The following is a 111,386-nucleotide window of genomic DNA, read 5'->3' as shown; positions in this document are numbered from 1 at the left end:
CGCGAAGGCTTCGCGCGCGACTTCGGCGGCCTCACGGCCCGCGACTGAAGCGCGCGGCCGCGCGGCGCGGGCCGGCCCGACAGCCCGCGGCCGGCGCGGGCCCGACGCCGGACCGACACCCTGCTGGCCGCCCCGACGGGCCGGTCCGCCGGAACGTCCCTACGCTCGGGGAAGGACCGCTTCGAGCGCTGGAGGACGCTGTCATGACCGATGCGAGCGAGGCGCGGCAGGCCGACCGCACCCTGAAGGCCAAGCACCGTGCGATGTGGGCGCTGGGCGACTACCCGTCCGTCGCCTCCCACGTCGTCTCCCCGCTGGGGCCCCTGCTGGTGAAGGAGTGCGGGATCCGGGCCGGCGACCGGGTCCTCGACATCGCCGCGGGCTCCGGCAACGCCGCCGTCCCCGCCGCGCTGGCCGGGGCGGACGTCGTGGCCTCCGACCTGACCCCCGAGCTGCTGGAGGTCGGGCGGCACCTGGCCGCCGTACAGGGCGCGCAGCTGGAGTGGCGGGAGGCGGACGCCGAGGACCTGCCCTTCGCGGACGGCGAGTTCGACGTCGTCATGTCGTGCATCGGCATCATGTTCGCCCCGCACCACCGCACCGCCGCCGACGAGATGCTCCGCGTGTGCCGGGCCGGCGGCACGGTCGGGCTGATCAGCTGGACCCCCGAGGGGTTCGTCGGCCGGCTGTTCGCCACGATGAAGCCGTACGCCCCGCCGCCCCCGCCCGGTGTGCAGCCGCCGCCGCTGTGGGGCAGCGAGGAGTACGTCCACGAGCTGCTCGGCGACGCGGTCACCGATGTCGTCGCCCGCCGCGCCAAGGTCCGCGTGACCCTCTTCAAGAACCCGTCGGACTTCCGGGAGTTCTTCAAGGCCTGCTACGGGCCGACCATCGCCGTGTACCGCGCGGTCGGCGACGACCCCGAGAAGGTCGCGGCCCTGGACGCGGCGCTCGACGCCCTCGCCGCCGAGCACACCACGGACGGCGTCATGGAGTGGGAGTACCTGCTCCTGACCGCCCACCGCCGCAGCTGACGCCCAACACCCAACACCCGACACCCGACACCCGAAGAGTGACGCCTCGGCCGACCGGCCGAGGCGTCAGTCGATGACCGGGTGCACTTCCGGGTGCGCGTCCCACCACTCCCGGTGGAAGGGGTTGTTGTCGACGTTGGCCAGGTAGGCGCGGGCCGCCGCCCGGTAGAGCTGCTGGGCCTGGCCGGCCGAGAGGGCCGAGCGGTTCCAGGCGAGCCGGATGCGTCCGGTGATGGGGCTGCCGACGAGCGGGCGCAGCACCGTGCCCTCGGCCGTCGGCGCCGTCGGCTGGCTGAGCGAGACCGCCCGCCCGGCCGCGATCAGGTCGTAGTGCATCTTGCGGTCGGTGATCCGGTAGCGCAGTGACGGGCTGAACCCGGCCTCCGCGCAGGCCGCGACGAGGGCCTCGGGACCGCCGTCGTCGTCCTCCACCGGGGTCATCCACGGTTCCCCGGCGAGGTCGGCCAGGTCGACGCGGTCCAGGCCGGCCAGCCGGTGCCTCGCGGACAGCCTGATGCCGAAGGGCTCCTTGGGGATCAGGGTCCTGGCCAAGGTGCCTTCCGGCAGCGGCACTTCGTGGTCGTTGACCTCGCCGTAGACGATGGCGTCGTAGCGTCCGGCGCCGAGCATCCGGGCCAGCGCGGTCACCGAGTCCTCCAGGTCCACGGCGATCTCCCGGCCGGACATCGACAGGTCGGTCTGAGCCAGGAGGCCGTCGAGCAGCACGAGCAGGATGCAGCCGAGGCGCAGCGGGCCGCCGGTGGAGAAGGCGCGCGCCTCGGCCCCCAGGGCGTCCATCTCGCTCAGTACGCGGCGCGCCCTGGCCAGGACGAACTGGCCCAGCGCCGTGGGCTCCACCCCGCCCCTACCCCGGACGAACAGCTCGCCCCCGGTGACCCGTTCGATGCGCCTGAGCTGGGCGGACAGTGCGGGCTGCGAGACTCCGAGCCGCCGTGCCGCGCCCCCCAGGCTGCCCGCCTCCGCTATCCGGAGGACGGCTTGCAGATGCCTCAACTCCAGCTGCATCCGGGCAGCGTACGCAGGGCGGCGCGACCGCACCATAACGCGGGTCTTATGCCTTCCGGGATGTCCCATTCTCGTCATGTCCACGCTCATACTCGGCCGCGAACGAACACCCACTCATCCCCGAACCCCCCACGATCGGAGTGGACGTTGCAGCCCACCAGATGGACGGCGGCCGTGGCAGCGATGGCGCTGACCGCGAGCCTCGCCGGCGCCCTGGCCGGGACGGCATCGGCAGCGCCGCAGGCGCAGCCCGCACCGTCCCAGAAGGACACCCCCGCCGCACGCGCGGTCGCGGCCGCCGACCGGGCGGTCGACAGCGGTCTCGACTCCCTGGTCAACTCCGCGCAGGAGCAGTACGAGCGACGGCTCGTCACCCCCTGGGTGAAGGACCTCTATTCGGTGTCGTACGAGCGCAGCTACCGCGGCCTGCCGGTCGTCGGCGGCGACGCGGTCGTCCTCGCCGACGGCGCCGGCAAGGTCCGCGCCCTCCAGTCCGCCTCTTCCGTACGCATCGACATCGCCACCCGTGCCTCGGTGTCCGCGAAGGACGCCGAGGCCACGTCGCGGACGAAGCTCGCCGCGGTCGACAAGGTCGAGAGAAGCCGGCTCGTCGTCCGGCTCAAGGACGACAAGCCCGTGCTGGCCTGGGAGACGGTCCTGAGCGGCCGTACCCGGACCGCGCCCAGCAAGCTCCACGTCTTCGTCGACGCGCGCACCGGCGCCTTCGTCGACAGCTACGACGACGTGGTCGCGGGCACCGGCAACAGCAAGTGGAACGGGCCCGGCCCGATCGCCATCGACACCACCAACTCGGGTTCCACGTACACGCTGCGCGACCCGAACCGCACCGGCCTGAGCTGCGCGGACTACAGCACCGGCACGGTCTTCACGAAGTCCTCCGACTCCTGGGGCACCGGCAACCCCACGAGCAAGGAGACCGGCTGCGTCGACCTGATGTTCGCCGCGCAGAAGCAGTGGGACATGCTCTCCCAGTGGCTGGGCCGCAACGGCGTCAGCGGCAACGGCCGCAGCTTCCCCGCCAAGGTCGGCCTGAACGACCTGAACGCCTACTGGGACGGCAGCTCGGTCACCATCGGCCGCAACAGCGCCAACGAGTGGATCGCCGGCGTCGACGTGGTGGCCCACGAGTACGGGCACGCCATCGACTCCAACACCCCCGGCGGCACCAGCGGCCAGGAGGCCGGACTCGGCGAGGCCACCGGCGACATCTTCGGCGCGCTGACCGAGGCGTACATCAACCAGCCGGCCCCGTACGACACCCCGGACTACACGGTCGGCGAGGTCATCAACCTCCAGGGCCGCGGCCCGATCCGCAACATGTACAACCCGCCGGCCGTCAACAACGACCCGGCCTGCTACAGCTCCGCGATACCCGGTACGGAGGTGCACGCGGCGGCCGGTCCCCTGAACCACTGGTTCTACCTGCTGGCCGAGGGCACCAGCCCGGGCGGCGGCAAGCCCAGCAGCAGCACCTGCAACGGGACCACCCTGACCGGTGTGGGCGTGCAGAACGCCGGCAAGATCTTCTACGGCGGCATGCTGCTGAAGACCAGCAGCATGTCCTACAAGAAGTACCGCACGGCCACGCTGAACTCGGCGAAGTCGCTGGACGCCACCTGCGACCTCTTCAACCGGACCAAGGGCGCCTGGGACGCCATCAGCGTGCCGGCCCAGACCGCCGACCCGACCTGCACCCCGAGCGGCCAGAACAACGACTTCTCGATGACGCTGAGCCCCTCGTCGGGCACCGTCCAGCAGGGCGGTACGGTCACCACCACGGTCGGCACCACCGTCACCACCGGCACCGCCCAGTCGGTGACGCTGACCGCCTCCGGCCTGCCGGCCGGGGTGAGCGCCTCCTTCAACCCGGCGACCGTGCAGTCCGGCCAGTCCTCGGTGCTGACCCTGACCGCCACCTCCAACGCCGCGCCCGGCACGTCCACGGTCGTCGTCAAGGGCCAGGGCACGGCCCTGTCGCACACGGTCGACTACACGCTGAACGTGGGCGGGACCCAGCCCGGCAACGACCCGCCGGACATCGACGTCGCCAAGGTGCAGGCGCACCTGACGCAGTTCAACACCATCGCCACGCAGAACGGCGGCCACCGCCGTGCGGGCAGCGCCGGCTACACCCAGTCGCTGGCCTACGTGAAGGGCAAGCTCCAGGCGGCCGGTTACACGGTCACCGAGCAGAACTGCACCACCTGCACCTACCCCTCCAACAACCTGATCGCGGACTGGCCCGGCGGCCCCGCCGACCAGACCGTCATGTTCGGCGCCCACCTGGACGGCGTCTCGGCCGGGCCCGGCATCAACGACAACGGCTCGGGCTCCGCGACCCTCCTGGAGAACGCCCTCGTCCTCGCCGAGAAGAACCCGACGATGACCAAGCACGTGCGCTTCGCCTGGTGGACCGACGAGGAGCAGGGCCTCAACGGCTCCGAGTTCTACGTCAACCAGCTCAGCAGCGCCCAGCGCGCGGCCATCAAGGGCTACTACAACTTCGACATGGTCGGCTCCACCAACGGCGGCTACTTCATCAACAACCTGAACTCCGCCACCGCGGCCCCGCTCAAGGCGTACTGGACCTCGCTGAACCTGGCGCCCGAGGAGAACACCGAGGGCCAGGGCCGCAGCGACGACTACTCCTTCCAGCAGGGCGGCATCCCCACCTCCGGCTACGCGGCCGGGGCCAGCGCCCGCAAGACCTCGGCGCAGGCCTCGAAGTGGGGCGGCACGGCGAACGCCGCCTACGACCCCTGCTACCACAGCTCCTGCGACACCACGAACAACATCAACGCCACGGTGCTCAACCGCAGCGCGGACGGCGTCGCCTACGCCGTCTGGAAGCAGGCCGTGGGCGGCGAGACCCCCGCTCAGGACTTCTCCATCGGCGTCAGCCCCTCCGCGGGCAGCGCGGCTCCCGGCGGTTCCGCCTCGGCGACGGTGAACACCGCCACCGTGAGCGGCGCGGCCCAGACCGTCGCGCTCTCCGTCTCCGGCGCGCCGTCCGGCGTGACCGCCACCCTCAGCCCGGCCTCCGTGCAGTCCGGCAGCTCCTCGACGCTGTCCGTCCAGGTCGGTGCGGGCACGGCGCCGGGCACCTACACCCTGACGGTCACCGGCTCGGGCACCGTCAGCCACACCACCACCTACACGCTGACGGTCACGGGCGGCGGCAGCTGCACGCCGCGCCAGCTCGTGGTCAACGGCGGCTTCGAGAACGGCTCCAGCCCGTGGACCGCGACCGCGGGCGTGATCACCAACCAGTCCGGCCAGGTCCCCCACGGCGGCAGCTACAAGGCCTGGCACAACGGGTACGGCTCCACCCACACGGACAGCGCCTCCCAGTCGCTGGCCATCCCCTCGGGCTGTGCCTCGTACCGGCTCTCGTTCTTCCTCCACATCGACACGGACGAGAACGAGAGCGTCGTCTACGACCGGTTCGCGGTCTCCGTGGCCGGCCAGACGCTGGCGTCCTTCTCCAACCTGGACGCGAACTCCGGTTACGCCGAGAAGACCTACGACCTGTCGGCGTACGCCGGCCGGACCGTCACCCTGAAGTTCAACGGCGTGGAGGACCAGTCCCTCCAGACCTCCTTCGTCGTGGACGACGTCACCCTCCAGGTGAGCTGAGCCCGTGAGCTGATCCACCCGGACGACCGAAGCACGGCCCGGCCCGGCACGACGGGGCCGGGCCGTGCGTCACGCCCGGCGTGACGCCGCGTGTCACGCCGGGCGGTCGCCGGCGAACTCGGCCTCCAGTACCTGGGTGAAGATGCCGATCGGGTCGTCCCAGTCGCCGTTGACGCTCTGGGCGACGAGGTGCTCGCCGTCGCGCGTGCCGTACGTGTAGCAGAAGGAGCCGTTGATGGCGCCGCCCATGCCCCAGACCGTCGCGCCCGAGGACACCGTCATCGACGACATGCCCAGGCCGTAGGAGGCGCCGGGGATCCACTTGCCCTCGGGGGCCGGACGGGCCGCGAACATCTCCTCCTGCTGGGCGGGCGGCAGCAGCCGGCCGCCGAGCAGCTCCGCGAAGAAGCGGTTCAGGTCCCCGGCGGTGGAGACCATGCCGCCGGCCGACCAGGCGAAGCTGGTGTTCAGCTCCGTCACGTCGTGGATCTCGGCGTCGGGCGTGTTGAGGAAGTTCTTGCTGTAGAGACGGGCGTGCGGACCGCGCAGACCGTGCTCGCCCGCGTCCGGGAGGTACGTTCCGGTCAGCCCGAGCGGCCGGGCGATGCGTCGCTCCAGCTGGTCGGCGAGGGTCCGGCCGCTCGCCTTCTCGATGATCAGGCCCGCCAGGACGTAGCCGGTGTTGCTGTACGTCCAGCCCTCGCCCGGGGCGAAGTCGGGCGCGTGGCTGGTCGCGATCTCCACGAGCTGCTCGGGGCTGAAGCGGTCGTAGCGGTGTTCCAGGAAGGCCGGGCCGTAGTGCCGGGAGAGCAGCGACTCGTCGACGGCGTAGTTGAAGAGCCCGCTGGTCATGCCGAGCAGGTGCCGGACGGTGATCGCGCCGGCGTCGTATCCGTTGCCCCTGACCAGGCCCGGGAGCCACCGCTCCACGGTGTCGTCCAGGGAGAGTTCGCGCTCGGCGGCGAGCTGGAGCGCGAGCGTGGCCGTGAAGGTCTTGGTGGTGCTCCCGATGCGGTACTGCTCCTCGGGCCGCCGCTCGCGGCCGGTCGCCGTGTCGGCCACCCCCGCCGCTGCGAACCACCGGCCCCGGCGGTCCTGGACCTCGGCGACCATGCCGGGGAGGCCGGCCGTGCTCACCGCCCGGTCCAGTACCTCCTGCACGGCGGCATGCGAACTCCTCTGCTGGGGAACGGGCTTGGTCATCCGTCGGCTCCTCCGTGCGCGCCTCTCACGTGTTTCCCGATGGGAGTGACGCTACGGCGCGGCACCCCGGCCGCGCTGGCCCGCTCCCGGCCAACATCAACACGACCGAAACGCCCCGGTTCACCCGTCCGTGGGCCCCTACGTGCGGCGGGCGCCCCGCCCCTTGTCCTCGGGGGCGATCATGGCGATCAGCCCGTAGTCCAACTCGGCGCCGTCGACGAGCAGGGCCTCGATGGTGCGCGTGGCGGGGTCGATGTCGGCCTCCACGCCCTCCCCCCGGTAGCGGGGGTATCCGGAGGCCCCCTGCTCGCCGGTCGCCTCGACCACGGCCGACCTCAGGGCACGGTCCGCCGGGGAGGCGCCACGGAGGTTTTCGATGTGCTCGGGCACCACCAGGATCTCGAAGCTCTGCGGCTCAGTGGTCATGGAACCGAAGCTACCGGATGGGGCGCCGCTCAGCCGGTTTCACACGTCGCGCCGCCGCACCACGATCACGGCGAGGGCGACGGCGGGCGGTCTGCGCGGTGAGGGCGCGGGACGCGGTGCACGCGCGACAGAGCCTCCGGCCCGGACGGGCGGGAGGCTCTGTGGTGTGACGTTCGGTGCCCACGCCGCCGGCCGCCGGGCCGGCGCGCGCCGTTCGAACCGCCGGACCGGCGTATCGACGGATCCGGAGGGAACAAGCCGGGGCCCCGTGGGCACTCGCGCAGGCGTCGGAGGCCCCGGCTCGTACAAGGGGACTGCGTCAGCTGCCGGCCGAGACGTTGCCGGAGAGGACCGGGATGTTGTCCAGGATGTGGGAGAGGGACTCGTCGCCCTTGGCCTGGGTGGAGTTCTCGGCGCACTGCTGGTTCTGCGGGTTGGACAGGACGTTGATGTCCTGGACGCCGACGTTGGCGATGAGCGCCAGCACGGACTGGGCGTTGACCTTCACCGGCAGACCGATGCAGGGCTTGTTCAGGGTGCCCTGGACCAGGCCGAGCTGCGGGCTCTGGTCGCCTTCCGTCTTCTGGTTGCCGTAGATCTGCTGGGCACCGTTGCCGTTGACGGTGTTGACGCCGTTGTCGTTGCCGATGGCCATGGCCGGGGCGGCGACTGCGGCACCCGCGCCGACGAGGGAGGCGGTGGCGGCGGCGGTGGCCATAATCTTCTTGAGCATCAGGGGTCCTTATGTCACACGCGTGCATGGGGGTGAGCGCCTTGATCAACGGGCGGGGCGGCGGTCGGTTCCGGCGCTTCACCCGATTGGCGGCACCCCGTGTCAACCTCCGCGGACGGCCACGTTCAGCTCGACCACGTAGTGCTCCTCCACCCACCCGTCGGGGAAACGGTCCATCAGGAGGGCCCGTTCGTCGGCGAGGAAGGCGTCGGTACCGGGCTCGCCGACGAGGAAGAGGGAATGAGTGGACAGTTTGGCCAGGTGCGTGTCGACCGGGACCCGGCGCGACCACGGCAGGTGACGGCCGGTGAACCGTAGCCCGTCCTGCGGACGGGCACGTTCGTTGATGTACCAGCCCGGCCCGAACCGGGCCTCGATGCGGGCCTGCTGTTCCGCGATCCATCCGACCGTGACGTCCGGGTCGTTGTGCCAGATCGCCAGCGCCCCGCCCGGCCGCAGCACCCGCAGCGCCTCGGGCACGGCGCGGTCCGGATCGGTCCAGTGCCAGGACTGCGCGTACGTCAGCAGGTCCAGGCATCCGCAGGACAGGGGCAGCCTGTTGCCGTCCGCGCGCACCAGCGGGGTGCCGGGGTTGCGCCGCCGGAACTCGGCGGCCATGCCCTCGCCCGGCTCCACCCCGACCACGCGGGCGCCGCGCGCCGCCAGCAGGGACGTGGCGATTCCCGTACCCGCTCCCACGTCGGCGACGCGGGAGCCGGCCAGGGGGAAGCCGGCCAGTTCCGCCAGCGCGTCGAAGAGTTCCGGCGGGTACGAGGGGCGGCTCGCGGCGTAGCGCGCCGCCGCTGAACTGAATGAACGAGCACGGGATTCGGTCGTCATGACGCCCATGATGCCGCCGGCCCGGCCTTCCGTGGAGGGGGCCGCCGGTGTGGCGGCGGCCGGTGCGCCCGCGGCCCGTGTGGCGGCGCCGCGTGGGGCGGGAGTGACCGTACGATCGCCCCCGGTACGGCGGCGGGAGGCGGATCGCACATGGTGGCCGCGCGGTATGTCACGGAGCTGGTCGCGGCGTTCGAGCGGCACGCCGGGCGGCCCGCGCTGGGGGCCGGCCCGGTCGTGCTGGAGTTCCAGGAGGTGCTCGACGCGGCCTGGCGGCTGGCCGGAGTGCTGGCCGATGCGGGGATCGGGCGCGGCGCGGGGCTGGCCTGTGTCGCGGGCGCCAACCGGCCGGAGGTGCTGCTGGTGCGGATCGCCGCGCATCTGCTGGGTGCGCGGCTGACGCAGGTCGTCGTCGGACCGGCGCTGTACGGGCTGGACTTCGTCCTGCGGGACTGCCGGCCGGACCTGGTGGTGCACGACGTACCGGTGCCCGCCACGGGGGCCCGCCGGCTGGGCCTGGACGAGGCGGTGCTGCGGGCGGCCGGCCGGCGCGCGGCCGGGCCGGTTTCCGTGCGGGCGCGGGACGGTGACGTGGCGCGTGTGACGTACACCGGCGGGACCACGGGGCGGCCCAAGGGGGTCGCCTCCACCTTCGGGGCGATGGCCGCGCGGAACTCCGTACGGCCCGCGGACTGGGCGAAGACGGATCACCTGTCGGTCACCTCGCTCGCGCAGCGGGCCGGCGGTCGGTGCCTGGAGCAGTTCCGGGCGGGCGGGCGGGTGGAGATCCTCGAACGGTTCGGGACGAGGGAGTTCGCGGCGGCCTGCCTGCGGCTGGGGCCGGTGTCGACGTATCTGACGACATCGATGGTGTACCGGCTGCTGGACGATCCGGTGACCGCCCGCGGGGTCCCGGGGCTGGAGGTGGTCTCCTACGGGGACTCCCCGGTCCATCCGGAGCGGCTGCGGGAGGCGGTGACCCGCTGGGGCGGGCAGTGGCGGCAGGGCTACGGCACCAACGAGGCCGGGGTGATCTGCCGGCTGACGCCGGCCGACCACGATGCGGCGGTGGCCGGGCGGCCGGAGCTGCTGGCGTCGGTGGGCCGGCCCGTCGACGGGGTGGAGGCCGAGGTCCGCGACGGGCAGGGGGCGGTGGTGGCGGCCGGGCGCACGGGTGAGGTGTGGACGCGGTCGGCGGCGGTGATGTCCGGCTACTGGGGCAGCCCCGGGGCGACGGCCGAGGTGCTGCGGGACGGCTGGCTGCGGACCGGGGACCTCGGGCACTTCGACGGGGACGGCTACCTGTACCTCGACGACCGGGCCGTGGACGTGGTGATGGTCGACGGGGACAACGTGTACTGCGTGCCGGTGGAGGCGGCGCTCGCCCGGCATCCCGCCGTGGCGCGGGCCGCGGTGGTGGGCCGGCACAGCGATCTCACCGGGGAGGAGGTGTGCGCCTTCCTGGTGCCGGCGGCGGGGTGCGCGCCGGGCCCCGGGGCGGCCGGTGAGGCCTGCGACCTGGTGGAGCGGGCGCTGGCCCGGGCGCACCGGCCCACCACCGTGTTCTGGGTGCGGGAGCTCCCGCTGACCGCGCGCGGCAAGCCGGACAAACGACGGCTGCGCGAACGCGCGGCAGCGGCCCCGGAGCCGGACGGCGGTCGGGCGTAGCGGTGGAGCGCCGGTCCGCCCGCCCGGCACCATGGGCAGACCCTGGGTGGCTCCCGGTCGGAGGCCATGTCCGGTTCCGGGGAGGGTGGTTGACTGGGGGCATGGATCTCGCGCGAAAGGGGCCCGGCCCCGACTCCGTGGCGTGGTGTGCGCCCCCGTTCGACGCCGAGCTGGCCGTGGCGCTGGCGGCCTCGGGGGGCGGGGCGGCCGGGGAGCCGTTCACGCCGGAGAACCTCGCGGCCCGGCAGGCGCGGGACGTCGCCGTGCGGCCGCGGCCGACCGTGCGGGAGCTCCGGGACGGCGGCCGCTTCGAGGTCGACGAGCTGTGCGTGCCGGGGCCGCCCGGCGGGCCCGACGTGACGCTGGTCAGCGCGCGGCCCGCGGGCCTCGACGGGCCGCTGCCCCTGCTGTACTACATGCACGGCGGCGGCATGGTCCTGGGCAACGCCTCGGTGGTGCTCCCGCAGTTGCTCCGCGAGTGGGCCCTGCCCCTGGAGATGGCCGTCGTCTCCGTCGAGTACCGGCTGGCACCCCGGGTACGCCACCCCGGACCGGTGGAGGACTGCTACGCCGGTCTCGTCTGGGCGGCAGCCCACGCGGCGGACCTGCGCGTCGACCCGGAGCGCATCGTCATCGGCGGGAAGAGCGCCGGCGGCGGCCTCGCCGCGGCGCTCGGCCTGCTCACCCGGGACCGGGGCGGGCCGAGGCCCCTCGGCCAGCTCCTCCTGTGCCCGATGCTCGACGACCGCGACGCGACCTTCTCCGGCCGCCAGATGGCCGGCGTCGACGTCTGGGACCGCACCTCCAACGCGACGGCCTGGCAGGCGCTGCTCGGCGACCTGTACGGCACCCCGGACGTGCCGGCGTACGCGGCCCCCGCGCGGGCCACCGACCTGTCCGGGCTGCCCCCTGCCTACATCGACGTCGGGTCCGCCGAGACGTTCCGCGACGAGGACGTGGCCTACGCGAACGCGATATGGCAGGCGGGCGGCGAGGCCGAACTGCACGTGTGGCCCGGGGCCTTCCACGGCTTCGACACCCTCGCGCCGGGTGCGGCGCTCAGCCGGGAGGCGCGCGACGCCCGCACGCGCTGGCTCCGGCGCGTCCTCAGCCGCTCCGCGGCCGCCTGAACGGCTCGGCGAGCCGGGCGAGGTACACGGCGGGGCGGCCTGGCGGCGCGGCCGTACCCAGGTCGCCCCCGCGTGCCATGCCCGTCAGCCCCACCCGTTGGCGCCGGCCTCCCTGCGCCGGAGCCACTCGGCGAATCCGGCCGGTTCGCCGTCGGGTGCGGGGCTGGCGCCGACGTCCGTGACCAGCCAGACCCGGCCGCGCTGCGGTCCCGTGGTGACGAGGAGCCAGAAGGCCTGGTCGTCCTGCGCGCAGAGCACGATCGAGCCGTGGGAGAACACCGCGTCGATCCGGGCGTCCTCGTCGTCGGCGGGCTCGTCTTCCTCCCAGATCCATTCGTCCTCGAGCGGGAACATCGCGCCCGGCCGCCTCGGCCCCTCGTCGGCCCAGCACGCGGGCAGCTGTCCGAGGGCCTGCAGCCCGGCGTCGCTCGGACCCGCGGTGGAGCCGTTGCCGACTTCGGCGACGAACGACCGGTACGGCTCCGGCAGCGCCACCCCGTTCTCCGCCTCCCACGCCTCGACGGCCGCGTACCCGAGGGGCGGCTCGCGCCGGTCGGCGGGGACCGCGGCACGCAGTGCCTCCAGGACGGCTTCGTCGGGGCGCGGGTCAGGTGTTCTCGTCACGCCCGCCATGATCGCAGGATCCGGGCAGGACGTAACCTGGGGCCTCGCTTTCGAGGGAGGGGCCGACATGCTGCCCGAGGTTGTCGGACGTGACGAGTTCGCCGCGCTGGTCGTCAGGACCGACTACGACGACGAACCGGCGTGGCGTGCGGTGGTGGCGGACCTGCGCGAGCGGGGTGTGGACGCGGAGTTCGAGGCCTCCGTCCACGTCGTGGACGACCCGGTCTGGTCCGGTGCCGCGTCCGACGCGGTCATCGCCGCGGTCGGCCGGGACGAGGACCTGAGCGTGGTGTTCCTCGCCGACGGTGTCACGATGCGGTCCCCGCACCGTGCGCTGCTCGCCCTCGACCTCGGGGCCGAGGACGAAGACCTCGACCCCGAGTACTACCGGGAGCTCGTCGACTCCCCGGCGCCCCGCGAGTTCCGCACCGCACCGGCCGCCGTGCACGACGTCCACGCGAACCTTTCGATCGCGAACCTGGACTTCGAGGAGTTCGCGTACGGGGCGCTCGCCGATCCGGACGGCGTATTCCGGTCGTTCTGAGCCACGGCGGGTCGACGGACGCCGCGCGGTTCGCCCGGCTGCGACCTGGGGAAACGGGTGTGACGCGGATCGTGCGGATGCCGTAGGTTCCTGCCTGGCCCGCACTCTTCGGCGCGCCCTTTCCTGTCCTGTACCCGTGGGGGGTTGCTTCAGCATGTCCACGTTTCCGGCCGGTTCCCCGGTCCCGTCCCCGGATGCCGGGCCCGTCGCCACGGGCGTACGGCTGCGCCCGGCCGTGGTTCTGGCCGTCGCGCTGACCGTGGTGTGCGTGCTGTTCGCCGGGTGCAGCGCGTACGCCGTCCACGCGGACTGGAGCATGTGGGCGCTCATGGGCCGGCTCGTTGCGGACCCCGGTGCGGTCGGCGACGCCGAACCGGGCAGCGGCGAGAGCCTGTTCCTCATGGCCTCCTCGGTCCAGTCCAAGGCCTTGATCGTCACGTGCGCCGTGTTCTTCGTCTGGTCCCACCTGGTGCGCGCGAACGCCCGGGTGTTCGCGCGGGGCGCGGACGCGCCCGCATCCGGTGTGGCGGTCGGTGCCCGGTTCGTGCCGCTCGCCAACCTCAGGCTGCCGAACCGGATCGCGGCGGCGACCTGGGTGTCGAGCAGGCCCCTCGGGGCGGACGAAGGCTTCCGGCGGTTCCCGCTGACCCTGGTCAACGTCTGGTGGGTCGTCTTCGTGGCGGCCCGGGTCCTGGCGTGGTGCGGGGGCATGGGCTACAGCCTCGCCCAGGGCCCCGGCGCCGTTCGCCACGCGGTCGCAGCCATGCTGTTGGGAGACGTCCTCGACATCGTGGCGGCCGTCCTCCTGCCGCTCTTCGTCATCAGGCTGACGGCCATGCAGCGCGCCAGGCACGCCCAGTCTCCCGCCGTCCCGGCGGTGCGGCAGTAGCCGTCCGGTCAGGCGGCCGGAACAACCGAGGCGCGCACGGCCGCGGCCCACTCCTGGAGGAGGGCGGCGTGGCGGACGCGCTCCGCGTCGCAGAGGCGGCCTTCGGCGCGCGCGAAGAGACAGCGGATGTCGGCGTTGATCTCGGCGAGGGTGCGTTCGCGGACCTGGTGGTCGTCAGGGGTCGGGCTCACGTGATCAAGAGTAGGGCCGGGGTCCGACAGCCGTGCACCATGTCCGGCATGCGGACGGCGGGGTCCGCCGCGCGGGCTCATTCGGCGATCCGGGCCGCCCGGGACCGGAGGTAGCGGCGCTCCGGGGCGCTGAGGGTGAGGCCGGCGGCCTTGGCGTACGCGGCGCGGGCCGCCGCCCGGTCACCGGCGCTCTCCAGCAGGTGGGCCCGTACGGCTTCGAGGCGGTGGTACCCGGCGAGGTGGTCGTCGTCGTCCAACTCGGCGAGCAGGTCCAGGGCCGGACGCGGTCCGTGCACCATGGCCACGGCGACCGCGTGGCCCAGGCGTTCCACGGGTCCGGGGACGAGCCGGACGAGCACCTCGTAGAGGGCGAGGATCTCCGCCCAGTCGGTGTCCTCCCCGCTCGCCGCCTCGTCGTGGACGGCGGCGATCGCGGCCCGCAGCTGGTACGGGCCGAGCGGCGTGCGGGTCAGGGCATCGCTGACCAGCGCGACGCCTTCGGCGATCGCGTCCCGGTCCCAGCGGGTACGGTCCTGCTCCGCGAGGGGGATCAGGCTGCCGTCCGGACCGGTACGCGCGCCGCGCCGGGCATCGGTGAGCAGCATCAGCGCCAGCAGGCCGGCCACCTCGCCGTCGTCCGGCAGCAGCGTGTGGACCGCGCGGGTGAGGCGGATCGCCTCGGTGGCGAGGTCGGCACGGTGCAGTTCACGGCCGGAGGTTGCCGTGTAGCCCTCGTTGAAGATGAGGTAGAGCACGTGGAGCACGTCGGCCGGCCGCGTCGCCCGTGCGCGTTCCCCGTCCTGGTCCTGGTCCTCGTCCTGGTCCTGGTGCCGTTCGTGTTCGTTGTCGTCTGTGTCGGCTGTGTCGGCGGGGGTGCCGAACGGTGACGGAGAGGTCCTGATGCGCCGTTTCGCACGGCTGATGCGCTGCGCCATGGTGGCCTCGGGCACGAGGAGCGCGCGGGCGATCTCGGCCGTGGTGAGGCCGCCCACGGCCCGCAGGGTGAGGGCGATCCGGCCCGCGGCGGGCAGGTCGGCACGGCAGCAGAGGAAGAGCAGGGCGAGGGTGTCGTCCTCGGCGGGGACACGGCCCTCCCCCGGTGGCGGTGCCACGAACGCGTCGCGCGGGGTCAGCGCCGCGGCCGTCTCCTCACGCCGCCTGCGCGCGTCCTCGCTGCGCAGCTGGTCGGTGAGCCGGCGGGAGGCGACACGGATGAGCCATCCGCGCGGGTTGCGGGGGCGGCCCTCCTCGGGCCACTGCCGGGCGGCGGCGAGCAGTGCCTCCTGCACCGCGTCCTCCGCCGCGTCGAAGTGTCCGTAGCGGCGCAGGAGCGCGCCGAGCACCTGCGGCGCCAGCCGGCGCAGCAGGTCCTCGCTCGCGGGTTCGGGGGCGGGGTGCGCCATCACATCTCGGTGCCCGATGCGGTGTCGACGGGCCGGACGACGACCGGGTAGTTGGGTGCCCCCTCGGGCACCGGGCAGGCGTGGGCGCGGGCGGCGATCTCGGCCGCCCTGGCGAAGTCGGGGACGTCGACGATCCAGTAGCCGGCGAGCACCTCTTTGGCCTCGCCGTAGGGGCCGTCGGAGATCACGGGCGTTCCGTCGGCGCCCGCGGTCACGAGCCTGGCCAGGCGGGGTTCGGTGAGGCCCTGGCCGTCGACCCATTCGCCCGATTCGGCGAGGTCGTCGTTCAGGGCGCCCATGTGGTCGAACATCGCCTTGAGATCCGCCTCCGACCACGCGGGGTTGCCGGTGCTCGCCCGGCCGCCCATGGCGTCGTAGTCCGCCTGACTCCCGAGAACCATCAGCATGTACTTCATGGGGTGCCACTCCTTCTGGTCGCGCTCCCGGATCGGAGCCTCTCGCAGGGGACGTCGGAGCCGTCCCTCCCATTTCGACACGTCGCCCGCAGCCTCGCGAGGTCGCGGCCCTCTCGTCGCCCCGACCGCCGCCGTGCGCCCGCCGCCCGCCGCGTCGCGCCCGTTACGCTGCCGCCATGAAGATCATCGACCTGGAGCCCGGTGACGCCCGGCTCACCGCCGACCTCCTTCCCGTGCTGCTCGAACTGCGTCCCCACCTCACCGAGGAGCTGTTCCTCTCGGTGCTCGAGGAAGGGCGGGGCCAGGGCCTGCGTTTCACCGCGGCCTATGACGCGGACGGCGTGTGCGTGGGTGCGGCGGGCTGGCGGATCGTCGCCACCACGTCCATGGTCCGCAAGCTCTACGTCGACGATCTGGTCACCGCGGCCGCCGCCCGTTCCGGCGGTGTGGGCCACGCGCTGCTCGGGCACCTGGAGCAGCACGCCCGGGCCGCCCTGTGCACCGCGCTCACCCTGGACTCCGGGACCCAGCGGACCGACGCGCACCGCTTCTACTTCCGTGAGCGGATGGCCGTGACCGCCTTCAGCTTCGAGAAGCCGCTGCGCTGAGGGCGGTGAGGGGCGGGCCCGCCTCCGTGACCGAACCGTCGCCGCCCCGAGGCCCGATCGGGCTCGTCGGCGCGGTACCGGCTTGTTAGGTTCCTGGCGTCGTCGACCCCGGGGGAACCGATCCCATGCCCGTAGCCCGAGTTCACCACGGTGGCCTGTGTGTCGTGGCCGTGGCCGTCGTCCTGCTCGCAGGCGCCTCCGGGTGTGCGAAGGGGGGCGGCGGGGACCCGAAGGCCGCGGCCCCGCCCGCGTCCTCGTCCGCGCCGGCCTCCCCCTCGTCCTCGTCCGTGCCTTCTGCCGCGCCGTCGGAACCGGTCTCGGCCACCGCCACCCCCACGGCTGCGGTCGCGACTGCCGGAGCCCCGTCGGCGGTATCGGCCGCGACACCGTACGCACCGGCGGCACCCACCCGGCTGACCGTCGCAGTGGAAACCCGCGGCGGTCGGCTCACCCTCGTACGGGGCGGCGCCGCGCAGGAGTTCACCGTCACCCTGCGGAACGGGAACTCCGCCGACTACCGGCATCTGCTCGTGGCGTTCCAGATGGAGGTGCTCGTCGGTGAACCGGGCGACCGGCGGGGCGGGGGTGCGGGGCCCGGTTCCGGTTTCCTGCTGGAGCGGTTCGACCGGGCCTCCGGCACCTGGCGACCGGCCGAACTGCGCGTCGCGAACGACGCCGGGCCCCTGTCGCTGTACGCGGGCGGCGGGCCCCTCGCCCGTGACGCCGTCCGCGTCGAGCGCTACCGGCTGCGCGCGACCGCCGACGGCCCCACCGGCAGCACACCGGTGGTCGTGTCCTTCGTCGACACGGACACCGACCGGGAGGCGGCGGCCCATGTCCTGCTCGGGCACAGCACCGGTTGAGGGTGAGCCGTCACCCGGCCGCGCAGGCCTCTCCGACGGCGGAGGCGGCGGTGCGCCAGGCCGCGGTGACGGCTTCGCGGGCCCGGTCCGTCGCCTCCGGCACCCGGTCGGGGAGGTGCACCGGCGAGCCGATGTGCACGTGGAGGCAGGGCCGGCGCAGCGGCGCGGTGAAGACCCCGGCGAGCTGCTTGGCGCCGCTGCCGGAGCACAGGCGGCGGGAGCCGGCCTGGCCGACGGGGACGACGGGGGCTCCGGTCGCGGCGGCGAGCCGGGCCAGGCCACTGCGGAAGGGGCCCGGGGCGGACTCCCCCGCGTCGCGGCGCGTCGGCAGCCTGCCCTCGCCGTAGAGCAGCACGTTGCGACCCGAGGCGAGGGCCACGGCGGCGGCGTCCAGGGAGTCCGCGGCCCGGGCGGTGCCGCGGTGGACGGCGATGTGCCCGTCGCGGCGCAGCGCCTGACCGAGCAGCGGTACGCGCCACAGTCCGGCGGTGGCCAGGATGACCGGCTCGATCCCGTGGCGGCGCAAGGCCGCGACGACGACGGCGGGGTCCGCGAGCGAGGTGTGGTTGGCCACGAGGATGGAACCGGTGGCGGGCCGGGCACCGGGGTCGGCGGTGACGGTCAGCCGCCCGAAGGCGGGGACCAGGGCGGCGGCGATTCGGCTGAGCATGGACGTCCCCGTTCGGTGGTGCGGTGGTGGTGCGGTGGTGTTGCCGTCCATCGTCGACGGGGGCGAGGGCGCGGTCATGAGTAGCCGTACTCACCGAATATGACCGAACGGTCACAAGATCGGACTCGGGGAACGCGTGGTGCGCGACCTGCATCTAGCAGTGTGGCGGTGCCCTCTTGGGGTGCCGCCGAACGGTATCTGCACAGTGTGAGCGGCAAGGCGGGGCTGGGATGAAGGCGGTAACGGTGACGGACGGTTCCTCGGACGACCCGAAGAACGAGGGAACGACCGTCGCGGGGGCGGAACCCGAGAAGGCGGCGTCCGCGTCGGCGGACACGACCGCGGAGGCCGACACGACCGACGGCACGGTGGACCGGCCGGCCGAGGCCGTGACCGGGGTTGGGGCGGGGACCGGGGCCGAGACCCAGGCCGAGACCGCGGCCGGAAGCAAGACTGAGGCCGGTACCGAGACCGCGACGCACGCCGGTACCGAAACGGAGGCCCAGACCAAGACCCAGGCCGGGGCCGAGACCGCAATGCAGAACGCGGCTGAAGCCGCCGCCCAGACCAAGGCCGAGACCGGGGCAGAGGCTGAAGGCGGCACCGAGGCCAAGGCCATGACCGGTTCCCCGGGCCAGGCCAAGGCCGGGGCCGCAGCGCAGACCGAGGCCGGAACCGGCGCCAAGACCCGGCCCCAGCCCGAGAGCGCGGCTGAGACCAAGACTGACGCGGAGACCGGGGACCGGGCCGAGGCCGTGCGCGGGGCGACCCAGGGCCAGGCCAAGGCCGTGCCTGGGACCGGGGGCCAGACCGGGGCCGAGCCCGAGGCGGGGGCCGGGACCCAGGGTCAGACCAAGGCCGTAACCGGGGCTTCGAGCCAGGGCCGGACCGGGACCGAACGCGAAGCGGGGGCCGGAGCCCAGGGTCAGACCAAGGCCGTGCCTGGAGCCCAGGGCCAGCCCGGAGCAGGGGCCGGGACCGAGACCGGGGACGAGACCGCAACGCAGACCGCGGCCGAAGGCAGGGCCCCGACCAAGGCCGAGGCTCACGGCCAGAGCCAGAGCCAGACCCGAGCAGGGACCAGGCCCGGAGCCGAGGCCCACGGCCAGGCCGGGGCCAAGGCCGTGCCCGGGGCCGAGGGCCAGACCCGAGCAGGGACCAGGCCCGAGAGCGGGGCTCAGACCAAGGCCGTGCCCGGAACGGAGGCCCAGGGCCAGGCCCAGGCCGTGAACAAGCCCGGGACCGGAGCTGAGGCCGAGACCGGGGCCGAGACCGGAGCCGAGGCCGGGACCGAGGCCGGGACCGGGACCGGGACCAAGGCCGGGACCGAGCCAGGGACCGAAGCCGAAACCCGGACCGGGACCGAGGACGAGACCGAGACCGCCCCCGAGGCCGGGACCGGGACCGACGGCCCCTGGGGCGGCGACCCGCGCAGGCAGGGACGGCGGGCGCCCCGCGTCACCGCACCCGACGGCGAGGCCGACGGTACCGACGCCTCGCGTACCCAGGTGTTGCGCGTACCGCCCGCCGCCGGGCCGAAGGGCGCCGACGAGGCGGACACCTCGCGGACGCAGGTCCTGCGGGTCCCCCGCACCACCGCGCCCGAAGACAAGCCCGAGCCGGAGCCCGAGCCGGAGCCCGCGGCCGACGACTCGCGCACGCAGGTGCTGCGGGCACCCGGCCCCGGCGCCACCGCGGCGGCCGGCAAGACCGAGGACAAGCCCGAGGCGCCGGGGAAGAAGGCCGCCGAGAGCACTCCGAAGGTGCCCTCCTGGGCGGCGGCACGGGAGGAGGAAACGGACGCGGACGCGGATCCGGATCCCGAGCGGACGAGTCGGTTCGTCGCGCTCAAGGACCTCGACGCCCCGGCCCCCGTCACCACGCGCCCCCGCCCGCAGCCCCAGCCCCACACCCGTCCGCAATCTCCCGCACAGGCGGCCCCGCCGCAGCCCCTGCCCCCGCTGGACCTGCTGGCCGACCTCACCAACACCCCTCCCCCGCCGGAGACCCCCCGCCGGACCGTGCTGCGCCGCGTCAAGGTGTGGACGCCGATCCTGCTGCTGCTCGTCGGCGCCTGCATCGGCGGCCAGATGCTGCGGCCCCTGCCCGACCCCCGGCTCGTCGCGGCCGAGACCGACCACACCGTCGACGGGCAGCTGTCCATACCCTGGCCCGCCAAGGGCCAGGGTGCCGTTCGCGTCGTCGGCTCCGGCGACATCGGCACCTTCGGCGACCAGAAGCCCGTTCCCACGGCCAGCGTCGCCAAGATCATGACCGCCTACGTGATCCTCAAGGGCCACCCGCTGCGCAAGACCGAGCCCGGCCCGGACATCACGGTCGACGCGAAGACCGTGGCGGACGGCAACTCCGCGAGCGAGTCCCGGATCACGGGCCTCACCGTCGGCTCGAAGTTCAGCCAGCAGGACATGCTGAAGATGCTCATGATCCCGTCGGGCAACAACGTCGCCCGCCTGCTGGCGCGCTGGGACGCGGGTACGGACTCCGAGGCCGCGTTCGTGGAGAAGATGAACGCCGCCGCCCGGGAACTCGGGATGAAGGACACCGTGTACACCGATCCGAGCGGGCTGGACGCGGGCACCGTCAGCACCGCCACCGATCAGCTGAAGCTGGCCGAGGCGGTGATGAAGGACGAGACGTTCCGCGCGATCGTCGCCCTCCCCGAGGCCCCCATCAAGGGCCTGGCCGAGAAGCTCACCAACAACAACGACCTGCTCACGGTGCAGGGCCTGAGCATCCGCGGCATCAAGACCGGCTCCAGCACACCCGCCGGCGGAACCTTCGTGTGGGCGGCCTACAAGTCGGTCGGTGACGAGACCCCGCTGATCATCGGCTCGTTGATGGAGCAGCGCGCGCCCGCCCCCGACAAGGACGCCCTCAACAGCCTGGCGCTGGTGAAGGCGAACAGCAAGAAGATCATCGAGGCGGTACGGGCGGCCCTCGCCTCCACCCCGCTCGTCCGCAAGGGCGACGTCGTCGGCCACGTGGACGACGGGCTCGGCGGCCGCACTCCGCTCGTGGCCGCCAAGGACTTGAACGTGATCAGCGTGCCCGGCCAGCAGTTCAAGCTGTCGCTGAAGGCCGGATCCTCGCCGCTGCCGCACACCGCGAAGGACGGGACGGAGGTCGGCGTCCTGACGGCCGGTGAGGGCGAGGGTGCCAAGAGCGTCCCGGTGGCCGTGAAGGGCGCCCTGGCCGAGCCCTCGTTCGGCACCAGGCTCACGCGCCTCGGCTGAGCGGCTGGTCCCTGCTCCCGTTCGCCGGTTCGGTGGTTCCGAACCGGCGGACCGCGGGGACGGGCGGCCGCTGCGGCGTCAGACGCCGTCCGTGAACAGCAGCCGGTTGGGGGTGCCGGCGCCCGTCCCCGTCAGCACGTCCTTGGTGGAGCTCTCCACGAGCCGGCCCGCGACCTCGTCGGGGGCCGCCGCCGGGTGGGCCGCCTTGTAGAGGGCCGCCGTACCGGTCACGTGCGGGGCGGCCATGGAGGTGCCGTCGAGGGCGACGCTCTCGCCGCCCAGCAGCGCGGACTCGATCTGCTCGCCCGGGGCGTGGATCTCGACGCACTCGCCCCGGTTGGAGAAGGCGGACTGCTCGTCGCGCCGGTTGCTCGCCGCCACCGTCACCACCCCGTCCGCCGAGGCCGGGGAGACCGTGCAGGCGTCGGCCGCGGAGTTGCCCGCCGCGACGACCGGCAGGGTGCCCGCCTCGGCCACGGCGCTCGCGGCCCGGTTCACGGCCTCGGAACGGCCGCCGCCCAGGGAGACGTTCAGCACGGCGGGCTGCCTGGCGTTCGCCGCCACCCAGTCGAGTCCGGCGACGACCGCCGAGTAGTCGCCCCGGCCGTCACAGCCGAGTACGCGGACGCTGACCAGGCGTACGGCACGTGCGACGCCGTACGTCCGGCCCCCGACGGTGCCCGCGACGTGGGTGCCGTGGCCCTCGCAGTCCTGGCCGCCGCCACCGTCCCCCACGGCGTCGAAGCCGGGCTCGGCACGCCCCTCGAACTCGGGGTGCGCGTAGTCGATCCCGGTGTCGAGGATGTAGGCGGTCACGCCGGCGCCGTCACCGCCGGCGGTGAAGTCCCCGTCGAGCGGCAGGGTCCGCTGGTCGATGCGGTCCAGGCCCCAGGTCGGTGCGGGGGCCCGGGCGGCCGGCGGAGCCGCGGGGCCGGCCGGCGTCGGCGGGGCGGAGACTTCCGCGTCGGTCTCCACCGAGCGCACTCCGGGGGTGGTGCGGACCGTGTCCAGCTGCCCCGGGGTCAGCGGCACCGCGAAGCCGTTCATGGCGGCCCCGTAGACGAAGGTGGGCTCCAGCCCGAGCCGTTCCGCGAGCCCGTCGGCGTCCACTCCGTCGTCGAGGCCGACGATGTACTTGCCGGGGACGGCGGCGGCGGACGTGAAGAGCGGAACCCGTACGGGTTCCGGGACGTCCGCGGCCGCGGCGCCCCCGAGGGCGGGGGCGACCGCGATCAGGGCCGCGACGGTCAGACGTACGAGCAGGCGCATGGAGGTACTCCCCGGGAGGTCGGCGGTCGTCAGGAGACGGCCGCGTCCTCGCCGGTGCTCGGTCGCGGCCTCCCTCTCCTTCGGACGCGGCCCGGGTGGGCTTGAGGGGCCCCTCCTCGCATGGCCCAGCGCACCCGGCCGGCCCGGCCGCGGACGGGCCGGTCACAGCAGGTGCCGTGACCGCCCGCCCGGAGCCGGGAGGACCGGCCGCGGTCGGAAGGACCGGCCGGGACGCCTGAGCAGCGCCGGGACGCCCCGGCGGCGCCGGGACGCCGCCTCGGGCGCAGCAACGCCGCCCCCGGGTCCCGGGACGCCGCTCAGGCGCCGGGACACCGGGTCGGGCGCCCCGCCAGGCGGTTCGGACGCCAGGTGAGCCGGGTCAGGCGCCCGGCGGCACCCGGGACGGGCGGCCCGTGCCGCGCGTCAGGGAGTACCCGAAGATGCCCGCGAGGGCACCGAGCACACCGCCGGCCGCCGTCCAGAGCCAGCGGTCCGACCACCAGCCGCCGGACCAGCCGTCCTCCGGCTCGCGCAGGGAGCCCGTCACCGTGCCGGCGACCAGCGGGGTGGCGAGGGCCCCGTCGACGGCGAAGGCTCCCCCCTCCTCCTGTACGTCGGCCTCGACGGCCGCGCGCACGGGCAGGCCGAGGTCCTCCTCCGGCAGGTCCACGACCGTCAGACGGACGTAGTAGCTGCCGGGCAGCGGGTCGTTGGCCCAGGGCTCCGCGCCGGCGCGGACCGTGCGCAGGGTGCAGGACAGTTCGACCGAGGCGGCCTCCTTGGCCGCAGCCCTGCTCTGCATGCCGTACGTGCAGGCCTGCCGGCGGCGCAGTCCGTCGTACACGTCGAGCTGCCAGGTCGAGGCGCCGTGCCGGGCGGCGGACTCGGGCAGGGTCACGTTGGCCTTCACGGTGACGCGCTGCTGGGCGTCGACCGGGAGGACCCAGTACAGGTAGTCGCCGCTGGAGGCGCCGGCCGTGGCCTTCTGGCCGGGCCGGAACGGCGTGGCGGTACGGAAGCTCGTGCCCGCCTCGGTCGGGGCGGCTTCGGCGGCTTCGGTCCCGGTGCCGCCCTTGCCGGTGGTGGCGCTCGGCGAGGGGGTGTCCGCGACGGCCGGGCCCGCGGCCGTGCCGGCCACCGCGAGGGCGGCGGCCGCCGCGAGCAGGCCCGCGGTCAGTCTGCTGACGGTACGCATCAGTTGGTCCTCCAGACGGAGATGCGCCAGCGCGAGATCCATCCCCACACCAGTCCGGCCAGGAGTCCGGCCAGGACCAGCACGGCCAGCGTCCACCAGCCGCGCCCGAGGCCGAAGGCCGCGGCGTCGGAGGCGTCACCGGGGCCGTCCACCAGGTCGATGGTCAGCTCGACGGGCATGCCGGGGGTTGTCTTGACGGACGCGGGAGCCGAGAAGGAGTTGCTGACCTGGAGGCAGACGGTCTCCGCCGCGGGCTTCGCGTCCGAGTCCGCGTCGGCGTCGTCGGCCTTGGGGTAGCGCAGGCCGGTGGAGAGGACGTCGGTACGGCCGTCGCCGGCCTCGGAGCCGCGTACGATCTCCCGCCCGTGGACGGTCGTGGCCCGCAGCATGACGCCGTAGTCGTTGTTGACGGCTCTGTCGGCGCCGATGCTCACCGAGGCGCGCAGCTCCTGGCCGGGCAGGACGTCCACCCGGTACCAGCGGTGCTCGCCGAAGGTCTCCCGGTCACTGTAGAGACCGGCCTTCAGCTGCGGGGCGCCCGCGCACTGCTTGGCGCCCTCGGTCGCCACCGGGTTGACGACCGGGTCGGCGGCCCGGTCGACGAGTTGGCGGACCCTGCCGGAGAGTTCGGCCTTGTGCTGGACGGAGGTGTACGTACCTCCGGTGGCCTCGGCGATGCAGGTCAGCTGGGCCCGGGTCTTGGCGTCCGGGACCAGGCCGAGGGTGTCGATGACCAGGTGGATGCCCTTGGCCGCGATGTCGCGGGCCACTTCGCACGGGTCGAGCGGGGCGCAGGTGTCCTCGCCGTCCGTGATGAGCACGATCCGCTTGGTGGCGTTGCCGCCCTCCAGGTCCTGGGCGGCGCCGAGCAGGGCCGGTCCGATGGGGGTCCAGCCGGTCGGGGCGAGGGTGGCGACGGCGGTCTTGGCCTCGGTCCGGTCGAGGGGGCCCACCTTGTAGAGCTGCTTGGTGTCCTTGCAGCCGAGCGTGCGGTCGTCACCGGCGTAGTCGGCGCCCAGGGTGCGTATGCCGAGCCGGACTTCGGCGGGTACGGCGTCGATGACCTCGTTGAAAGCCTGCTTCGCGGCGGCCATGCGGGACCCGCCGTCGATGTCGTTGGCCCGCATGGAGCCGCTGACGTCCAGGACGAGGTCGACCTTGGGGGGTTCCTTCGCCGCCGGTCCGTCGGCGGCGGTGGCGCTCGCCGGGAAGAGCCCGACGGCCAGTGCGGCGAACAGGCCGCAGGCCCTGGCCGCGAGCCGTTTTCTTGTGATCATCGCCGGATCGTATTGAGGATCGTCCGGCAATCCAAAACACGGAGGTCCCGGCGGACCGGTGGAAATCCGGATGCGCGGTACGGAACCCCCGGCCTAGGGTGCCGGGATGAGTACCCGTACCTTCCGTATCACCGTCCGCGGCGCGTTCGACGGCCTCACCGACGGCCAGCGGGCCGAGCTGCTCGCGGCCGCGCCCGAGCACGACATGCTGCACGCGGAGTTCACCGTCGAGGGGCACCTCACGTACGACCTGGCGGCCCGGCCCTTCTTCACCTTCCGCTTCCTGGACTCGGGCGAGGCGGAGGAGGACATCCTCGACGCCACGGCCCGCGCGGAGCTGGCCGCGGAGGAGTGGCTGGAGGCGCGCGGGTACGGCTTCAAGCAGTTGCGGTCGCAGGCGCAGGACCTGTCGCTGGCTCCGCTGGGCAAGCGGCAGCGCCGGGAGGCCGCACGCGCCGGGGCGCAGGACTGACCGCCCGGCTCACTTCACCGGCTTGCCGCCCTCATCGGCCCCGACCGCGGGGGCGGTACCCGGACGGCGGTACCGGCCGGAAGGCGGCGTCGACCGGTCAGGGCCGGACCTGCGGGGCGAAGACGGCCGCGAGGTGTGCGGCCAGCCGCTCGGGGTCCGGCGGGGAGAGCCGGGCTCCGAGGTATCCGTCCGGGCGGACCAGGAACGCGGTGGGCTGCTCGGCGGCGTAGACGCGGGCGAACTCGCCGCCGGTGTCGTGGTAGGCGGGCAGCAGGTCAGGGCCGGCGGGTGCGTCGGGGGCGTCGGGCGGGGTGTCGGCCGGCAGGACGACGCACGACTCGACCCGGCCGCCCGAGGCCTCCCGGGCCGTCCGGGCGAGTGCGTCGAGGCCGGTCCCGTACAGCAGCAGGACGTGTTCGCGCTCGCGCAGCAGGTCGGCGAGGCGCAGCGGGACGGCGGCGATCGGCGAGGTGAGGCCGCCGCAGTCCGGGGCCCGGTCGCCCGGGCGGGGTCCGGGGCCCTCGCCGGGCGGGTCGGTGACGGGGCTTCCGCGGTAGCCGACGAGCAGTTGGGCCTCGCGCAGGATCAGGGTGCCGGCGTCCTCGGGGTCGGACTGGACCCCTTGGGCGGAGGCGTGGCGCACCGTGCGGCCGACGACCTCCTCGCCGACGGGCCGGCGTTCGGCGTCGTAGCTGGGCAGGAGGCCGGGGTGGGCGGCGCCGTCGACGGCCAGGGCGAGCTTCCACGCCAGGTTCCAGGCGTCCTGGATACCGGTGTTCATGCCCTGGGCCCCGGTCGGCGGGTGGATGTGCGCGGCGTCGCCGGCGATGAAGACCCGGCCGTGCCCGTACCGGTCCACGATCCGGTGGCTGATGCGGAAGACCGAGGACCAGCGGATGTTCGAGGCGGTGGTGGGGGTCGGCGCGAGCCGGTCCAGGACGGTCTGGATGTCGGCCAGTTGCGGGACCCGGCCGCCCTGGAGGCCGTGGACGACACCGTCGGAGGCGGCCGCGGCCTGTTCCGCGGTGGACAGTTCGGGCGGCACCATCATGGACATCCGGTAGCGTCCGCGGCCCGGCAGCGGGATGCACACGAGGACGTCGTCCACGGCGCCGGCGGCGTCCAGGTGCATGGCGCGCACGGAGTACCCGTACGGCAGGTCCCAGTCGGCCTCGACGTCGGCGAGCATGTACTCCTCGGGGAAGGCGCCGCCCTCGAAGGCGAGCCCGAGGCCCTTGCGGACGATGCTGTGGGCGCCGTCGCAGCCGACCAGGTAGCGGGTGCGCAGTTCCTCCTCGGCCCCGGCGGGGGTGCGGAGCCGGCTGGTGACGCCGTCGGCGTCCTGGCTGAACGACACCAGTTCGGTGCCGCGTTCGACGGCGGTGCCCCAGCGGGCCAGGTGTTCGTCGAGGATGCGCTCGGTCTCGTACTGGGGCAGTGCCGCGAAGCGGTAGGGCACTTCGGGCGGCAGGACGAGGTCGACGCGGGGGCGTTCGGCACCGTTGACGTAGGTGAGCTGGCCGCGCAGGGGGACGGCCGCGTCCAGGACGGCGCGGACGATCCCCATGCGGTCCCAGATCTCCAGGGTGCGCGGCTGGATGCCCACGGCCTTGGCGTACGGCAGGCGGGCGGGGAGCCGGTCGACGATCCGGCAGGAGACGCCGCGCCGGCGGAGTTCGTTGGCGGCGGTCAGCCCGATGGGGCCGGCGCCGACGACCAGTACGTCCGTCGTGTTGCTGTGCGCCACTGGCGTCTCCCGGCGTGCGGCCCCCGTCGGAGTCGGTCTGCCTCCATGGTGGCCGCCCGCCGGGCGTCCGGCATCTCCGCCGCGTCTCCCGCGGATCCGCGGCGGCCGGTCCTCGTTACTCGACGACGAGGTCGACCTCGATGTTGCCGCGGGTGGCGCGGGAGTACGGGCAGACCTCGTGGGCCTGCTTGACCAGCAGGGCACCCGTCTCGCCGGCCAGGGACTCCGGCAGCTCGACGCGCAGGGTGACGGCGAGGCCGAAGCCGGCGCCGTCCTTGCCGATGGAGACCTCCGCGGTGACCGAGGCCTCGCCGGTGTCCACCTTGGCCTGGCGGCCGACCAGGCCGAGCGCGCTGGCGAAGCAGGCGGCGTAGCCGGCGGCGAAGAGCTGCTCGGGGTTGGTGCCCTGTCCGTTGCCGCCCAGCGCCGGGGGCATGGCCAGGGCGAGGTCGAGCTGGCCGTCGGAGCTGACGGTGCGGCCCTCGCGGCCATTGGCGGTGGCGACAGCGGTGTAGAGCGCGTCCATGAGAGTTCCTCTCGCAGAAATGAACCGTTGCGGCGGCCGGTGGTCGACCGCGCTCCACCAGTAGAGCACGCAATTCAGTTGTGCACAATTCAATGCCGCCCACGTTCTGCCCGGGTACACTGGCCGACATGACCGAGCAGCCCACCGCGACCCGCCCCGACCAGGACTTCCTGCGCCTGGACGGCCAGATCTGCTTCGCGCTGAACGCCGCGAGCCGCGCCTTCGGCGGCCTGTACCGCGTGGTCCTCAAGGACCTGGGGCTCACGTACCCGCAGTACCTGGTGATGCTGGTGCTGTGGGAGCACGGCGAGATGCCGGTCAAGGAGCTCGGACAGCACCTGCGGCTGGACTCGGGCACCCTGTCGCCCCTGCTCAAGCGGCTGGAGGCGGCCGGACTGGTCCGCCGCGAGCGCAGCGCCGAGGACGAGCGCTCCGTGCGGGCCCACCTGACCGAGGAGGGTGCGGCGCTGCGCGCCCGAGCGGTCGAGGTGCCGCGGCGGATCGCGGCGGCCACCGGTTTCGAGCTCGCCGAGGTCGTCGACCTGCAGGACCGCCTGAGCCGGCTCACGGCCGCGCTGGACGCCGCCGTCCCCAGGGAAGAGGCCCGGGAGGAAGCCCGCCAGGAGGCCCGGGAGACGTAGCCGGCGCGGGAGACGCGGCGGGCGCGGGAGGCGTAGGAGGCGCGCGCGGGAGGCGTGGGCGCCGTCCGCGACGGACACTGGGGCCACCCCGCGACGGCAGGAGGTGGCCGATGGACCCGGCTGCGGCGCTGGACCGGATCGCGTTCCTGCTGGAGCGCGCGCAGGCGCCCACCTACCGGGTGCGGGCCTTCCGCACCGCGTCCGCGGTCGTCGTACGGATGGGCGCGCAGGAGGTGGCGGCGCGGGCCGCCGCCGGTTCCCTGGAGGCCGTCAAGGGCCTCGGCCCCAAGACGGCCGCGGTCGTACGGGAGGCCCTCGCCGGAGGCGTGCCGGCCTATCTGCAGGGCCTGGAGGACGAGGCCGCCGCGCTCCCGGAGGGCCCCCCGCCCTCACCGGCCGCCGCCGCACTGCGGGCGGCGCTGCGCGGGGACTGCCACGTCCACTCGGACTGGTCGGACGGCGGCAGCCCGATCGAGGCGATGGGCCGGGCGGCCGCCGGTCTGGGCCACGAGTGGACCGTGCTGACCGACCACTCGCCGCGCCTGACCGTCGCGCGGGGCCTCTCCCCGGACCGGCTGCGCGAGCAGCTGGACGTGGTGGCCGCGCTCAACGCCACCTGGGCGCCCTTCCGGCTGCTCACCGGGATCGAGTGCGACATCCTCGACGACGGATCGCTCGACCAGGAACCCGAGCTGCTGGAACGGCTCGATCTCGTCGTCGGCTCGGTGCACTCGAAACTGCGGATGGACGCTCCCGCGATGACCCGGCGGATGCTGGCGGCCGTGCGCAATCCGCTGATGGACGTCCTCGGCCACTGCACGGGGCGGCTGGTCACCGGCCGGACCCGGCCGGAGTCGCAGTTCGACGCCGAGGCGGTGTTCGCGGCCTGCGCGGAGGCGGGCACCGCCGTGGAGATCAACAGCCGGCCCGAACGGCTGGACCCGCCGCGGCGGCTGCTGCGGCGGGCCGTGGCGGCGGGGACCTTCTTCGCGATCGACACGGACGCGCACGCCCCGGGCCAGCTGGACTGGCAGGTCCTCGGCTGCGAACGGGCCGTGGAATGCGGGGTTCCGACGGAGCGCGTCATCAACACCTGGCCGGCCGACGACCTCCTGGCCTGGACCCGCACCCGGCGCGCGCCCTGAGGCGCGCCGGACAGCGCGCGGGACAGCACGCCGGACCGCACGAGCCGCGGAATCCGATGGCGGCGCACCGCTGCGGTGACAAGAATCCACGCATGCACGAACCGAGCCTGTCCGACGGGACCATCACCCTGACCCCGCTGCGCCTCGACGACGTCGAGGCGCACCTCATGGGCGAGGACCGGCTTCTGATCCGGTGGCTCAACGGCGGTCCCGGTACCTGCGACGGAGTCGAGGCGTACGTCCGGCACTGCCGGGAGCAGTGGGAATCCGCCGGGCCGCTCCGCGCCTTCGGCATCCGGGCCGGCGGAGGCGCCGGCGGTACGCTCGCGGGCACGGTCGACCTGCGCTTCGCCGGAGCGGGCCTGACTCCCGGGCAGGTGAACGTCGCGTACGGCCTCTACCCCTGCTGGCGAGGGCGCGGCCTGGCCACCCGAGCGGTGCTCCTCGCCTCGCGGTACGCCGCCGGCGAGGGCGGGCGCGAGGCGGTGATCCAGGTGGACCCGGAGAATCCGGCGTCGGCGGCGGTCGCGCGCAGGGCGGGGTTCGTGCGCGTCGGGCAGCAGCACGCCCCGGCCGGCAGGGGCCGTGCCGACGGCTCGCCGGTGCACCGGTACGTCCGGGACCTGCGCCCCTCCGCCCGGTAGCGGGCCTCCGCCCGGTAGCGGGCCGATCAGGGGCGCAGTCCGGCGACGAGCAGGACCACGTCGGCTCCGGCCACCGCCATCACCGTGCGGAACGGGAGCGGTCCCGCGGGCCTGCGGAACGCCAGGAGCAGCGCCGTCGCCGTCGCGCCCAGCAGTGCCCAGCCGTACGGCGTGACCCGCCCCGGCGGTCCCGCGACGAGGACGGCGGTCGAGCCCAGGACGAGCAGCCCGGCCAGCGCTGCCGAGCGCCGGGCGCCGAGCCGTTGCGGCAGCCCGACCACCCCGGTGGCCAGGTCGTCGTCGATGTCGGGCAGGACGTTGGCGAAGTGGGCGCCCGCGCCGAGCAGGGCCGCGGCCGTCGTCAGCCACGGCGGCGGCCAGGGCGCGCCCGGCAGCCCGAGGGTGACGAAGGCCGGCAGCAGGCCGAAGGCCAGGGCGTAGGGGGCCCAGGAGACGGCCGTGCCCTTCAGTCGGAGGTTGTAGCCCCAGGCCGCCGCCACACCGGCCAGGTGCACGGCGCCCGCGAGTGGTCCGGCCGCCAGCGACAGCGGCACGCACAGCAGGAGCGCCGCGCCCGCCGCCCGGGCCACGGCGGCCGCCGACACCGTGCCCGCGACCAGCGGTTTGTCCCGTCGGCCCGTGGCCAGGTCGCGGGCGAGGTCGGCCCGGTCGTTGCACCAGCCCACCGACAGCTGGCCGGCCGCCACAGCCGCCGCGACGAGCAGCACCCCGGGCGGGCCGTGCCCCGCCGCGACCGCCAGGGCCGCGGCGAAGAGCGTCACGGCCACGGCGGGCAGCGGGTGGCACGACGCCCCCAGACCGCCCAGGGCCCGCCCGGCGCGGGCGGCGCGGACGGTCCGGGTGGCGCGGACGACCCTGGTGTCGCCGACGGCCCGGGCGGCATCGCCGCCTCCGGCACCGTCCGCACTCTCGGCGGTCTGCGTGGTTCGCGCGGGCACGACGCCACGCTATGCGGCGCCGCGCCCGAATCAGGTGATTCATAACGAAGCGTCAGTTGTTTCCTATGGTGACTCAATGACACGTGTTCTGGCAGTGCGCAGCGTGTTCCCGCCCCATCGCCATCCCCAGGCCGAGATCACGGAGGCGCTCGCCCGCTTCCTGCCCCCCGGCTCCGACACCGCCCTGCTGCGCCGGGTCCACGCCTCGGTGCGCGTGGAGAGCCGTCATCTCGCGCTCCCCCTGGAGCGCTACGGGCCCGCGAACGACTTCGGGACGACGAACGCCCTCTTCGTGGAGACGGCCCTGGAACTCGGATCCCAGGTGCTCGGACTCGCCCTCGCCGACGCCGGCCTGACGGCCCCCGAGGTCGATCTGGTCATGTCGACCACCGTGACCGGGCTCGCGACGCCCTCGCTGGAGGCCCGTCTCGCCTCCCGCGCCGGGCTGCGTCCCGACGTACGGCGGCTGCCGCTCTTCGGCCTCGGCTGCGCCGCCGGGGCCGCCGGCGTGGGCCACCTCCACGAACTGCTCGCGGGCCGGCCGGGCCACGCGGCCCTGCTGCTGTCCACGGAGCTGTGTTCGCTCACCCTCCAGGCCACCGACTCCTCGATGGCGAACCTGGTGGCCGGGGCCCTCTTCGGCGACGGTGCGGGCGCGCTGGTGGCCGTGGGACGCGACCATCCCCTGTACGCGACGGGCGCCGGCCCGGAGATCGTCGCCACCCGCAGCCGTCTCTACCCGGGCACCGAGCACCTCCTCGGCTGGGACATCGGCCACTGGGGCATGCGCATGGTGCTCGGCCGCGAACTCCCGGACCTGGCCCGGCTGCACGTGGCCGAGGAGGTGGAGAGCTTCCTCGCCGCCCACGACCTCAAACCCGCGGACGTCGACTCCTGGATCTGCCATCCCGGCGGCCCGAAGATCCTCGACGCACTCTCGGACGCGCTGGCGCTGCCGGAGTCGGCCTTCGCCGCGAGCCGGCGTTCGCTGGCCGCCGTGGGCAACCTCTCCTCAGCCTCGGTCCTGCACATCCTGGAAGGCGTCCGCCGCGCCGGGCCGCGGCCCGGCTCCGTCGGGCTGATGCTCGGCTTCGGCCCCGGCTTCGCCTCAGAACTCGTCCTCCTGCGCTGGTGAACTCGGTGAACCCCATGAACTCCCTGACCTCCGCCCCCTCCTTGAGCCTGTACCTGCTGCTCGTCTGCCTCGTCGCCGCCGAACGGCTCGCCGAGCTGGTCACCGCCCGCCGCAACACCTCCTGGAGCCTGGCCCGCGGCGGCCGCGAGTACGGCCGCGGCCACTACCCGGCCATGGTCGCCCTGCACACCGCGCTGCTGGTCGGCTGCGTGGTCGAACCCTGGGCGGCCGGACGCCCGTTCGTCCCCCTGCTCGGCTGGTCGGCCCTCGTCGTCGCCCTCGCCGCCCAGGGCCTGCGCTGGTGGTGCATCGCCTCCCTCGGCCCGCGCTGGAACACCCGGGTGCTCGTCGTCCCCGGACTGCCGCTGGTGGAACGGGGCCCGTACCGGGTCCTGCGGCACCCCAACTACGTGGCGGTGGTCGCGGAGGGCGCCGCGCTGCCGCTCGTCCACTCCGCGTGGATGACCGCCCTCGGCTTCACCGTGCTCAACCTCGCGCTCCTGCGCGTACGGATCGGCTGCGAGGACGCCGCCCTGACGGACGGCGGACGGCTGCGGGCGCCCGCCTCCGTCCCGTCGGCGGGAGCACCGTCATGATCGACCTGCTGATCGCCGGCGGCGGCCCGGCCGGGCTGGCGACCGCCATCCACGGCGCCCTCGCCGGCCTGGAGGTCGTGGTGGCCGAACCACGGCCCACCCCCATCGACAAGGCCTGCGGCGAGGGCCTCATGCCCGGGGCGGTACGCCGGCTCCACGAGCTGGGCGTGCCCGTGGCGGGGCAGCCGTTCCGCGGCATCCGCTACGTCGACGGCGTGAGCGGCCTGCGGGCCGAGGGACTCTTCCGGTCCGGCCCGGGCCTCGGCGCCCGCCGTACGGACCTCCAGGCCGCGCTCGCCGAACGGGCCGCGCAGCTCGGCGTACGGGTCCTGCCGCAGCGCGTCGAGCAGGTGCGCCAGGGCGTCGACCACGTCACCGCGGCCGGTCTCACCGCCCGCTACCTCGTCGCCGCGGACGGCCTGCACTCCCCCGTCCGGCGCGGGCTCGGCCTGACGGCTCCGGCCACCCCCCGCCGTCCGGCCCGCTACGGGCTGCGCCGCCACTTCGCCGTCGAGCCGTGGAGCGACCTCGTCGAGGTGCACTGGTCGGCGCGGAGCGAGGCCTACATCACCCCGCTGGCGCCCGACCGGATCGGCGTGGCGGTGCTCACCACCGACCAGGCGCCCTTCGACGAACAGCTCGCCCGCTTCCCCCACCTGGCGGACCGGCTGACCGGGTACGCCGACACGCCGGTGCGCGGCGCCGGTCCGCTGCGCCAGGGCGCGCGCGTGCGCGTCGCGGGGCGGGTGCTGTTCGTGGGAGACGCGGCCGGATACGTGGACGCCCTGACCGGCGAGGGGCTCGCCCTGGCGGTGACGGCCGCGGGCGAACTGGTGCGCTGCGTGAAGGCCGGCCGGCCACAGGCCTACGAGCAGGCCTGGCGGGACCTGTCGCGCAGCTACCGCGCCCTGACGGAGTCGCTGCTCTGGGCGCGGCGGCGGCCGCGCCTCTCCCCCCGGATCGTCCCGCTGGCCGCCCGGCTGCCCCGCGTGTTCACGGGGGCGGTCAACCTGCTCGCCTGACGAGGGCGCGCGAACGCGGCGGCACCCCGCGCGCGGTGCGCGGGGTGCCGCCGCGGCGGTCGCGGCCGCGGGTCAGGCCGAGCTCTCCTGACGGTTGCGCAGGGCCAGACCGGCCAGGACCGCGCCGGCCGCCGCGCACAGCATGACGGCGGCTCCCGCCCAGGCCCGCGACTCGCCCACGGTGCCGGCCAGCGGGTCGAAGGCCAGCGAGCCGCCGAGGACGTGCAGGGCGACCACACCCACGGCCGTGGCCGCGCCCGCCCGCCACACGCCCGTGGTGTCGCGCAGCGCCACCAGCGCGCCGACGCCCAGGCACACCACGGTGACCAGGAGGGGCAGCAGGCCGAGGGGGCCCGCGGAGGACAGGGCCGTGAGGTCCTGCGGCAGGTGGAGGGCGCCGCTGACCAGCAGGGCGATCGCCACGGGCCAGCGCAGTACGTGCCCCAGAGCCTCGACGCGGGCCGGTCGCGGTTCCGCGGCGGAAGCGGGCGGCCGGGGCTTCACCCGGTGGGGCGCGTCGTACCGCTCCATGTGCGGGGGCTCGTACGGCTTCCCGCGCGGCTTCGGCTGCGCCTGCTCGTACGGCTGCCCGTACGGCTTCGGGGGCGGTTCCGCGGCCGGTGCGCCGGCCCCGGCGGGCCGGGGGCGGCGCTGCTGTTCCGGCTCGCCGGACTCGTCCTTGCCGAGGATGGTCACCAGCAGGGCGACGTCCTCGATGGACCGGCCGACGGCGGCGGCGCGCAGCGTGATGTCCGCCTCGCCCACCTCCTGCGGGGCATCGCCGAGCAGGGTGACCATCCGTTGCACGTCCTGCACGGGCCGGGTCACGGCGGCCGCGCGCAGCGCCTCCTGTCCGGCGTCGGGCAGCCGGCCGTCCTCCTTGAGGAGGCTCACCAGCGCGGTGACCTCCTCCACCGGGCGGCAGGTGGCGGCCGTTTCCAGGAGGGTCCGCATGCGCAGCGTGCTCGGCGCGTCGGCGTCGTCCGGGGGGTCGGCGTCGTCCGGGGCGTCCACGGGGGCCGTGCCGGCCCGGTCGTCCGGTGCCGCGGGGGCGCCGGAGGCCGTGGGGGCGTCGGAGGCGGTGTCGTCGGGAGTCCCGCGGCTGTCGTCGTGGTGCGTCGCCGCGAGAGTGATGGGGTCATTCATGGAAAGCTCCGTTCGCCGACGCGCGGGTCTACGCAATCGCGCGCCGGTCATCGTGCGTCATGGTGAGCGCACGCTTTGTTACATTGAGTGCCACTTCCGCCCACTGCGCCATTCGGGGCGGGCAAACGGGGGTCCCCGCCCGGGCCCCGAGCGGAGAGGCGGGGGCCGTGCCCGACACGCGTGGGGTCCGACGCCGGTGCGCGCTGCTGCTGCCCCTCGTACTGCTGCTGGTGGGCGCCGCCGCCGCGCCGCCGGCGGGGCCCGTCGTCGACACCGACCGCGGTCCGGTACGGGGCCGGACGCACGGGGCGTACAGCACCTTCGAGGGCATCCCCTTCGCGGCTCCGCCGACCGGTCCCCGGCGCTGGCGGCTGCCGGAGCCGGCCCGCCGGTGGGAGGGCGTACGGGATGCCGGGGCGCCCGGTTCCCGCTGCGTGCAGCTGCCCGTGCTCGAGCCCGGCGGTCCGGTCGGCTCCGAGGACTGCCTGTACCTCAACGTGACCGCTCCGGCGGGCCCGGCGGCAGCGGCGGCGCGGCCGCGGCCGGTCATGGTCTGGTTCCACGGCGGCGGCTTCTTCAGCGGTTCCGGCGACGTCTACCGGCCGGACCGGTTGGCCGCCCGGGGCGATGCGGTGGTGGTGACGGTCAACTACCGGCTGGGCGTCTTCGGGCTGTTCGGCCATCCGGAGCTCGGCGGCTCCCCCGGCTTCGCCCTGGCGGACCAGCGGGCGGCGCTGCGCTGGGTCCGGGCGAACGCGGAGCGCTTCGGCGGGGACCCGGGCAACGTCACCGTCTTCGGCGAGTCGGCGGGTGCCCTGAGCGTCTGCGCGCACCTCACCTCGCCCGCCTCGGCGGGCCTGTTCCACAAGGCGATCGTGCAGAGCGGTTCGTGCTCGACCACCACGCCGCCGTCGGCGCTGCTGCCGGGCCTCGGCACCTACGAGCCCTTCGTGCCCGCGCGGCGCACGACCGAGGAGGGTGCCCTGGCGGCGGCCCGGCTCGGGTGCGACCGGCCCGGGGCCGTACTGGACTGCCTGCGCGCCCTCGACGCCCGTACCCTCGCGACCCCCGACCTGATGCAGCGGTTCTCCTTCGTCCCCTACGGCGAGGACGCCCTGCCGACGGAGCCGCGGCGGGCACTGCAGGCCGGGCGGTTCCACCGGGTGCCGGTGCTGCAGGGAACCACCCGGGACGAGGTCCGGCTCTTCCTCGCCCAGACCCTCACGGCCCACCCGATCGGCGACGAGGACGTCTACCGGGCGCGCATGGAGCGGTCCTTCGGCATCGGTACGGCCCGTGCCGTGGCGGCCGCCTACCCGTTGTCGGCGTACCCGACCCCGGCGATCGCCTGGGCCACCCTGCTGACCGACGCGTCGTTCATCTGCCCGACGCTGCGGGACGGCGCGGCGCTCGGGCGGCACGTGCCGACGTACGGCTACCGGTTCAGCGACCGTGACGCACCGGACTTCACGGGGCTGCCGCCGGTGCCGGGGCTGCCGCTCGGGGCGGCCCACGGCTTCGAACTGCCGTACCTGTTCACGATCGCCCCGCTGACGCCGGCGCAGCAGCGGCTCGCGGACCGGATGGCGGACTACTGGGCCGCCTTCGCGCGGACCGGCGTCCCGGTCTCGCCCGGTGCCCCGCCGTGGCCCCCGCTCGGCGCGTCGGCGCGGGTGCTGTCGCTGGCTCCGGGCGGGGACGGGATCCGGGCGGTCGACGGGCGGGCCGAACACCACTGCGCGCTCTGGGACGAGCGGTGGCCGGGGCCCGGGGTCACCACCGCTCGGTGATGACCTCGTGGTCCGCCGTGCGGAGGGTCAGGGTGCCGTGGTCGCCGTAGACCTCGCGGCGCCACCGGGTGAACTCGGCGGCGATCGCCCGGGCGTCCTCCGCCTCGCCCTTGCCGACCTCCCGCGTGGCGAAGGTGATCCGTGCCTCGCCGACCGAGTGCACCTTGCGGACGCGGGTCTCCGTGACCGACACGTCGTCGTCCCGGTCGGCGCGGTGCCCCTGGTGGTAGGCCGCGAAGTCGCGCGTCATGTCGAACCAGTCGGCCGGACCGCAGGGGCCACCGCCGTCGCCCGTCCCCCCGTCGGTGGGCGGCCCCGCGTAACCGCCCGTCTCCTGGTCAGTGGGCGGACCGGCCGGCGCGCCCGTGTCCTCATCCGTGGGCGGACCGGCCGGCGCACCCGTGTCCTCATCCGTGGGCGGGCCTGCGTACCCGCCGGTCTCCTCGTCGGTGGGCGGGCCGGCGTACCCGCCGTGGCCCTCGTCCGTGGTCACGTCCGTGCCGCAGTCGGCCGGCGCGGGCGTCGGCACCCCGGCAGGCGGCGCGGCCTGCCCCGCCGGCGTGGTCCCGCACCCCGCGAGGACGGCGCACAGGAGCCCCGCCACCATCACCCGCCCGGCCGCGGACACCGCGTTCTTCGTCATGGCCATCCCCCCTTCGGCCTTCAAGAGGCGCCCCCGGGGCCGGTGGTTCCCTCCCGACGCCTCAGCAGAGCACGAGGGGATCCCCCACCCTGACCGTTCCCGGGGTGAGGACCGTCGCGAGGACGTCGAGCCGGTTGTCGTGGGCGGCGGCGATCGCCTTCAGGACCCCGGGTGCCTGCGGAAGGTCGTGCTGGGCCTGATTGGTCATCACGCAGCGCTCGCTCGATCGCTGGAACTCCACGCACAGGGTGTCGCCGAAGCTCCCCTTGCGGCCGATCCACTCGTCCTCGACGAAGGGCGGGGTACCGGGCGGAGTGCGCACCAGGAGGTTCGGCCGGAACCGGCGCTCGTCGACGGGCACGTCCGGCACCTCCCGGCGGATCCAGTCGAGCGTGGCCGTGGTGAGGACGCTGATCGGCAACTGGTCGAAGTGCGAAACCTTCCCCTCACGGGCCAGTTCGACGTCGTCGCGGCCGAGGTAGGCGCGTAGGAAGGCCGTGGGGTCGTCCACGACGTGCCCGTCGGTGTCGAGCAGTTCCGGCGGTTCCGCCGTTCCCCCGGGAAACCGGGAGCTCAAGTGCAGCAGCCCGGCCATCCGCCGGAAGCGCCGGGTGTTCTTGCCCGAGCCGAGCCGGCCGTCGGCGTCGCGCACGGCGTACAGCCGGTCGCCCACCAGCCCCCGCAGGTCGACCTCCGCACTGCGCAGCCGTTCACCACCGGTCGACTTGACCGGGTACCGCCACAACCGCTCCGTCACGCCCACGTCGTCCGCCACCATCGCGACGGTAGTGCACCCTCCCCGCCACCCACCGGGGGGCTAGCGTGAGGTCATGACCAGCTCGACGGCGCTGCCGCTCCTCTACCTCGATGTCGACGGTCCCCTCATCCCCTTCGGTGCCGGACCGTACCCGCCCGGGGACGGGCCCCATCCGCTGCTCGCCCGCATCGATCCCGCGCTCGGGCCGCTGCTGGCGGGGCTGCCGTGCGCGCTGTGGTGGGCCACGACCTGGATGGACGAGGCCAACGAGTGCGTCGCGCCCCGGCTGGGGCTGCCCGAACTGCCCGTGGTGGCCTGGCCGGAGCCCTCCGACGAGGACGGGCGGGGCGGCGTGCACTGGAAGACCCCGGCGCTCCTCGACCACGCGGCCGGACGGCCGTTCGTGTGGATCGACGACGAGATCACCGACGCCGACCGGGCCCGGGTGGCCGATCACCATCCGGGCGCGGCCCTGCTGCACCGCGTCGATCCGGGCCGGGGCCTGACCGCCGGGGACTTCACGGTGCTGCGGACGTGGCTCAGCTCGGTGTAGCCGTCCACGACGCCGCGACCAGGGAGCGTTCCGCCGCCGCCAGATGGGTGGCCGCGGCCAGCCAGGCCCAGGCGTAGCCGTCGGGCGAGGGGTCGGCGAGCCGGCCGAAGGCGTCGCGCGGGCGCCGGTCGGCCTCGGCCGCGAGGGAGGCGGCCAGGTCCGCCGCGCCGGTGAGTCCGGCCCGCCGCAGTGGACCGTAGGCGGCCAGGGGCGCCGTACCGCGGGCCGCCTCGGCGACCGCGCGGCGGCCCCCGGCGACCCCGGTCTCCAGGAGCCGGCGCACCCGCCACAGCGGGGAGTCGGCCAGCGGGTCCGGGGCGTCGGCCGCCGGTTCGGCCGCGGGCCCGCAGGCCGGGGCGGTGGCATCGGGCGGCGGGAAGTGCTCGCCCTGGAGCCGCTCGTAGCCGAGGTCCGCGCGGCCGAGCCAGTCCTCGGGCAGCCGCAGCGTGTACGCCTCGCCGGGCACCGGACCGACCGCCACCGGGCGCAGGGTGGCGGCGCGGTCGAGATCGGGACGGCCCAGGACGCGCAGCCGGAGGCCGGGGTACGAGGCGATGCGCCGCAGGTTCTCGGTGTGCGGCAGCTCCGGGTGCGGGTGCGCGGGCAGCAGCCTCAGCAGGGGTGCGTGCGGCCGGGCCTCGCGGACCAGGACGTGGTCGCCGGCCGGTCCGACGACCACGACGTCGCAGCCGATCAGGGTGGTTTCCGTGTCGGCCGCACCGGCCGGGTCGGCCAGCAGCGCGGCGACGGCTTCGGCCGCGGGCCGGGCGAACAGCGGGGCCGCCGGTCCGTCGGTCCACCGGGCGCCGGGCAGCGGGGTCGCCTTGACGCCGCGTCCGGCACCGAGCCGGCCCTCCGCGGAGACCGTCGCGCCGACGATGCGCAGGCCGCCGCGGGCGAGGCCGGCGTGGTCGAGGGTGGCGCCGCCGAGGGCGACGGAGGCCCGCCCGGCTCCGCGGGCGCGTGCCAGTCCTCCGGGACGGACGTCCGAGATGGAGTAGCGGGAGCCGTCCGGGGCCAGCAGGTGGGTGACGACCCCGCCGTAGCCGGTGGCCGACAGCACGGGCTCGCGGCACAGGCCGTGCACCTGGAGGCTGCCGCCGGCCGTGTAGGCCCGGCGGGAGGTGCCGGTGAGTGCCGGGTCGGCCGCGCCGGAGGCCAGTGCTCCCGCGGTGTGCAGGAGTTCGCGGAAGGATCCGGTGAGGTCGCCCAGACGGTGGGCGGTGCGGCGTTCGCGGGCCGCGCGCAGGCCCCGTACGACGCGCAGGGCCGCCGCCTCGGCGCGCGGCAGTCCGGCGAGACGGGCGGTGTGCGCGGCGCGCAGCAGCTCGGCCTGGACCACGGCGCCGCCGGCCGTGACGCCGGCCGCGAGGGCTTCGGCCGCGGCGTGCCAGAGCGCGGCCGCGGCGCCGAGCTGGGCCGCGGTGAGGGCCGCAACGGGCGCCACGGGATCGGTGGCGGCGGCATCGGCATCGGCGCGATCGGCGGTCTCTGCCGGCTCCGCGGATGCGGCGTCGGCTGTTCCGACTCCGGTCGGCGCGGCTCCGGTCGGCGCGGCTCCGGCCGATCCGGCTTCGGCCGGTGCGGCGGACGCGGCCGGCTCGGGCTCCGGCGGGGCGGCGTCCGCGAGCGGGGCGGCGCCCAGCGCCGCCGCCCGGTGCAGGCACCGGGGCGCGAGCAGGCAGGTGCAGGTGGCCTGCCCTGCCTCGGTGACCGTCCCCGCCGGGCCGGGCCGCAGAGTGACGAGGGCGTCCTCGCCGAACCGGAAGGTGACGCTTCCGTCGGCCTCTCCGACGGCGGCGGCCGCGCATGCGGCGGTGGCGTCGTCCAGCTTCTTGCGCAGCCGCGCGGTGAGGCTCTCGACCGCCTCGGCGAGCACCTCGGGTGCGACGGGCGGCAGTTCGGTGCTCAACGGGACTCTCCACGGAGGCGGTCGCCCACCCAGCGGGCGAGGGCGAGAGGACTGAGGGCGGCCACGGGCATGCCGGCCGCGACGAGTTGCCGCGCGACCGGGACCGAGTACCGGGGGTTGCCCGTGTCGTCGAGCGCGGCGCAGCCCATCAGGTGGGCGCCGGAGGCGGCCAGCGCGCGTACCTCCCCGAGCAGTCCCCCGATCGGCCCGCCCTCCTCGAAGTCGCTGACCACGACGACGAGGGTGCGGCTCGGGACGGTGATCAGGGAACGGGCGTGGGCGAGGCCGGCGGCGATGTGCGTACCGCCGCCGACGCGCACCTCCAACAGCAGCGAGAGCGGGTCGTCGACCCGGTCGGTGAGGTCCACGACCTGGGTGGAGAAGGCGAGGAAGTGCGTGGAGAGGGTGGGGACGCCGCCCAGTACGGCCGCGGTCAGCGCCGACCAGATGACGGAGGCCTCCATGGAGCCGGACACGTCGACGACCAGGACGAGCCGCCAGTCGGCCTCGCGGCTCGCCCGCGTGCTGAAGACGGGCCGCTCCGGTACGACGACCACCGTGCCGTCGGCCCGCCGGCGGGTGTGCGCGAGGTTGGCGCGCAGGGTGCGGGCGAGGTCGAGGGCACCGCCCGGGCGGCGGGTGGGGCGCGGGGTGCTGAGGCCGGACAGCGACGGGCGCAGCCTGGTGGCGAGCTCCTTGGAGAGTTCGTCGACCAGCCGCTTCACCAGGGGCCGCAGCCGGGCGAGTTGGGCTTCCGGCAGGCCGCCGGCGAGGGACAGTACGGAGCTCAGCAGTTCCACGGAGGGCCGCACGGCCGCGGGGTCGAGCTGGGCGAGCACGTCGGTGCGGCCGGCTTCGGCGGCACCCGCCAGGACCTCTTCCCGTACGTCGGCGCCGAACAGCGCCTCGAGCTCCTGCGACCATTCGCGGGCGGTGGGGAAGGAGGCCTCCTGCCCGCCGGCGCGGCCCGGTCCCTGGCCGGTGCCGAGGTCGCCGGCGCCTTCGCCGTGCCCGCTGCCGTACAGCTCGTCCAGTGCGTGGGCGTAGCGGCGGGCGCCGGCGGGGAGCCGGTCGCGTTCGCGGCCGAGCAGCAGCCGCCAGCGGTCGGCCGGGGCGAGCCGGCGTGCCTCGGATCCGCGCTCGGGTGCCTGAGTGGGCGGGGCGTCGGGCGCGTCGTGGGCGTCCGGGGCCGCGTCCGCGGCCGGTTCGCGCTGCGGCAGCGGGAGGGCCTTGAGTGCGGCGAGCCCGGCGGCGTCGGCGGCGGCCCAGAGGGCGAGCAGGGCGGGCGGGGCGTCGAGCGCGAGGTCGACACGGTCGCCGAGGCGTTCGGTGACGGTGTCCAGGAGCCGGTCGCGGGCGGCCGGTGCGAGGGCGTCGAAGCCGCCGCGCAGGGCGGGGAGGCGGTCCAGGAAGTCCTGGTCGGCGAGGTGGTCCACGCGGTCGAGGAGCGGGGTGAGGGCGGCCGGGGAGGACTGCAGCAACGGGCCTGCGGCGGTGAGGAGTCCGGCGAGCCGGCGGGACAGGGTGCGCCGGCTGTCGGGGGTGCCGGCGCTGTCGATCCATCCGGCGGCGCGGTCGCCCAGGGCCTCGGCCGGGTCGAGGTCGAGCAGGACCCGTACGGCCAGGGCCGCACCCTGCATCATCGGGGACGCGGAGGCCGCCAGGGCGGCGAGTGCGTCGTCCGTGCGCAGGCCCAGGTGGTGGGCGGCGGCGCGGTCGGCGAGGGCCACGAGGGCGGCGGCGTCGGCCGGCTCCTCGCTGCCGGCGAGGCCGGGCAGGGAGCGTACGGCGGCTTCGAGGAGGTCGCCGGTGAGCGCGGCGCAGGCGGCGCGGGAGGCGGCGGTGGTGCCGGGGAGGTGGCCGCGGTGCAGGGCCTCCAGGAGGTCGAGGGCGTCGAGGAGTTCGGGCAGGGTCGCCGTCCGCGGCAGGTCGGTGGCGGCCTCGTGGAGGCGTACGTCGACCAGTTCGGGCAGGTCGCACCGCGCGGCGGCGGCCAGCCCGGCCAGGATCCGGGCCGGGGTCGGGCCGCCGTCGGCGGCGGCCCGGCGGGCGGTTTCGGCGAGCGTCCCCGCTGCCGCCTGGGCGGCGTTGACGCCGCGCACGCCGGTGAGGTCGAGCCGGGCCGGGACGGCGGGCGTCCAGGACAGCCGCCACTTGGTGCCGAGGGCGGTGCCGTCGCCGGTGGCGGCGACGGTGAGGGGCTCCCCGTAGGAGATCCCGCAGACGAGCAGCCGCTGGAGGAGGACCTCGCGGCGGCCGTCGAGGGCGGAGCGGAGCGGATCGAGGCGGACCTCGCGGGGCGCGGGGTCCTCGGGGCACGGCAGGCGGAGCTCGGCGAGCTCGGCCTCGACGGAGGGGCCGAGGCCGGAGCGGGGGGCGTGCGGGGTGATCCGCCCGCGGGAGGTGCCGACGAGCACGACTTCGAGGGCCCGGGCCAGGGCCCGGCCCCGGCCGAGGGGTTCGCCCTGGCCGAGGACGGTGGTGACGGCTTCCAGGAGCTCGCCGCGGCCGGGCGCGGGGAGCCCGCGCAGCACGGCGAGGTCGCAGGCGAGCCGCAGGGTCTCGGCGGCCTCGCCGGTGCCGGCGGTGTGCCCCTTGCGGCGCAGCTCCCGGCAGAGCCCGGTGAGGGCGACGGAGGCGGCCTCCCGGAGCCGTGCGGGGTCGCCGCCGGCTTCGAGGACGGCCTGCTGCCAGAGCGGGTCGCGGATGCCGGCGGGGTATCCGGAGCGGGAGTCGAGCAGGTCGAAGGAGTACGGCACGAAGGAGGTGACGGCGCTGTCCACGGCCACCGCCGGCCCCGACCCGGCGGCGGCCCCGCCCTTCGCGGTCCCCGACGGTGTGAGGAGGGCCGGGGCGTGGAAGGAGCCGATGACGGCGGCGACGCGGCGGCCGCCGGCGGCGGCGTCGGCGATCACGGCGCGCATGTGGGCCTCGCGGGCGAGGTCCCGGCCGGGGACGGGGCCGTCCTCGCGCAGTGCCCAGCCGACGCCGAGCGCGGCGCGGCGTACGGCCTCCGGGGAGCAGCCGGGGGCGAGGACCTCGACGGCGCGGTCCCACAGGTCGTCGCCGTCACGGCCCGTGCCGGCCGCGGTGAGTCCGTCGGCGAAGCTCCCCGCGCGGCGCGGGGCGCCGCCCGCTTCCGCGGCGGTGTCCGTGCCCGCGGCCGGGGCCGCAGCCGTTCCGGTGGCGGAGTCCGGTGTGGTGTCCGCCGCCCGGGGCGGGGCGCCGGGGAGGTCCGCCGGGCGGTCCGTCGGCGGGGACGGGTGCGGGACGGCGGGCCCCGGGGTCCAGCCGGGGTCGGACAGCGGCAGGTCGCAGCACAGGACGGTCGCGCCCGACCGGCGGGCCCAGCGGACGGCCGCCAGTTCCGGGGAGAAGTCCGCGAACGGGTAGAACGCCAGGCGGCCGTCCTCGCCCGTGCCGGCGAGGGCGACGGGGGCGACGGTCTCCGGGTCGGCCAGGTGCTCCAGCCACGGCTGGAAGTCCGCCGGGAGCTCGACGCAGACCACGTCCGCGCCGGAGGCGTCCAGCAGGGCCGGCACCACCGCGGCCAGCGCGGGGCTGTGGTGCCGTACCCCGATCAGGTAGGGCTCGCGGGCCGCGGCGAGCGCGTCGACCGCGGCCCGCGGGTCGGTGTGCGTCAACGCAGGCTCCCGCGCAGGTCCCAGAGGCGGCGCCACATCGCCGAGCCGTCCTCGGCGCGGCGCCGGACCGGGCCGTCCCAGTACCCCAGCAGCCGGCCGTGGTCGGCGGGGTCGTCCTTGCGCACGACGCCCAGCAGGTGCCCCGGCAGCAGGTCCAGCACGTCCCCGTCCGGCAGGTACGCGGCGGCGACGCCCAGCGAGGCCGCCACCTGCACGGCTTCGGCGGTGGACATGACCGTACCGGGGCGTTCGACGTCCCAGCCCTCGGCGGAGCGTCCCGAGCGCAGGTCGCGGAAGACGGTGACGAGCGCGTCGAGCACGGCGTCGTCCACGGCGAAGGCGGCGCCGGCCCGCTGGACGGCGGCGACGGCCTGGCGGCGGATCAGCGTGGCCTCGGCGTCCGCGTCGGCGATCGGGCCGACGGTCTCGAAGTTGAAGCGCCGCTTGAGGGCGGCGGACATCTCGGAGACACCGCGGTCGCGCAGGTTGGCGGTGGCGATGACGGTGAAGCCGGGGGCCGCGGAGACCACCGCGTCCTCGGTGGCGGTCAGTTCGGGCACGCTGACCCGCCGGTCCGACAGGATCGACACGAGCGCGTCCTGGACCTCGGGCAGGCAGCGGGTGATCTCCTCCACCCGGACCACGCGCCCGGTGCGCATGGCCGAGAGCACCGGGGAGTCGACCAGTGCGTCGGGGGTGGGGCCCTGCGCGAGCAGGAGCGCGTAGTTCCAGCCGTAGCGGAAGGCGTCCTCGGTCGTGCCCGCGGTGCCCTGGACGGTGAGGGCGCTGGTGCCGCTGACGGCGGCGGCCAGCAGCTCGGACAGCATCGACTTGGCGGTACCGGGCTCGCCCGTGAGGAGGAGGCCGCGCTCCCCGGCGAGGGTGACGACGCAGCGCTCGACCAGGGAGCGTTCGCCGACGAACTTGGGGGCGATGGCGAGCTTGGCCGGGAGGCCGGCGCGGCGCTTGGGCAGGGCCAGTTCGGTTCCGTCGGTGCCGCAGACGAAGGTGACGACGGCGCGCGGCGTCAGCGCCCAGCCGGGCGGGCGGGGGCCGGTGTCGTGGGCGGCGAGGAAGGCGAGCTCGGCGGCGTGGCGTTCCTCGGCGGGCAGCACCTGGCGGGCGGCGGGGGCGGATGGGGCGGTGACGGTCATCGGGTTCCTCTGCGCGTGTACGACGTGTACGGGAAGGGGTGGTGGGGGCCGGCGCGGCCCACCGTGTCAGGTGGGCCGCGCCGGCCCCGCGTCGGGGTACCGGTCGGCCGGGTCAGCGGCGGCGGGCGCGGGTGCGCTTCACCTTGAGCTCCTGGAAGCGCGGGACGTCGCCCTCGCGGACCCGCTGCCAGGCCCGGCGGTAGAGCTCGGCGGCCGGTTCGGACGGTGCCAGTACGCCCAGGAGGGGGCGGCCGCCGGGGGTGAGGCCGTACATCGGCAGCTTCCACTGCTCCACCGGCAGGGCCGGGGCGGCCATGTCGGCCCACCCGCCGGGCAGGAACAGCGAGCGCCCGGCGCGGCTGCGCTCGGCCGACACCACCAGGTCGGTGGCGGCCAGTTCGGCGCGGGCGGCCTTGAGCCGGGCCGGCTTCCAGCCGGTCCACCGGGCGGTGTTGCGGTCGGTGGGGTCGGGCATGGCGAGCAGTGCCAGGTAGAGGGTGGCCGCGTCGGCGCCCAGTCCGTGCTCGGCGCGGACCTCCTCCACCAGGTCGGGAACGGAACGGCTCGGGTCCTGCGGCCACCAGGTGCCGGCCGCGTCGGTCCCGCCGGCCGCGGGCGCGCCCGGGTCGGCGAGGAGTGCGGCGAAGCGCGGGTCGTGGGCGGTCCGCAGGGCGGCCTCGGCCGCGGAGGGCTGCTGGTCGTCGCCGCGCAGCGCCGGCAGGTACGGGTCGGATCCGGTGGAGTCCAGCAGCGCCGTGCGCACCGCGGGCTTGGGCTGGTCGTCGTGGGTGGCCATGACGACCGCGCCGTAGCGCTCGTAGCCCTCGCCGGTCTCGGTGGGGGTGCCGGCGACCTTCCGGAAGTTCGGCAGGCTGGTGTAGTGGGCGATCTCCAGGAGCAGTTCGGGCGAGGCGAGCCGCTGGCGTACGGCGCTCAGCGCGGGCGGCAGGACCGCCCGCACCGGGTCCCCGGCGGGCAGCCGGTGGGCCAGCCATGCGCTCATGGCCAGGGTTCCGGTGAGGACCTGCGCCGTGAAGGGGTCGGTGACGGCGACGGTCGGCTCCACGTGGTCGCCCTTGACGGTCCACGGCACGTCGACGGAGAGCTCGCGCGAGGCGGCCGGGTCGAGGAGCGCGGCCAGGACGCGGTGTGCGGGCCATCCGCCGCGGACGGCGCGCGCCGCCTCGGTGGCCAGCCAGTCGGGTACGGGGGTGCGCCGGCCCACGCGCCGGTTCCACAGCTCGGCGGCGGCCGCCACGTCGGGTCCTTCGCTCCACAGGTCCGCCGGATCGGCGGGCAGCAGGGCGGCGACCAGGGCGCGGCGCAGTTCCGCGCCGAGGGCCTTGAGCTCGTCGCGGGCGTAGGCGGCGTCGGTGGCCTTGACGCCGAGGGCGGTGCGCACCTCCGCGGGCAGGAAGTTGCGGTCGTAGCTGTCGATGTGCGGGAGTCCGGCGACGACCAGGCGGGCGAGGGCGCCGGAGACCCCGGTGAGCCGGGAGAACTCCTCGGCGGCCTCCGGGCGGAAGGGCACCGGTCCGTGCTCGGCGGCGGCGCCGAGGAAGGCGGTGAGCCAGCCGGCGTCCCGGTCGGGGTCGCCGAGGGGCGCCGCGCGGCGCACGGTGTACGGGCCGGGGACGGTGAAGCTCCCGGTGGGGTCGTGCAGGAGGGCGACGAACTCGTGGCCGTCGGGCACGGAGGTGCCGTACTCGGTGACGGCGAGGACGGCTCCGCCGCCGAGCGGGAGCAGGCTGCGGTGGTAGAGGTTGCGGTCGACGCCGTCGGGTCCGGCGAGGTGGGCCCGGTCGAGGTGGACCTCGACCTGGCGCCAGCTGCCGGCCGACCCCTGGGCGGAGGCCATGCCGAGGGTGTCCACCTGGCCGAGCAGGGTGAGGAGGGCCTGTCGTTGTTCGTCGGTGGTCGTCTCGGTGACGGCCCGGTAGGCGGCGGCCGCGGGCTGGTCGAACAGCGGTGTCCAGGTCAGGGTGTAGTACGGCAGGGCGGGCGTGTCGAAGTGGAGCAGCCCGGGTACCCCGGCCGCGCCGGTCTCGGTGCGGGCCGCGTCGAGGAGGCCCAGGGTGCGGTGCGTGCCGTCGGTGTCGCCGTTGTAGCGGTAGTGGGCGTGGTCGAGCAGGCCGTTGAGTGCGGCGCCGAGCAGCTCGTCGGCGGGGCCGCGTTCGCGGTCCTCCTCCTCGGCGGCGTCGGCGTCGAGCCGGGCCGAGATCCCGTCCAGGGCCTTCTGCTGGGTGAGGGCGAACCGCAGGACCTCGACGATGCCGCCGATCAGCTTCGGGTCGGTGACCTGCGGCAGGGCCGCGCTCACCAGGTCGGGCAGGTCGGTGACCTTCGCGGCGGCCGCGGCGGCCTTCAGCAGGGCGCCGACGGTCTCACGGTCGGCCGTGCGCAGCGCGGCCGACCCCTGCGGGTCGCGCGGGCGCAGGGCGTACCAGTGGGTGAGCGGCGGGAGGTCGACGCTGCCCGTGCTGAAGGGGGTGTCGTGGCGGTCGTTGCGGGTCCGGGCGGTGACGACGCCTTCGGCGTCGCTGAGGGACAGCTCGCGCCAGCGGTGCGAGAGGGCGCGCGGGCGGTCGTCGCCGGGGAAGGTGAGGGCCGCGACCGGCACCTCCGCGCCTTCGGGGACGGTGACGGTGCGTCCGCCGGTGTCGGTGCCGACCCAGCCGTTGCCGGGGAGGCGTGCGGTGCGCCAGCCGAGGAGGCCGTCGACGGGCGCGCCGAGCACGGAGCCCTCCACGGTGGGCGTGGGCAGCAGCCAGTCGGAGTGTCCGCGCGTGCTCTTGCCGCCGTACTCCTTCAGGGCGTCGGCGAAGAACGCGGGCACGGAGAAGCGTCCGTGGGCCGCGCCGACCGGGTCGTATTCGAGCCAGCCGCTCGTCTGCTCGTCGTCGCCCCGCTGCCACACCCAGTACGAGGTGCCGTCGGACAGGACCGGCCGCTCGTCGGGGAGCCGGGTGTCGCCGCGGTGCACGACTCCGCCGCCGGTGGTGCGCCCGCCGCCGGGCAGCTGCACGGAGAGGTGGTCGCTGCGCAGGGACCAGTAGCTGCGCTTGGTGTCGAGGGTGAAGACGGTGCCGGGCGAGGAGTGCCAGTAGGCGTCGACGCGGTGGGCGCTCCAGTCGGACCAGAAGACGAGCAGTTCGCCGTCGACGTAGTGGAAGGCGATGCGGTGGTGGGTGCCGGCGGGCACGCGCAGGTCGTGCGTCAGGACGGTGGAGTCGGCGTCGATGACGCGGACCTGGGTGGCGTTGGCGACGATCAGGTAGGGCCAGGCCTCGACGACGGTGAGCCCGTTGCGGTCCTTTCCGGGGGACAGTTCGGCGACGGCGCTCTCCCAGGCGGGCCAGGCCAGTTCCTCGAAGAGGCCGCCGCGCAGGGTGCGGGCGAGGGTTTCGCCGAGGTCGGTGGCGGCCGCGGCGGCGACCTCCTCGGGGGCGAGCACCAGGGCCTCGGCGGGCAGCCAGGTGAGCCGCTCGATGGCGTCGGGGACGCCGGGCAGGCCGGCGGCGACGGAGGCGCGGGCGACCTCGACCATCCAGTCGGTCAGCAGCGGGCGCGCGCCGGGCGAGGCGGCGACGTGGCGGACGATGTCGGCGCCGCCGCTGCCCAGGCTGTTCAGCGCCCGGCGGAAGGCGGGCCGGAAGCGTGCGTCGGCGGCGACCGCGGACAGGTCGCGGCGCTCCTCGCGGTCGGCCCAGTCCGACAGGTTCAGCGTGTCGTGGCGGTGCCGCGTCTCGTGCTCCTCGGGTGTGACGACCGGGACGTCGAGGGTGAGCAGCAGGTCGAGGAGGTCGGCGTCCTGGACGCCGATCTGCAGGCCGGCCTCCCGTCCGGGACGGTCGAGTTCGGCGCGCAGCTGCGGGGCGCAGCGCTCGACGACGTCGAGGAGGAGCGGGTTGCTGGGGCGTCGGCCCCAGCCGGAGCGGCGGGCGGTGGTGTAGCGCTCCAGCCAGCCGGCGGTGCCGTCGGCGCAGCGTTCTTCGTCGGGCAGGGTGCCGTCGGCGAGTCCGGCCGTGGCACCGGACTCCTCCAGGACGTCCAGCCACAGGTCGACCAGGTCGACGTCGCCGCCGGGCGGGGTCAGTCCGAGGAGCGTGCCCCGTACGGCGGGGACGCGGCGGGCGAGCGCGACGAGGGCGCCGCGGTGGGCCTTCCACCAGCCGAGCGCGGCGCGCAGGGTGGCGGGCAGGGGCAGCAGTTCGGCGAGGTAGTCCTGCTCGGGTTCGGTGCCGGTCAGGCCCGCGCTGCGGGCGAGGCGGCGCAGTTCGGCGGCGGCCTGCGCGGAGGGCGGCAGTCCGCCCGCGGTGCGGCGTACGCACAGGCGGCGGAAGCGCTCGTAGGCCTCGGCGGGGCTGACGCGGACGGCGAGGGCCTTGCCGTAGCCGGAGAGCACCTTCACCGGCAGGGCGCCGGCCAGCGCGAATTCGAGGAAGACGGAGTCGAGGCGGTCCTCGTCGACGGCCAGGCCGTGCTGGGCCTCGGCGGTGCGGGCGCGGCCGAACAGCTGGGCGGCGTAGGTGGTGTTCTCGACGGCGAGGAAGATGCGCGCGGCCTGCTCGTGGAAGAGGGGCAGGAAGTGCGGCACGGAAGCGGCGAGGCGGTCGGCCAGTTCGGTGCACGCGTCGAGCGCGGCCTTGGGCTTGGTCTTGGCCTGGCGGGCGATCCGGTCGAGTTCGGGGACGACGGCGAGGGCGTGGTGGCCGTCCTCGGGGTGGTGCACGAGGACCCATTCGGGGAAGCCGAGTGCCTGGCGGCGCCTCAGGCCGACGACGGGCGGCTCGCCCTCGTCGCGAACGAGCCCGAGGAAGCCGGCGGCGAGGTCCTCGGCCGCGCCGAGTTCGGCGGCGGCGAGCCGGACGACGACGCGGTCCTCGTCGAGGCCCGGGTGGCGGTAGGTGCGGGCGGTCAGGTCGACGGCGTCGGCTCCGGCGCCGGTGGTGCCGTTCGGGAGGACGGCGCCGGCCTGCAGCAGCAGTTCGGTCTCGGTCGCCGCGGCGTCTCTCAGGTTCCTGCTCATGCGTCCCCGCCCTCCTCGATCTTGCGCCCGGCGTACAGTGCCGCGGCCATTCGCATTCCTTCGGACCACGCCACCGGTCCGACCTTCGTCAGGGGTACCGCCCGGCCGTCCTCGTCGTGCCAGCTCAGGGCGCCGGTGGTGGTCTCGTCGTCGTAGTAGGGCTCGCCGATCCACACCGCCGCCTCCGTGCCGGAGCCGGCTCCCGTGTCGCGGACCTTGCAGGTGGCGTAGCCGCCGGAGACCCGGTAGCCGAGGGCGGTCGCGCGGGCGGCGAGGCTGAAGCGGGTCGGGAAGACCCCGCCCGCGTAGTCGCGGACCTCGGTGGCGGTGGCGGAGACCTCGTCGGGCTTGCGCCAGGTGGCGCGGTGGATCTGCTCGACCTGCTGCACGATGCCGAGTTCGGCCGCGAACTCCCGTACGTCGTCCAGGTCGGGCAGCAGTACGGGGTGGGGCAGGGTCACCGTGCGCGGGGAGAGCCGTACGGTCTCGCCGTCGAGGTTGACCACCTTCAGCTCTCCGTCGGCGGTGGCGTCCCGCAGGAAGCCGACCTCGTCGGGGTCGTCGCCGACGACGGCCAGGTCGCGCAGGGCGTTCTGCCAGGCCTCGTCGGGCCAGACCCGGGCGAGCAGTTCGGTCGGCACGGGCAGTGAGGACACCATCCAGCCGTCGACCTGGGCGACGCAGGCCGCCGCGTGCCGGTCGAGCCATTCGGCGAGCCGGCGCAGCCGGTCCACCTCGGGATGGTCCTTCAGCGCCTTGGGCAGTGTCTTCAACTGCCGTCCCGCTGCCCGGCCGGTGACGGACCTCGCCGCCACCCGCCCTTCCACCAGGGCGATCTCGTACCCCTCGCCCGCCGCCAGCCATGCCATCAGACTGTGCCCCTCCGCCTGTCCCGTACGTGGTTCCGCGCAGCCCTGACAGGGGGGAGCGAACCCCCCTGAGCTGCGGTATGCCGGGAGACTAGCGAGAGCCACTGACAACGCCCGCCGGAGGGGCCTGCGTAGGTTGATTGTCCGGTTCTGGGTAGTCTTTCCCGGACAGTGGCGGAGCGGTACCGGCTCGGGGTGGGGTTATGGGACGTCAGATACGTGTCGGGGGTGCGCTGGTGGCGGCCCTGCTGCTGGCGGCCGCGGCCGGGTGCTCCGACCCGCAGGGTCCGGGACCGGCCGGCGGCGGGGACGCGAAGCCGCAGCCGTCCGTCTCCGGGGCCGCACCGCCGGCCGGGGCTCCCGACGGGGCGGCGCCGGCCGGCGGGGACGTGCTGCCCGGCCTGGTCACCACCGCCGAGGCCCGTACCCGGCTGGCCGCGCTGAAGGTGGCACCGGTGGGCACGATGGCCGGCTACAGCCGTGCCAGGTTCACGCACTGGGCCGAGCAGGGCAACAAGTGCGACACCCGCGAGACGGTCCTCAAGAGGGACGGCGCCGAGGTGAAGCAGGACGGCGAGTGCCGGGCCGTGTCCGGCACCTGGAAGAGCCTGTACGACGGGGTCGTCGTCACCGACGCCGCGAAGATGGACATCGACCACATCGTGCCGCTCGCCGAGGGCTGGCGCTCCGGCGCGTCCGGCTGGGACGCCGCCCGGCGCAAGGCCTTCGCCAACGACCTGACCCATCCCCAGCTGCTGGCGGTCACCGCGTCCTCCAACCGGTCGAAGGGCGATCAGAGCCCCGACCTGTGGCAGCCGCCGGACCGTGCGAGCTGGTGCCAGTACGGGCGGGCCTGGACCACCGTCAAATCCGTCTACGAACTGACCGTCACCGAACCGGAGAAGAAGATGCTCACCACGATGCTGGACACCTGCGCCTCATGACCGGGCCGGACCAGTGGCGGGACGAGGTGCTCGCCGGCCCGGGCGGCGCCATGACCGACGAGGTCGGTGTCATCACCGGCCCGCTCACCCTGCGCACCACCGCGACCGCCGGCGGACTGGTCCGGTTCGACGTCCAGTACAAGGACGCCGACGAGTGGTACACGCTCACGGGCAGCCCCCGGCCCCACCACGGCGCCCCGGCCGCCCTGCACGCCGCGGCCCTCACCGCGATCCGCACGGGCGGCGCGGCCGTGGCCCCCGGGACCGGACCCGCCTGAAGCGGGTCAGAGCACGGCGATGCCCAGGGGGCGGGTGCCCGCGGGGAGTCGGCGGGTCGTGCCCGTGTCCAGGTCGACGACCGTGATGCCGTTCCAGTGGCCGTCGCGGGTGTAGCCGCCGGTGACGTACGCGGTGCGGCCGTCCCGGGAGACGGCGACGTCCTCGTGCGGGCCCTCCAGCGGGACCACCCGCTCGGTGCCGTCGGGGGAACGGACCGTCAGCGACGGGCCCCTGCCGTCTCCCGGCCGGACGGGCCCGGTGCCGACCACCAGAAGCCGGCCGTCGGCCGTGAGGGCGACCCCGTGCTGGTGGGTGTCGGCGGTCATCGGCTCCACTTCGGTGCGCCCGGTGCGCGGATCGACCACCGCGAGCCGTTCGCCCTCGAAGGGCAGCAGCAGCCTTCCGTCGGAGGGGCGTACGGCCGTGTAGTGCGGCTTGAGCCAGGAGCCGAGGCCGCCCTCGGTGCCGTAGGGGGCCACTTCGATGCGGCGGGTGCTCAGCTGCCCGGCCGCCACGACGGTGACGTCGAAGGAGTCGTGCCCGGTGACGTAGACCTCGGATCCGTCGCGCGAGACGTCCACGTCGAAGGGGCGCCTGCCCACCGGGACGACGGCGGTGACCTCGCGGCCCGCCGTGTCGACGACCTCCAGGACACCGGTGGTGCCGGGGACGTTGACGCCGACGTACGCGCGGGCGCCGTCGGGCGAGAGCGCGATGCCCATGCCGCCGCCGCGGTACTCGCCGTCGGTGACCGGGCCGGTGGCGGTGCGGTACGGGATGCGGGCCACGCGTACCCGGGTGCGGGTGTCGACGACGGCGACGCCCTCGGCCGTGGCCACCCACGCGCGGCCGTCCGCGCCGACGGCCAGTGCGTACGGGGCCCGGCCCACGGCGACGGAGGCGACCGCGCCGCGCCCGGGGTCCACGAAGGTGACGGTGTCGGAGCCGAAGTCCGCGGTCAGGAGCAGCCCCTGCGGGGTCGGTGCGGTCTCCGGCAGCGACTGCGCCGCCGACGTTGCCGGGCCCGGGCCGGCGGGCGCGGCAGCCCGGCCGCAGGCCCCCAGCAGGGTCGCGGCGGCGAGCGCGACGAGGGCGGTACGGGTGCCCCGCGCGCGGCGGTTCACCGGTGCGCCCCGGGCTGCGCCCCGGCGGCGCGCAGGATCCCTGCCATGCCGTCGAAGCCCCGGCGTGCGGCGTGCTCGTACGGGGTCACGCCGTCGTGGTCCTCACGGGAGCCCGGGGCATCCCCGTCGCCGCGGCGGGCCGCGTCGAGGAGGTGTCGGTCGTGCGCGTTCATGGTGCCCCTCTCGGCTCCGGGGCGGGGAGGGCCGCTTGCGCCCTCCCGCTCCCCCGGTCCATGCTCACCCGGCCGCCGCCCGCCTCCGGTCCGCCCGGCGGACGGAGCCGTCGGGCGGACCGGTCGACACCGGGGTCGTCCGATCGGCTGATGCGGGAGCCGGGGATCAGGCCTCGTACTCGGTGAGGTCGATGCCGTGGATGTGGACGGCGTGCTTCTGGCCGTGCCGGGTGTCGGTGCTCTCGCGTTCGAGCACCATGTCCAGCTTGCGGATCACGTTCTCGGAGGCGGTGTCGCCGAGCCGGCTGACGGCGACGACACGGTCCAGGCCGCGGTCCTGGAGGGCGAACTCCAAGGTGGCGTGGGCGGCTTCGGAGGCGTAGCCCTGGCCCCAGTACTGGCGGCCGAGCAGCCAGCTGATCTGTACGTCGGCCCGGGCGTCGGGCAGGTCCTCCAGGACCGAGAGGCCGACAGCCCCGATGAGTTCCCCGGAGCCGAGGAGTTCGACGGCGAAGAGTCCGAAGCCCTCCTCGTCCCACTCCTCCTCCCAGCGCTCGATCGCCTCGGCGCTCTCGTCGAGACCGAGGGTGGAGCCGTCGCCGATCCAGCGCATCACCTCGGGATCGGCGTGGATCTCCGCGAGGGGGACGAGGTCGTCGTCGGTCCAGAGGCGGAGGAGGAGGCGGGGGGTACGGATCTCGGTCATGTCCCCCATCCTGCCGAAATTCGCCCGACCAGCGGTAATCGGCCGTTGCGGCGGTGTTGCGGGTTCGTGGCCATCCGCCGGGGAGGCTTTCCGCGGTTCGCCCCGGGCCCCTATGGTCCGTCGGGAGCCACGACCGAGGAGTGCCCCTGCCATGCCGCTCGACCTGTCGGACGAGAGCCACTACGACCGCACCCGCCTGCGGCAGTGGGCCCGCGGCCGCGCCCGCTCCGCCGGGGTGGACCGCCGCGACCTGCTGAAACTGTTCGCGGTGGGGGCCGCGGCCGGATCCCTGGGCGTCGCCGGGGGCGGTACGGCGTCCGCCGCCCCGGCCGCGGGCGCGGCGGCGGACGCCGTACCCGGCATCGTCAAGCCGCTGCCGCCCGAGCTGTTCACGCTCCGCGGGACGAACGCGGAGACGAACTTCGCGTCGTTGCGGGGCACGGGCCACCTCACCCCCGTCGACCGGTTCTTCGTCCGCAACCACACCTCCACCCCGCGCCTCGACGCCGGAACGTGGCGGCTGAAGGTGTGGGGCGACGGGCTCGCGGGCGGCCCGGTGGAGTTCTCCCACGAGCAGCTGCGGGCCCTGCGGGCGGTCGAGCGGACGCTGTTCATCGAGTGCGCGGGCAACGGCCGGAGCTTCTACTCCACCCAGCAGGGCCAACCGGTCACCGGCACCGCGTGGACCCTGGGGGCGATCGGTGTCGCGCACTGGCGCGGGGCGCGGCTGTCGGACGTGCTGCGACGGGCGGGCGTGACCCGGGGCGCGGTCGACGTCCTGCCGCGCGGACTGGACGACGAGGTGGTGGCGAACGGGGTGAACCTGGGCCGGGTGCGGCGTCCGCTGCCGGTGGCGAAGGCCCTGGACGACGTGCTGCTCGCCTACGAGATGAACGGGCGCCCGCTGCCGCCCGACCACGGCGGCCCGGTCCGCCTGGTGGTCCCGGACTGGGTGGGGATCTCGTCGATCAAGTGGGTCGGCGACATCGAGGTGAGCGGCGAGGCGCTGTACTCGCCGTGGAACACCGACATGTACCGGCTGTTCGGGCCGGGGCACCCGGTGGAGGGCAGCGCCCCGCTCACCCGGCAGACCCTCAAGAGCGCCTTCGAGCTGGAGCTGGGCGCCACCGTTCCCGTGCACCGGACGCGCCTGCTGACGGGCCGTTCGTGGTCCGCCGCCGCCCCTGTGACCGGGGTCGAGGTCAGTACGGACGGCGGCGGCCACTGGCGGCGTGCCCGGGTCCACGACTTCCCGCGACGGGGCGGCTGGGTGCGCTGGTCGGTGCCGTGGACGCCGCGCGCGACGGGTGCGACCGCATTGCTGGCCCGGGCGAGCGACGGGACGGGACGCACCCAGCCGGACACGGCGGTCCACAACACCCAGGGCTACCTCTTCGACGCGGTGGTGCGCCACCCGGTCACGGTGGTCTGACCCTCCCCCGCGGCTACGGGGTGTGGAAGCGGACCTCCGGTGCGTCGGCGGAGGGGCCGTCCAGGACGGGCCGGGGCTCGCCGCGCAGGTGCAGGTCGAGGAAGGCGCCGACGTAGCGGCGGGTGAGCTCGACGGAGCGGTCGCCCGGCAGTGGGGCCTCGGGGTCGTCGAGGCCGAGCTGCTGCCCGATCGAGGGGAAGTCGCTGAAGGTGAAGTGGCCCGAACCGTCGAAGGTGATCCAGCGCTTCCACCCGTCGAGGTGCGGCCAGTCCCGGTCCCAGCTCGCGTTGCCGCCGGGGCCGCGGCCCTGGGCGCCGAGCAGCAGGAAGGGCCGGCCGCCGAGTCCGCCGGCGGGTACGGGCGTGGCGTTGCCGCCGTCCATGTTCACGCCGGCGCGGATCCTGGGGTCGGTCGCCATCGCGGCGATGGCCGAGGCGCCGCCGATGGAGTGGCCCGCCATGGCGATGCGGCCGCGGTCGACGATGCCGGCGTGGCGCCAGGCGGGGTGGGGTCCGGTGAGGCGGTCCAGCAGGAAGGACACGTCGCGGGCGCGGTTGTCGCTGACCGCCTGCATGCCGGTCTCCCGGGCCTTGTCGCAGGCCAGGCAGGTGAGGACGCGTCCACCGGGGAAGGCGGTCCCGACGCTCTCGTAGGCGTGGTCGACCGCGGCGACGACGTAGCCGCGCGAGGCCAGGTCCTCGGCGAGCGCGGTAAGGGTGGCGCGGTGGACGGTGAAGCCCGGCGAGAGGACGACCAGCGGGTAGCGGCCGGCGACGGGGCGGGCTCCGGTCCGGGCGGCGCTCGCGGTGCCGGTCAGGGTCTCGACGGGGATCGCCTGGTCGAGACCCTTGTCGACGAGGAGCAGCCGGGCCTCCTCGCGGGTGAGGTAGCGGCCGGCGCTGCCGGTGTCGCGCCGCGCCGGGTAGCGCATGGTGACCAACAGTTCGCGCGGGCCGGACCCGGCCCAGGGGTCGGTGCGGCTGCGGTCCACGAGGTGCAGGTCCTCCCGGCCGACCGCGAACCGGCCGGTGGGGCGCGGGAGTTCGACCGCGGTGCGGCTGCGCTCGGCCGCGGCCGGGGAGTCCGCCGCGACGGCGGTGCCGGCGGCGGCGAGCGGGATCGGCAGGAGGAGGGCGAGTAAGGCGGCGGCTGCGGCCGTGCGGCGTCGAGTCGGTGGAGTCAGTCGAGTCATGGGTGTGACGCTATGCACGCAGGCGCGGCGGATCGTCACCTTGGCGGTGGATCCGGCCGTACCCCCGAGGGGAGGACTCCTCGCGCTGTGTCACTCCGAAGTATTAATACCTGCGGGGACGGTGATGGCCCGGAGCTTCTCCCTCAGGTACGTGTGGGAGTCGACGGGGTCGTGCACCACCCGGCCGATGGGGGCGGGAAGGGACTCCACCCTGGTGTGGGCGTCGCATTCGTAGAAGTAGACGAGCGAGATCAGTTCCTCCGCGGGGGCGTCGGCGGGCGGGGGCAGTACGCGGTGGCGGCCGGCCCGCCACCGGTCGCCGGTCCAGCGGGCCATCAGGTCGCCGATGTTGACGGTGAGCGCGGCCGGGTCGTGGGGTGCGTCCTGCCAGCCGTCGGCGTCCGTGTGGATCTGGAGGCCGCCCGAGCCGAGCTGCCGGTCCAGGACGGTCACCGTGCCGAAGTCGGTGTGGGCGCCGATGCGGAACTGGCCCGGCAGGGGTGTGCCGACGGTCTCGGTGCCGGGGTACCAGTTGAGGTTGAATCCCCAGGTGGGGTGGCCGGTGTGGCGCGTGAAACGGTCCTCGGCGAGTCCGAGGGCGGCGGCGAGGAGTTCCAGGAGTTCGTCGGAGAGGGCCCGCATCCGGGCCAGGTACTCCGTCACGAGCGGCCGCAGCTCCGGCACCTCCCGCGGCCAGGTGTTGGGCCGGTACCACTCGGCGTCCACGGCGGGGTCCCCGGTCGGTTCGTCGGCCGCGAAGGACCAGGACTCCTTGAGGTCGGGCGGCGAGGCGGCTCCTTCGGCGTAGCTGTTGGCTTCCGCCCCCGGGCCCAGCCACCCCCGGCCGCCGACCGTGACGGCGTACGGCTCCTTCAGGGCGGGCGGGAGCCGGAAGAAGGCGCGGGCCGCCTCCCGGATCCGGGCGGGCAGCGAGGGGTCCACTCCATGGCCGGTCACGAGCAGGAATCCGGCCGCGCGCAGGGCCTCGTCGACGCGGGCGGCGGTACGGGCGCGCGCCTGCGGTCCGCCGGACCGCCACAGCTCGAGATCGATCACGGGAACCTGGGATCCGGCCATGACAGACCTGCCTTCCGACGCTGCGCGGTGGTGTCCGGGACCGAGGCTAGCGCCGCGCACGGGCGGAGGGGATCGACACGGAAAGTGATTCTCGGACACTTTGCGTGGGCACCGAAGGCCGCCTACCGGGATGATCGTCACGAAAAGGACCAGAATGGAACGACGGGTGCCTCGAGGGACGGAGCGTGCGGTGGAGATTTCGACGCGGGAGGTCTTCGGTGCGCCGTGCTGGGTGAGCCTGATGACACGCGACCTCGGGACGGCGCAGCGCTTCTACGGCGCGGTGGCCGGGTGGCGGTTCCGGCCGGCCCGCCTCGGTGACGCGTTCTCGGTGGCGTTCCTCAACCGTGTCCCGGTGGCCGGCATCGGGGCGCTGGCCGCGGATCTGGGGGTGGCGGCGGCGTGGACCCCGTACTTCGCGGTGGACGACGCCGACGTGGCCGTGGACCGCATCCGCGAGCGGACGGGCACCATCGCGGTCGGTCCGGTGTCCTTCGAGTCCTGGGGCCGTGCGGCGCTCGTCGCCGACCCGGACGGAGCGGTCTTCGGGATCTGGGAGGGCAACGTGGCCGCGGACTGGCGGGCCGGCAAGGGTCCGCTCCCGGCCTGGCTGGAACTGCGCACCAGGAACGCCCTCGACGCGGCGATGTTCTACGGCGCGGTGCTGGAGTGGGCCACCGACCGGCCGGGCTGCTGTGCGGTCTCCTACGAGGAGGACCAGGTCGTCCTGCGGCAGAACGGCGAACCGGTGGCCCGTCTGAACAGCGGTCCGGTCGAGCTCGCCGCCTACTCACCGCACACCCGGCCGCGCTGGCACGTGCACTTCCGCGTGCCCAGGCTGCGGCCCGCGATCGAGGCGGCCGTCATGCTCGGCGGCCGGATGGTCTCGGACATCACCTCGAACGCCGCGGAGCGGTGGGTGACGCTCCGCGACCCGGACGGAGCGCTCTTCACGCTGACCACCGACATCGGGGCGGACTCGGACGAGGACCTCGCCCGGCCGGGCCTGTACTGACCGGACCGGGGGCGCGCCCGGCCCCGGCGGGTCCTGCGCGGGTCACCGTCGGTGACGGTTCGAGATGCGGCGCCGCGACGGTGCTGGTTCGCTGATTCCGCCCGCTCTCCCCACCGATCCGAGGAGTGATCATGAGCGTTTCAGGCGAGTCCCGCGGCCGGTCCCAGCAGATGCGCACGAAGGCCAAGGAGCTCAACGAGGCCGCCGAGCGGTCCACCGATCCGGAGGAGCGCCGACGGCTGAAGGAGAAGGCCCGCCGTCTCCAGGAGCAGAGCGAGCAGGAGAGCAAGATGGACGACCGGGGCTGGGACCCGATGTAGCCCGCGCGTCCGCGCAGGCACCGCGCACCGGCCGGTGGCGGTGGCGACCCCCGTCGCCGCGGCCGCCGGCCGCCTCTCGGCGAAACGCGGTACGTCCCGCCCGGAGCCGATCTATGGTGGCGGTCCGGTGCCGGAACCACGGGAGGGCGACGATGACCGTCGACGGTTTCAAACTGCTCGCTGACGCACACGACTACCTGCTCACCGCCGTCCGCGGTGTGCCCGCCGAGGCGTGGGGGGATCCGACGCCGTGCACCGGGTGGACGGTGCGTCAGGTGCTCAACCACGCGCGGCTGGACCAGCAGGCGCTGGCCATGCAGATCACGGGCGTCGCTCCCGCGAGCGATCCCTTCGAGCCCGAGGACGCGACGGCCGGCGACCCGGTCGCGGAGCTGGCGGCGGTGCTGGCGGCGACCGCCGCGGCATGGGAGTCCCGGCGGGACGACGCGAGCGTGCCCACCCCGATGGGGCCGATGCCGGCCGGCGTCGGCGCGGCGGCCGCGGCGCTCGACGCCGGCATCCACGCCTGGGACATCGCCCGGGCCACCGGTCAGGACCTGCCGCTGACCGAGGAGATGGCCGAGGGCCTGGAGGACATCGCGGCGAGGATCGTCGACTTCGTCCGCGACTCCTTCGGCAAGTACGCGCCGGCGCTCGCCGTCCCGGAGGGGGCGGGCCGCGCGGAGAAGCTCCTCGCGTTCACCGGCCGGGACCCCCACTGGTCGCGCTGACCCCGCCGGTGAGGATCCGAAAGAGACGACCTAGAGCCGGACCTTCCATTCCACCGTGGAGCGGAGCGTGCGGACGGTCTTCGGGTCGCGGACCGACGGGGTGCGGTCCTCGGCCGTCACCGACAGGCGGTGGGTGCGCAGGTCGAAGAGCCACAGCTCCGCCACCGACACCTCGGTGCGGCCCTCGAACCGCTTCAGCTCCCTGCCGTCCAGGTACCAGCGGACCACGAGCTGCCGGCCGTCCGCCCCGGTCAGCCTCGGGACGGACACCTTCGCCTTGTTGCGCAGCCGCAGGGTCCGGTCGGTCGGCGTGACCGGCGTGGCGATCCGCGCGTGCTGGTAGAAGCCCGCGATCATCGCCTCGACGCCGGGCAGGTTGAAGGGCTTGCCCAGGACCCGCATCAGGGAGTTGTCGGTGGGCCGGTAGAGCCCCGTCACGTAGTAGTTGCCGCCCTCGTACGCCCCGACCGTGCCGCCGTCGGGCGACTCCTCGCCGAGCCACCGGTACCACTTGGTCCGCTGCGCGGCCATCCGGTCGGCGGTCAGGCCCGAGCTGTTGGACTCGCCGGGTTCGGGGCCGGTGTACTTCTCGTAGTCCGGCACGCCCGGGTAGAAGTACTCGTCGGCGAGCTTGCCCAGCGAGTGGCCGGTCTCGTGGATGGCGACCTGGCCGGACTTCGGGTGGCCGGCCGACGCGGTCGATATCCCCTCGTAGCCGAGGGTGGCGCTGGGCTCGTTGTAGCCCGCTCCCCCGTACTTCGCGCTGTTGGCCAGGACGATCACCAGGTCGGCCTCCGGCGCCTTCGCCACGTACGCGTCGACCTTGGGCTGGTCGATGCAGAGCAGCCGCTCGATGTCCCCGCACCAGAAGTACGAGCCGAGGGCGGTGTCGCGGACGGTCGCCGGGTCGGGGTCGCCGGAGACGCCCGATTCGCGGGAGACCGCGTCGACCGTCCAGACGTTGAAGAGGCCGCGGTAGGTGGTGTACGGCTCGACGGCGGCCACCTCGGCCCACTTCTGCTCGGCGTCCGCACGGAACCGCGGCAGTTCGGCCGCGGTGTAGCCGTCGCCGATGACGACGACGTCCAGGCGGTCCGCGGTGGAGCCGTTGTCGATCATCTTGGTGACTTCGCCGTCGGCCGACCGCTCCGCCTCGGTGAGCCGTCCCGCGCGCTTCGCGGGGCTGCCGGCCGCCGGCACCAGGGCGTGCCCGGATCCGGCGTCGCCGCCCTGTTCGGGCCCGGGGATCTCGACCTCCACCCGGGTCCTGGCCGGCGGTTCCGCGGCGCCCGCCGCGTCCGCCGGGCCCGCCGCCACGAGCGCCGCGCTCGCGCAGACCATCGCGAGGGCCGCCCGCAGCGCAGTGACCGCGGCCGGACGACGCCGTGCCCGAAGCCGTGCCGCGCGTCTGCTGACCGTGCCTGTGACCGGATCCATGAAGTCCTCCCCCGGAAAAGGAAGTTAAGAGGATTGATAAACGCACTGAATCGGCTGCTTAAACTAGGCGCAGCGCGGGAGGTGCGCAATGGCGTACTCCGGCTGAATACTGGGGAGTTCGAGCAACCAGGGGGTATTCCATGGACGAACCGGGCGAGATCGGCCGCAGGGTCCAGCGCATGCGCACCGAACGCGGCCTGACCCAGAAGCAGTTGGCCCACCCGTCCTACACCTCGGCCTACGTCTCCACCCTGGAGTCGGGCAAGGTGCGCCCCTCCGAGACCGCGCTGCGCTTCCTCGCCGGCCGGCTGGGCACGTCGTACGAGGAGCTGGCCACCGGCCGCCCCGCCCACCTGGCCACCGAACTGCGGCTCGCCCTCACCGACGCCCAGCGCACCCTCGCCACGGGCGAGGCCGCCGAGGCCGCCGTGCGCTACCGGGGCCTGCTCGCCGAGGCCGAGGAGCTCGGGCTCCTACCCGAGCAGGCCCAGGCCCGGCTCGGGCTCGGGGAGTGCGCGCTGGAGTCCGGTGAACTGCCCGCCGCGATCGGCCACTTCGAAGAGGCCGAACGACTCCTGGCCGACGAACCGCTGCCGCGCCGCGCCCGGCCCCTGCGCGGCCGGGCCGTGGCGCACCTGCTCGCGGGCGAGCTGCGCTACGCCTGCTACCTGCTGGAGTCGGCCATCGACGAGCTGGGCGCGAGCGGCCTGGCCGACCCCGACGCGCTGGTCCTGCTGCACGCCGCGGTGATCGGGCCCTACATGGACATGGGCGCCCACGCGCGCGCCGCCCACTCGGCGGAGCTGGCGCTCGCCCTGGCACCGCAGGTCAGCGATCCGGCGCTGGTGGCGGGCATGCACCGGCAGGTGGCCCGGACCTTCCTCGCCGAGGGGCGGATGGCCGAAGCCGACGCCTCACTGGCGAAGGCGCAGGCGATCTACGGCCACCTGCAACTGCGTACGGATCTGGCGCACTGCCACTGGATGCGCGGCTACGTGCTGGCGCAGAACGGCGAACTCGGTTCGGCCGAACGGGAGCTGCGCACGGCCCGGGACATGCTGTCCGCCCGGCGGGCCGGCCTCTTCACGGCCCAGGTGGAGGTGGAGCTGGCGGACGTACTGCGCCGGCTGGGCCGGCACGAGGAGGCCGCGGGCCTGCTCGCGGCGCTGCTGGAGCTGGGCAACAGCCACGGCGCCGTGCACGCGGGCGGCGCGCACCGGCTCCTCGGCCTGATGGCCGAGGAGCGCGGTGAGGCGGAGTCCGCCGAGGAGCACTACGTACAGGCCCTGGCGCTGCTGGAACGCAGCGGGGCGACGGGTGATCTCGCCGACCTGTGCCGGCTCCTGGGCGATCTGCTGCGGCGTACGGGCCGGGTCGAGGCGGCCATGGACGCGTACCGCACGGGCCTGGGACACCGGGCGGCGCCGGGCACCACCACCCTGGGCCCGGCGCCCGCGGCCGCGTTCCGGCCCGCCCGGGTCAGTGGTTCTCGGTCGGCCGCAGATCGCGCGGAATGAGCGCCCAGGTCGTGGCCGCCGCGGCGACGGCGAGACCTCCCGCCATGAGGAACGCCGGGGTGATGGCGAGGGTGTAGGCGTGCGAGGCGGTGTCGAGCAGGGCCTGGCCCACGGCGCCGCCGAGCCGGTCGGCGATGTGCGCCGCCTCGCCGACGGAGTCCCGTGCGGCGGCCGCGGTGGGGCCGTCCAGTTCCAGGGCGGGCAGGTTGCCCCGGTAGAGCGCGGCCGCGGTGGAGCCGAGGACGGCGACGCCCATGGCGGACCCCAGCTCGTAGCAGGTCTCCTCGATGGCGGCGGCGCTGGAGACCTCGGCGGCGGGCGCCGCGGAGACCAGCGTCACGGAGGCCACCGTAGTGGCGGTGCCTGCGCCCAGGCCCATGACGGTCAGGGCGGCGGCGAAGGCCGGGTAGCCGAGGTCGGTGAACTGCTGGAGGGTCCACGGCAGGGCCATGCCCGTGGCCAGGACGACGAGTCCCGCGCCGAGCACATGGCGGATCGCGAAGCGCTGCATCAGCGTGGGGGCGACCATCGAGGCGGCGATCAGGGCGAGCGGGGCCGGCAGCAGGCGCAGTCCGGCCTCCAGCGGTGTGTAGCCCTCGCCGTACTGGAACCACTGGGTGACGAGGAACAGGATCGCGCCCATGCCGACCATGGGCAGGAAGATCGCGGTGGCGGCGACGCTGAAGGCGGGCTTGGCGAACAGCCGCACCTGGAGCAGGGGGTTGTCGAGCCGCATCTGGCGGCGGACGAAGACGGTCAGCGCGACGGCGGCGACGAGGAGCAGTGCCCAGGGCAGCGGGTCGGCGACACCGCTCTTGCCGAGCTGCTTGATGCCGCCGGCGAGGGCGAGCATGCCGACGACGGACTGGCCCACGCCCCACCAGTCCCACTTTCCGGTGCTGCGCGGGGAGCGCGATTCGGGCAGGTAGCGCAGGCCGGCCGCGACGATGACGGCGGCGACGGGCAGGTTGAGGAGGAAGGCGGAGTGCCAGCCGTAGTCCTGGACCAGCAGGCCCCCGACGACCGGGCCGAAGGCCATGCCGCCGCCGAAGACGGCCGCCCACACGGCGAGGGCGAAGGCGCGCTCCTTGGCGTCGGTGAAGACGGTGCGCAGGATCGAGACGGTGGCGGGCATGATGGCCGCGCCGCCGATGCCGAGCAGGGCGCGGGCCGCGATCAGGTGCCAGGCCTCGGTGGCGAAGACGGCCATGAGCGAGGCCGCCGAGAAGATGCCGAAGCCGGCCATGAGCAGCCGCTTGCGGCCCCAGCGGTCGCCGAGCGCACCGGCGGTGACCAGCAGGCCGGACAGGGCGAGCGCGTAGACGTCGATGATCCACAGCTGCTGTACGGCGCCGGGCTGGAGGTCGCCGACGAGCGAGGGGAAGGCCACGTTGAGGATCGTGGTGTCCATGGAGATGAGCAGGAGACTGCCGGAGAGTATCGCCAGGACGATCCACCTGCGGGGGTCCGGCGTGGGGGTGTGCATGGGGTTCCGTTCGGGGTCTGTACGGGGTGACGTGCGGGTCAGGGTGCGGGGGCACCGGCGGGGGGCCGCGCGAGGGGCCGCGTCCCGCTGAGGAAGGAGGTCAGGACCAGGTGGCCGATCTGGCGGGGGGCGAGGTGCCCGTCCCGTACGCCTTCGGCGGCGGCGTCGAGCAGTCCCCAGAGGGAGTACCAGATCCAGTACGGCGGGAGGTCGGCGCGCAGCCGCCCCAGCCGCTGGCCGAGGGCGAGGAAGGCGAGGGCCCGCTGGTCCTGGCGGTCCACGCCGGCCCGGAACGCGGGGTCCGCGAGCACGGTGGCGTCGCGTGAGGTGAAGCCGTAGAGGTGGGCGGCGGGCATGAGCGCGACGACCAGTTCCTCCAGGGCGGCATCAAAGGCGTCGGCGTCGGCGTTCTGCGCCAGGTCGAGCGGGGCCAGGCAGCCGTCGACCACCTCGATCGCCCGGACCGCGACGGCCTTCAGCAGGGCTTCGCGGGTGGCGTAGCGGCGGCTGAGCGTGGCGCGGCTGGTCCCGATGCCGGCGGCGATCTGCACCATCGAGGCGCTGTGATCGCCCGCAAGGACGCGGGCGGCGCCGTCGAGCAGTTCTTCTTCGTTCACCATGTCGAGCCTCCTTCGCCTCGAACGATACAAGATTGTCTCATCCGAGGCAAAGACGCTCCACCTTCGCGGCGTTATTGAAAATGGGCATCATTTCCATATACTGGCCGCATGGCACGCAACGAAGTACGCCCGATCATCAAGATCCGCTCCACCGCCGGAACCGGGTACACCTACGTGACCCGCAAGAACCGGCGCAACGACCCGGACCGCATGGTGCTGCGCAAGTTCGACCCGGTGGTCCGCCGGCACGTCGACTTCCGCGAAGAGCGCTGAGCCGCACCACCTCATCCGACCCCCGAAGGACCGCGTCATGAAGCCCGGAATCCACCCCGCCTACGGCCCCGTCGTCTTCCGCGACAAGGCCGCCGACTTCGCCTTCCTCACCCGCTCCACCGCCACCAGCGACAAGACGGTCGAGTGGGAGGACGGCCGCACCTACCCCGTCATCGACGTCGAGATCTCCTCGCAGAGCCACCCCTTCTACACCGGCACCGCCCGCGTCCTGGACACCGCCGGCCGCGTCGAGCGCTTCCGGCGCCGCTACGGGAGCAGGCCGTGACCCTGCCCGTCGTCACCGTCGGCGGGCTCCACGGCGATGCCCGCCGACGGCACGCCGAGCACGTACCACATGCGCATGGACCGGGGATTGCGCAGGTAGAGGTGGGGACCACGGCCCACGGGGCGGGTGTGGCGGCGCACGGGATCGCCGTTGGGCCAGACGAGTTCACCGTGCCCGGTGATCGCCACCGCCCCTTCGGTCAGGCGGCAGTGGTGGAGGTGCCCCACGCCCTCGGGGCCGCCGAGGAGCAGCAGGTGACGGTCCCGGACCGCGAGACCGCGGATGCCGCGCATCGGCAGGGGCCGGATGTGCGGCGGCTCGCCGGTCCGCTGCGCGACGAGGGCCCGGTCGTACTGGTCCGCGACCAGGACCTCGGAGTCCGTGACGTTGAGGGCGTTGACCTCGAGGCAGAAGCGGGCGCGTCCGGAGGGGCGGAATCCGTGCAGGCGGTTTCCCCTGCCGTCCCACCGGGCGAGGGCGTCCGCGTCCAGGGGGTCGTCCCCGTACATGCCCTCTTCCCCGTGGCAGGTCCACAGGCCGGCCCGGCGGTCCGTGACCAGCTGGATCAGGCGGGACCCCAGGGCGAACCTCCGCCGGGACCGGCCGTCCCGGCCGAAGATCTGGCCGTTGCGGCGGTCGCTCCCGCGGCATCCGTGCACGACGAGACCACCCCCGGGCAGAGCGTCGATGTCCCGCGGGCTCACGGCCACGTCGTGCAGCGTCCGTTCCCGGACCGAGTCACCGTCACGGGTGACGAGGAGGGCGTCGAAGGGCAGGGCGAGGGGTTCCGCGGAACGCCCGCCCCGGTTGCCGGACGGGAAGCGCGCATCCGTACAGATCAGCCAGAGGGCCCTCCCCCACGCGTCCACCGTGGAGGCCAGGACCTTCCGTTCGTCGTACTGCCGAGGCAACAGTGCGTAGGGCCGCAGTGCCACCTTCGTCAAAAAATCACCTCGCGGGTGAAGGAACGTTACGCCACATGATCACATGGGCGGGTCCTTGTGCTCGCCGTGCTCCCCGTTGGTGCGGGCACGGGCGCCCGAGCGGGTGCGGGAGGCGGTCTGGGCCCGCTGCGGGTGGCGGCGCACGTACTCGTGCTCCAGCTCGTTCATCCGCTTCGTATGGGTGACCAGGGCGTCGTCGGACCCGTGCAACAGGGTCTCGTGGCGCGTGCGGTGGATGGCCTCCAGCTCCTTGAGCAGCCGGCCCTCCTCCAGTTTCCGCGCCGACGGACCGCCGTCGTGCTCCGTCATGGCACGTGCACCTCCTCCTCGGGTCCCCGCCCACTCCATCATCCTCCGCACCGCGCCGCGCGTCCCGTCAGCGGCCGCGGCACCGGTCCGGAGCCCGCCCCGGTGGTAGACAGTGTCTACTCCTGTTGGTAGACAAGGTGCATGGACGAGGAGAGATCACTGCGGGAACGGCTGATCGACGTCGGTGCGGAACTCGTCGCGAGCGAGGGCACCGGCGCCCTCGGACTGCGGGAGATCGCCCGCCGGGCGGGCGTCTCGCACGGGGCGCCGCGCCGCCACTTCCCCACCCACCACAGCCTGCTGTCGGCGATCGCCCGGCGCGGCTTCGCCGATCTCGCCGGGCGGGTCACCGCCCTGGAGGCCGGGGCGGCGCAGTCGACGCCGCGGGAGCGGGTGCGGGCGATCGGGCGCGCCTACGTGGGCTACGCGCTGGAGAACCCCGGCATGTTCTCGCTGATGTTCCGCCACGACCTGCTGGACAGTTCCGGTGAGGCGCCCTCCGACGAGCCGCGGCTGCGCGAGTCGACGCTCCCGCTGTTCGGCCTCCTCGTCGCGCTCGTCGGCCGGTGCGGGGTGGCCGAGCCCTCCGTCACCGCCGCCGCCCTGTGGGCGAACCTGCACGGCGTGGCCCAGCTGTGGGGCTGGGGCAGCCTTCCGCTGGCCCTCGGCGAGGACCCGGCCGCGGACGTCGAACGGCTCGTCGACGCCGCCGTCGACGCGCACCTCGGGGGTGCCCCGGCGTGAGGCGGCGCACATCGCTGCTCGTCAGCGTGGCGGGCGCGATGCTCGTCGCGCTCGACGGCACCGTACTGACGGTGGCTCAGCCGAGCCTGAGCCACGACCTCGGGGCGAGCGTCACGCAGGTCCAGTGGACCAGCACCGCCTACCTGCTCGCGGTGGCCGCGTTCCTCGTCCTCGCCGGCAGGCTCGGCGACCGGTACGGGCACGCGCGGCTGCTGTTCGTCGGCGTGCTCGGGTTCGCCGCGGCCTCGGCGGCCATCGTGATCGCGCCCGGCGTGGGCTGGGTGATCGCACTGCGCGCCGTGCAGGGCGTGTTCGGCGCGCTGCTGCAGCCGGCGACCCTGGCGCTGCTGAGGCTCGCGTACCCGCCCGACCGGTTGGCCGGGCCCGTGGCCGTGCGGACCAGCGCGATCGGCGCGGCCGCCGCGGCCGGTCCGCTGCTGGGCGGTCTGCTCGTCGCCCAGTGGGACTGGCGGGCGGTGTTCGTGCTCAACGTGCCCGTCGCCGTGGTGATCGCCGCCCTGACGCTCTCCGTTCGGGCCCCCGCGCCGCCGCGTACGCGGGCGGGGCGGCCGGCGCTCGGTGGCGCGGCCCTGCTCGCCACGGCCCTCGCGGTGTTCGTGCACGCGCTGGTCGGCGTACCGCAGTACGGGTGGACCGGAGCGCCGACGCTGTTCGGGGGCGCGGCCGCCGCCGGGCTCGCGGCCCTGTTCGTACGCGGCGAACGGCGCTCCGCGCAGCCGCTCGTACCGCCCGCCGTGGCGCGGGCCAGGGCTGTGACGGCGTCCATGGCCCTGCTGCTGGCGGTCTCGGCGGGCATGTTCGGGGCCCTGTTCACGGCGACGTTCCGGCTCCAGGACGTCCAGGGGCTGGACGCGCTGGACACCGGACTGCGGGTGCTGCCGTTGACGGCGGTGATGGTCGCGGGCGCTCCGGTGGCGGGAAGGGCGCTGCGCCGGTTCGGGCCGCGCCGCACCGCACTGGCCGGTACGGCGCTGGTCGTCGCCGGGATCGCCGGGCTGGGCTCCGCGTCGGGCCCGGCCTTCGCGGTGCTCGGCGCCGGCTTCGCCACCGTCATGGTCACGGCCACCGGGGCGGTGGTCGGCGAGGCCCCGGCCGGGTACGCCGGGGTCGTCGGCGGGCTCAAGCAGACGGCCATGAACGTGGGGCCGGCGCTGGGCATCGCGGTCGCCGCGAGCGCCGGGGTTCTCGGACCGTCGCTGGTGGCGCTGGCCGTGCTGGCGGCGGCCGGTCTGGTCGCGGCCTCACTGCTGCCCGGCGGCGCGCGCCCGGCAGTTGCGGGCGACCTCGTCGGCGAAGACGAGGGCCGGCGGGGCGAGGGCGGCCCAGCGGCGGACCGCCCAGCCGACGGCGAGCGGTGGCAGGGCGGGGACGGGCACCAGGCGCAGCGGGCCGTCGGAGCCGGGGACCTGCCAGCCGGGCAGCGCGGGCACGACGGCGTGCCCCAGGCCTAGTTCGGCGAGGAGCAGGGCGGTGTCCCAGTCGGCGACGCTGGTGTCGGAGCGCATGTGGATGCCGGCCCCGGCGAGGGCGGCGTCGAGGTGGGCGCGGGAGGCGGAGTTCTGCGGCAGCCGGATGTGGCGGATGCCCGCGAGGTCGGCGGGGGTGAGGCAGGTCCGGCCGGCGAGGGGGTCGTCGGCGCCGACGGCCAGCACCCAGGGCAGTTCCATGACCGGGCGCTGCTCGATGCCCCGGACCGGGGCGCCGATGGTGATCCAGGCGAGGTCGAGGTCGCCGGCGGCGAGGGCGTCGAAGCAGCCGCGGCTGGAGTTCTCGGTCTGGAACTCCAGGCTCACCCCGGGGTGGCTGCGGCGGAAGGCGACGACGGCTTCGGACATGAAGTGCCGCACGGTCGTCGCGCCGGTCGTGACGCGCACGGTGCCGCCCCCGCCCCGTACGAGGTCCGCCACGCGCCGCAGGGCGCCGTCGAGGCCGGCGATGCCGTCGGCGGCCGCCGCCCGGACGATCCGGCCGGCCTCGGTGGGCACGACGCCGCGGGCGTGGCGCTCCAGGAGGCTGGTGCCGGTCTGCTTCTCCAGGCGGCGGACGTGCTGGCTGACGGCGGACTGGGTGCAGCCGAGGTCGCGGGCGACGGCGCTGAGGCTTCCGGCGCGGCAGACGGCCACGAACACGCGGAGGTCGTCGAGGGTCATGGCACCCAAGATATTCCTTGGGTGTGGGGAGCAAACCGGAGGATTGACTTGGGTGTTGGGGTGGATCACGATCGTTGCAGGGCCCGGGCGGCAACCCGTTCCGCGCCCCGGCCGGGGGTCCGGAACCCCGGCCGGGGCGCGGTCGGGTGCCGACCCACCACGCCCACCGTCCGGCGGGAGTGCCGCGCCTCTGCTCGGCGAGGGGTGGGGATCAGCGGTCGGGCGCGGCGTACGTCGGTGCCGCGGCCGGCCGGCCGGTCAGGGTGATCTCCGCGGCGCTGGTCCAGGGGCCGCGGCCGCCGGCCTCGGTCAGGGCGCGCAGGCGCAGGTAGCGGCCGGTCTTCGGGGACAGGGCCGCGGTCTTGGCGGCGGCGGTGTCGGCGAAGGTGCCGCTCGCCACCGGCGCGCCCCAGTCCGTGGGGGTGTCGGAGACGTGGACCTCGTAGGCGCCGATCCTGCCGTTGACTCCGCCGTCCTGGCGGGGGAGGTAGCCGAGGCCGTCGACCGTGTAGCGGGCGCCGAGGTCGATCCGGATCTCGTGCGGGAGCGCCGCGGGCGTGCCGGTGGACCAGGCGGTGTGCCACATCGTGGCGGGGTTCGCGTCGAAGGCACGGGCGGCCGCGCCGTTCTCGGCGGCGGTCTCCTGGCTGTCGGCGCCGGCCAGGGACCAGCCCGCCCGGTCGATGGGGGCGGAGGAGGAGGGCAGGGGCTCGGCGGCCGGAACGGCGGTGCCGGCGGCCGAGACGGTGAACGCGCCCGTCTTCGTACCGGTCTTGGCCCAGAGGATGCCCGCCCGGTCCGCCGGGTCGAAGAACCAGCCGGACGGAGCGGCGTCGTAGGCGGCCTTGGAGGTCAGGCGCGGCACGGCCGTCCCGTCCACCGTGAGGGAGGCGGGCGCGGAGGCCACGTGCAGGGTGAATTCGTAGCCGCGCGAGGCCGGCTTGCCCGCGTAGCTCCCGGTGGGGGCGCCGACGGAGACGGTGACCGTGCCGGTGCCGGACGTCGGGGCGGTGACGTCGACCCGCTGGCGGGCGTAGGCGCCCGACTCGTGGGCGCGGGTGCGGCCGTCGTCCTCGTAGAGGCTGAAGGAGGAGGCGCCGCGCGGGTGGATGTCGTAGGTGAGGGTGGAGACCGGCTTCTCCCCCGTGTGGTTCATCTGCGGCCACATCGGCACGATGCCGCCGCCCTTGACGAACAGCGGGAGGGTGTCGAGGGGCGCCCGGTAGCCGTCGAGCCGGCCGGGGCCCGCGTACGTGCGGCCCGTCCAGTAGTCCGTCCAGGTCCCGGCGGGCAGGTATATCCCGTCCCGGACGGTGGTGTCGGAGACGACGGGCGCGACGAGGAGGGAGTCGCCGGCCATGAACTGGCCGCTGGTGGCGTTGCCGCGGGCCACCGGGTCGTCGGGGTACTCCAGGACCATGGCGCGGGTGCTGGGGACGCCCGTTTCGTGGGCGACGCGGCTCATCGTGTACAGGTAGGGCATCAGCCGCATCTTCAGCTGCAGGTACTTGCGGTTGACGGAGAGGTAGGGCTCGGCGAAGCGCCACGGCTGCTTGTCGTGGTAGCCGGCGGAGGGGTTGGCCGCGCCCCAGCCCGACATGGTCATGAAGGCGGGGGTGAAGGCCTTCCACTGGAGGTCGCGGGTGTAGGTCTGCGGGCTGCCGCCGAAGATGCCGTCGATGTCGCCGGCGGCGTAGTTGAGGCCGGAGAGGCCCGCGCCGGTGATGGCGGGGACGTGCCAGCGCATGTCGTCCCAGGTGCCGTGGGTGTCGCCGGTCCACACGACGGCGTTGCGCTGGGTGCCCGCCCAGCCGTCCACGGTCCACACGAAGCGGCGGGCGTCGGAGTTCTTCTCGATCCCGTCGACGGCCTGCCGCACACCGTCGAAGGCGTACTTGTAGCCGCTGCCGATCCACGCCACGTCGGTCTTCACGGCCCGGCTGCCGGCGGTGCCCACCTCGTCGGCGATGGAACCGAGGCCGGTCGAGGTCCACAGGCCGGTCTGGAAGCCCTTGGCCCGCAGGGCGTCGACGGTCGGTTTCAGCGGGGCGGTGTAGCCGCAGCCGTAGCCGTCGTTGGGGAGGAACCAGCCCGAGGGCATGTCGGCGGCGCGGGCGTCGGCCGCGTAGCCGACGACATCGGGCGTGTGCTGGTGCCGGGGACGGTTGTGGTCGCCCTGGTAGTCGGGGTTGGAGGCGTTGAAGCAGTCGGCGTTGCCGAGCTCGAAGCCCCACATCGGCGCCATGAACGGCTTGCCGCTGACGTCGGTGTAGGCGTCGAGGACGGATTTCGGCGAATCGCCGGTGAAGTACCAGGCGTCGAAGCGCTTCTCGTCGTGGGTGAGGGTGGTGGGGGCGTTGAATCCGTAGGAGCCCGGGGCCCAGGTGTTGCGCATCACGCCGTAGCCGTTGGTGGACATGTAGAAGGGTGCGGGGCTGGCGTTGTCGTTCTCGCGCCACTTGTTGTCGACGGCGACGGGGACGGTCTTGTCGCGCAGCGCCCACTCGCCGAGGCGCAGGCCGGTTCCGTAGAACTGCTCGTCCGCGCCGCGGGCGAGGTACTGCGTGGTGCGGCTGCCGGTCCAGCTCGTGGGCCGGGTCTCCTGCCAGACGGGGGTGGTGTTGTCCGCGCGGTATACGGAGAACCGCAGCGGCGACTTGTTGACCCGGATGGAGAGGGAGCCGGTGCTGATGCGGTAGTACGGGCCCGCGTCGGTGCCGGTCGCGGGCACGGAGCCGAAGTCGGTGGTGACGGCGAGGTCGGAGCCGGCCGGGTCGTCGGCGAAGGTCCCGTCGGGTGAGAGCCAGAGGCGGAAGATGTCGGCGCGGGCGATCACCACGCGGGCCCTGGCGCCGCTGGAGGCGGTGACGGTGAAGGTGTTCCCGGACCGGGTGAAGCCGGTGACGTCGCCCGCGGTGGCCGTGGCCCCGGAGGGGGCGGCGGTGGCGGGCCCGACGAGGGGTCCTGCGGCGGCCAGGCCGGTGACGGTGAGGGCGGCGGCGAGCAGGGCCGCGCCCGGGCCGCGCAGGCGCCGTCGCCGTGGTGTGCGCGGCCGACCGGATAAGGGGACCCGTCGGCTCCTGCGGATGCTGGGCAGTCTCATGGGGCAGCTCCTCGTGCGGTCCGGAGAACGGACACAGCCCTTTGGCATGCACCCGGCAAGATAGCGTCCCGACGGCCTTCTTTGAAGGATGCTGCTCGAAGTCGCCCTTCAGCACGCATCTTTGAGCATGCGACAGACGCTCACCGGCACACGGAAGCGGCACACGGAAGCGGCGGGCGGCGAGGCGGCGGGCGACACGGCGGCGGGCAGCGGCTATCCCCGATGCGCGGGGTACGCAAGGCCGGAGAGGCGTCCGGAGGGGACGAGAAAGGCAAGGAGGTGAACCCACTCCTTGCCGCTCTCAACTTATAGCGCACCGGGGGGCTTGCGGCAAGGCCCCGTCGCCGGGGCAGAATCGCGGGCCGAAGCCAGAAGCTGCAGAAATGGGAGATTCACGAAGTGCATGCGTCTTCGCCTGTTCACACATCGCGCGGCGACGTCGAGCAGGTCTCGGCCGCGCCAGGGGCCCGCAGCGCGTTCGACCTTCCCGACCACCTCTCCCCCAAGGCCGACCCGGCCCTGACCGGCGCCGACGAGCGGCACTTCGCGGTCGTCTCGGAGAGCCTCGCCCAGTCGATCGCCGAGCTCTCCGACCGCCTGGAGGCCGAGCGCAGGGCGCCCGGCGGCATCGGCCGCGAGGCGATGGACCGGGACGCCGAGATCCACCGCCTGACCTCCCGCCTGCGCACCCTGCGCCGCTTCGGCCTGGACCTCTGCCTGGGACGCATCGTCCCCGCCGACGGCGACGAGCCCGTGTACGTGGGACGCCTCGGCCTCACCGACAGCACGGGCCGCAGGCTGCTGCTCGACTGGCGCTCCCCCGCGGCCGAGCCCTTCTTCGCGGCGACCCACGCCCACCCGATGGGCCTGGCGAGCCGCCGCCGCTACCGCTGGACCGGCGGCCGGATCAGCGACTACTGGGACGAGGTCTTCAGCACCGAGGCGCTGGAGGGACACGCGGCACTCGACGACCAGTCCGCGTTCATCGCCAGCCTGGGCGGCAACCGGTCGGCCCGTATGCGCGACGTGCTCTCCACCATCCAGGCCGACCAGGACGCCGTGATCCGGGCGGGCTCCCGGGGCGCCCTCGTCGTCGACGGCGGCCCCGGAACGGGCAAGACCGTCGTCGCCCTGCACCGCGCCGCCCACCTCCTCTACTCCGACCCGCGCCTGGGCCACCGCCGCGGCGGCGTCCTCTTCGTCGGGCCGCACCAGCCCTACCTGGCCTACGTCGCCGACGTGCTGCCCAGCCTCGGCGAGGAGGGCGTCCAGACCTGCACGCTCCGCGATCTCGTGGCGGAGGGCGCCGCGGCGCCGGAGGAGGGCGACCCGGCGGTGGCCCTGCTGAAGTCCTCCGCGGACCTGGTGAAGGCGGTCGACGCGGCCGTCCGCGTCTACGAGGAGCCGCCCACCCGCGGGATGACGGTCTCCAGTCACTGGTCGGAGGTCTGGCTGAGCGCCGACGACTGGGCGGCGGCGTTCGACGCGGTGGAGCCGGGGACCCCGCACAACGAGGCCCGCGACCAGATCCGGGAGGAGCTGCTCGCCCTCCTCATGGACAAGCACGAGGACGGCGGCGAGGGCCACGACGTCCCGCCCGAGCTGCTGCGCCGGTCGCTGCTGCAGGACCGGGAACTGATCAGGACCCTCAACCGGGCGTGGCCGATGCTGGAGGCGACGGACCTCGTCGGGGACCTGTGGTCGGTCCCCGCCTACCTGCGCAAGTGCGCGCCCTGGCTGGGCCCCGACGACGTGAGCCGGCTGCAGCGGGCGGACCCCCGGGCCTGGACGGTGTCCGACCTGCCGCTCCTGGACGCCGCCCGGCAGCGGCTCGGCGACGCGGAGGCCTCCCTCCGCGAGCGCCGGCGCGAGGCCGCCGTCGCCACCGAGCGCGCCCGCAGGGCCGACGCCATCGACAGCCTGCTGCAGAACGTCGTGATCGACGAGAGCGAGGGCGCGATGGGGATGCTGCACGGCCGCGACCTCCAGGACACCCTGATCGACGAGAGCGGGCTGCCCGGCGTCGAACCGGACCTCCTGGCCGGCCCGTTCGCGCACGTCGTCGTGGACGAGGCCCAGGAACTGACCGACGCCGAATGGCAGATGCTGCTGGCCCGCTGCCCGTCGCGGAGCTTCACGATCGTCGGCGACCGGGCCCAGGCCCGGCACGGGTTCACGGAGTCCTGGACGCAGCGGCTCGAACGCGTCGGCCTCGACCGGATCACGGTCGCGTCGCTGAGCATCAACTACCGCACCCCGGAGGAGGTCATGGCGGTGGCCGAACCGGCCATCCGGGCCGCGCTCCCCGACGCCAACGTCCCGGCCTCCATCCGCAGCAGCGGCATCCCGGTCGTCCACGGGGCCGTCACCGAACTCGAACCGGTCCTGGACGACTGGCTCGCCGCGCACCCCGAGGGGATCGCCTGCGTCATCGGCGCTCCCGCCTTCCGGGCGACGCCCCGCGTCCGGTCGCTGACGCCCGCGCTGTCGAAGGGGCTCGAATTCGACCTGGTCGTCCTCGTCGACCCCGACCGGTTCGGCGAGGGCGTGGAGGGGGCCGTCGACCGCTACGTCGCGATGACCCGCGCCACCCGGCAGCTCGTCGTCCTCACGAGCCCCTGACCGCCCGCGGCGGTGCCGACCCGGCCGACTAGAGTGCCCGGCATGGCAGTTGACGTGGATGTCGCGGTGGTCGGGGCGGGGCCGGTCGGGCTGGGCGCCGCGCTCCTGCTCGCCCGGGCGGGGCTGGGCGTCGTGGTGCTGGAACGCCGTCCCGGCCCGGTCACCGAGTCGCGGGCGACGGACCTGCACGCGCGGACCCTGGAGGCGCTGACCCCGAGCGGGCTGGCCGAGGCCCTGCATGCGCTGGGGCGGCGCGTGGACACAGTCGACATGTGGTCCGGGCGGCGCCGCCTCGGCGGCTTCGACCTGACGCGGCTGCGCACCCCGTACCCGTACATCCTGACGGTCCCCCAATGCGCCACCGAGGGGCTGCTCGCGGCGCAGGCCGAGCGCGCGGGCGTGCGCGTGCACCGGTCGACGGCCGTCCTGTCGGTGGCGGAGGACCCCGAGGCCGTCACCGTGCGGTGCGACACCCTCGAACCGCTGCGCGCCCGCTGGGTGGTGGGGGCCGACGGCGCGTCGAGCACCCTGCGCGCCCTGACCGGGGCGTCGTTCCGCGGCCGGACCTACGGCGGCACCTGGCAGCTCGCCGACCTGCAGGTCGAGGACCCCTCGCTGAACCCGGCGCGGGTGCACATGGTCGGCGGTCCGCGCGGGCTGCTCGTCGTCCTGCCGATGCACCTGGACGGCTGGGCCCGGGTGGTGCTGCACCGGCCGGACGGACCCGGGCCGGAGGGACCGGTGCCGGACGCGGCGGAGGACCCCGGGGCGTTCGCCGCCGAGGCGGCGGCCCGGGGGTGGACGGCGACCGTCCGCGCATGCCGCTGGACGAGCACCTTCCGCACCCAGCGGCGGCTGGCCGGCCGCGCGGACAGCCGGCGGGTGCTGCTGATCGGCGACGCCGCCCACGTGTGCAGCCCGATCGGCGGGCAGGGCCTCAACCTCGGGCTCCGGGACGCCGTGTCCCTGGCCTCGGCCCTGCCGGGGGCGGAACCCGACGGACTCGCGGCCTGGCGGCGCGGCCGCCGCGCCGACGCCCTGCGCGTGCTGGCCCGCACCGATCTCGCCACGCGCGCCTGGACCCTGCGCGCCGGGCCCGCCCGGGCGGTCCGCGACACGGCCCTGCGCGCCGCGCTCACCACCTCGCCGGGCCGCCGGCTCCTCGCGGAAGCGGTGGCGGGGCCCCACCCCGCCAGTCGACCCCGCTGACCTGGGGGTTTACCGCCGGGAGATGCGGGTGGTCGGGGGGCGGCGGAGAATCGGCAGGGATGGGGGGTGACCGGCGGCGGCGTTCGCCGCGTCTGCCGCTTCTCGTCGAGAAGGAAGGTAATCCCATGGCTTTCGGATCCGGCCGGGTACGGCGTGGGTGCACCGCCGTGTGTGCGTCCTCGCTGCTGGTGCTCGGGGGCGCCATAGGCGCCGGAGCGGCATCCGCCGCTGAGCCCGCGACTGCGGGCGCGCGCGCCGTCGTTCCGCTCCAGGCAGACCCCAACAAGGTCCTCGAACTCGTCAACCAGGCCCGTACGGCGGCAGGTTGCCAGCCCCTCACGGTCGACCCCCAGGTGCAGGCCGCAGCCCAGGAATACGCCAACGACACGACCACGAGCCACACCGGTTCGGACGGCTCGTCCGTGCCGGACCGGCTGAAGAAGGCCGGGGCGACGTTCAACGGGTACGCCGAGAACATCGCCTGGGGTTCGGGCGACGAAAAGGTGCACGTCGACGGGTGGCTGAAGAGCACCGGCCACGCGGGCAACATCAAGAACTGCAGCTTCACCAAGACGGGCGTCGCGGTCAACGGCGACCGGATCGTTCAGGTGTTCACCAGCTGACCGGACTAACTCACGCCGGCGCCGGCTCAGCCGGCGTCGGCGTGACCGTGTGCCCGGGGCGGGGCGACCGCGAGGACGGGCGGGGCGGGGGTGCGCCGGCGGTGGCCGCAGGGCTCGAAGACGAGCACCACCGGCGCTCCCGGGCACTGGCGCCAGGAGATGCGTTCCGGCACGCCGTCGCACACCGGACAGCACGGCAACGGGCCGGGCTCCGGCGGGTACCCGGGGGCGGCCGCGAGCGGCGTGACGTGCGGATCGCGCATGGGGGCTCCCTGGTCGTGCGGTTGGGCTGATCGCACTGTGCCATGCCCGGGGCCTCCTCCGCACGGGCGAATCATCCAGTGTTTCGGCTGGTCAGAGGTGCGGTCGCCAGGAGGATTCCGGTCCTCTTGCGGGCACTTTGTGATCAACCGCTCCCGCGGCCGGCCTCCACCAGGCCGGATTCGTACGCGGCGATCACCGCTTGGGCGCGGTCGCGGACGCCCAGTTTGCCGAAGATGCCGGTGATGTGGTTCTTGACCGTCGAGACGCTGATGTCCAGTTCCGCGGCGATCTCCGCGTTCTCGAGTCCGGTGGCCAGCAGCTGCCAGATCTCCCGCTCGCGCGGGGTCATGTCGGGTGGTACCGCCGCCGCGGCGGCCGCGGCCGGGCGGGCCGGCGCGGGGGTCCGTACGTAGGCGGAGAGCAGCCGGGTGAGCAGCCTGGGTGCCACGACCGCCTCACCGCCGTGCACCGTGCGGACCGCCGCGCCGAGTTCCTCCGGGGAGACGTCCTTCGGGAGGAAGCCGTACGCGCCCGCACGCAGGGCCGCGACCACGTACTCGTCCATGTCGAAGGTGCTCAGCGCCAGGACGCGGACCTCGGGGAGGGTGCGCGCCAGTTCCGCCGTGGCCTGGACGCCGTCGAGGACGGGCATCCGGATGTCCATGACGACCACGTCGGGCCGCAGATCCCGGGCGAGGGCGACGGCGCGGGCGCCGTCCTCGGCCTCGCCGACCACCTCGAGCCCGGGGTCGGGGCCGAGGATCAGGGCGAGACCCCGCCGCACCAGCGGCTGGTCGTCGGCTATGAGCACACGGATCATCGGTGTCGTTCCCCTCCCTCGCCGCCCCGCGCGGCCGGTACCGGAAGGCGGGCCGCCACCCGGAATCCCCCGCCGTCGCGTGCGGCCGCCTCCAGGGTCCCGCCCTGGAGGGCCACGCGTTCGTGCATTCCGATCAGACCGTACCCGGTGCCCGCGGCGGGGCGGGCGGCCGGCGGCGGTGCACCGGCCCCGTCGTCGCACACCTCCACGAAGACCTCGTCCGGGTGGTACGTCAGGCGTACCCGGGCGCGCGCCTGCCCGGCGTGCTTGCGGGTGTTGGTCAGTGCCTCCTGCACGATGCGGAAGAGGGTGAGGCCGACGCTGGGCGGCAGCGGGCGGACGGTGCCGTCGACGGTGAACTCCGTCTCGGTTCCGGCCAGCCGTGACTCGGTGACGATCCGCCCCAGGTCCGCGGCGCCCGGCTGAGGCGCCGGAGGAGTTTCGTCCGGTTCCTCCCCGGCCCGCAGGACGTCGAGGAGTTGGCGCATCTCGCGCAGGGCGATGCGGCCGGAGTCCTCCAGGGTGACGAGGGCCTCGCGGGCCGCCGCGGTGTCGTGCGCCAGGTTGGCCCGGGCGCCGCCCGCCATCAGCTGCATGGCGGTGATGTGGTGGGCGACGATGTCGTGGAGTTCCCGGGCGATCCGGCGCCTCTCCTCGGCTACGGCGCGCTCGGCCTGGAGGGCCTGGTTGGCCGCCACCTCCCGCTGCCAGCGGTTGACGGCCAGGGCCGCACCGGCGACCAGGGCCGTGGCCGCCGCGCTCGCGACGAGGGCCCAGCCGCCGGGGAGCAGCCTGCCGCCCTGGCCCAGCGGGACCAGCGGCACGGTGAGGGCCGCGGCCGCTCCGGCGACGGCGGGCCGGCTGAAGCGGACCACCGAGTAGAGGGCAACGGCGAGACCCAGCGAGAAGTGCGGTGCGGCGTCCGGGATGGCCAGGTTGGGCACGATCCCCAGGAGCAGCACCGCCGCGAGCACGGCGAGCGGGCGGCTGCGGCGGGCGAGCAGGCACATGGCCGCCGCCACCAGCGCACAGGCCGCCGGGACGGTGAGGGGCATCCCCTCGGTCCGGGTGCCGAGCGAGAAGCCCAACAGGTCCACGGCGGCGGCCCCGATCGCCACGAGTGCGTCGTTGCGCGTCCAGCGCAGCCTGTCGGCGCCCTTGTCCATCCGTTCCGGTCCTCCCCCGCCGGCGGTCCTTCCCGCCGGTGCGGGAGGCGTTTCGTGCCGGTTGTCCTCCTTCCATTCTGGCAGCCCGGCCGGCCGCTGCCGTCGTCCCCCGGTCCGGTGCCGGACCAGGACCGGAGTCCTGGTCGGGGCCGGGCGTGCGGACCCTGCTCCCGGGCGCGGTTCCTCCCGTACGGCGACGTTTCGCCGGCCCGGGCCTGATGGTCTGGAGTCCGGCCGGGAACCCCCGGTCCGCCCCACGACCTGAGGAGTCACGTGATCCGCGCCCTGACCGGGTTCTCGACGAGGAATCCGTGGAAGGTGATCGCCGTCTGGGCCGTGCTCGGCATCGCCCTGACGATCGCCGGCCAGGCGCTCGTCTTCCGCGCCACCCAGAGCAACACCGGCGATTTCCTGCCCCCGTCCTACGACTCGGCGGCGGCCCTGAAGGTCGCCGAGGAGCGGTTCGGGGTGAAGCCGGACGCCAACACGCTGACCGTGCTGGTGGCCCGGCCGGACGGCGGGCGGCTGAGCGGCGCCGACGAACGGCGCATCGACGAGGAGGCCGCGCGGCTCGGCAGCCGGCGGGTGGCCATGCCCGCGCCCGAGCAGGAGACTCCGTTCGCCCAGGACCACTCCCAGACACCGAAGGTCGCCCCGGTCATGACGGCCCCCGACCGCAGCTTCCGGCTGCTGTCCGTGGAGTTGACGGGCAATCCCCAGGACCCGGGGGTCCAGGACACCTACCGGGCCCTGCGCGAGCAGTCCCGGGCCGGGTTCGCCGAGGCCGGGTTCCGCACCGGCTACACGGGCGGGCTCGCCTCCACCGTCGACGCCGTCGACGCCGAGGAGACCCGGGCCCGGGTCGTCGCCTACGTCATGCTCGGCGTGATCGTGCTGCTGCACGTGCTGGTGTTCCGCAGCGTGCTCGCCGCGCTGCTGCCGCTGATCGTCGTGTCCGTCATCGGCGGCGCCGCGACCGGCACGGTGGTCGGCGTCGCGATGCTGACCGGCATCACCCTCGATCCGTCCACCCCGCAACTCATCAACGTCGTACTGGTGGGCATCGGCATCGACTACTTCCTCTTCCTGCTGTTCCGCTTCCGCGAGCAGCTGCGCCGGCGGCCCGAGCAGCCGGGGCGGGCCGCGGCGGCCGAGGTGTCCGGGCGCGTGGGCACGGCGGTGACCTCGGCGGCGCTCACCATCGTCGCGGCGTTCGCCACGCTCGGGGTGGCCTCCTTCGGGCAGTTCCGGGTGCTCGGTCCGGCCATCGCCGTGTCCGTGCTGGTGATGCTGTTCGGCAGCCTCACCTTCATGCCGGCGCTGCTCGCGGTCACCGGGCGCAGGATGTTCTGGCCCTCGCGGGCTCACCGGCGCGAGCCCCGCGGCGGTTCGGCCGCCCGGCTCGGCACGTGGCTGGTCCGGCGTCCCCTCACCGCGGCCCTCGCCTGCGTGGCGCTGCTCGGCGCGCTCGCCGCGGGCACGGCCGGCATACGGATGGACTACGGGTCGGGCGGCGCGGACGGTGAGCGGACGGCCGCCGCGGCCACCGCGGCCGAGATCTCCCGGGCCATGCCGGCCGGTGTCTCGGACCCGATCAGCGTCTACGTCACGGCGTCGGACGGCGCACCGCTGACCGCCGGCCGGGTCGAGGGCCTGTCCGGGACGCTCTCCCGGCTGGAGGGGGTGGGGCAGGTCGCCCCGACAGTGCTCAGCGAGGACCGCCTCGCGGCGCGCATCGACCTGTTCCCGAACGCCGATCCGCACGGCCAGGAGGCCCGCGACCTGGCGTCGGGCCCGGTCCGCGACGCGGTCTCCGTGCACCGGCCGGACGGTACCGAGGCCCATGTGGGCGGCACCGCGGCGGTGTTCGCCGACGTCTCGACGGCCGTGGACGAGGACCTGCGGCTGGTGTTCCCGGTCGCGGCGGCCCTGATCGCGCTCATTCTCTTCCTGCTGCTGCGCAGCCTGCTCGCCCCGCTGATCCTGATGCTCGCGGTGGGTCTGGGGTTCGCCGCCACCCTCGGTGCCTCGGCGCTCGTCTTCCAGCACGGGCTGGACCAGCCGGGCGTGGCGTTCACGCTGCCGCTGGTGCTGTTCCTGTTCGTGGTCGCGCTGGGCACCGACTACAACATCCTGGTGACCGACCGGATCCGGGAGGAGATGGAACGGCCCGGCCCGGCCCGGGACGCGGTGGCGCGGGCGGTACGGCACACCGCGCCGGCCGTGGCGACGGCCGGGGTGGTGCTGGCGGCCTCCTTCGGCAGCCTCGCGGTCAATCCGGTCGCGGCCACACAGCAGATCGGCTTCGCGACGGCGCTGGGGATCATGCTCTCGGCCTTCGTCCTGTCGATCGTCCTGGTCCCGGCGTGCGCGGTGCTCCTGGGCCGGTCCCTGTGGTGGCCCGCGAAGCCGCGGCCGGCGGAGCCCCGGCCCGCGCCGGAGGCCGGGGTGGCCGGGGCCGGTGCGCCGGAACGCGTCCTGGTGCCCTGAGCACCGCGGCCCGTACGCGCGAGGGCGCCGGGCGCGCGGGTTCCCGTACGGGATCCGCGCGCACCGGCGCCCTTCGGCCGTCCGTCGTGCCGGGCACCTCAGACGGGCAGCTCGTCCACCTCCGGGTGGTCCTTCAGCCAGGCGCGGACCGCCTGCTGCTCCTTGCCCTTGCCGGTCTGCTGGATGCGCGCCTCCAGGCCGGTGAGCTGCTCCTCGGTGAGCTTGAAGGAGCGCAGCCAGGCGGCCACCTCGGGCTCGTCGTCGGCGAAGCCCTTGCGGGCCAGGGTGTGGATGCCGTCGCCCTTGCCCCAGACGCCCTTCGGGTCCTCCAGCTTGGTCAGCTCGTAGGAGGAGTAGGCCCAGTGCGGCGACCACAGGACGGTGACCACCGGCTCCTTCTTGTCGTAGGCGCGCTTGAGCTCGGCGAGCATGCCGGGGGTGGAGCCGTCGACGACCTGGTACTCGCCCTCCAGGCCGTACTCCTTCATGACCTTGTCCTTGAGCAGGCCCATGGCGCCGGCGCTCGGCTCGATGCCGATGATGCGGCCCTTGAACTGCCCGGCCTTGCCCTTGAGGTCGGCGAGGGAGCGGACGTCCTTCATGTACGAGGGCACGGCGAGCTCGATGGAGGTCGGGCCGTACCAGGAGCCGAGGTCCTCCAGCTTCTTGCCGTACTTCTCCCAGTACTGGGCGTGGGTGACGGGCAGCCAGGCGTCGGTCTGGAAGTCGAGGCCGCCGCCGGCCAGGCCGGTGTAGAGCGCGCCGGCCTCCAGCTGCCGGGTGTCGACCTTGAAGCCGCGCCGTTCCAGGAGCTCCTTCCAGAGGAAGGTGGAGGCGACGCCCTCGTCCCACGGGATGTAGCCGATGGAGACGGTGCGGCCCTTGCCGATGTTCGCGGCGCCTTCCGGTCCCTCCTCGCGGCCGGAGCCGCCGAAGGTGCTCAGGCCGCCCGCGACCAGGGCCAGTACGACGGCTCCGGTGACGGCGTAGGCGGGCTGGGGGCGGTGGTTCCACACGCGGGCGGCGCCGGTGGCGGCCGACCGGGCGCGGGCGAGGGTGCGCCGGCCCAGCGGGGAGACCTGGCGGCCGAGGGCGCCGGTCATCCGGTCGAGGTACATGGCGAGGATGACGATGGACAGGCCCGCCTCGAAGCCGAGGCCGATGTCGACGTTGCCGATGGCCTTGTAGACGGCGCCGCCGAGTCCGCCGCCGCCGACCATGCCGGCGATGACGACCATGGACAGGCCGAGCATGATGACCTGGTTGACGCCCGCCATGAGGGTGGGCAGGGCCAGCGGCAGCTGGACGCGGACGAGGGTGTCGCGCGGGGTGGTGCCGAACGCTTCGGCGGCCTCGACCAGTTCGGCGTCGACCTGGCGGATGCCGAGTTCGGTCATCCGTACGCCCGGCGGCAGCGAGAAGACGATAGTCGCGATGATGCCGGGCACCACGCCCACCCCGAAGAAGATGATGCCGGGGATGAGGTAGACCATGGCCGGCATGGTCTGCATGAAGTCGAGGACCGGCTTCATGACCGCACTGACCCGGTCCGACCGGGCCGCCCAGATGCCGAGCGGGATCGCGAACACCAGGGTGACGAGCGTGGCGACCAGGACCAGCGACAGCGTGGACATGGCGTCGGACCAGAGCCCGACGGAGTCGACGAGTGCGAATCCGGCGAAGGCGAGCACGCCCGCCAGCAGGCCGCGCAGCCACCAGGCGGCGATGGCGACGATGCCGGCGAACAGCAGCGGGGCGGGCGCTGAGAGGACGGCGACGAGGCCGTCGTAGAGACCGGTGACGAGCGCGCTGATGGCGTCGAACAGCCAGGACAGCCGGCTCTGGAGGAAGTCGACTCCGCTGTCGACCCAGGCGCCGAGGGGAATGCGGGGCATCAGGCGGCCACCTCCGCGCAGCGCACCGGGGCCCGCTGCTCGTCGCCGATGAAGGCGACGAGGCGGTCCTGGGGCACGGAGCCGACGACAGCGCCGTCGGTGCCGGTGACGGCGACCGGGTGCGGGACACGGGCGCTGACGGCGCACAGGTCGGCGAGGGGGGTGTCGGCGCTGACGGTGGGGCAGCCGCAGGTGCCGGCGTGGGGGCGGGCCGGGCCGGTCGTGGTCATCACCGCGTCGGCGGTCAGCACCCGGGAGCGGTCGACGTCCTGGACGAAGGAGGCGACGTAGTCGTCGGCGGGGCGGGTCAGGATGTCCTCGGCCGTGCCCTGCTGGACGATGCGGCCGTCGCGCATGACGGCGATGCCGTCGCCCAGGCGCATGGCCTCGTTGAGGTCGTGCGTGATGAAGACGATGGTCTTGCGCAGGCTCCGCTGGAGTTCGAGGAGCTGGTCCTGCATGTCGCGGCGGATGAGCGGGTCCAGTGCGCTGAACGACTCGTCCATGAGCAGGAGGTCGGCGTCGGTTGCCAGGGCCCGGGCGAGGCCGACTCTCTGCTGCATGCCGCCGGAGAGCTCGTCGGGCCAGGCCATCTCCCAGCCTTCGAGCCCGCACAGGGCCAGGGCCTCGGCGGCCCGGCGGTCGCGGTCGGCGCGGGACACCCCCTGCACCTCCAGCCCGTAGGCGGCGTTCTCCAGAACGTTGCGGTGCGGGAAGAGAGCGAAGTGCTGGAAGACCATGGATATCTTCGTGGACCGGACGCGGCGCAGCTCGCGCGCGCTGAGCGCGGTGAGGTCCTGGCCCCCGAAGAGGATGCGTCCCGCGGTGGGCTCCAGCAGGCCGTTCAGCATGCGCAGCAGGGTGGACTTGCCGGAACCCGACAGCCCCATGACGACGAAGATCTGGCCGGGCTCGACGTCGAAGGAGACGTCGATGACCGCCGCCGTCGCTCCGTCGGCGCGCAGCTCGGCGCGGTCGCTGCCGCCTTCGAGTGCGCGCACGGCGTCGTCGGGCCGGTCTCCGAACACCTTGTAGACGTGCTCGGCCTGGAGCGTGGACACATACACCTCGCGGGTCGTACCGGGTACGGCGCGCGGGTCGGGCCGGCGCGGCCGTGGAGCGGGACGGGATCCGCCCGCGTGCGCCCCGTCCTCCGACGCGATGCGCCGGAGGACGGGGTTCCGCTCCAGCTGCGCCGATGCCCGGCATTCACTCCGGCAAACGCCCGAGTGATCCACCTCACGGTCGGGCGGGCAGGCCCCGACGGCGGGTCACGGCCCCTGGACCCGGAAGCCGGCGACGGCGGGGTGACGGCGGTCACGATGGAACGTCAGGTGGTCCCAGGTGGGGAAGGCCAGGTCGGTCACGGCGACGAGCAGGCCGGACGGGGCGTGCACGGTCCGGCGTACGGTCAGGCCGCAGGAGGGGGTGGCGGCCGGGGCGGGCGGAGCGGGCGCCGGCGGGTGGATGGTGCGGGTCATGGTGATGGTCTCGGCGACCCGGCCCGTCGCCGCGGCCCGCTCCAGCCAGTTCTGGAGGGCGGCCAGGTCCCGGTCGGTGGAGCGCGCCGCCCGGTTGCGGCAGACGGCCAGCTCGGGGGTGCGCGCGACGACGTCCGGGCTGAAGCGGGTGACGGCGTGGCGGAGCGTCTCCCCGGCCGGGCCCCGCTCGCGGTGATGGTGGACCAGGGTGCGGTCCCCGCCCGACATGCCGAGCGGAGCGGCGAGGGAGGGCGGGACGGCGGTCACCGCGACCCAGCTCCGGGTGAGGCCGGGGGCGGGGGCGGCCGGCCCGAAGGCCACCGGATCGGCAGCGGTGGGGACGACCTCGGCCGTGACGGCGGGGCGGGAGCCGCGCCGCCCGGTCACGACCAGGCCGTCCTCGCGCAGGTGCTGCAGGGCGGCCCTGATGGTCTGCCGGTTGACCTGGTAGCGGGCGGCCAGACTGCGCTCGGAGGGCAGTCTTCCGCCGGGGGTGTGCGCGGCGCGGTCGAGATCGCGGCGCAGGGCTGCGGCGATCCGCTGGTACTTGGGCATGACGGCCGGGCCGCCGCCCCGCGAAGGGGAGGGCATGGCTTCTCCTCTGACGGGTGGTCAAGGACTGCGCGGTGCCCGACCAACCTAGCATTGGTCTATACCTTTGAGTGAGGCAGGATCGGGCCCCGCCGCCACGTTGGCCGGTTCCGCACCACGCGCCGGGCGGGCTGGCCGGCCGTCAGTCGCGGTAGACGAGGACGAAGTCCGCGTGGGGGTGGGTGCCGCGGCCGTCCGGCGTCTCGTCGAGGGCCTTGCGCAGGGTGCGCAGGTGCTCCGGGGTGAGCTGGAGCGGCGGCTCGTCCGGCTGGTGCGTGGTGCCGCGGGGGTAGTCCTGGCCCGGCGTGGTGGTCATCTCGATGTGGCAGCCGATGACGTGCCGCACCGGCCGGGTGGCGCAGAAGTCCAGCAACCGGTCGACGGTGGCCGAGTAGGCCTCCCGGTCCTCGATGTAGAGCCGCCCCGGATACAGGGAGTCGCCGGTCAGCAGGATGCCGGTGTGGCGGTCGTGGAAGACCAGGGCGGCCCGCTGGTGGCCGGGGCCGGGGATCAGGTCCAGGACCCGGCCGCCCAGGTCGAGCGCGCCGGTGCGGTGCGGCCAGTCGGCCAGGCCGAAAGCGGTCGCGACCTCCTCCAGCCCCGGTCCCACGACCGTGGTGAGGGGCCGGTCGGCGAACTGCCCGTCCGCCGCGATGTGGTCGCCGTGTCCGTGGGTGTGGGCGACCACCAGCTCGTACGCGGGCCTCGGGTGCCGTTCCAGCCAGTTCTCGACGAGGCGGTCGACCGTGTCCCGCAGGGGGAAGTGGGCCGGGTCCGCGGACGCGCCCGTATCGAGCAGCAGCGCCCGTTCATTGCCGAAGAGGAGGAAGAGGAAGGGGGCTTCGTAGTGCACGGACTTGTTCTGGCGCAGGATCACGGTGTGTTCGGAGTGGGCGTGGACCTGGATCTCCGGGGCCGGGTCGTGCTTCGGGGAGGGCCAGCCAGCGTGCCAGACGACGTCGAGACTGCCTGCGACCGGGGCGCCCCGGAGAAAGTCGATCACCACTCCAACCTACCCCCGCCGTCCGGCGCCGGGGAGCGCCCGGCTCGCGCGGGCCGGCGAAACGCGGTTGGGTGGGGGGAGAGGCGTGTGCACCGATGCGGCGGCATCGGCCGCCGGACCGGCCCTCGCCGTGTCCGAGGAGGGCCGCCATGTCCGCTCCAGGCCCCACAGCCCGCCGCCGACGCCGCCGCGCGGCCGTCCTCACCGCCGCGCTGGCCTGCTCCGCGCTGCTCACCGGCCCCGCGGCGGCCGTCTCCCCCCGCGCCACCGCCCCGCCCCCACCTCCCGCACCATCACCCTCGGTGACCGTCCCGAAACTCGACTGGAAACCGTGCAAGCCCGGCAGCCCGTGGGACTGCGCCACGGCGAAGGTGCCGCTCGACCACGCCGCCCCCGCGGGCCGCACCATCGACCTCGCGGTCGTCCGCCGCCAGGCCGGCGATCCCGCCCGGCGCGTCGGCACCCTGTTCGTGAACCCCGGCGGTCCCGGGGGCCCCGGGACCGTACAGGTGCCGCAGAACTACGACCGCTTCCCCGAGGAGCTGCGGGACCGGTTCGACATCGTCAGCTGGGACCCGCGCGGGATCGGCAACAGCACCGCCGTGAACTGCTTCGACACCACCGAGCAGGCGACCGCCTGGGCGGCCCGCCCACCCGGCGGCTTCCCCGTCGGCGCGCAGGAGCGCACGGCGTGGATCGACGCCTACGAGGACCTCGGCCGGCTCTGCGAGAAGCGCGACCCGGACCTGCTGCGCCACGTCTCGACCGCCGACACCGCCCGCGACCTCGACCTGCTGCGCCGGTCGGTGGGCGAGGCACAGCTGAACTACCTGGGCGTCTCCTACGGCACGATCCTCGGCGCCACCTACGCCAACCTCTTCCCCGACCGCGTCCGCGCCATGGTCCTCGACAGCAACATCGCCCCCCGGGCCTGGACCGACGGCGCCGGGCAGGGCGAGTCACGCACCCCGACCTTCCTGCGCATGGGCTCGGACGTCAGTGCCGCGGCCACCCTCGACCGGTTCCTCACCCTGTGCGGATCGGCACCGGCCACCCGCTGCGCCTTCTCGGCCGGCAGCCCCGAGGCCACCCGGGAGAAGTTCGACCGGCTGATGCAGCGGCTGCGGGAGCATCCGGTCGGCCCGTGGACGTACGCCAGGACCGTCGCCGACACGGTCACCAGCCTCTACATCGTCGACCCCGGCTGGACGGCCCTCGCCGGCCGGCTCCAGGACCTGTCGCAGGGCCGGGAACCCAAGCCCCCCGTGTACCCGCCGCCGCCCCCGGTGGACCGGCCGAACCCCTACCTGGGCGACGAGCAGGCGTCCGCCGTGTGGTGCGGCGACAGCCCCAACCCCCGCGACCCCGCCGCCTACCACGGCCTGGAGGAGGAAAGCGCCCGCCGGGCCGGGGACGCGGGACGCTTCTGGACGTGGGCGGCCGAGGGCTGCGCCACCTGGCCGGCCCGGGCCGCCGCCCGGTACGACGGCCCGTGGGACACGCCCACCGCCCGTCCCGTCCTGGTGATCGGAACCCGGTACGACCCCTCCACGCCCTACACCGGCGCCCAGGCCATGGCCCGCGAGCTGGCCGACGCCCGCCTGCTCACGAACGACGGCTACGGCCACACCGCACTGTTCAACAACGGCAGCAGCTGCATCAGCGCGTACGAGAGCCGCTACTTCGTCGACGGGACGCTCCCGCCGCCCGGCACGGTCTGCGGCCCCGACCGGGTGCCCTTCTCCTGACCGGCGGCACGCCCCACGCCCCACGCGCCCGCTACGTGCGCAGGGGGTTCGGCAGGGGGCGGTAGCGGGCGTCCGCGCCGTCGGCGCGGGTCCAGCGCAGCAGGAGGTTGGTCTTCGCGGGCAGGTCCGGGGCGGTGAGGAGCGCGGCGATCTCGGGGAGCCCGCGCCGGGCCTCGTAGCGCAGCAGCTCCTCGCGTACGGCGGGCCACAGGAGCGGGGAGAGGTCCGGGTACCGGTCGGCCAGGGTCGCGGCGATCTCCGACAGGTTGTTGACCACCAGGCAGTACACCAGGCGCTCCCAGGCGTCGGCGCGCGAGAGTTCCGGCAGGAGTTTGACCCCCTCCGCGTCCCGGAAGAGGGCCTGCACCGGCATGCCCGACGCGTCGACCGCGATCACGGTGTTCTGCAGGTGCGCCTCCAGTACGACGCCGTGCCGGGCGAAGAGTTCGAGCACGGGCGGCACGACCTGGCGCAGGTACGCCCGCCACCACGCGAGCGGGTCGGCGGCGCCGGCCGGCGGGCTCCCGGGGTAGCCCTCGGCGAGCGCGGCGGCCAGCAGCGGGGTGGCCCCGGGCAGGGTGTGGGCGCGCAGGCCGTCGCGGACCAGGACGGCCAGTTCCTCGAAGGCGAAGGCCGCGGTGCGGTAGCCGCGGTCGGCGAGCCAGGCCGCGTCCGATCCGGTCGCGCGCAGGGCGGCGAATCCGGCCTCGACGGCCGCGTCGGTGCGCCTCAGCCGGAGCAGGTCGTGCCGCCACAGCCGGCGCACGTCGTTGGTGATCCGTACGTCCAGGCTGAACTTTACGAAGAGGTCGGCCGCCGGATCCGGAACGTGCAGGGTGCGGATGGACGCGGTGGGCCAGGCCGGCCGCCCGCTCCGGCCGAGGCGCAACAGCCGGCCGTCGGCGAACGCCTCGCGCACCGCGGGCCGGTCGCCGACCAGGTCGAGCTGCCAGGGGTGGGCGGGCAGCAGCCGGTAGCCGGCCGGGGCGCGCGGCCCGTCGAGGAGGCCGGCGAGGGAGTCGACGGCCTCGGTGAGGGCCGGCCCGCCCTCCTCGACGACCTGGTCCTCGCGCAGCCCCAGGAAGACCAGCGGGAAACGGGCGTACGCCTCGGGCGCGTACGGCAGCCAGCTCCCGGCCGGGGCCCCGCCGCGGGCCTTGGGTGCGGGGTGGTGCGGGTGGCCCATGACGAGGGACTGCTCGGAGAGCACGTACGGGTCCGCCGGGGGCTCCGCGGCGGCGCGGGCGGCGAGCAGCGCCAGGAGCGCGTCGCGGCTGTCGGTGATCTCGACCGGGAGTTCGTCGTTGGTCACCCCGGTGAACCGGCCGAGTTCGTCGGAGACGAGTTTGACCAGTTCCGTGTGGCTGAGCGGGTGCCAGCCGTTCGCCGTCCGCAGGTGCGGGTGCACGGGACGGCGGCCGCCCCGTACGCGGAGCAGCCGCCCGCTGCCCCGCAGCCGGTGCACGGCCGCCCCGGCGGGCACGTCCGCCCCGGCCGGCTCGTCCGGCCCGACGGGCTCGGCCGCCTCCCGGAGCAGGCAGTTCAGGAGCGGGGTGGCGGCGTAGGCGTCTGCGGCGGCGTTGAGGTCCACTGGTTCCATTCGGTCCATCCGGTGGCCGGAGGTCCGCGAAGCGGAACCACCGGCCGTGATCGTCGGTATCCGCAATGATTACTTGATCATCCCGTGAAGCGACATTCGAAGTGACACTCGAAGCGACATTCCGAAGGCGGAGTCCAGCATGCCCATTCCCTCCTCCGCGGCCGAAGAAGCCGTCGCCGCCGAACTGGCCGCCGTGCGGCCCGCGCTCGTGCCCTCGTACGCCGCCTCACTGGGCGGTGCCCGGGCCGCCGTGCTCACCCGGCTGTGGCGGGCCCTGGCCTTCGAACCCCTGCCCTGGGTCGTGGGCCGCGAGGCGGCCCCGGGCGGTCTGGCGCTGCTGCTGGCCGGAGGCGGCCGGCTGGAGGGGCCGCCTCCGGACCCGTACGCGACGCAGGCGTACGTGGAGGAGCTGCTGCTCGACGGCCGGGCCCACCGCCGTGCCGGACAGCTCGTCAGGGCCCTCGGGATCCCGCACGGGGAGGACTTCGCCGCCGAGCTGGACGCCAGTACGGCCTCCCTCGCGCTCTCCCGGGCCGGGCAGCCCCCCGCCGAGGAGGGCGCCGCCGCGGAGGACCCTGCCGGGGAGGACCCTGCGGCACTGGCCACCTGGGAGTGGGAGCAGCGGGTGGTCGACGGCCACCCCTACCACCCCAACTGCCGCTCCCGGCCGGGCTTCTCGGTCGCCGAGCAGCTGGCGTACGCGCCCGAGCACCGGCCGGTGGTGGAGCTCGGTTTGGTCCCCGTACGGGCCGAGGAGTGCCTGGTCACCGGGGACTGGCCGGAGCGGCTGCGCGACGGCGGGCGGATCCTCCTCCCGGTGCACCCGTGGCAGGCGGCGCACGTGCTCAAGCACGAGCGGGTGCGGACCGGTTTCGCGGCGCACCCGCTGATGGCCCTGCGGACGTTGGCGCCCGCCGACGGCGGCGCGCACGTCAAGACGGCGCTGAGCGCCCGGCTGACCTCCTCCGTCCGGGACATCTCGGTCTACTCCATCGAGACGGCGGCGGCGGTGTCCGCCTTCGCCCAGGGGCTGGCCGAACGGCTCGACGGGCGGCTGCACATCACCCGGACCCTGGGCGCGGCGACCGCGCACAGCCCCGATCTCGCGGCCGTGCTGCGCGAGCCGCCCGAGGCGTACGCGGACGCCTCGGCGGGCGAGCGGGTGCTGCCGGTGGCCGCCCTGACCTGCTACCCGCCGGCCCGGTCGGCCGCCTGGCGGGCGCGGTTCGCCCGGCTCGCGCTGTCGGTGGGCCTGCGGGTGCTGGAACTCGGGGTGGCGCTGGAGGCCCACGGCCAGAACCTCCTGGTCGTCCTCTCCCCCGCCGGCGCGCCCGTGCGGCTGGTCTACCGCGACCTCGCCGACATCCGGATCAGCCCGGCCCGGCTGCGGGCGCACGGGCTGCCGGTGCCGCCGCTGTCGGGGCGGCTGGTCACGGACGACGTGGACGTCCTGCGCCGCAAGCTGTTCGGGTCCCTGCTGACGGGGGCGCTCGGCGCCACGGCGGGCTCGGCCGGCGCCTTCGCCGGGGCGCTCGCGGAGGCGGCCGGCCTGCCGGCGACGGCCGACACCGAGGCGCTGCTGAGGAGCCCGCTGCCCACGAAGGCGCTCACCCTCATGCGGCTGAGCCCGGGGGTCCCGGGCGACCAGTGGGCGGAACTGCCCAATCCGCTGGCCGGCCGATGACCGGAGGATGATCCGGGGCCCCGGGCGGGCTACTGTTCAGGGGCATGACAGCTTCCTCGTACCTGCACTCCGTACGGGCGTCCTACGACGCCGTCGCCGGCGACTACGCACGGCTGCTCGGCACGGAACTGGCGGGGAAGCCGCTGGACAGAGCCATGCTGGCCGCTTTCGCCGAGTGCGTGCGGGGGGAGGGCGGCGGCCCCGGCCGGGCGGTCGCGGACCTGGGCTGCGGCCCGGGCGGGGTGACGGCGCATCTGGCCGGGCTCGGCGTACGGGTCTTCGGCGTGGACCTGTCACCGGCGATGGTGGCGGTGGCCCGCAGGGCCTATCGGGGGCTGCGGTTCGAGGTGGGCTCGATGGCCGCGCTGGACGTGGCGGACGGGGTGCTGGGCGGGGTCCTCGCCCGGCACTCGACGGTCCACACGCCGCCCTCGGAACTTGCCCCGCTGTTCGGGGAGTTCGCCCGCGTACTGACGCCGGGCGGGCACGCCCTGATCGCCTTCGAGGCGGGTGACGAACGGGTCCGGCTGGAGCACGCGTACGGGCACCCGGTCGGCCTCGACGTCTACCGGACCCCGCCCGACCGGATCGCCGCCCTGCTGGCCGGCGCCGGCCTGACCGAGGTGGCACGCCTCCTGCGCGAACCGGCGCCCGACGAAGCCGCTCCGCAGGCCTTCCTGCTGGCCCGCAAGGGGTAGGCCGTCTCTTCGGATCCTGCCGGGCGGCCCGCCCTGCCCGGCACCGCACCGCGCCGCGTGGTCGGGGGCGTCGACGGCCGCGGGTCACGACCGGCGGCGGGGCGGCTCCGTAGACTGAGGGGCATGGCATGCCGCATCAGTGAGCTGGTCCTGGACTGCGCCGAACCCGAACGGCTCGCCGAGTTCTGGAGCAAGGTCCTCGGTTACGTCGAACTCGGCCGCGAGGACGACGGCAGCATCGAGATCGGGCCGCCCGACGCCGGCTTCGGCGGCCCGCAGCCCACGCTCGTCCTCAGCCCGAGCCACGACCGGCGGACCGGCAAACTGCCGCTGCACATCGACGTCAACGCCACCGACCGCGACCAGGCCGCCGAGCTGGAACGGCTGCTCGCCCTCGGCGCCAGGCCCGTGGACATCGGCCAGGACGGCACGGAGAACTGGCACGTCCTGGCCGACCCGGAAGGCAACGAGTTCTGCCTCCTCCACCGCCGCCTGCGGCCCCTCGCCCCGCCCACCCCCTGACGCCGGCCGAAGAGCCGCCGCGGGGGCGCCGGCGAGCTGAAACGGTTCGCCGCGCGGGGGTGACGCGGGGACGCCGGATCACCAGCGCAGGGGGAGGCGGGTCACGCCGCGCATCAGGGTGCCCGGGAGCCAGTCGTGCGGGCCCGCGTCCGGGTCCTCGGCCAGGCCGGGGAAACGTTCCAGCAGTGAGCGGATCGCGATGCGGCCCTCCACGCGGGCGAGCGGTGCGCCGAGGCAGTAGTGGATGCCGTGGCCGAACGCCAGGTGGCCCGGGCCGGTGCGGTGGATGTCGAACGCCTCGGGTCCGGGTCCCGGACCGGCGAAGCGTGCCGGATCGCGGTCGGCCGCGGCGAGGGCGACCATGACGGAGGATCCGGTCGCGATGGGGACGCCGCCCAGCTCCAGATCGGTGTCGGCGAAGCGGTACGTGGCGTGCTGCACCGGGCCGTCGTAGCGCAGCATCTCCTCCACCGCGCCGTCGATCAGCCCGTCCGGGTCGGCGCGCAGCGCGGCCAGCTGCTCGGGGTGGGCGAGCAGGGCGCGCACCCCGTTGCCGATCAGGTTCACGGTGGTCTCGTGGCCCGCGACCAGCAGCAGGAACGCCATGCCGATCAGCTCGTCCGGCGAGAGCCGGTCGCCGTCCCCGTCGCGGGTCCGGATCAGGGCGCTGAGCAGGTCGTCACCGGGATCGTCGGCCTTGGCCGCGACGAGTTCGGAGAGGTACGCGGTCATCTCCCCCAGGACGCGGGGGTCCGCGCCGACGCCGTCGAGCGGGGCGACGATCTCGCCCGACCAGTAGCGGAACCGGGCCCGGTCCAGGTCGGGGACGCCCAGCAGCTCGCAGATGAGGGTCATCGGCAGCGGGACGGCGAAGGACCGGATCAGGTCGGCGCGGCGGTCGGGCAGGGCCTCCATCGCGTCCAGCAGCCCGTCGGTGATCTGCTGGATCCGGGGGCGCAGGGACTCGACCCGGCGGGTGGTGAACTCGGCGGCCACCAGGCGCCGCAGCCGGGTGTGGTGCGGCGGGTCCGTGTCCAGCATGTTGGTGGCGACGGCGTGGACCTGCGCGACCTCGAACAGTTCCGATCCGAGCCAGTTCTTCGACAGGGCGGGGTGGGTCAGGGCTTCTCTCGCCTCCTGGTGGCCGACGACCAGCCAGGTGCGTTCGCCGCCCAGCACCAGCCGGTGGACGGGGCCGGTGGCGCGCAGGGCCTCGTAGAAGGGGTACGGGTCGGCGTTGAACTCTTCGGCGTGCGCGGTGAGATCCACAAGACTCATGGGGGCAGGGTACGGCGGCGTCTTCGCCGGGCGGGGGATCGTCGCAGGGTTTGCACGAGGGCGACCCGGTCTGCACATATGACGAGTCGAACCGTTTCCGCGATGAGCCGTTCGGGGGTCAACGCGGTGCGCGTGGGACCCGCCTGCACCGGGATCCGGACGGACGGTGGCAGGAAGGAGGTATGAGCCTCCATCGGCGCCAGGTACTCGGCGGTGCTGCCGCGGCCGTCCTCGCCACCGTCGGCGCGGCCGCGTCCCGGGGCCCGGACTACGGCGCGCTGGCCCGGGGCATCGACGGACGGCTGGTGCTTCCCGGGGACCGCGACTACCCGGAGTCCAGGCGGCTGTTCCAGCCCCGCTACGACGCCGTCGCGCCGGCCGCGGTCGCCTATCCCGCGCACGCCGGGGACGTCGCCGTCTGCCTGGACTTCGCCCGCCGCACGGCCGTGCCGGTGGTGCCGCGCGGCGGCGGGCACGGCTACGCCGGCTGGTCCACCGGGGCCGGCGCCCTGGTGGTCGACACCGCGGCGATGGCCTCGGTGGCGGTCGAGGGGGACGGCGTACGGATCGGCGCGGGCGCCCGGCTCGGTGACGTGCACGCGGCCCTCGCGGCGCGGGGCCTGTCGGTCCCGACCGGGCTGTGCCCCTCCGTCGGCATCGCGGGGCTCACGCTCGGCGGCGGGCTGGGCCTCGCCTCCCGGGCGTACGGCACCACGGCCGACCGGCTGACCGGGGCGCGTGTGGTCACCCCCGACGGGACCGTGCGCGAGGTGTCGGCGGAGCGGGACGCGCATCCGGACCTTTTCTGGGCCCTGCGCGGCGGTGGCGGCGGCAACTTCGGCGTGGTGACCGAGTTCCGCTTCCGGACTCACGGCGCCGGCGACTGCGCCTTCGCGGAGCTCCACTGGCCGGCCGCCGCTTCCGCGGACGTCCTGCGCGGCTGGCAGCGCTGGCTGGCCGGCCTGCCGGACCCGTTCTGGAGCCAGGTCGAGTTCACCGTCGAGGCCGCGTCCGGCCGCGACCGCGGACCCGCGTCCGGCCCCGGGGCGGGCGACGCGACCGCCGCCGTTCCCTCGGTCCGGGTGGTGTGCCTCGACGGACGCACGGAACTGGAAAGGCAGTTGACGCGGCTGACCGACCTGGTCGGCGCCGCGCCGCGGGACAGCTGGACCGTCGTGCGCAGCCACGGGGACACCCTGCGGGCCATGTCCGGGTGCCTGGACCTGAGCGCCGCGGAGTGCCGGCTGCCCGGCACCCTGCCCGGCCGGGACCCGCGGGGACGGCTCGCCCGGCACTCCTACGCCGCCCGCTCCGACTTCTGGGCGGGCGCGGGGCTGCCGGACGCGGCGATCGGCGCGGTCCTGGACGCCGTCCGGCGGTACGGGGCCGACGCTCCGCGGGGCGGGCTCGGCGTGGTCCAGTTCGACGGGGTCTGCGGCGGCGCCGTGAACCGGGTGGCGGTGGGCGACACCGCCTTCGCCCACCGCGACAGCGCCTTCCTCGCCCAGTACCTCGTCCACTGGCCCGAATCCGCACCGGCCGCCGACGTGGCCCGGCACGAGGCCTGGCTCGACGGCCTGTGGCGGGACCTGCGCCCGTGGGCGAGCGGACGTGCTTACCAGAACTACATCGACCCCAAGCTCAGCGGCTGGCGCGAGGCCTACTACGGCCCGAACCTCGCCCGGCTGGAGGAGGTCCGGCGTACCCACGATCCGGACCGGCTCTTCCGTTTCCCCCAGGCCGTTTAGGGAGTGTCCGGCATGCGACGTACGTTGACGGTGGCCGCGGCGGCGGCCGCCCTGCTGGTGTCCGCGGGGCCGCTGCCCGTGGCCGAGGCGGGGGGCGTCGCCGCGGCGGCGGGCCGCTGGGGCGCGCACGAGGCGGAGTCCTTCTGGACGCCCGAGCGGATGGCATCGGCCCGTCCCCTGCCGCCGGGGCCCCCGGAGGCTCCCGCGGCACCACAGGCCCCCGCCGCGCCACGGCCTCCGGTGACGCCTGAGCAGCCTCCGACGCCTGAGATGCCCGTGCCGACCGTGCCGCCCGCCCCGGTTCCGCCGGTCCGACAGTTCCCACCGGGCCCGCCTGCCCAGCCGGTTCCGCCGGTCGCGGCGGCAACACCGTCCCCCGCCCCGTCCCCCACCCCCACCGTGTCCGCGCCCGTCACCCTCCCGGCGCCCGGCCCCGCACCGGCCCCGGCACCCGCCCCCGCACCCGCCCGTCCGACCCTCCCCCGGATCCCGGCCGCCGGCCCCGGCGTCGGGCAGGACTTCGGCGGTCTCCCGGTCGTCGGCCGGATGTTCCTCGTCAAGGGCGGCGGCTCCTACTTCTGCACCGCGAGCGTGGTCGCCTCCCCCGGCCGCAACCTGGTGATCAGCGCCGGGCACTGCCTGCTCGGCGCCGACACCCAGCAGGTGGCCTTCGTACCGCAGTACACGCGGGCCAAGCCGCGGCCGTTCGGCATGTTCCCAGTCGTGCGCACGGCGGCCGGACGCTCCAAGATCTGGATCGACCAGCGCTACCGCACCCAGGGCGTCAACCGCGCGGCCGCCCTCGACGTGGCCTTCGCCCAGATCGGGCCCGGCCCGAACGGACGGCGCGTACAGGACGTGGTGGGCGGCAACCGGCTGGTCACGGGCGCCGGTTACACGCACGCGCGGGCCACGCTGATCGGGCACCCCTCCACCGCCGCCCGGCCGCGCCTGTGCGTGAACCGGACGACGAAGTACACCAGCGCCGACGCCCGGATCCCGGGCTCGTTCCTGCGCATCGCCTGCACCGGCTACCCCGGCGGCACCAGCGGCGGCCCGTTCCTGCTGCGCCTCGACGGCCGCACCGGGACCGGCGACGTGGTGGGCGTGATCGGCGGCTGGAAGACGGGCGGTGACAAGCCCGACGTGTCGTACAGCTCCTACTTCGGCGCGGACATCAGGAAGTTGTACGAGAAGGCGGTTGCCGGGGCGAAGGCGCCGTAAGGGCGCGCACCCACCGCGTCCGGCGCGGGTTGCCCACCGACCGCGGGGTCGCCGGCAGCCCGTCGCCGGTCAGCAGTTCGGCGGGCGCGAGGCCGAGCCGGCGGCGCAGGTCCGCCAGGGCCGCGTGGACGGGCGCCAGGACCACCTCGGCGCCCGGCGCGGCGGACGCGAGGGCGTGCGCGGTGGTCTCGATCGCCTCGGCGGCATCCTCGGCCGCGGTGCGGCTCCACCCTCCGGGCGCTCCGGGCCCCCAGGGCGCGACGGTGTCGTAGAGGTGGCAGGCGGCATCGGCCGCGGCGTCGGCCCGTTCCCCGACGCCCGGCGCCGCGATGGTCGGCAGTTCCATACCGGCTCAACGAGCCGGTCCCGCCCGGGGGTACGTGGCCGCCCCCGCACTTGCCTCGATCCGCCCACGGGCCCGGTCCCCGCATGGCAGACTCTCGGAACAGCTCCTCGTCCGGCGATGCGGTGGGCGCGCGTGGACCTTCGGGCCCCGGGACACCGCCGCGGCCTCCCGCAAGCCGTCTCCCCGTCGCCCCTTTCCGATCAGGCAGGCATCCATGGGCAGGAACATCGCTGTCGGGGACCAGGTCACCGCGCTGGTCGACCTCGGCAGAGGGGTCACGAAAGGCACGCGCGGAACGGTCACTTCTGTGTCGTTCTTCCACGGGCTCGCCACGGTCCGCTTCTCCAACGGCGCCGAGATCCCTTCGGTCAGGCTGCACCAGATCACCCACGCCTAGGAGGTGAGGCCGCCATGCACGAGAAGCGGCCCGAGCCGGTGCGACCCACCCAGTGGCTGGCCTGGGCCGCGCTTCAGGTGTGGTTCACGCCGTTCGGGATCTACTCCTACGGGGACATGACGAAGCCCCCGTGGAACGTCGAAACCGGCTGGGCCCTGGGTTTCGCGGCCGTGCTGATCGCCATCCCCACGGTCTACGGCCTGGCGCTCACCGAGCAGTCCTTCGCACGCCGCCGCTACGACGAGCGGGTCCGGCGGAATCCCCCCGGCCCGTACGTACCGAGCTGCGAAGGGTGCAACGCGAGGCCGTGCTCCTGGAACACCCGGACCAGTGAGTGGATGGACACCTGCTCGGTCTGCCGGGGTGACCAGTACTTCGACAACGACCACATGATCGGCTGACGGTGCCCCGGCCGTCCGGGCTCGTCGAACGCTCGGCGAGCGGCCCGGTCAGGAGGCGATCGTCTGCAGCCAGAGGGGCAGCAGCACCAGCGCCACGAGCGAGGTCTTGATCACGACCGAGGCGGAGAGGCCCACGCCGACGTCGTAGCGCTGGGCGAAGATGAACAGGTTCTGCGGGGTCGGCATCGCGGCAATCAGCACCAGGTACGCCAGCCAGTCGCCCCGCACCCCGAAGAGCAGCCCGCACACCGCCCACGTCAGCAGCGGGAACGCCAGGCACTTGAAGGCGATCAGGGCGATCTCCTCTCGCGTGGTGCCCCGCAGGTGGAGGCCGGCGCCGCCGAGGTGGAGGCCGAGGGCGAACAGGGCCACCGGCGAGGCGCTGTTTCCGACGAAGGCAGCTCCGTCGAGGACCACGGCCGGGACCCGCACCGCGAGCAGGTTGAGCAGGATGCCGGCGTTGCAGGCGAGGACCAGCGGAGTGACGAGCGAGGCGCCGACGGCCCGGGACAGGCGCCGGCCGGGACCGCCCCCGTCGGGGCCGGCGCGGCCCAGCTCCATGAGGGCGATGACGACCAGGGACAGCACGCAGACCTGGAAGAGCAGGATCGGGAAGATCGGCGCGGCCGTCCCGAAGACGGTGATGAAGACGGGGACGGCGAAATAGGCGGTGTTCACCTGGACTCCGGCCATCACCCGCAGCGCCACCTCACGGGGTTCCCGCAGGCCTCGGGCGACCGCCACCGCGGCCACGGCCGCCACGGCGAGCGCCGCGGCCGCGGCGTATCCGCCTATCGCCCGCCAGTTGAACAGCGCGGCGAGGTCGCTCGCGTAGATGTTGCCGAAGAGGTAGCACGGCACCGCGAAGAGGAAGGCGTAGTCGGAGAAGGCCTTGGATGCCTCGGCCGGAACCACCTTGCGGCGGGCGAGGAAGACCCCGCCGCCGAAGGCCAGCAGCACCGGCACGAGCTTCTCCAGCGCGGCCGCCCCGCCCATGCGAACATCTCCCCCATGATCGACTGGTGTGCAGCCTACCCCTGCCCCCTTACGGGCCCGGCGGGGCATAGGCTGGTGCGATCATGAGCGACAAAGCCCGCGAACGGACCGGACGGCGCACCCCGCCAGGGGTCCCGGCACGCACCGCCGGCGCCCGTGGGGCCGGCGCCCTGGCACAGCTCGCCGCTGCCCTGCGTACGCCCGCCGCGTCGGCGCAGCCGCTGTTCGCACAGGCTCCCAAGGCCTGGCAGCGAGCACTGCCGTACGTCGTGATCGGCACCTTCGTGGTCTCGCTGCTGCCGACGACCATCACGGTGCTGGCCAACGACTACGGGCTGGACGGCGGTTGGTCGGGTGCGCTCGGGGTGGCGCAGACCGTACCCCTGCTCCTCGCGGTGACCCGGCCGCTGCCCGCATGGCTGCTCGTGCTGTTCGCCGACGCCGTCGGCGCCGTCCTGCTGGCCCAGGCCGACGAGGTGGCCGGGCACCCCTGGCCGTGGACGCCGATGGCCATCGTCGGCTACCTGGTGCTGATGGCCTGCCTGGGGCTGCGCGAGTCCATCCGGAACCTGGTCGGGGTATGGCTGGTGACCGGCGCGCTCGGTGCGGTGCTGGGCTTCTTCCAGCCCGCCGACACCTCGAACACCTCCGCGCTGCTCTTCGTGCTCGCCGGAATAATGCTGGCCCTGACGGGTGCGCTGCGCGGTCTGGGCGACGCGCGCCAGCGGATCGCCGAGCAGGAGAGCATCAGCGAGGCCGAACGGTCCCGGCGCACCCTGCTGGAGGAACGCGCCCGCATCGCACGCGAGTTGCACGACGTCGTCGCCCACCACATGTCGGTGATCACCGTGCAGGCGGATTCGGCGCCCTACCGGCTTCCGGGCATGCCCGATCCGGTGCAGCAGGAGTTCGCGGCGATCGCGGCAAGCGCGCGGGAGTCCCTCGGCGAGATGCGGCGGTTGCTGTCCGTGCTGCGGGCCCCCGACGGGGCGGGCGGCGCGGACGGCCCCGGCGGGGGCGGCGAGGGGGACCGCGCCCCGCAGCCCGGCATCGGCCGGCTCCAGCAGCTGGTGGAGGCGACCGTACGGGCGGGCCAGCCGGTGGAGCTGTCGCTGGCGGCCGGCGCGGCGGGCGCCGCCCCGCCGGCGGTGGACCTCTCGGCGTACCGGATCGTGCAGGAGGCCCTCGCCAACGTGGTGCGGCACGCACCGGGCGCACCCACCCGGGTCTCGGTCACGGCCGACGACGACGAGGTGCTCGTGCTCGTCGTCAACGGTCCCGCGGCCCGGGACGCGGTGGTGGAGCCGGAGGGGCCGGGCACGGGGCACGGTCTCGTGGGGATGCGGGAGCGCGTACGGTTGACCGGCGGGACGCTGGACACCGGGCCACTGCCCGACGGGGGCTTCCGGGTCGCCGCACGCCTGCCGCTGCACCCCGGTGACGGAAGCGCCGGCGGGAACGCGGCGAACGAAGCGGACCGGGCGAACCGGGCGAACCCTGTGAACGACACCAACGAGGAGCGCAGTTGACCATCCGCGTGGTCATCGTCGACGACCAGGCCATGGTGCGGGCGGGATTCGCCGCGCTGTTGTCCGCCCAGGCCGACATCGACGTGGTGGGCGAGGCCCCGGACGGGCGCCAGGGGGTGCAGGTGGCCCGCTCCACCCACCCCGACGTGGTGCTGATGGACGTACGGATGCCGGAGATGGACGGGCTGGCGGCGGCCCGGGAGCTCCTCGACCCGCCGCCCGGTGTCGTGCACCGGCCGAAGGTGCTCATGCTGACCACCTTCGACATCGACGACTACGTGTACGAGGCGCTGCGCGCCGGCGCCTCCGGCTTCCTGCTGAAGGACGCCCCGCCCGCGGACCTGATCGCGGCGGTACGGGTCGTCGCCTCCGGCGAGGCGCTGCTGGCGCCCTCGGTGACACGGCGGCTGATCGCGGACTTCGTCCAGCAGCGGCCGGCGCCGCGCAAGGACCCGGCGCTGCGGCTGAACGGTCTGACGCCGCGCGAGACCGAGGTGCTGGAGCTGATCGCGCGCGGGCTGTCGAACCAGGAGATCGCCGGTCACCTGGTCCTGGCGGAGCAGACCGTGAAGACGCACATCGGGCGGGTGCTGGCCAAGCTCGACCTGCGCGACCGGGCCCAGGCAGTGATCTTCGCGTACGAGGCGGGCCTGGTGCGCCCCGGCGACTCGGCCTGATCCGGGCGACCGGGCCGCCCGCGGCAGCCGTCTCCTCCACCCCCTACCGGGGTATGACATCCGACTTGGCTCCACGGTCCGACGCACGCGGCGGTGTCCCCTTCCTACCTTCCCCCTCGTCACGAGGAGAGGAGAAGGGGCATGCGCCGCTTCGGAAGGACGCTGGTCACGGCCGCACTGGCGGTGGCCGTCGTCGGGGGGACCGCCGGTTGGGCTTCGGGCGACAGCCAGTCGGCGGTCACCGGGCCGCCGCCCGGCAGCGCCGCCTGGCGGGCCGACACGGCGTACGGCAGGGCGCTGCCCGACCCCGCGACGGCGGCGCCGCGGGAGGTGGCCCGGTTCTTCGCCGGGCTGGACGACGCGGCGCGCACGGCGCTCGTACGGTCCCACCCGCTGGTGGTGGGCAACCTGGACGGGGCGCCGCTCCCCCTGCGGTACGAGGCCAACCGGCTCGCCGTCGCCGCCACGGGTGACGCGCGGTACGCCTCCCTGGCCGCGCCCGGCCGGCGGATCCTGGCCTTCGACCCGCGCGGCCGGGGCCAGGTCGCCGAGGTCTTCGGGGACCTGGAGCACGCCGCGCACGTGTCGGTGATCGTGCCGGGCTCCGACAACGACGCCGCCTCCCACGACGCCCGGCGCGCGCCGCACACCGGCCCGGCCGCGATGGCCCGGGCGCTGCGCACGGCGACCGGCACGCCCGCGGCCGGCGCGCCCGCGGCCGGCACGCCGACGGCCGCCCGCCCGGAGACCGACGGACCCGTGGCCGTCATCGCGTGGACCGGGTACACCACCCCGGTCGGCGTCGGCCTCGACGCGGCCGACGGACGGCTGGCCGCGGCCGGGGCGACCCGTCTGGCCCGGTTCACCGCGGGTCTCGACGCGGTCGGCGCGCCCGACCCGGTGCTGTTCTGCCACAGCTACGGCTCCGTGGTCTGCGGACTGGCCGCCCGGCACACCGACGCGAGCGACGTCGTGGTGTTCGGGTCCCCCGGCATGCGGGCGGACACCGCCGACGGCCTGCGCACCGGCGCGCGCGTGTGGGCGGCCCGAGGGCCCTCGGACTGGATCGCGGACGTGCCGAACGTCCGCTTCGCCGGTCTCGGCCACGGCGCCGACCCCACCTCGGCGGCCTTCGGCGCGCGCCGGGTGCCCGCCGCCGACGTACGGGGCCACGCGGGCTACTTCACGCCGGGTACGCAGTCCCTCCCGGCGTTCGCCGCGATCGCGAAGGGGGAGGCCCGGTGAGCGCCTCCACCCTGCCGGCACGGCTGCGCGAGACCGCCGAGCGGATCGACCGGCGGACCCCCGCCCACCGCGACCGGGCGGTCGACGGACTGCGCGCCCTGGCGCTGCTGGCCGTGCCGACCGGCCACTGGCTGCTCGGCGGTTTCACGCTCGACGGCGACGGCGGTCTGCACAACGCAAGTCCCCTGTCGGCCTTCGGCGCCCTGGCGCCGGCGAGCTGGGTGCTCCAGATGCTGGGCGTCTTCTTCCTCGTCGGCGGGTACGCCTCGGCGCTGTCCTACAGGCGGCGCCCGGGGTCGGCGGCCGCCTGGCTGAAGGGCCGGATCGTGCGCCTGGGCCGGCCCGTGCTCGGGGTCACGGCGGTGTGGGCGCTGGCCGCGCCGGTGCTGTACGCGGCCGGGGTGCCGGAGGCGACGCTGCGGACGGGCGCGACGCTGGTCGTGCAACCGCTGTGGTTCGTCGGGGTGTACGTGGTGGTCACCGCGCTGACCCCGTACTGCGTGCGGGCCGCGCGCCGGCTCGGCGGCTGGGCTGCGGCCCCGCTGATCGCCTCGGTCGCGGTCGTGGACCTGCTGCGCTACGGGCCGTTCGCGCAGTCCGTGCCGTCGTGGCTGGCGGTGCTGAACATCCTGCCGGGCTGGCTGTTCGCGTACCAGCTGGGCGTGGCCTGGGGCGAGCGGCGGATCGGCCGCCGCGGGGCCTGGCTGCTGCTGGCCGGCGGGGCGCTGCTGTTCGCGGCGCTGCTGGCGGTCTTCCACTATCCGGCGTCGATGGTGGGGGTGCCGGGTGCGGCGCGGACCAACTCGCACCCGCCGTCGCTGCTCGTACTGGCCCTCGCCTCGGCGCAGTCGGGCGCGGCGGTCCTGCTGCGGGACCGGCTGGCGCGGCTGCTGGCCCGGCCGGCCCTGTGGGCCCCGGTGGTCGTGGTCAACCTGTGTGCGATGACGATCCTGTGCTGGCACCAGACGGCGATGCTGGCCGCGGCCGTGCCCGCCTCGTTCGCGGGCGGGGTGGCCGGGCTGACGACGGCGCCGGACACCTTGGGATGGATCGCGGCGCGGGTGGCGTGGATGCCGGTGTTCGCGGTCCTGCTGGTGGGGATCGCCCGGTACGCGCGGCGGTTCGAGGCGCCGGCGGCGACGGGCCGGCGGGCGAACGGGCTGCGGCGTACGGTGGCGGCGCTGCTGGCGGTGGGCTTCGGAGTGTTCGCGCTCGGCCTGGCGTAGGGGTCGTCCGTGGCGCGGGGGCGGCCCGGCCCCGGCCGGGGCCGGGCCGGGAACGTCGAGAGCGCCGCTCCCCTGACGGAGCGGCGCTCTGGAGGTGTTCGGGTGCTCGCGCGTCAGGCGATCGAGGCGGCGACGATCGCGGCGACGGCCAGGTTGCAGGCGGAGGAGACCCAGACCGCCGGGTGGGGCTGCGGGTCGACGACGATCGCGCCGAGCTTGCCCGGGGTCACCAGGTCGAGCACCAGGAAGGCGACCGCCATCAGGACCAGGCCGAGGAGCCCGAAGGCTGCCGTCGACGCCAGGCCCTTGCCGAAGTCGTCGTAGGTGGTCCAGATCGACGTGAAGACGATGCCGCCGATGCCGAGGAGCGCCGAGCTGAGGAAGAGGGCCGCGTTGCGGTTGCGCTCTTCCCAGATCTGCTTCGGGAGCTTCCCGGGCGTCAGCACGTCCACGAGGACGATGCCGAGGATCAGCAGGACCAGGCCCAGGGCACCGTAGGCGCTGGTGCGGCCAAGTCCGTTGATGATGTCGCTCATTGAGAAGCCTGTCTCCGATGGGTGGGAAAATACCTGCCGTGGGGAGGCCGAATCTATCGCACGGCCTTCCGGCAGACCATGGGGAGGTCAGCGAATGGTAAAGGTCAGGGCCGCGCGGGCGGCCGAGGCGGAGGCCCTGACCGGGCTGGTGATGCGGTCCAAGGCGCACTGGGGTTACGACGCCGCCTTCCTGGCCGCCTGCGCCCCGGAACTGCGGATCCGGCCCGACGAGGTGAGCGCGCGCCGGATCGTGGTCGCCGAGGACCCGCAGGGGGCGGTCCTCGGGCTCGCTTCCCTGGAGGGCGCCGCCCCGCTGGCTACGCTCGGGCTGCTGTTCGTCGAACCGTCCGCCATCGGGCGGGGCGTGGGGCGGCTCCTGTACCGGGACGTGCTGCGGCGGGCCGTGGAGCAGGGCGTGCGCAGGCTGGTCATCGACTCGGATCCGCATGCCGCCGGCTTCTACCGGGCGATGGGCGCGATCGCGGCGCCGGCCGCGCCGCCGGGGCCGACCGCTGCCGCGGCCGCGGCGGCCCCTGCGGCGGACCGGAGCGGTCGTCTGGTGCGGTTCGAGGTGGCTCCGGCCCCGCTCGCCGACTGGGCACGGGCCTGGACCGGTGGCGGGCGAGCCGTGCACGTGGGCAACGTCGCCGAGTTCAACGCGCAGTTCGGCGACTCCTCCCTGGACCGCGAGCAGGCGGCCGCGCACCACTACGCCTGTCTGGCCGCCTTCTACAGCCCCTGCCCGTCCGCGCTGGTGCTGCCGAGGGCGGTGCCCGCCGGCTGGACGGACCTGGTCTGCCGACAACTGGGCTGGACCGGGGTCGAGGTGTACGACGGCCTGGTGGAGCGGGGCCCCGGGCTCGTGGACGCCGTACGGGCCCGGCCGGCGCTGGCCGCACGGCTGACGGGGGCCGGGGAGCCGCTCGTACCGTGGGGCCTCACCCGGCCGTTCGGGCTGCTGGCGGGCCGGCCGTGGCGGCCCGAGGACCTGCGCTACGAGTCGAAGGCCGCGGCGCACGGCCTGTTCGGGCGGGTCCTGGCGCAGGGCGGGCATCCCCGGATCGTGCTGCCCGCACAGGTCCGGACGACGACGCGGTGGTCGGCGGCGCGGCTGCTGTCCGCACGGGCACGGGCGGGCCGGAGCACCGTGCTGAAATCGGAGCACGGTGTCGGGGGTTCGGGGACGACCGTGGTCACGGCCGGGCAGGTGCGGGCGGCGGGCGGTGCCCGCGCCGTCCTGCGGCGGCTGCCGCGCGGACCGCTGCTGGTGGAGGAGTTCGTCGAGGGCCCGACGGAACCGGGCGCCGTCCGGGACCTGACGTACGACGGTTTCGTGGACGCGTCGGGCGGGGTGCACGAGGTGGGCGCGGCCCTGATGGACGTGACGGCGGGCGCCTACCGCGGAGCCACGGTGGGCCCCGGAGCGGTTCCCGACTGGGCACAGGGGCCGGTCCTCGCCTTCGGCGGGGCGGTGGGCCGGGAGCTGGCGGCGTCCGGCTACCGGGGCTGGTTCGACGTGGACTTCGTCGTGGAAGCCGCGGGGCGGCCGGCGCCGACCGAGACGAACCTGCGGCTGACCGGCCCCTCGGTCGCCTTCATGGTGGAGGCCCGGCTCGACGCGCTGCGGGGCGCGGGTCACCTCGTTCGGATCGCCGACCGGGTGGAGCTCGGGGCGCGGCTGCCCGAGGCGCAGTTGGACGAGCTCTGCGCGGACCTGGCCCGGGCGTGCGCGGGCCTCGGGGCGGTGTTCGTCCCCGCGATCCCGACGGGAGCCTTCGATCCGGCCCCCTGGCTGGGAGTGCTGGTGGCCGCGCACAGCCTGGAGGCCCTGGACGCGGCCGAGGCGCTGGTCCGCTCCGGGGCGGCGGCCGTCGGCGCGATGTTCGACGCCCCGGCGCCCGCCGCCCCGTGAGCAGGCCGCGGCCGGCCGGTGGTCAGGTCCTGTCCTCGAAGTCGAAGGGCGAGTCCGGCTTGCGGGCCAGGTGGACGGCGACGACGAGGCCCGCGATCATCAGGGGGATGTTGAAGGTGTAGACGAGGAAGGCCTGGAGGGGCCAGTCCTGTTTGGCCGCCAGACGGTAGGCGTTGTCCTGCGGCCACCAGGCCAGCAGGAGGTAGCTCGCGGCGAGGTGGACGGCCCTGATGCGGCCCGGGTGCCGGCCGCGTTCGCGGCGTTCGATCAGGCGGTGGCCGGTGAACAGGAAGGCGAGGCCCGCGCCGAAGGCCAGGCTCTCGGCCACGTAGAGCAGGAAGAAGAGGGCCGCCCACGGCTGGGGCACGGCGGAGAGGTCCGTGGATCCGGGCCACACGAGATCGGTCAGCACCAGGGTGAGGAAGGCGAGGACGATCGTCAGGCATCCGGCGGCGTAGGCCCGGCCGCCGTCCGGATCGCCGACGTGGGCGGCCGCCCGGGCGAACTTGCTGCCGTGCGGGGCGGGGCGTTCGGAGACGGGTTGTGTGGGCAGCGGCAGGGCCGAGCGGTCCTCCTGTCCGCCCCGCTTGCGCGGCAGGGTCCTCAGCCGGACGAGGATGGTCGGCGTCACTTCCTTGAGGACGACGCCGGCGAGGTGGTTGCGCAGGCCGTAGACCTCGGGCAGGGGCGCGGAGGCGTCCCAGGCCGGGTCGCCCGGCGGCGGGGACACGTAGGCCACGATCCGGCGCTCGCCGTGCTTGCCGATGCCGTCCACGCCGGCGACGAGGGCGGCGCCGATGCCGGGGTGGGTGCGGATCGCCGCCTCGACGGGGTGGGGGTCGAAGGAGCCTCCGTGCAGGGGGATCCGGTCCCGGATCCGGCCGCCGTACTCCAGCAGGCCGTCGGGGCGGAGCACGCCGAGGTCGCCGGTGGGTATCGCGTCCCCGCCGCCGGGCGGGGTGAGGTGGATCTCCCCGCCCCGCACGTGGACCTGGCATCCCCCGAAGGGGGTGCCCAGCAGGGAGAGCCGCTCCGGTTCGGCGACGGGGGCGGGCAGTTGGGGAAGTTCGAAGCAGGTGCCCGCTCCGGCCGTCTCGGCGAGGCCGTAGACGTCGAGGATCCGTACGCCCGGGCGCAGGCGGACGTGCAGGGCGTCCAGTTCGTCGAGGTGGAGGCGGTCGCCGGTGACGGTGGCCAGCCGCAGCGAGCGCAGCCGCCGGGGGCCGGTCCTGCGGTCCGCGGCGGTGGGCCTGGGGCCGTCGATCACCAGCGCGGCGATGCCGGCGGGGTCGGAGTGCAGGACGGTGACCTGCTGGTTCTCGACCGCTGTACGGACCTGGTACGAGTTCTCCGTGCGCCACGAGGCGTCGGGCGGCAGGACGAGAGCGCCGCCCGTGCACAGGACGCGGGTCCAGCCGGCGGCGAAGGCGGTGACGTCCGGGCGGGCGGTGATGAGGTGGCGGTCCTGCGGAGTCGGCCGGGCCAGTTCGCTCCAGCCCTCGTGGGCGGCGAGCAGTACGGCGTGGGTGACGGGCACGGGCCGCGGGTCGGCGCCGGCCGTGAACAGGACGGCCGCGCGGCCGTCGGCCGGCGCGGCGCGGCCGTCGGCCGCTTCCGCGAGGTCCGGCGCGTAGCCGGGCCGGGCTGCGATCTCGGTGGCGTCGTCGTCGGTCCGGATCGCGCGCAGGCCCGAGGCCGTGTCGAGGGCGGCCCGGTGGGGCGAGTGTGTGAGCAGCGCGAAGGGCGCCAAGGGGGCGAGTGCGAGCAGTTGTTGCCGCCCGGTGCGGGGCGTTTCGGCGTCGACGACGGCGTAGGACCCGCCGGCCTTCAGGACGGCGAGGATCGCGACGACGAGCTCGTCGTGGCGGGTGGTGCCGACGGCGACGAGGCCACCGGGCGGCAGGCCGCGGGCGAGCAGGTGGTGCGCCAGCCGGTTGGCCCGGGCGTCCAGTACCCCGTAAGGGAGTTCGTGCTTCGGGGCGGCCATGAGGGCGGGCGCCTCGGGTGCCTCCCGCACCCGGCGCTCGAAGTGGTGCAGGACGGTGTCGGTGGTGTCCTCGGCGAAACGGACGGACTCGGATCCCTGCGTCATGGACCGATGATGCCACCGGGCACCGACAGGGGAGGAGCCCTCGAAGTCTCGTGCGAATGACCGGAGTTGCTCCGGTCGGGGGGTCCGGAGCCGAATCCTTGACCTCAAGTTTGGTCGAGGTCCTAGCGTTCGGGTCATGGACATGGAAGTCACCGCTTGGACATCGCTGCACAGCGCGATCACCGCACAGCAGGACCGCCGCCCCCTCTCCCGGGACGGTCTGCGCCGCGTGGCCGCCTTCGCCCGCCCGCACCGCCGCGGGCTCGTGCTCTTCCTGCTGCTGAGCGTGGTGACCGCCCTGCTGGCGGTGGCCACCCCCGTGCTCGCCAGCCGGGTGGTCACCGCCATCGTGGACGGCCGGGACAGTGGTGCGGTGACCCGGCTCGCCCTGCTCATCGCGGTGATCGCGGTCGCGGAGGCCGGGCTGGGGCTGCTGGCCCGCCGGCTCTCCGCCACCCTCGGCGAGGGGCTGATCCTGGATCTGCGGACGGCGGTCTTCGACCACGTGCAGCGGATGCCGGTGGCCTTCTTCACGCGTACGCGGACCGGGGCCCTCGTCAGCCGCCTCAACAACGACGTCATCGGCGCCCAGCGGGCCTTCGCCAACACCCTGTCGGGGGTGGTCGGGAACACCGTGACGCTGGTGCTGACCCTCACCGTGATGCTGAGCATCTCCTGGCAGATCACCCTGCTGGCGCTGGTGCTGCTGCCCGTGTTCGTCCTGCCGGCCCGCCGGACGGGGGCGCGGATGGCGGCGATGCAGCGGGAGGCGTCGGCGCTGAACGCGGCGATGGGCACCCAGATGACCGAGCGGTTCTCGGCGCCCGGCGCGACGCTGGTCAAGCTGTTCGGGCGGCCCGCCGAGGAGTCCGCGGAGTTCGCGGTCCGGGCGGCGCGGGTGCGGGACATCGGGATCCGTACGGCGATGGCCCAGTCGGCCTTCATCACGGCCCTCACCCTGGTCTCGGCCCTCGCCCTGGCACTCGTCTACGGACTCGGCGGGTACTACGCGCTGCGCGGGACCCTGGACGCCGGTTCCGTGGTCGCCCTCGCGCTGCTCCTGACCCGGCTGTACGCGCCGCTGACCTCGCTCGCCGGTGCCCGCGTCGAGGTGATGAGCGCTCTGGTGAGCTTCGAGCGGGTCTTCGAGATCCTCGACCTGAAGCCCCTCATCGCGCAGAAGCCCGACGCCCGGCGGGTACCGGAGGGTCCGGTGTCCGTGGAGTTCGACCGGGTGTCCTTCGGCTACCCGGCCGCCGACAAGGTCTCGCTCGCCTCGCTGGAGGAGGTCGCCACGCTCGACACCCGCGGCGGTACGCAGGTCCTGCACGAGGTGTCCTTCCGCGCCGAGCCCGGCCGGATGATCGCCCTGGTGGGCTCGTCGGGCGCCGGCAAGTCCACCATCGCGCAGCTGCTGCCGCGGCTGTACGACGCCGACGCGGGCGCGGTCCGGCTCGGCGGGATCGACGTACGGGACCTGACGGCCGACTCGATCCGCGAGACGCTCGGCATGGTCACCCAGGACGGGCACCTCTTCCACGAGTCGGTGCGGGCCAACCTGCTGCTGGCCCGGCCGGACGCCACCGAGGAGGAGATCTGGGAGGCCCTGCGCCGGTCCCGGCTGGACGGCCTGGTCGCCTCGCTCCCGGACGGCCTGGACACGGTGGTCGGGGAGCGCGGCTACCGGCTGTCGGGCGGCGAGCGGCAGCGGCTGACCATCGCCCGGCTGCTGCTGGCCCGGCAGCGTGTCGTGGTCCTCGACGAGGCCACCGCCCACCTGGACTCGACCTCGGAGGCGGCGGTGCAGGAGGCTCTGGGCGAGGCCCTGGCGGGCCGGACGGCCGTGGTGATCGCGCACCGGCTGTCGACGGTGCAGGCGGCCGACCTGATCCTCGTGGTGGAGGACGGCCGGATCGTGGAACGCGGCACGCACACCGCGCTGCTGGCGGCGGGCGGCCGCTACGAGGAGCTGTACCGCACGCAGTTCGCCGCGGCGGACACGCCCGCCGGCACGGAATCCGACGGCGCGGCACCGGTGCGGGGCGCATGATGCTGTGATGGACATCAAACTGGAACTCGTCGCCGTGCCCGTCACCGATGTCGACCGGGCCAAGGCCTTCTACGAGAAGATCGGCTTCAACGCCGACCACGACGTCACCGTGAGCGAGGACATCCGGTT

The 111,386-nt window shown here is 74.8% G+C and carries 97 protein-coding genes and 1 pseudogene (2 of these 98 only partly in view); 49 read left to right on the top strand and 49 right to left on the bottom strand.

Annotated elements, in window-relative coordinates:
• Together AB0O53_RS03935 and AB0O53_RS03930 are read left to right on the top strand one after the other, a co-directional pair.
• Positions 1–48, top strand: the final stretch of a protein-coding gene (locus AB0O53_RS03935) for an antitoxin MazE7 (RefSeq protein ID WP_350989625.1). Its footprint begins 183 nt before the window's first position; 48 of the gene's 231 nt are visible here — the last part of the coding sequence; the start codon falls outside the window, past its left edge; the stop codon is at positions 46–48.
• Positions 49–203: 155 nt separating this feature from the next.
• On the top strand, positions 204–1,034 hold the full coding sequence (locus AB0O53_RS03930; RefSeq protein WP_350989623.1) for a class I SAM-dependent methyltransferase: 831 nt from the start codon (positions 204–206) through the stop codon (positions 1,032–1,034).
• Positions 1,035–1,100: 66 nt separating this feature from the next.
• Here the strand turns inward: AB0O53_RS03930 and AB0O53_RS03925 are convergent, their stop codons facing one another.
• The gene (locus AB0O53_RS03925) at positions 1,101–2,060 is read right to left on the bottom strand and encodes a LysR family transcriptional regulator (protein ID WP_350989621.1); all 960 of its coding nucleotides are present in this window, start codon (positions 2,058–2,060) and stop codon (positions 1,101–1,103) included.
• Positions 2,061–2,234: 174 nt separating this feature from the next.
• Here AB0O53_RS03925 and AB0O53_RS03920 point away from each other — a divergent pair, with 174 nt between their 5' ends.
• Positions 2,235–5,717: a M28 family peptidase gene (locus tag AB0O53_RS03920; RefSeq protein WP_435886586.1), complete on the top strand. Its 3,483-nt coding sequence runs from the start codon at positions 2,235–2,237 to the stop codon at positions 5,715–5,717.
• A 93-nt stretch (positions 5,718–5,810) separates the two neighbouring features.
• On the opposite strand, the gene AB0O53_RS03915 is transcribed toward AB0O53_RS03920, so the two are convergent.
• From AB0O53_RS03915 to AB0O53_RS03900, 4 genes are all read right to left on the bottom strand, one after another.
• Complete coding sequence (locus tag AB0O53_RS03915) at positions 5,811–6,920, bottom strand: serine hydrolase domain-containing protein (RefSeq protein WP_350989619.1); 1,110 nt, start codon at positions 6,918–6,920, stop codon at positions 5,811–5,813.
• A 138-nt stretch (positions 6,921–7,058) separates the two neighbouring features.
• Complete coding sequence (locus AB0O53_RS03910) at positions 7,059–7,346, bottom strand: hypothetical protein (protein ID WP_350989617.1); 288 nt, start codon at positions 7,344–7,346, stop codon at positions 7,059–7,061.
• A gap of 319 nt (positions 7,347–7,665) precedes the next feature.
• The gene (locus tag AB0O53_RS03905) at positions 7,666–8,079 is read right to left on the bottom strand and encodes a rodlin (RefSeq protein WP_350989615.1); all 414 of its coding nucleotides are present in this window, start codon (positions 8,077–8,079) and stop codon (positions 7,666–7,668) included.
• 102 nt (positions 8,080–8,181) lie between these two features.
• The gene (locus AB0O53_RS03900; RefSeq protein ID WP_365193087.1) at positions 8,182–8,919 is read right to left on the bottom strand and encodes a class I SAM-dependent methyltransferase; all 738 of its coding nucleotides are present in this window, start codon (positions 8,917–8,919) and stop codon (positions 8,182–8,184) included.
• A gap of 150 nt (positions 8,920–9,069) precedes the next feature.
• Between AB0O53_RS03900 and AB0O53_RS03895 the strand changes: the two genes are divergently transcribed.
• Both AB0O53_RS03895 and AB0O53_RS03890 read left to right on the top strand, forming a co-directional pair.
• Positions 9,070–10,584, top strand: a complete 1,515-nt coding sequence (locus AB0O53_RS03895; protein ID WP_350989611.1) for an AMP-binding protein — start codon at positions 9,070–9,072, stop codon at positions 10,582–10,584.
• A 101-nt stretch (positions 10,585–10,685) separates the two neighbouring features.
• Positions 10,686–11,714, top strand: coding sequence for an alpha/beta hydrolase (locus tag AB0O53_RS03890; protein ID WP_365193085.1), 1,029 nt, complete (start codon positions 10,686–10,688; stop codon positions 11,712–11,714).
• 84 nt (positions 11,715–11,798) lie between these two features.
• On the opposite strand, the gene AB0O53_RS03885 is transcribed toward AB0O53_RS03890, so the two are convergent.
• Positions 11,799–12,338: an SMI1/KNR4 family protein gene (locus AB0O53_RS03885; protein WP_350989605.1), complete on the bottom strand. Its 540-nt coding sequence runs from the start codon at positions 12,336–12,338 to the stop codon at positions 11,799–11,801.
• Positions 12,339–12,405: 67 nt separating this feature from the next.
• Here AB0O53_RS03885 and AB0O53_RS03880 point away from each other — a divergent pair, with 67 nt between their 5' ends.
• Together AB0O53_RS03880 and AB0O53_RS03875 are read left to right on the top strand one after the other, a co-directional pair.
• Positions 12,406–12,882 carry a DUF6924 domain-containing protein gene (locus tag AB0O53_RS03880; protein WP_350989603.1) on the top strand — a complete coding sequence of 159 codons (477 nt, stop codon included), beginning with the start codon at positions 12,406–12,408 and terminating at the stop codon, positions 12,880–12,882.
• A 154-nt stretch (positions 12,883–13,036) separates the two neighbouring features.
• Entirely contained in the window at positions 13,037–13,771 is a 735-nt protein-coding gene (locus tag AB0O53_RS03875) for a DUF4328 domain-containing protein (protein WP_350989602.1), read from the top strand.
• 8 nt (positions 13,772–13,779) lie between these two features.
• Here AB0O53_RS03875 and AB0O53_RS03870 read toward each other — a convergent pair whose 3' ends face one another.
• The 3 genes from AB0O53_RS03870 to AB0O53_RS03860 form a co-directional block, all read right to left on the bottom strand.
• Positions 13,780–13,962 (bottom strand): hypothetical protein, encoded by a 183-nt coding sequence (locus tag AB0O53_RS03870; protein ID WP_350989600.1) that lies wholly within the window; start codon positions 13,960–13,962, stop codon positions 13,780–13,782.
• 77 nt (positions 13,963–14,039) lie between these two features.
• Positions 14,040–15,365 (bottom strand): RNA polymerase sigma factor, encoded by a 1,326-nt coding sequence (locus AB0O53_RS03865; RefSeq protein ID WP_350989598.1) that lies wholly within the window; start codon positions 15,363–15,365, stop codon positions 14,040–14,042.
• Complete coding sequence (locus AB0O53_RS03860) at positions 15,365–15,781, bottom strand: YciI family protein (RefSeq protein WP_350989596.1); 417 nt, start codon at positions 15,779–15,781, stop codon at positions 15,365–15,367. The genes AB0O53_RS03865 and AB0O53_RS03860 overlap by 1 nt, the downstream gene beginning before the upstream one ends.
• Before the next feature lie 176 nt (positions 15,782–15,957).
• Here AB0O53_RS03860 and AB0O53_RS03855 point away from each other — a divergent pair, with 176 nt between their 5' ends.
• Together AB0O53_RS03855 and AB0O53_RS03850 are read left to right on the top strand one after the other, a co-directional pair.
• On the top strand, positions 15,958–16,389 hold the full coding sequence (locus AB0O53_RS03855; protein WP_350989594.1) for a GNAT family N-acetyltransferase: 432 nt from the start codon (positions 15,958–15,960) through the stop codon (positions 16,387–16,389).
• Between the two features lie 425 nt (positions 16,390–16,814).
• Complete coding sequence (locus tag AB0O53_RS03850) at positions 16,815–17,252, top strand: hypothetical protein (RefSeq protein WP_365193081.1); 438 nt, start codon at positions 16,815–16,817, stop codon at positions 17,250–17,252.
• Positions 17,253–17,262: 10 nt separating this feature from the next.
• Here the strand turns inward: AB0O53_RS03850 and AB0O53_RS03845 are convergent, their stop codons facing one another.
• Positions 17,263–17,922 (bottom strand): lysophospholipid acyltransferase family protein, encoded by a 660-nt coding sequence (locus AB0O53_RS03845; protein ID WP_365193079.1) that lies wholly within the window; start codon positions 17,920–17,922, stop codon positions 17,263–17,265.
• A 245-nt stretch (positions 17,923–18,167) separates the two neighbouring features.
• Here AB0O53_RS03845 and AB0O53_RS03840 point away from each other — a divergent pair, with 245 nt between their 5' ends.
• A complete protein-coding gene (locus AB0O53_RS03840; RefSeq protein ID WP_365193078.1) occupies positions 18,168–21,176 on the top strand; it encodes a D-alanyl-D-alanine carboxypeptidase in 3,009 nt (1,002 codons plus the stop codon).
• A 78-nt stretch (positions 21,177–21,254) separates the two neighbouring features.
• Here AB0O53_RS03840 and AB0O53_RS03835 read toward each other — a convergent pair whose 3' ends face one another.
• The 3 genes from AB0O53_RS03835 to AB0O53_RS03825 all read right to left on the bottom strand — a co-directional run bounded on the left by AB0O53_RS03835 (position 21,255) and on the right by AB0O53_RS03825 (position 24,917).
• A complete protein-coding gene (locus AB0O53_RS03835) occupies positions 21,255–22,445 on the bottom strand; it encodes a S8 family peptidase (RefSeq protein ID WP_365193076.1) in 1,191 nt (396 codons plus the stop codon).
• A gap of 379 nt (positions 22,446–22,824) precedes the next feature.
• Positions 22,825–23,640, bottom strand: a complete 816-nt coding sequence (locus AB0O53_RS03830; protein WP_350989584.1) for a hypothetical protein — start codon at positions 23,638–23,640, stop codon at positions 22,825–22,827.
• A complete protein-coding gene (locus AB0O53_RS03825; RefSeq protein WP_365193074.1) occupies positions 23,640–24,917 on the bottom strand; it encodes a VWA domain-containing protein in 1,278 nt (425 codons plus the stop codon). The genes AB0O53_RS03830 and AB0O53_RS03825 overlap by 1 nt, the downstream gene beginning before the upstream one ends.
• Positions 24,918–25,023: 106 nt before the next feature.
• Here AB0O53_RS03825 and AB0O53_RS03820 point away from each other — a divergent pair, with 106 nt between their 5' ends.
• A complete protein-coding gene (locus AB0O53_RS03820) occupies positions 25,024–25,389 on the top strand; it encodes a DUF6204 family protein (RefSeq protein ID WP_365193072.1) in 366 nt (121 codons plus the stop codon).
• Positions 25,390–25,486: 97 nt separating this feature from the next.
• Here AB0O53_RS03820 and AB0O53_RS03815 read toward each other — a convergent pair whose 3' ends face one another.
• Positions 25,487–27,136 (bottom strand): FAD-dependent monooxygenase, encoded by a 1,650-nt coding sequence (locus tag AB0O53_RS03815; protein WP_365193070.1) that lies wholly within the window; start codon positions 27,134–27,136, stop codon positions 25,487–25,489.
• Positions 27,137–27,251: 115 nt separating this feature from the next.
• Entirely contained in the window at positions 27,252–27,662 is a 411-nt protein-coding gene (locus AB0O53_RS03810) for an organic hydroperoxide resistance protein (RefSeq protein WP_350989576.1), read from the bottom strand.
• A gap of 128 nt (positions 27,663–27,790) precedes the next feature.
• Between AB0O53_RS03810 and AB0O53_RS03805 the strand changes: the two genes are divergently transcribed.
• The 3 genes from AB0O53_RS03805 (at position 27,791) to AB0O53_RS03795 (ending at position 30,092) form a co-directional block, all read left to right on the top strand.
• On the top strand, positions 27,791–28,303 hold the full coding sequence (locus tag AB0O53_RS03805) for a MarR family winged helix-turn-helix transcriptional regulator (protein WP_350989574.1): 513 nt from the start codon (positions 27,791–27,793) through the stop codon (positions 28,301–28,303).
• Between the two features lie 110 nt (positions 28,304–28,413).
• Positions 28,414–29,448 carry a PHP domain-containing protein gene (locus AB0O53_RS03800; RefSeq protein WP_365193067.1) on the top strand — a complete coding sequence of 345 codons (1,035 nt, stop codon included), beginning with the start codon at positions 28,414–28,416 and terminating at the stop codon, positions 29,446–29,448.
• Between the two features lie 92 nt (positions 29,449–29,540).
• Positions 29,541–30,092, top strand: coding sequence for a GNAT family N-acetyltransferase (locus AB0O53_RS03795; protein ID WP_365193065.1), 552 nt, complete (start codon positions 29,541–29,543; stop codon positions 30,090–30,092).
• A 26-nt stretch (positions 30,093–30,118) separates the two neighbouring features.
• Here the strand turns inward: AB0O53_RS03795 and AB0O53_RS03790 are convergent, their stop codons facing one another.
• Positions 30,119–31,051: a UbiA family prenyltransferase gene (locus AB0O53_RS03790; protein ID WP_365193064.1), complete on the bottom strand. Its 933-nt coding sequence runs from the start codon at positions 31,049–31,051 to the stop codon at positions 30,119–30,121.
• A 76-nt stretch (positions 31,052–31,127) separates the two neighbouring features.
• Here AB0O53_RS03790 and AB0O53_RS03785 point away from each other — a divergent pair, with 76 nt between their 5' ends.
• From AB0O53_RS03785 to AB0O53_RS03775, 3 genes are read left to right on the top strand one after another with little or no spacing between them, the layout of a single operon-like run.
• A complete protein-coding gene (locus tag AB0O53_RS03785; RefSeq protein ID WP_350989566.1) occupies positions 31,128–32,186 on the top strand; it encodes a type III polyketide synthase in 1,059 nt (352 codons plus the stop codon).
• Positions 32,187–32,200: 14 nt separating this feature from the next.
• Positions 32,201–32,782 (top strand): isoprenylcysteine carboxyl methyltransferase family protein, encoded by a 582-nt coding sequence (locus tag AB0O53_RS03780; RefSeq protein WP_365193062.1) that lies wholly within the window; start codon positions 32,201–32,203, stop codon positions 32,780–32,782.
• The gene (locus AB0O53_RS03775) at positions 32,779–33,804 is read left to right on the top strand and encodes an NAD(P)/FAD-dependent oxidoreductase (protein WP_350989563.1); all 1,026 of its coding nucleotides are present in this window, start codon (positions 32,779–32,781) and stop codon (positions 33,802–33,804) included. The genes AB0O53_RS03780 and AB0O53_RS03775 overlap by 4 nt, the downstream gene beginning before the upstream one ends.
• 72 nt (positions 33,805–33,876) lie before the next feature.
• On the opposite strand, the gene AB0O53_RS03770 is transcribed toward AB0O53_RS03775, so the two are convergent.
• The gene (locus tag AB0O53_RS03770) at positions 33,877–34,950 is read right to left on the bottom strand and encodes a hypothetical protein (RefSeq protein ID WP_350989561.1); all 1,074 of its coding nucleotides are present in this window, start codon (positions 34,948–34,950) and stop codon (positions 33,877–33,879) included.
• A gap of 167 nt (positions 34,951–35,117) precedes the next feature.
• On the opposite strand from AB0O53_RS03770, the gene AB0O53_RS03765 reads away from it, so the two are divergent.
• Positions 35,118–36,740, top strand: coding sequence for a carboxylesterase/lipase family protein (locus AB0O53_RS03765; protein ID WP_350989559.1), 1,623 nt, complete (start codon positions 35,118–35,120; stop codon positions 36,738–36,740).
• On the opposite strand, the gene AB0O53_RS03760 is transcribed toward AB0O53_RS03765, so the two are convergent.
• Both AB0O53_RS03760 and AB0O53_RS03755 read right to left on the bottom strand, forming a co-directional pair.
• Entirely contained in the window at positions 36,724–37,383 is a 660-nt protein-coding gene (locus AB0O53_RS03760) for a hypothetical protein (RefSeq protein ID WP_350989557.1), read from the bottom strand. The genes AB0O53_RS03765 and AB0O53_RS03760 overlap by 17 nt on opposite strands.
• A 61-nt stretch (positions 37,384–37,444) precedes the next feature.
• A complete protein-coding gene (locus tag AB0O53_RS03755) occupies positions 37,445–38,161 on the bottom strand; it encodes an MOSC domain-containing protein (protein WP_350989555.1) in 717 nt (238 codons plus the stop codon).
• Positions 38,162–38,213: 52 nt separating this feature from the next.
• On the opposite strand from AB0O53_RS03755, the gene AB0O53_RS03750 reads away from it, so the two are divergent.
• The gene (locus AB0O53_RS03750) at positions 38,214–38,693 is read left to right on the top strand and encodes an HAD domain-containing protein (RefSeq protein ID WP_350989553.1); all 480 of its coding nucleotides are present in this window, start codon (positions 38,214–38,216) and stop codon (positions 38,691–38,693) included.
• Here the strand turns inward: AB0O53_RS03750 and AB0O53_RS03745 are convergent.
• From AB0O53_RS03745 to AB0O53_RS03725, 5 genes are all read right to left on the bottom strand, one after another.
• Complete coding sequence (locus tag AB0O53_RS03745) at positions 38,680–40,605, bottom strand: hypothetical protein (protein WP_350989551.1); 1,926 nt, start codon at positions 40,603–40,605, stop codon at positions 38,680–38,682. The genes AB0O53_RS03750 and AB0O53_RS03745 overlap by 14 nt on opposite strands.
• Positions 40,602–44,249, bottom strand: coding sequence for a DUF5682 family protein (locus AB0O53_RS03740; protein ID WP_365193059.1), 3,648 nt, complete (start codon positions 44,247–44,249; stop codon positions 40,602–40,604). The genes AB0O53_RS03745 and AB0O53_RS03740 overlap by 4 nt, the downstream gene beginning before the upstream one ends.
• Positions 44,246–45,403 (bottom strand): ATP-binding protein, encoded by a 1,158-nt coding sequence (locus AB0O53_RS03735; RefSeq protein ID WP_365193057.1) that lies wholly within the window; start codon positions 45,401–45,403, stop codon positions 44,246–44,248. The genes AB0O53_RS03740 and AB0O53_RS03735 overlap by 4 nt, the downstream gene beginning before the upstream one ends.
• Before the next feature lie 112 nt (positions 45,404–45,515).
• Positions 45,516–50,432 carry a DNA-binding protein gene (locus AB0O53_RS03730; protein ID WP_365193055.1) on the bottom strand — a complete coding sequence of 1,639 codons (4,917 nt, stop codon included), beginning with the start codon at positions 50,430–50,432 and terminating at the stop codon, positions 45,516–45,518.
• Complete coding sequence (locus tag AB0O53_RS03725) at positions 50,429–51,301, bottom strand: DUF4132 domain-containing protein (protein WP_350989545.1); 873 nt, start codon at positions 51,299–51,301, stop codon at positions 50,429–50,431. Before AB0O53_RS03725 ends, AB0O53_RS03730 begins: the two co-directional genes overlap by 4 nt.
• Positions 51,302–51,504: 203 nt before the next feature.
• Between AB0O53_RS03725 and AB0O53_RS03720 the strand changes: the two genes are divergently transcribed.
• A complete protein-coding gene (locus AB0O53_RS03720) occupies positions 51,505–52,245 on the top strand; it encodes a GmrSD restriction endonuclease domain-containing protein (RefSeq protein ID WP_365193053.1) in 741 nt (246 codons plus the stop codon).
• Positions 52,242–52,523, top strand: a complete 282-nt coding sequence (locus AB0O53_RS03715; protein WP_365193051.1) for a hypothetical protein — start codon at positions 52,242–52,244, stop codon at positions 52,521–52,523. Before AB0O53_RS03720 ends, AB0O53_RS03715 begins: the two co-directional genes overlap by 4 nt.
• Before the next feature lie 6 nt (positions 52,524–52,529).
• Here the strand turns inward: AB0O53_RS03715 and AB0O53_RS03710 are convergent, their stop codons facing one another.
• The 3 genes from AB0O53_RS03710 to AB0O53_RS03700 all read right to left on the bottom strand — a co-directional run bounded on the left by AB0O53_RS03710 (position 52,530) and on the right by AB0O53_RS03700 (position 54,527).
• The gene (locus tag AB0O53_RS03710; RefSeq protein WP_435886580.1) at positions 52,530–53,648 is read right to left on the bottom strand and encodes a YncE family protein; all 1,119 of its coding nucleotides are present in this window, start codon (positions 53,646–53,648) and stop codon (positions 52,530–52,532) included.
• The gene (locus AB0O53_RS03705) at positions 53,645–53,821 is read right to left on the bottom strand and encodes a hypothetical protein (RefSeq protein WP_365193050.1); all 177 of its coding nucleotides are present in this window, start codon (positions 53,819–53,821) and stop codon (positions 53,645–53,647) included. The genes AB0O53_RS03710 and AB0O53_RS03705 overlap by 4 nt, the downstream gene beginning before the upstream one ends.
• Positions 53,822–53,987: 166 nt before the next feature.
• Positions 53,988–54,527 carry a GNAT family N-acetyltransferase gene (locus AB0O53_RS03700; protein ID WP_365193048.1) on the bottom strand — a complete coding sequence of 180 codons (540 nt, stop codon included), beginning with the start codon at positions 54,525–54,527 and terminating at the stop codon, positions 53,988–53,990.
• A 151-nt stretch (positions 54,528–54,678) separates the two neighbouring features.
• On the opposite strand from AB0O53_RS03700, the gene AB0O53_RS03695 reads away from it, so the two are divergent.
• Entirely contained in the window at positions 54,679–55,959 is a 1,281-nt protein-coding gene (locus AB0O53_RS03695) for a molybdopterin-dependent oxidoreductase (protein WP_365193046.1), read from the top strand.
• A gap of 13 nt (positions 55,960–55,972) precedes the next feature.
• Here the strand turns inward: AB0O53_RS03695 and AB0O53_RS03690 are convergent, their stop codons facing one another.
• Complete coding sequence (locus AB0O53_RS03690; RefSeq protein WP_365193044.1) at positions 55,973–57,151, bottom strand: alpha/beta hydrolase family protein; 1,179 nt, start codon at positions 57,149–57,151, stop codon at positions 55,973–55,975.
• A gap of 90 nt (positions 57,152–57,241) precedes the next feature.
• On the bottom strand, positions 57,242–58,228 hold the full coding sequence (locus AB0O53_RS03685; RefSeq protein ID WP_350989529.1) for an isopenicillin N synthase family dioxygenase: 987 nt from the start codon (positions 58,226–58,228) through the stop codon (positions 57,242–57,244).
• Between the two features lie 241 nt (positions 58,229–58,469).
• Here AB0O53_RS03685 and AB0O53_RS03680 point away from each other — a divergent pair, with 241 nt between their 5' ends.
• The 3 genes from AB0O53_RS03680 (at position 58,470) to AB0O53_RS03670 (ending at position 60,294) form a co-directional block, all read left to right on the top strand.
• The gene (locus AB0O53_RS03680; protein ID WP_350989527.1) at positions 58,470–59,243 is read left to right on the top strand and encodes a VOC family protein; all 774 of its coding nucleotides are present in this window, start codon (positions 58,470–58,472) and stop codon (positions 59,241–59,243) included.
• A gap of 131 nt (positions 59,244–59,374) precedes the next feature.
• Complete coding sequence (locus tag AB0O53_RS03675; RefSeq protein ID WP_350989525.1) at positions 59,375–59,563, top strand: DUF6381 family protein; 189 nt, start codon at positions 59,375–59,377, stop codon at positions 59,561–59,563.
• Between the two features lie 152 nt (positions 59,564–59,715).
• Positions 59,716–60,294 (top strand): TIGR03086 family metal-binding protein, encoded by a 579-nt coding sequence (locus AB0O53_RS03670; RefSeq protein ID WP_365193042.1) that lies wholly within the window; start codon positions 59,716–59,718, stop codon positions 60,292–60,294.
• A 30-nt stretch (positions 60,295–60,324) separates the two neighbouring features.
• On the opposite strand, the gene AB0O53_RS03665 is transcribed toward AB0O53_RS03670, so the two are convergent.
• Positions 60,325–61,635, bottom strand: a complete 1,311-nt coding sequence (locus AB0O53_RS03665) for a M64 family metallopeptidase (RefSeq protein WP_365193135.1) — start codon at positions 61,633–61,635, stop codon at positions 60,325–60,327.
• Positions 61,636–61,871: 236 nt separating this feature from the next.
• Between AB0O53_RS03665 and AB0O53_RS03660 the strand changes: the two genes are divergently transcribed.
• Positions 61,872–63,248 carry a helix-turn-helix domain-containing protein gene (locus AB0O53_RS03660; protein WP_350989519.1) on the top strand — a complete coding sequence of 459 codons (1,377 nt, stop codon included), beginning with the start codon at positions 61,872–61,874 and terminating at the stop codon, positions 63,246–63,248.
• Here AB0O53_RS03660 and AB0O53_RS03655 read toward each other — a convergent pair.
• Positions 63,211–64,734, bottom strand: coding sequence for an MFS transporter (locus AB0O53_RS03655; RefSeq protein WP_350989517.1), 1,524 nt, complete (start codon positions 64,732–64,734; stop codon positions 63,211–63,213). The genes AB0O53_RS03660 and AB0O53_RS03655 overlap by 38 nt on opposite strands.
• 38 nt (positions 64,735–64,772) lie before the next feature.
• Positions 64,773–65,354, bottom strand: a complete 582-nt coding sequence (locus AB0O53_RS03650; protein ID WP_328738472.1) for a TetR/AcrR family transcriptional regulator — start codon at positions 65,352–65,354, stop codon at positions 64,773–64,775.
• Between the two features lie 108 nt (positions 65,355–65,462).
• Between AB0O53_RS03650 and rpmG the strand changes: the two genes are divergently transcribed.
• Entirely contained in the window at positions 65,463–65,627 is a 165-nt protein-coding gene (gene rpmG / locus AB0O53_RS03645; protein WP_350989515.1) for a 50S ribosomal protein L33, read from the top strand.
• A 37-nt stretch (positions 65,628–65,664) separates the two neighbouring features.
• Positions 65,665–65,913 carry a type B 50S ribosomal protein L31 gene (locus AB0O53_RS03640; protein ID WP_350989514.1) on the top strand — a complete coding sequence of 83 codons (249 nt, stop codon included), beginning with the start codon at positions 65,665–65,667 and terminating at the stop codon, positions 65,911–65,913.
• Here AB0O53_RS03640 and AB0O53_RS03635 read toward each other — a convergent pair.
• Complete coding sequence (locus tag AB0O53_RS03635) at positions 65,895–66,857, bottom strand: hypothetical protein (RefSeq protein ID WP_350989513.1); 963 nt, start codon at positions 66,855–66,857, stop codon at positions 65,895–65,897. The two genes, AB0O53_RS03640 and AB0O53_RS03635, sit on opposite strands and share 19 nt — an antisense overlap.
• A 39-nt stretch (positions 66,858–66,896) precedes the next feature.
• Positions 66,897–67,166 carry a DUF6158 family protein gene (locus AB0O53_RS03630; protein WP_365193039.1) on the bottom strand — a complete coding sequence of 90 codons (270 nt, stop codon included), beginning with the start codon at positions 67,164–67,166 and terminating at the stop codon, positions 66,897–66,899.
• Between the two features lie 141 nt (positions 67,167–67,307).
• Here AB0O53_RS03630 and AB0O53_RS03625 point away from each other — a divergent pair, with 141 nt between their 5' ends.
• Together AB0O53_RS03625 and AB0O53_RS03620 are read left to right on the top strand one after the other, a co-directional pair.
• On the top strand, positions 67,308–67,910 hold the full coding sequence (locus AB0O53_RS03625; RefSeq protein ID WP_350989509.1) for a TetR/AcrR family transcriptional regulator: 603 nt from the start codon (positions 67,308–67,310) through the stop codon (positions 67,908–67,910).
• A gap of 38 nt (positions 67,911–67,948) precedes the next feature.
• Positions 67,949–69,190, top strand: a pseudogene (locus AB0O53_RS03620) (MFS transporter); the annotation flags it as partial.
• On the opposite strand, the gene AB0O53_RS03615 reads toward AB0O53_RS03620, so the two are convergent.
• Positions 69,173–70,081 (bottom strand): LysR family transcriptional regulator, encoded by a 909-nt coding sequence (locus tag AB0O53_RS03615; RefSeq protein WP_350989507.1) that lies wholly within the window; start codon positions 70,079–70,081, stop codon positions 69,173–69,175. The pseudogene AB0O53_RS03620 and the gene AB0O53_RS03615 sit on opposite strands and share 18 nt — an antisense overlap.
• A 211-nt stretch (positions 70,082–70,292) precedes the next feature.
• Positions 70,293–73,184 (bottom strand): TIM-barrel domain-containing protein, encoded by a 2,892-nt coding sequence (locus AB0O53_RS03610; protein WP_365193037.1) that lies wholly within the window; start codon positions 73,182–73,184, stop codon positions 70,293–70,295.
• 399 nt (positions 73,185–73,583) lie between these two features.
• Here AB0O53_RS03610 and helR point away from each other — a divergent pair, with 399 nt between their 5' ends.
• The 3 genes from helR to AB0O53_RS03595 all read left to right on the top strand — a co-directional run bounded on the left by helR (position 73,584) and on the right by AB0O53_RS03595 (position 77,638).
• Positions 73,584–75,806, top strand: coding sequence for an RNA polymerase recycling motor ATPase HelR (gene helR, locus AB0O53_RS03605; protein ID WP_365193035.1), 2,223 nt, complete (start codon positions 73,584–73,586; stop codon positions 75,804–75,806).
• A 42-nt stretch (positions 75,807–75,848) separates the two neighbouring features.
• Complete coding sequence (locus tag AB0O53_RS03600) at positions 75,849–77,015, top strand: FAD-dependent oxidoreductase (protein ID WP_350989501.1); 1,167 nt, start codon at positions 75,849–75,851, stop codon at positions 77,013–77,015.
• Between the two features lie 125 nt (positions 77,016–77,140).
• On the top strand, positions 77,141–77,638 hold the full coding sequence (locus AB0O53_RS03595) for a CAP domain-containing protein (RefSeq protein ID WP_350989499.1): 498 nt from the start codon (positions 77,141–77,143) through the stop codon (positions 77,636–77,638).
• 26 nt (positions 77,639–77,664) lie between these two features.
• Here AB0O53_RS03595 and AB0O53_RS03590 read toward each other — a convergent pair whose 3' ends face one another.
• From AB0O53_RS03590 to AB0O53_RS03580, 3 genes are all read right to left on the bottom strand, one after another.
• Complete coding sequence (locus tag AB0O53_RS03590; protein WP_350989497.1) at positions 77,665–77,901, bottom strand: hypothetical protein; 237 nt, start codon at positions 77,899–77,901, stop codon at positions 77,665–77,667.
• 143 nt (positions 77,902–78,044) lie between these two features.
• A complete protein-coding gene (locus AB0O53_RS03585) occupies positions 78,045–78,722 on the bottom strand; it encodes a response regulator transcription factor (RefSeq protein WP_350989495.1) in 678 nt (225 codons plus the stop codon).
• Positions 78,719–79,888 (bottom strand): sensor histidine kinase, encoded by a 1,170-nt coding sequence (locus tag AB0O53_RS03580; protein WP_350989493.1) that lies wholly within the window; start codon positions 79,886–79,888, stop codon positions 78,719–78,721. The genes AB0O53_RS03585 and AB0O53_RS03580 overlap by 4 nt, the downstream gene beginning before the upstream one ends.
• A 273-nt stretch (positions 79,889–80,161) precedes the next feature.
• Here AB0O53_RS03580 and AB0O53_RS03575 point away from each other — a divergent pair, with 273 nt between their 5' ends.
• Positions 80,162–82,378: an MMPL family transporter gene (locus AB0O53_RS03575; protein ID WP_365193031.1), complete on the top strand. Its 2,217-nt coding sequence runs from the start codon at positions 80,162–80,164 to the stop codon at positions 82,376–82,378.
• A 98-nt stretch (positions 82,379–82,476) separates the two neighbouring features.
• Here AB0O53_RS03575 and AB0O53_RS03570 read toward each other — a convergent pair whose 3' ends face one another.
• The 4 genes from AB0O53_RS03570 to AB0O53_RS03555 form a co-directional block, all read right to left on the bottom strand.
• Positions 82,477–84,273 carry an ABC transporter permease/substrate binding protein gene (locus tag AB0O53_RS03570; RefSeq protein ID WP_365193029.1) on the bottom strand — a complete coding sequence of 599 codons (1,797 nt, stop codon included), beginning with the start codon at positions 84,271–84,273 and terminating at the stop codon, positions 82,477–82,479.
• Positions 84,273–85,334 (bottom strand): quaternary amine ABC transporter ATP-binding protein, encoded by a 1,062-nt coding sequence (locus tag AB0O53_RS03565; protein ID WP_350989487.1) that lies wholly within the window; start codon positions 85,332–85,334, stop codon positions 84,273–84,275. The genes AB0O53_RS03570 and AB0O53_RS03565 overlap by 1 nt, the downstream gene beginning before the upstream one ends.
• A gap of 210 nt (positions 85,335–85,544) precedes the next feature.
• Positions 85,545–86,345: a GntR family transcriptional regulator gene (locus AB0O53_RS03560; protein ID WP_365193027.1), complete on the bottom strand. Its 801-nt coding sequence runs from the start codon at positions 86,343–86,345 to the stop codon at positions 85,545–85,547.
• 142 nt (positions 86,346–86,487) lie between these two features.
• On the bottom strand, positions 86,488–87,348 hold the full coding sequence (locus AB0O53_RS03555) for an MBL fold metallo-hydrolase (protein WP_365193025.1): 861 nt from the start codon (positions 87,346–87,348) through the stop codon (positions 86,488–86,490).
• 149 nt (positions 87,349–87,497) lie between these two features.
• Between AB0O53_RS03555 and AB0O53_RS03550 the strand changes: the two genes are divergently transcribed.
• The gene (locus tag AB0O53_RS03550; RefSeq protein ID WP_365193024.1) at positions 87,498–89,096 is read left to right on the top strand and encodes an alpha/beta fold hydrolase; all 1,599 of its coding nucleotides are present in this window, start codon (positions 87,498–87,500) and stop codon (positions 89,094–89,096) included.
• Positions 89,097–89,127: 31 nt separating this feature from the next.
• Here the strand turns inward: AB0O53_RS03550 and AB0O53_RS03545 are convergent, their stop codons facing one another.
• Positions 89,128–90,705: an IucA/IucC family protein gene (locus AB0O53_RS03545; RefSeq protein ID WP_365193022.1), complete on the bottom strand. Its 1,578-nt coding sequence runs from the start codon at positions 90,703–90,705 to the stop codon at positions 89,128–89,130.
• Between the two features lie 130 nt (positions 90,706–90,835).
• On the opposite strand from AB0O53_RS03545, the gene AB0O53_RS03540 reads away from it, so the two are divergent.
• The 3 genes from AB0O53_RS03540 (at position 90,836) to AB0O53_RS03530 (ending at position 93,600) form a co-directional block, all read left to right on the top strand.
• A complete protein-coding gene (locus tag AB0O53_RS03540; RefSeq protein WP_365193020.1) occupies positions 90,836–92,380 on the top strand; it encodes an IucA/IucC family protein in 1,545 nt (514 codons plus the stop codon).
• A 44-nt stretch (positions 92,381–92,424) separates the two neighbouring features.
• Complete coding sequence (locus tag AB0O53_RS03535; protein ID WP_365193018.1) at positions 92,425–93,078, top strand: class I SAM-dependent DNA methyltransferase; 654 nt, start codon at positions 92,425–92,427, stop codon at positions 93,076–93,078.
• Positions 93,079–93,201: 123 nt separating this feature from the next.
• Positions 93,202–93,600: a VOC family protein gene (locus AB0O53_RS03530; RefSeq protein WP_350989474.1), complete on the top strand. Its 399-nt coding sequence runs from the start codon at positions 93,202–93,204 to the stop codon at positions 93,598–93,600.
• A 78-nt stretch (positions 93,601–93,678) separates the two neighbouring features.
• On the opposite strand, the gene AB0O53_RS03525 is transcribed toward AB0O53_RS03530, so the two are convergent.
• Positions 93,679–94,917: a cytochrome P450 family protein gene (locus tag AB0O53_RS03525; protein ID WP_350989691.1), complete on the bottom strand. Its 1,239-nt coding sequence runs from the start codon at positions 94,915–94,917 to the stop codon at positions 93,679–93,681.
• A gap of 143 nt (positions 94,918–95,060) precedes the next feature.
• Here AB0O53_RS03525 and AB0O53_RS03520 point away from each other — a divergent pair, with 143 nt between their 5' ends.
• A complete protein-coding gene (locus tag AB0O53_RS03520) occupies positions 95,061–96,626 on the top strand; it encodes an FAD-binding oxidoreductase (RefSeq protein ID WP_365193016.1) in 1,566 nt (521 codons plus the stop codon).
• A gap of 12 nt (positions 96,627–96,638) precedes the next feature.
• A complete protein-coding gene (locus AB0O53_RS03515; protein WP_365193014.1) occupies positions 96,639–97,850 on the top strand; it encodes a hypothetical protein in 1,212 nt (403 codons plus the stop codon).
• Here AB0O53_RS03515 and AB0O53_RS03510 read toward each other — a convergent pair.
• Complete coding sequence (locus tag AB0O53_RS03510; protein ID WP_350989468.1) at positions 97,804–98,196, bottom strand: hypothetical protein; 393 nt, start codon at positions 98,194–98,196, stop codon at positions 97,804–97,806. The two genes, AB0O53_RS03515 and AB0O53_RS03510, sit on opposite strands and share 47 nt — an antisense overlap.
• 214 nt (positions 98,197–98,410) lie before the next feature.
• Here AB0O53_RS03510 and AB0O53_RS03505 point away from each other — a divergent pair, with 214 nt between their 5' ends.
• Together AB0O53_RS03505 and AB0O53_RS03500 are read left to right on the top strand one after the other, a co-directional pair.
• Positions 98,411–98,593, top strand: a complete 183-nt coding sequence (locus AB0O53_RS03505) for a hypothetical protein (RefSeq protein ID WP_350989466.1) — start codon at positions 98,411–98,413, stop codon at positions 98,591–98,593.
• A gap of 14 nt (positions 98,594–98,607) precedes the next feature.
• Positions 98,608–98,994, top strand: a complete 387-nt coding sequence (locus AB0O53_RS03500; protein WP_350989464.1) for a hypothetical protein — start codon at positions 98,608–98,610, stop codon at positions 98,992–98,994.
• Between the two features lie 48 nt (positions 98,995–99,042).
• Here the strand turns inward: AB0O53_RS03500 and AB0O53_RS03495 are convergent, their stop codons facing one another.
• The gene (locus tag AB0O53_RS03495; protein WP_365193012.1) at positions 99,043–99,990 is read right to left on the bottom strand and encodes an AEC family transporter; all 948 of its coding nucleotides are present in this window, start codon (positions 99,988–99,990) and stop codon (positions 99,043–99,045) included.
• 83 nt (positions 99,991–100,073) lie between these two features.
• Here AB0O53_RS03495 and AB0O53_RS03490 point away from each other — a divergent pair, with 83 nt between their 5' ends.
• The 4 genes from AB0O53_RS03490 to AB0O53_RS03475 all read left to right on the top strand — a co-directional run bounded on the left by AB0O53_RS03490 (position 100,074) and on the right by AB0O53_RS03475 (position 104,667).
• Positions 100,074–101,519, top strand: coding sequence for a sensor histidine kinase (locus AB0O53_RS03490; RefSeq protein WP_365193010.1), 1,446 nt, complete (start codon positions 100,074–100,076; stop codon positions 101,517–101,519).
• The gene (locus AB0O53_RS03485; RefSeq protein WP_365193009.1) at positions 101,516–102,196 is read left to right on the top strand and encodes a response regulator; all 681 of its coding nucleotides are present in this window, start codon (positions 101,516–101,518) and stop codon (positions 102,194–102,196) included. The genes AB0O53_RS03490 and AB0O53_RS03485 overlap by 4 nt, the downstream gene beginning before the upstream one ends.
• 141 nt (positions 102,197–102,337) lie before the next feature.
• Positions 102,338–103,441 carry an alpha/beta hydrolase gene (locus AB0O53_RS03480; protein WP_365193007.1) on the top strand — a complete coding sequence of 368 codons (1,104 nt, stop codon included), beginning with the start codon at positions 102,338–102,340 and terminating at the stop codon, positions 103,439–103,441.
• Positions 103,438–104,667 carry an acyltransferase family protein gene (locus AB0O53_RS03475; protein ID WP_365193005.1) on the top strand — a complete coding sequence of 410 codons (1,230 nt, stop codon included), beginning with the start codon at positions 103,438–103,440 and terminating at the stop codon, positions 104,665–104,667. Before AB0O53_RS03480 ends, AB0O53_RS03475 begins: the two co-directional genes overlap by 4 nt.
• Before the next feature lie 113 nt (positions 104,668–104,780).
• On the opposite strand, the gene AB0O53_RS03470 is transcribed toward AB0O53_RS03475, so the two are convergent.
• On the bottom strand, positions 104,781–105,203 hold the full coding sequence (locus AB0O53_RS03470) for a DUF350 domain-containing protein (protein WP_266495891.1): 423 nt from the start codon (positions 105,201–105,203) through the stop codon (positions 104,781–104,783).
• A 94-nt stretch (positions 105,204–105,297) separates the two neighbouring features.
• Here AB0O53_RS03470 and AB0O53_RS03465 point away from each other — a divergent pair, with 94 nt between their 5' ends.
• A complete protein-coding gene (locus AB0O53_RS03465) occupies positions 105,298–107,115 on the top strand; it encodes a GNAT family N-acetyltransferase (RefSeq protein ID WP_365193003.1) in 1,818 nt (605 codons plus the stop codon).
• A 22-nt stretch (positions 107,116–107,137) separates the two neighbouring features.
• On the opposite strand, the gene AB0O53_RS03460 is transcribed toward AB0O53_RS03465, so the two are convergent.
• Complete coding sequence (locus tag AB0O53_RS03460) at positions 107,138–109,207, bottom strand: AMP-binding protein (RefSeq protein WP_365193001.1); 2,070 nt, start codon at positions 109,205–109,207, stop codon at positions 107,138–107,140.
• Between the two features lie 136 nt (positions 109,208–109,343).
• Here AB0O53_RS03460 and AB0O53_RS03455 point away from each other — a divergent pair, with 136 nt between their 5' ends.
• Positions 109,344–111,257 carry an ABC transporter ATP-binding protein gene (locus tag AB0O53_RS03455; protein WP_365193000.1) on the top strand — a complete coding sequence of 638 codons (1,914 nt, stop codon included), beginning with the start codon at positions 109,344–109,346 and terminating at the stop codon, positions 111,255–111,257.
• A gap of 7 nt (positions 111,258–111,264) precedes the next feature.
• Positions 111,265–111,386, top strand: partial view of a VOC family protein gene (locus tag AB0O53_RS03450; protein WP_350989447.1) — the 5' portion only. Its footprint extends 265 nt past the window's final position; the window shows 122 of its 387 coding nt (coding positions 1–122); its start codon is at positions 111,265–111,267; its stop codon lies beyond the right edge, outside the window.

Origin of the sequence: Streptomyces erythrochromogenes (assembly GCF_040684695.1) — a bacterium.
GTDB classification, from domain to species: Bacteria; Actinomycetota; Actinomycetes; order Streptomycetales; family Streptomycetaceae; genus Streptomyces; species Streptomyces erythrochromogenes_C.
This window is presented reverse-complemented; position numbering and strand designations above follow the sequence as displayed.

Bases quoted from the DNA above. Each gene is read 5' to 3' on its own strand.
- AB0O53_RS03930 (WP_350989623.1), top strand. From the start codon at position 204: ATGACCGATGCGAGCGAGGCGCGGCAGGCCGACCGCACCCTGAAGGCC.
- AB0O53_RS03925 (WP_350989621.1), bottom strand. From the start codon at position 2,060: ATGCAGCTGGAGTTGAGGCATCTGCAAGCCGTCCTCCGGATAGCGGAG.
- AB0O53_RS03915 (WP_350989619.1), bottom strand. From the start codon at position 6,920: ATGACCAAGCCCGTTCCCCAGCAGAGGAGTTCGCATGCCGCCGTGCAG.
- AB0O53_RS03910 (WP_350989617.1), bottom strand. From the start codon at position 7,346: ATGACCACTGAGCCGCAGAGCTTCGAGATCCTGGTGGTGCCCGAGCAC.
- AB0O53_RS03905 (WP_350989615.1), bottom strand. From the start codon at position 8,079: ATGCTCAAGAAGATTATGGCCACCGCCGCCGCCACCGCCTCCCTCGTC.
- AB0O53_RS03900 (WP_365193087.1), bottom strand. From the start codon at position 8,919: ATGACGACCGAATCCCGTGCTCGTTCATTCAGTTCAGCGGCGGCGCGC.
- AB0O53_RS03895 (WP_350989611.1), top strand. From the start codon at position 9,070: ATGGTGGCCGCGCGGTATGTCACGGAGCTGGTCGCGGCGTTCGAGCGG.
- AB0O53_RS03890 (WP_365193085.1), top strand. From the start codon at position 10,686: ATGGATCTCGCGCGAAAGGGGCCCGGCCCCGACTCCGTGGCGTGGTGT.
- AB0O53_RS03880 (WP_350989603.1), top strand. From the start codon at position 12,406: ATGCTGCCCGAGGTTGTCGGACGTGACGAGTTCGCCGCGCTGGTCGTC.
- AB0O53_RS03875 (WP_350989602.1), top strand. From the start codon at position 13,037: ATGTCCACGTTTCCGGCCGGTTCCCCGGTCCCGTCCCCGGATGCCGGG.
- AB0O53_RS03865 (WP_350989598.1), bottom strand. From the start codon at position 15,365: ATGGCGCACCCCGCCCCCGAACCCGCGAGCGAGGACCTGCTGCGCCGG.
- AB0O53_RS03860 (WP_350989596.1), bottom strand. From the start codon at position 15,781: ATGAAGTACATGCTGATGGTTCTCGGGAGTCAGGCGGACTACGACGCC.
- AB0O53_RS03855 (WP_350989594.1), top strand. From the start codon at position 15,958: ATGAAGATCATCGACCTGGAGCCCGGTGACGCCCGGCTCACCGCCGAC.
- AB0O53_RS03845 (WP_365193079.1), bottom strand. From the start codon at position 17,922: ATGCTCAGCCGAATCGCCGCCGCCCTGGTCCCCGCCTTCGGGCGGCTG.
- AB0O53_RS03835 (WP_365193076.1), bottom strand. From the start codon at position 22,445: ATGCGCCTGCTCGTACGTCTGACCGTCGCGGCCCTGATCGCGGTCGCC.
- AB0O53_RS03830 (WP_350989584.1), bottom strand. From the start codon at position 23,640: ATGCGTACCGTCAGCAGACTGACCGCGGGCCTGCTCGCGGCGGCCGCC.
- AB0O53_RS03825 (WP_365193074.1), bottom strand. From the start codon at position 24,917: ATGATCACAAGAAAACGGCTCGCGGCCAGGGCCTGCGGCCTGTTCGCC.
- AB0O53_RS03820 (WP_365193072.1), top strand. From the start codon at position 25,024: ATGAGTACCCGTACCTTCCGTATCACCGTCCGCGGCGCGTTCGACGGC.
- AB0O53_RS03810 (WP_350989576.1), bottom strand. From the start codon at position 27,662: ATGGACGCGCTCTACACCGCTGTCGCCACCGCCAATGGCCGCGAGGGC.
- AB0O53_RS03805 (WP_350989574.1), top strand. From the start codon at position 27,791: ATGACCGAGCAGCCCACCGCGACCCGCCCCGACCAGGACTTCCTGCGC.
- AB0O53_RS03800 (WP_365193067.1), top strand. From the start codon at position 28,414: ATGGACCCGGCTGCGGCGCTGGACCGGATCGCGTTCCTGCTGGAGCGC.
- AB0O53_RS03795 (WP_365193065.1), top strand. From the start codon at position 29,541: ATGCACGAACCGAGCCTGTCCGACGGGACCATCACCCTGACCCCGCTG.
- AB0O53_RS03785 (WP_350989566.1), top strand. From the start codon at position 31,128: ATGACACGTGTTCTGGCAGTGCGCAGCGTGTTCCCGCCCCATCGCCAT.
- AB0O53_RS03780 (WP_365193062.1), top strand. From the start codon at position 32,201: ATGAACTCCCTGACCTCCGCCCCCTCCTTGAGCCTGTACCTGCTGCTC.
- AB0O53_RS03775 (WP_350989563.1), top strand. From the start codon at position 32,779: ATGATCGACCTGCTGATCGCCGGCGGCGGCCCGGCCGGGCTGGCGACC.
- AB0O53_RS03770 (WP_350989561.1), bottom strand. From the start codon at position 34,950: ATGAATGACCCCATCACTCTCGCGGCGACGCACCACGACGACAGCCGC.
- AB0O53_RS03760 (WP_350989557.1), bottom strand. From the start codon at position 37,383: ATGACGAAGAACGCGGTGTCCGCGGCCGGGCGGGTGATGGTGGCGGGG.
- AB0O53_RS03755 (WP_350989555.1), bottom strand. From the start codon at position 38,161: ATGGTGGCGGACGACGTGGGCGTGACGGAGCGGTTGTGGCGGTACCCG.
- AB0O53_RS03750 (WP_350989553.1), top strand. From the start codon at position 38,214: ATGACCAGCTCGACGGCGCTGCCGCTCCTCTACCTCGATGTCGACGGT.
- AB0O53_RS03735 (WP_365193057.1), bottom strand. From the start codon at position 45,403: ATGACCGTCACCGCCCCATCCGCCCCCGCCGCCCGCCAGGTGCTGCCC.
- AB0O53_RS03730 (WP_365193055.1), bottom strand. From the start codon at position 50,432: ATGAGCAGGAACCTGAGAGACGCCGCGGCGACCGAGACCGAACTGCTG.
- AB0O53_RS03725 (WP_350989545.1), bottom strand. From the start codon at position 51,301: ATGGCATGGCTGGCGGCGGGCGAGGGGTACGAGATCGCCCTGGTGGAA.
- AB0O53_RS03720 (WP_365193053.1), top strand. From the start codon at position 51,505: ATGGGACGTCAGATACGTGTCGGGGGTGCGCTGGTGGCGGCCCTGCTG.
- AB0O53_RS03715 (WP_365193051.1), top strand. From the start codon at position 52,242: ATGACCGGGCCGGACCAGTGGCGGGACGAGGTGCTCGCCGGCCCGGGC.
- AB0O53_RS03705 (WP_365193050.1), bottom strand. From the start codon at position 53,821: ATGAACGCGCACGACCGACACCTCCTCGACGCGGCCCGCCGCGGCGAC.
- AB0O53_RS03700 (WP_365193048.1), bottom strand. From the start codon at position 54,527: ATGACCGAGATCCGTACCCCCCGCCTCCTCCTCCGCCTCTGGACCGAC.
- AB0O53_RS03695 (WP_365193046.1), top strand. From the start codon at position 54,679: ATGCCGCTCGACCTGTCGGACGAGAGCCACTACGACCGCACCCGCCTG.
- AB0O53_RS03690 (WP_365193044.1), bottom strand. From the start codon at position 57,151: ATGACTCGACTGACTCCACCGACTCGACGCCGCACGGCCGCAGCCGCC.
- AB0O53_RS03685 (WP_350989529.1), bottom strand. From the start codon at position 58,228: ATGGCCGGATCCCAGGTTCCCGTGATCGATCTCGAGCTGTGGCGGTCC.
- AB0O53_RS03680 (WP_350989527.1), top strand. From the start codon at position 58,470: ATGACACGCGACCTCGGGACGGCGCAGCGCTTCTACGGCGCGGTGGCC.
- AB0O53_RS03675 (WP_350989525.1), top strand. From the start codon at position 59,375: ATGAGCGTTTCAGGCGAGTCCCGCGGCCGGTCCCAGCAGATGCGCACG.
- AB0O53_RS03670 (WP_365193042.1), top strand. From the start codon at position 59,716: ATGACCGTCGACGGTTTCAAACTGCTCGCTGACGCACACGACTACCTG.
- AB0O53_RS03665 (WP_365193135.1), bottom strand. From the start codon at position 61,635: ATGGTCTGCGCGAGCGCGGCGCTCGTGGCGGCGGGCCCGGCGGACGCG.
- AB0O53_RS03660 (WP_350989519.1), top strand. From the start codon at position 61,872: ATGGACGAACCGGGCGAGATCGGCCGCAGGGTCCAGCGCATGCGCACC.
- AB0O53_RS03655 (WP_350989517.1), bottom strand. From the start codon at position 64,734: ATGCACACCCCCACGCCGGACCCCCGCAGGTGGATCGTCCTGGCGATA.
- AB0O53_RS03650 (WP_328738472.1), bottom strand. From the start codon at position 65,354: ATGGTGAACGAAGAAGAACTGCTCGACGGCGCCGCCCGCGTCCTTGCG.
- rpmG (WP_350989515.1), top strand. From the start codon at position 65,463: ATGGCACGCAACGAAGTACGCCCGATCATCAAGATCCGCTCCACCGCC.
- AB0O53_RS03640 (WP_350989514.1), top strand. From the start codon at position 65,665: ATGAAGCCCGGAATCCACCCCGCCTACGGCCCCGTCGTCTTCCGCGAC.
- AB0O53_RS03630 (WP_365193039.1), bottom strand. From the start codon at position 67,166: ATGACGGAGCACGACGGCGGTCCGTCGGCGCGGAAACTGGAGGAGGGC.
- AB0O53_RS03625 (WP_350989509.1), top strand. From the start codon at position 67,308: ATGGACGAGGAGAGATCACTGCGGGAACGGCTGATCGACGTCGGTGCG.
- AB0O53_RS03615 (WP_350989507.1), bottom strand. From the start codon at position 70,081: ATGACCCTCGACGACCTCCGCGTGTTCGTGGCCGTCTGCCGCGCCGGA.
- AB0O53_RS03610 (WP_365193037.1), bottom strand. From the start codon at position 73,184: ATGAGACTGCCCAGCATCCGCAGGAGCCGACGGGTCCCCTTATCCGGT.
- AB0O53_RS03600 (WP_350989501.1), top strand. From the start codon at position 75,849: ATGGCAGTTGACGTGGATGTCGCGGTGGTCGGGGCGGGGCCGGTCGGG.
- AB0O53_RS03595 (WP_350989499.1), top strand. From the start codon at position 77,141: ATGGCTTTCGGATCCGGCCGGGTACGGCGTGGGTGCACCGCCGTGTGT.
- AB0O53_RS03590 (WP_350989497.1), bottom strand. From the start codon at position 77,901: ATGCGCGATCCGCACGTCACGCCGCTCGCGGCCGCCCCCGGGTACCCG.
- AB0O53_RS03585 (WP_350989495.1), bottom strand. From the start codon at position 78,722: ATGATCCGTGTGCTCATAGCCGACGACCAGCCGCTGGTGCGGCGGGGT.
- AB0O53_RS03580 (WP_350989493.1), bottom strand. From the start codon at position 79,888: ATGGACAAGGGCGCCGACAGGCTGCGCTGGACGCGCAACGACGCACTC.
- AB0O53_RS03570 (WP_365193029.1), bottom strand. From the start codon at position 84,273: ATGCCCCGCATTCCCCTCGGCGCCTGGGTCGACAGCGGAGTCGACTTC.
- AB0O53_RS03560 (WP_365193027.1), bottom strand. From the start codon at position 86,345: ATGCCCTCCCCTTCGCGGGGCGGCGGCCCGGCCGTCATGCCCAAGTAC.
- AB0O53_RS03550 (WP_365193024.1), top strand. From the start codon at position 87,498: ATGTCCGCTCCAGGCCCCACAGCCCGCCGCCGACGCCGCCGCGCGGCC.
- AB0O53_RS03545 (WP_365193022.1), bottom strand. From the start codon at position 90,705: ATGGACCGAATGGAACCAGTGGACCTCAACGCCGCCGCAGACGCCTAC.
- AB0O53_RS03540 (WP_365193020.1), top strand. From the start codon at position 90,836: ATGCCCATTCCCTCCTCCGCGGCCGAAGAAGCCGTCGCCGCCGAACTG.
- AB0O53_RS03535 (WP_365193018.1), top strand. From the start codon at position 92,425: ATGACAGCTTCCTCGTACCTGCACTCCGTACGGGCGTCCTACGACGCC.
- AB0O53_RS03530 (WP_350989474.1), top strand. From the start codon at position 93,202: ATGGCATGCCGCATCAGTGAGCTGGTCCTGGACTGCGCCGAACCCGAA.
- AB0O53_RS03520 (WP_365193016.1), top strand. From the start codon at position 95,061: ATGAGCCTCCATCGGCGCCAGGTACTCGGCGGTGCTGCCGCGGCCGTC.
- AB0O53_RS03515 (WP_365193014.1), top strand. From the start codon at position 96,639: ATGCGACGTACGTTGACGGTGGCCGCGGCGGCGGCCGCCCTGCTGGTG.
- AB0O53_RS03510 (WP_350989468.1), bottom strand. From the start codon at position 98,196: ATGGAACTGCCGACCATCGCGGCGCCGGGCGTCGGGGAACGGGCCGAC.
- AB0O53_RS03505 (WP_350989466.1), top strand. From the start codon at position 98,411: ATGGGCAGGAACATCGCTGTCGGGGACCAGGTCACCGCGCTGGTCGAC.
- AB0O53_RS03500 (WP_350989464.1), top strand. From the start codon at position 98,608: ATGCACGAGAAGCGGCCCGAGCCGGTGCGACCCACCCAGTGGCTGGCC.
- AB0O53_RS03495 (WP_365193012.1), bottom strand. From the start codon at position 99,990: ATGGGCGGGGCGGCCGCGCTGGAGAAGCTCGTGCCGGTGCTGCTGGCC.
- AB0O53_RS03490 (WP_365193010.1), top strand. From the start codon at position 100,074: ATGAGCGACAAAGCCCGCGAACGGACCGGACGGCGCACCCCGCCAGGG.
- AB0O53_RS03480 (WP_365193007.1), top strand. From the start codon at position 102,338: ATGCGCCGCTTCGGAAGGACGCTGGTCACGGCCGCACTGGCGGTGGCC.
- AB0O53_RS03470 (WP_266495891.1), bottom strand. From the start codon at position 105,203: ATGAGCGACATCATCAACGGACTTGGCCGCACCAGCGCCTACGGTGCC.
- AB0O53_RS03465 (WP_365193003.1), top strand. From the start codon at position 105,298: ATGGTAAAGGTCAGGGCCGCGCGGGCGGCCGAGGCGGAGGCCCTGACC.
- AB0O53_RS03460 (WP_365193001.1), bottom strand. From the start codon at position 109,207: ATGACGCAGGGATCCGAGTCCGTCCGTTTCGCCGAGGACACCACCGAC.
- AB0O53_RS03455 (WP_365193000.1), top strand. From the start codon at position 109,344: ATGGACATGGAAGTCACCGCTTGGACATCGCTGCACAGCGCGATCACC.